The following is a 115,343-nucleotide window of genomic DNA, read 5'->3' as shown; positions in this document are numbered from 1 at the left end:
GGCGATGTCGAGGGTTTCCTGGGCGCCGAGGCCGAACTTTTTCGAGCACAGCTCCTGCAGGGTACCCAGGTCGAAGGGCAGGGGCGCGGCTTCACGCACACGCTCGGTGGCCACCTTGACGGCCCGGGCCGTGCCGGCACTACTCATGTCGGCGGCGGCCTGTTGCGCCAGGGCCTGGTTCAGGCAGCGGCCCTGGTCGTCGCAGGCGTCCTCGGGCGCTCGCCACTGGGCATTGAAGCGTTGGTCGGCGTGTTCCAGCTGCACGTCGATGGCCCAGAACGGCACCGGCACGAAGTCGGCGATGCTGCGGTCGCGGTCGACCACCAGGCGCAAGGTGGGCGTTTGCACCCGGCCCACGGGCAGCACGCCCTGGTAGCCGGATTGCCGGCCCAGCAGGGTGAACAGCCGGCTCATGTTCATGCCGATCAGCCAGTCGGCGCGGGAACGGCCCAGCGCCGAGTGGTACAGGTTGAAGGTTTCGTGGCCCGGCAGCAGGCGCGCCAAGGCCTTGCGGATGGAGGCGTCGTCCAGCGCCGACAGCCACAGGCGCTGCACCGGGCCACGGTAGCGGCAATGTTCGACCAGTTCGCGGGCAATCATTTCGCCTTCGCGATCGGCGTCGGTGGCGATCACCAGTTCCCGCGCTTCGCTGAGCAGACGCTTGACCGCCTTGAACTGGCTGGCGGTCTTGGGTTTGACCAGCATCTTCCACTTTTCCGGGATGATCGGCAGGTCAGCCAGGTTCCAGCGTTTGTAGCGGTCGTCGTAGCTGTCGGGCGGGGCGGTTTCCAGCAGGTGGCCGATACACCAGGTCACGCAGACGTCGGTGCCTTGCCAGCAGCCATCGCCCTTGCGGTTGGCGCCGAGCACTTTGGCAATGTCTTTTGCCTGGGAGGGTTTTTCGCAGAGGAACAGGCGCATGGCCGGGAACGCTTCATCGGGGGTGATGGGCACTAGGATGCGCAAGCAGGGGCGCGGAGGCAAGTTTTATCTGGATGGATGTACAGGTTTTTGTCAGGGGAAGTGTCTTGAGCCTGTGCCGGCCCTTTCGCGGGTAAACCCGCTCCCACAGGTACACCACAGTTTTTAGAGTCTGTGGGGTCCCTGTAGGAGCGGGCTTGCCCGCGAAGAGGCCGGTGCAGGTATCAGGCGCGCGAGTCGCGCACCATGTCCACGTGCGGGATGCCGGCTTCGAGGAATTCGTCGCTGACCACGCGGAAGCCCAGCCGCTCGTAGAACGGCGTGGCGTGTACCTGGGCACTGAGCATCTGCTGCTTCAGGTCACGGTTCTGCGCTTCGACGATCACCGCATTCATCAGTGCGTCACCCACCTTCAGCCCGCGCCAGTCCTTCAGTACCGAAACCCGGCCGATGGTGCCATCGGGCAGCAGGCGGGCGGTGCCGATCGGATAGTCGCCTTCCAGGGCCAGGAAGTGCACGGCGGTCGGATCGTCCGAGTCCCATTCCAGCTCCGGCGGCACGTGCTGTTCGGCGATGAACACCGCTTCACGGATACGGCGGATGTCGGCGTTGTCCTTGTGCCAGTCGGCGAGGCGCACACGAATCTTATTCATTGGCGAATCCCAGGCTTCCTTGTTTCACCAGCTGCTGTACCAGCATAAGGCCATCTTCATCCTGCAGCCATTCGCCGAGGTTGTCGATGTGCAGGGCGTCGGCTGCGCAGACCAGCTTCAGCAGCTCGCGCAGTTTGCCGGGCAGCGGGCAGCTGCGGCCGCTGGCGAACAGCAGCAGGTCGTCTTCGAACTCCGACCAGGCCAGGCGCGCGCTCGGGTTGCGGATCAGGATGGCGCCTTGTTCCAGGGCCTCGATCAGCTCTTCTTCGGACAGCTCTTCGCCGACGATCTGCTCGGGGTAGCGCGGTTCGGTCATGAACTGGCCGAACCAGGTCAGCAGCAGGTCCTTGTCGCCCATGTGCTTGTCGAGCAGGGCCTTGAGGCGGTCGAGGGCGTCGTGCTGGATCTGGTGCGGGTCGCTGACCGGCTGGGCGTCGGCGTCGCTGTAGCGCTCTTCGTCCGGCAGGAACTGGCCGAGGAAGTCGGTGAAGTGGGTCAGCACTTCGGCAGCGCTTGGTGCGCGGAAACCGATCGAGTAGGTCAGGCAGTCGTCCACGGCCACGCCGTAGTGGGCCAGGCGTGGAGGCAGGTAGAGCATGTCGCCGGGCTCCAGGGTCCACTCGTCGCTCTGCTCGAACTCAGCCAGGATGCGCAGGTCGGCGTGCTCCAGCAGCGGGCTGTCGCTGCCGCACATCTGGCCGATTTTCCAGTTGCGCTGGCCATGGCCCTGCAGCAGGAACACGTCGTAGTTGTCGAAGTGGGGGCCGACGCTGCCACCGGGGGCGGCGAAGCTGATCATCACGTCATCGATGCGCCAGCTGGGCAGGAAGCGGAAGTTTTCCAGCAGTTCGGCTACTTCCGGCACGTACTGGTCCACCGCCTGCACCAGCAGGGTCCAGTCCTGTTCCGGCAACTCGGCGAAGGTGTCTTCGTTGAACGGGCCGCGGCGCAGCTCCCACGGGTGGGCGCCGTGCTCGAGCACGATGCGCGACTCGACTTCGTCTTCCAGGGCCAGGCCAGCCAGTTCATCGGGTTCGATCGGGCTGATGAAGTCCGGGAAGGCCTGGCGCACCAGCAGCGGCTTCTTCTGCCAGTAGTCGCGCATGAATTCGCGGGCCGAGATGCCGCCGAGCAGCTGCAGTGGAGTATCAGGATTCATGTTCAACCTATTGAAAAAACGTAATTTTCGTACGGGAATAAAAACGCCCGGCCAGGCCGGGCGTTGAACGCGACGCTCAGCTTAGATGCGTTTGGCCTGGGCTGCCGCGTTGCCGATGTAGGTGGCAGGGGTCAGCTGCTTGAGCTCGGCCTTGGCTTCGGCTGGCATGTCCAGGCCGTCGATGAAGGTCAACAGCGCTTCCGGGGTGATGCCCTTGCCACGGGTCAGCTCTTTGAGCTTCTCGTAGGGGTTTTCGATGTTGAAGCGGCGCATCACGGTCTGGATCGGCTCGGCCAGGACTTCCCAGCAGGCGTCCAGGTCGGCGGCGATGCGGGCTTCGTTGACTTCCAGCTTGCCGATGCCTTTCAGGCTGGCTTCATAGGCGATGACGCTGTGGGCGAAGCCCACGCCCAGGTTGCGCAGCACGGTGGAGTCGGTCAGGTCACGCTGCCAGCGCGAGATCGGCAGCTTGCTGGCCAGGTGCTGGAACAGCGCGTTGGCGATACCCAGGTTGCCTTCGGAGTTTTCGAAGTCGATCGGGTTGACCTTGTGCGGCATGGTCGACGAGCCGATTTCGCCGGCGACGGTCTTTTGCTTGAAGTAGCCCAGCGAGATGTAGCCCCACACGTCACGGTCGAAGTCGATCAGGATGGTGTTGAAGCGGGCGATGGCGTCGAACAGCTCGGCGATGTAGTCGTGCGGCTCGATCTGGGTGGTGTACGGGTTGAACTGCAGGCCCAACTCGTCTTCGATGAAGGCGCGGGCGTTCTGCTCCCAGTCGATCTGCGAGTAGGCCGACAGGTGGGCGTTGTAGTTGCCTACGGCACCGTTGATCTTGCCCAGCAGCGGCACGGCGGCGACCTGGGCGATCTGGCGCTCCAGGCGGTACACGACGTTGGCCAGCTCTTTGCCCAGGGTGGTCGGCGAGGCCGGCTGGCCGTGGGTGCGCGACAGCATCGGCACGTCGGCGTGGGTGTGAGCCAGGGCGCGGATGGCGTCGGCGATCTGGCGCATCAGTGGCAGCAGCACTTCGTCACGACCAGCGCGCAGCATCAGGGCGTGGGACAGGTTGTTGATGTCCTCGCTGGTGCAGGCGAAGTGGATGAACTCGCTGACCTTGGCCAGCTCAGGCAGCTTGGCGGCCTGCTCCTTGAGGAGGTATTCGATCGCCTTGACGTCGTGGTTGGTGGTGCGCTCGATTTCCTTGACGCGCTCGGCGTGCTCCAGCTTGAAATCGGTGGCCAGGTTGTCCAGCAGGGCGTTGGCTTCGGCGGAGAACGCCGGCACTTCGCCGATCTGCGGGTGGGCGGCCAGGCGCTGCAGCCAGCGCACTTCGACCAGGGCGCGGAAACGGATCAGGCCGAATTCGCTGAAAATGGGGCGCAAGGCCTGGGTTTTGCCGGCGTAACGGCCGTCTACAGGGGAAACCGCAGTGAGCGAAGAGAGCTGCATGGGGTGTTCTCGGACAGTCAGGCTTTTGGAAGGGCGCATATCATACATGAAAAATGCGCCCGAGTCGGGTGGCTGACCAAAGGTCGGGCCATACATCAGGTGCGACATTGTGCATTGCTTGTTCTGACCCTATCGCCGGCAAGCCAGCTCCCACAGGTACTGCGCCGGCCTTGAGCAGAGTGCAAGTCCTGTGGGAGCTGGCTTGCCGGCGATGAGGCCGGAGCAGCCAAGCCCTTTTCAGGAAGGCGAACGCATCATGTCGTACAGTTCGTTGAGCAGCTTGCGCCGGCTGAACACCAGTTGCCAGCGATGCCCGCCCAGCTGGCGCCACAGGCGCGCGGCGCGGATGCCGGCCAGCAGCAGGGCGCGGATCTTCGAGGCGTTGTTGGCCTGCTGCAAGAAGCGCATGTCGCCATGCACCTGGATACGCTGGCGCAAGGTGCTGAGGGTGTCCTGGTACAAGGCTCCACTGGAAGCGATGACGTTTTCATGAACCAGGCCGAAATGTTCGGCCTGGGACTGGATTTGCGGCAGGCGGTTGCCGATGGTGTCGAGCAGGTCGCCACGCTTGTTCAACTGGCGCTCCAGGCCCAGCATCGACAGGGCATAGCGCAGCGGCTCGCGCTGCAGGCTGCTGGGATCACGCTCCAGGGCGCCGGCGAGCGCGCGGTAACCGTCGCGCAGGTTCAGGTCGTCACCGCCGAACACCTCCAGCGTGTCCTTCGGGTCACGCACCAGCAGGCTGCCGAGCATGCAGCCGATATTGGCCTCACTGGCCTGGCCGGTGCGGGCGATGCGGTCGACCAGCACGGCGGCCTGGAACACACCACCCAACGCAATCAGCTGCTCCTGCAGGTTGCTCATGCGCGCGGGCTCCATGGCTCGGCGGCTTCGATCACGCCGCCGCCCAGGCACACCTCTCCGTCGTAGAACACCACCGACTGGCCAGGCGTGACAGCGCGCTGCGGCTCATCGAACACTGCGCGATAACCGTTTGCAGTGCGCTCAAGGGTGCACTGCTGGTCGCTCTGGCGGTAGCGCACCTTGGCGGTGAGCTGGCGCGGGGTGCCGAGGTCGATCGGGTTGACCCAGAAGATTTCCGAGGCGAGCAGGGCGCGGGAGAACAGCCATGGGTGTTCGTTGCCCTGGCCGACCACCAGCACGTTGCGCGCGAGGTCCTTGTGCAGTACGTACCACGGCTCGTCACCGGCGTCTTTCAGGCCGCCGATGCCCAGGCCCTGGCGCTGGCCGATGGTGTGGTACATCAGGCCGTGGTGGCGGCCGATCACTTCACCTTCGGTGGTTTCGATGTCGCCTGGCTGGGCCGGAAGGTATTGCTTGAGGAAGTCGCTGAAGCGGCGTTCACCGATGAAGCAGATGCCGGTGGAGTCCTTCTTCTTGGCGGTGGCCAGGCCGTGTTTTTCGGCGATGGCGCGTACTTCGGGCTTTTCCAGCTCGCCGACCGGGAACAGGGTGCGGGCAATTTCCTTGCCGCCAACGGCGTGCAGGAAGTAACTCTGGTCCTTGTTCGGGTCCAGGCCCTTGAGCAGTTCGGTGAGCTCACCGCTGTCGCGGCGGCGCACGTAGTGGCCGGTGGCGATCAGGTCGGCGCCCAGCGACAGGGCGTAGTCGAGGAACGCCTTGAACTTGATTTCACGGTTGCAGAGGATGTCCGGGTTGGGCGTGCGGCCGGCCTTGTATTCTTCAAGGAAGTGCTCGAACACGTTGTCCCAGTATTCGGCGGCGAAGTTGGCGGTGTGCAGCTTGATGCCGATGCGGTCGCACACGGCCTGGGCATCGGCCAGGTCTTCACGGGCGGTGCAGTATTCGGTGCCGTCGTCTTCTTCCCAGTTCTTCATGAACAGCCCTTCCACCTGGTAGCCCTGCTCCATGAGCAGAAGGGCGGAGACGGAAGAGTCCACGCCGCCGGACATGCCGACGATGACGCGGGTCTTGGCGGGGTCTTTGAGTGCTGGGCTGGTCATGGTTACCGGTGTGTATCAAGGGGGAAAAACGCCGATTCTATCAAACCCGCGGCGTTGCGTCAGTCGCGCAGCAAGTCGAGGCTGTGCAACGGGCCTTTGAGGTAGTCGTCGAGGCAACGTGGCACCAGTTCGCTGCGCCAGCGGGCCGGGTCGGCCAGCAGTTCGTCGCGGGACAGCCATACGGCGCGCACGATGTCACTGTCCAGGGCCAGGTCGGCGTGGTGGCGAACCGGGCGGGCAGCGAAGCAGATGCGCTGGTAGGTCACGCCGTTGCTGGGGGCGGTGTACAGGTAGATGCCGACCACGCCGGTCAGCTCGACTTCCCAGGCGGTTTCCTCAAGGGTTTCGCGCAGGGCGGCCTGGGGCAGGGTTTCGTTCGGCTCGAGATGGCCGGCGGGTTGGTTGAACACGTGCTGGTTGGCCTTGAATTCCTCGACGAAGAGGAATTTGCCGTCGTGTTCGACGATGGTGGCGACGGTGATGTGGGGTTGCCAGGTCATTCCTGTGTCCTTTTGGATGGTTGGGGCTGCTTTGCAGCCCTTCGCGGGCAAGCCCGCTCCCACAAGTGCTGTGCAGGTTTCGATGACAGCACCCCCCTGTGGGAGCGGGCTTGCCCGCGAAGGGCCGCAGGGCGGCCCCATTTCCCAGAAAGCACAAACCCCGGTGCGTGGCCGGGGTTTGTGCTGTTACTTCAAGCGAACCTTACAGGGCAGCGATGGCGCTGTTCAGGGTCTGGCTTGGACGCATCACCTTGGCGGTCAGCTCGGCATCCGGGGCGTAGTAGCCACCGATGTCGGCCGGCTTGCCCTGAACGGCGTTGAGCTCGGCGACGATGGTCTCCTCGTTCTCGGTCAGGGTCTTGGCCAGTGGCGCGAAGCGTGCCTGCAGGGCGGCGTCGTCGGTCTGGGCAGCCAGGGCCTGGGCCCAGTACAGGGTCAGGTAGAAGTGGCTGCCGCGGTTGTCGATACCACCGACTTTGCGCGAAGGCGACTTGTTGGTGTCGAGGAACTTGCCAGTGGCCTGGTCCAGGGTGTTGGCCAGCACTTTGGCGCGCGGGTTGTCGTAGGTGTTGCCCAGGTGCTCCAGGGAAGCGGCCAGGGCCAGGAATTCACCCAGCGAGTCCCAACGCAGGAAGTTCTCTTCAACCAGCTGCTGTACGTGCTTCGGAGCCGAGCCGCCGGCGCCGGTTTCGAACAGGCCACCGCCGCTCATCAGCGGTACGATCGACAGCATCTTGGCGCTGGTGCCCAGTTCCATGATCGGGAACAGGTCGGTCAGGTAGTCGCGCAGCACGTTGCCGGTCACCGAGATGGTGTCCTTGCCTTCGCGGATGCGGGCCAGGGAGAACTTGATGGCGTCGACCGGGGCCAGGATACGGATGTCCAGGCCGGTGGTGTCGTGATCCTTCAGGTACTTCTGCACCTTTTCGATCATCACGCCGTCGTGGGCGCGGGCCGGGTCCAGCCAGAACACTGCCGGGGTGTTGCTCAGGCGGGCACGGTTGACGGCCAGCTTGACCCAGTCCTGGATCGGTGCGTCCTTGACCTGGCACATGCGGAAGATGTCACCGGCTTCGACATTCTGCTCCAGCACGACCTGGCCTTTGCTGTCGACCACACGTACGACGCCGTCGGCCTTGATCTGGAAGGTCTTGTCGTGGGAGCCGTACTCTTCGGCTTTCTGCGCCATCAGGCCGACGTTCGGCACGCTGCCCATGGTGGTCGGGTCGAAGGCGCCGTTGGCCTTGCAGTCTTCGATGGTGGCCTGGTAGATACCGGCGTAGCAACGGTCCGGGATGACCGCCTTGGCATCTTGCAGTTCGCCGGCGGCGTTCCACATCTTGCCCGAGTCACGGATCATGGCCGGCATCGAAGCGTCGACGATGACGTCGCTCGGTACGTGCAGGTTGGTGATGCCTTTGTCGGAGTTGACCATGGCCAGGGCCGGACGCTGGGCGTACAGGGCCTGGATGTCGGCTTCGATCTCGGCCTGCTTGTCGGCTGGCAGGTCCTTGATGCGGGCGTACAGGTCGCCGATGCCGTTGTTGGCGTTGAAGCCCACCTGGCCGAGTGCGGCTGCGTGCTTGGCCAGTACGTCGCCGTAGAATTCTTCGACGATGACGCCGAACATGATCGGGTCGGAGACCTTCATCATGGTGGCTTTCAGGTGCACCGACAGCAGCACGCCGGAGGCCTTGGCATCGGCGATCTGCTCGGCGATGAAGGCTTTCAGGGCCTTGCGGCTCATGGTGGCGCAGTCGATGACTTCGGCGGCCTTGACCGCGGTCTTTTCCTTCAGCACGGTGGTGCTGCCGTCTTTGCCGACCAGCTCGATGCGCAGGCTGTCGTCAGCTTCGATCAGTGCGGCTTTCTCGCTGCCGTAGAAGTCGCCCTGGTTCATGTGGGCAACGTGCGACTTGGAGTCGGCGGCCCAGGCACCCATTTTGTGCGGGTGCTTGCGGGCGTAGTTCTTGACCGACAGCGGCGCGCGGCGGTCGGAGTTGCCTTCGCGCAGTACCGGGTTCACGGCGCTGCCCTTGATGCGGTCGTAGCGGGCGCGGGATTCTTTCTCTTCCGCGGTGGCCGGCTCGTCGGCGTAGTCAGGGATGTTGAAGCCCTTGCCTTGCAGTTCCTTGATCGCGGCTTTCAGCTGCGGTACCGAGGCGCTGATGTTCGGCAGCTTGATGATGTTGGCTTCAGGGGTGGTAGCCAGCTGGCCCAGTTCCGCCAGGTGATCGCCTACTTGCTTCTCTGCGCCCAGTTGCTCCGGGAAGGCGGCAAGGATACGGCCAGCCAGGGAGATGTCGCGAGTTTCGACGGCGATGTCAGCCGAAGCGGTGAAGGCTTCGATGATCGGCAGCAGCGAGTAGGTGGCGAGGGCGGGGGCTTCGTCGGTGAAGGTATAGATGATCTTGGAACGGGTGGGCATGCGGGTTAACTCTCTGTGTGCTGAGCGTGCTCGAGTCTCGTGGTGCGCAGGGTAGGCGCATCGCCCTGGCAATGCCATGAGCGGAAAGTCGAGAGGCTGCGAGCGGTGATGGTGGATGCATCAGTCGAGCGTCAAGTGCTGGGCTGCGGTAACAGTCCAGGCTTTAGTGGCCAGGCTTTACGGCCATTCTTGGCCTAGGGCGGTCCGCATTTTTCCAAGGGATCGCCCCGATGACCCTTCGGTCGCGGCGGAGTATATCAAACCATTCGGGCTAATCAGCAAGGCGAAGTGATATCGACCCACTCATAAGACCAAAGACGTAGCGGCAATGTGGCGTAATGCCGCAGCATCGGCGTTGGGCCCTTCGCGGGCACGCCCGCTCCCACACCTTGCAGGTCGGCAGATGTGGTTTAGGCTCATTGGATTGCAGGATGTCCAATCACACCCGACAGCGGAGTAGTGCAAGCATGGGATACCAGAAAATCAAGGTTCCGACCGACGGCACCAAGATCACCGTCAATGCCGACCATTCGCTCAATGTTCCTGACAACCCGATCATTCCCTACATTGAAGGCGACGGGATTGGCGTCGATGTCTCGCCGGTGATGATCAAAGTGGTCGACGCCGCGGTGCAGAAGGCCTACGGCGGCAAGCGCAAGATTGCCTGGATGGAGGTTTACGCCGGCGAAAAAGCCACCCAGGTGTACGACCAGGACACTTGGCTACCCCAGGAAACCCTCGATGCCGTGCGTGATTACGTGGTGTCGATCAAGGGGCCGCTGACTACCCCGGTCGGTGGCGGCATCCGTTCGCTCAACGTGGCCTTGCGCCAGCAGCTGGACCTGTACGTGTGCCTGCGCCCGGTGTTGTGGTTCCAGGGCGTGCCGAGCCCGGTGAAAAAGCCAGGCGACGTGGACATGGTGATCTTCCGTGAGAACTCCGAGGACATCTATGCCGGGATCGAATGGAAGGCCGGTTCGCCCGAGGCGAACAAGGTGATCAAGTTCCTCAAGGAGGAAATGGGCGTCACCAAGATCCGCTTCGACCAGGACTGCGGTATCGGCGTCAAGCCAGTGTCCCGCGAGGGTACCAAGCGCCTGGTGCGCAAGGCCCTGCAGTACGTGGTGGACAACGACCGCGAGTCGCTGACCTTGGTGCACAAGGGCAATATCATGAAATTCACCGAGGGTGCCTTCAAGGATTGGGGCTACGAGGTGGCCCGCGACGAGTTCGGCGCCGAACTGCTCGATGGCGGCCCGTGGATGAAGTTCAAGAATCCCAAGACTGGCCGTGAAGTCATCGTCAAGGACGCCATCGCCGATGCCATGCTGCAGCAGATCCTGCTGCGCCCGGCCGAGTACGACGTGATCGCCACCCTCAATCTCAACGGTGACTACCTGTCCGACGCGCTGGCGGCGGAAGTCGGCGGCATCGGCATCGCGCCGGGCGCCAACCTGTCCGACACCGTGGCCATGTTCGAGGCCACTCATGGCACTGCGCCCAAGTACGCCGGGCAGGACAAGGTCAACCCGGGTTCGGTGATCCTCTCGGCAGAGATGATGCTGCGGCACATGGGCTGGACCGAGGCAGCCGACCTGATCATCAAGGGCACCAACGGTGCGATCGCGGCCAAGACCGTGACCTACGATTTCGAGCGGCTGATGGACGGCGCCACGCTGGTGAGCAGTTCAGGTTTTGGCGATGAAATGATCAAACATATGTAAGACAACAGAAAACCGGCCGCTTTCCTAAAGAAGCGGCCGGTTTTTTCGTATACCGGCACAGAGCGGAGGGTCAGGCTTTCACGGTTTCGCTCTGGGGCTCGCCCAGGGTTCTGGCAATTTCTGCCGCTGCCGCCGCGGCATCCTTGATTTCCACCGCGTGCAGGCCTTTGGGGCCCTGGACGATGTCGAACACCACGGCCTGGCCAGCCTTGAGGGTCTTGTATCCGTCCATCCGGATGGCCGAGTAATGGGCGAACAGGTCATCGGATTTACCTTCCTCGTTGATGAATCCGTAGCCCTTGGCATTGTTGAACCACTTGACTTTACCGCTTGCCATCCCTATGTCCCTCTGCAAAGGACTCCATCACTGGAGTATCATCCACTTCATCCGCATACGAACCATGCGAAAAATCTGGTTGACTGCGCGGATCTTTATCGACCACGGTGGGTTCTTATTGGTTGTAACACCGTTTTGCCGATAGTCAAGGTCACGCGGCGCCTGCGCTGGCGGCGGCCTGTGCAGTCAACCCACAACCTTAACCTGACGTTCATGATGAAATTCTTTCCATGCATGCACCTAGTGAGATTCGACTAACATTCAATCAGGATCGCCCGCAATCGAATGAGGACGACGGCTCAGGTCTTGCAGTTCAGGAAGCCAAGCCGATCCTGCAGGCGCCACCGATGTACAAGGTGGTTTTGTTCAACGATGACTACACGCCAATGGATTTCGTCGTCGAAGTGCTCGAGACGTTCTTCAATCTGAACCGCGAGCTGGCGACCAAGATCATGCTGACCGTCCATACCGAAGGGCGGGCAGTGTGCGGATTGTTTACCCGTGACATCGCCGAAACAAAGGCTATGCAGGTCAACCAATACGCCAGGGAAAGCCAGCATCCGCTACTCTGTGAAATCGAGAAGGACGGTTAATCGCCGACCACTTGGGTATGAGGTGAAGCTATGTTAAACCGCGAGCTCGAAGTCACCCTCAATCTTGCCTTCAAGGAGGCTCGTTCGAAGCGTCATGAGTTCATGACCGTCGAACATCTGCTGCTGGCACTCCTTGACAATGAGGCTGCCGCGACCGTTCTGCGCGCCTGTGGCGCCAATCTCGACAAACTCAAGCACGACCTGCAAGAGTTCATCGATTCCACCACGCCCCTTATTCCGGTCAACGACGAAGACCGCGAAACCCAGCCGACCCTGGGCTTCCAGCGTGTGCTGCAGCGTGCCGTGTTCCACGTGCAAAGCTCCGGCAAGCGCGAAGTCACCGGTGCCAACGTGCTGGTGGCAATCTTCAGTGAGCAGGAAAGCCAGGCCGTGTTCCTGCTCAAGCAGCAGAGCGTGGCCCGCATCGACGTGGTCAACTACATCGCCCATGGCATTTCCAAGGTGCCGGGCCATGGTCCACATTCCGAAAGCGACCAGGAAATGCAGGACGAAGAGGGTGGCGAAACCTCCTCTTCGAGCAACCCGCTGGACGCCTATGCCAGCAACCTGAACGAGCTGGCCCGTGCCGGCCGTATCGACCCGCTGGTAGGTCGCGAGCAGGAAGTGGAGCGCGTGGCGCAAATCCTTGCTCGTCGGCGCAAGAACAACCCGCTGTTGGTGGGTGAGGCCGGCGTGGGCAAGACCGCCATCGCCGAAGGCCTGGCCAAGCGCATCGTCGATGGCCAGGTGCCCGACCTGCTGGCGCAGAGCGTGGTGTACTCCCTCGACCTCGGCGCACTGTTGGCCGGTACCAAGTACCGCGGCGACTTCGAAAAGCGCTTCAAGGCGCTGCTGGGTGAGCTACGCAAGCGCCCGCAGGCGATCCTGTTCATCGACGAAATCCACACCATCATCGGGGCCGGTGCGGCGTCGGGTGGGGTGATGGACGCATCCAACCTGCTCAAGCCGCTGCTGTCGTCCGGTGAAATCCGGTGCATCGGCTCGACTACCTTCCAGGAGTTCCGTGGCATCTTCGAGAAGGACCGTGCCCTGGCGCGGCGCTTCCAGAAGGTGGATGTCAGCGAACCGTCGGTCGAAGACACCGTGGGCATCCTGCGCGGCCTGAAAGGGCGCTTCGAAAGCCACCACAACATCGAATACAGCGACGAAGCCCTGCGCGCCGCCGCCGAACTGGCCTCACGCTACATCAATGACCGGCACATGCCGGACAAGGCCATCGATGTGATCGACGAAGCCGGTGCCTACCAGCGCCTGCAGCCGGAAGCCAACCGCGTCAAGCGCATCGACGTGCCGCAGGTCGAGGACATCGTCGCCAAGATCGCGCGGATTCCGCCGAAGCACGTCACCAGTTCCGACAAGGAACTGCTGCGCAACCTGGAACGCGACCTGAAACTGACCGTGTTCGGTCAGGATGCGGCCATCGATTCGCTGGCCACTGCCATCAAGCTGTCCCGTGCCGGCCTCAAGTCGCCGGACAAGCCGGTCGGCTCGTTCCTGTTCGCTGGCCCTACCGGCGTCGGCAAGACCGAAGCGGCGCGGCAGCTGGCCAAGGCGCTGGGTGTGGAGCTGGTACGTTTCGACATGTCCGAGTACATGGAACGCCACACCGTGTCGCGCTTGATCGGTGCGCCTCCTGGCTATGTTGGCTTCGACCAGGGTGGTTTGCTGACCGAAGCGATCACCAAGCAGCCGCACTGCGTACTGCTGCTCGACGAAATCGAGAAGGCTCACCCGGAAGTCTTCAACCTGCTGCTGCAGGTGATGGACCACGGTACCCTGACCGACAACAACGGGCGCAAGGCTGACTTCCGTAACGTGATCCTGATCATGACCACCAACGCCGGGGCGGAAACCGCGGCGCGGGCATCGATCGGCTTCACCCATCAGGACCACGCGTCCGATGCCATGGAGGTGATCCGCAAGAGCTTCACGCCGGAGTTCCGCAACCGCCTGGACACCATCATCCAGTTCGGCCGCCTGAGCCACGAGACGATCAAGAGCATCGTCGACAAGTTCCTTATCGAACTGCAGGCGCAGCTGGAAGACAAGCGGGTGCTGCTGGAAGTCAGCGATGCCGCACGCGGCTGGCTGGCGGCGTCGGGCTACGACGTGCAGATGGGCGCGCGGCCGATGGCGCGGCTGATCCAGGACAAGATCAAACGGCCGCTGGCCGAGGAGATCCTGTTTGGCGAACTGGCCGAGCATGGTGGCGTGGTGCACGTCGACCTGCGCGATGGCGAACTGGTGTTCGACTTCGAGACCACGGCTGAGGTTGCGTGATTTTGGGGCCGCTTGCGGCCCTTCGCGGGCAAGCCCGCTCCTACATGGATCGCATATGCAGCTGCATGCACGGTCCTTTGTAGGAGCGGGCTTGCCCGCGAAGGGCTGCAAAGCAGCCCCCTACAATGTTTCAGGCAAAAAAAGCCCGGCACATGGCCGGGCTTTTTCATGGCTTGAGCTTAGCGCGCACGGTAAGTGATGCGGCCCTTGCTCAGGTCGTACGGCGTCAGTTCGACGCGGACCTTGTCGCCAGTGAGAATGCGGATGTAGTTCTTGCGCATCTTTCCGGAGATGTGCGCGGTTACGACGTGCCCGTTTTCCAACTCCACGCGGAACATGGTGTTGGGCAGGGTGTCGACGACAGTACCTTCCATTTCGAAGCTGTCTTCTTTCGACATGCAGTAGAGCCCTCGGATCCAGTGTTGGCCCGACGCATAACCGCACCGGGCAAAAAAGTGGCGTGGATTATGCCCGAAAACTGTGTGTCAAGCCAATGCCTTTCAGTTGAGGGTGACCCAGCGCTGGTTTATCAGCAACTCGATGGGCCGGTACTGCGTCTTGTAGTTCATTTTCTTGCAGTTCTTGATCCAGTAGCCCAGGTAAACCGCCTCCAGGTCCTGGCGCAGGGCTTCGGTGATCTGCCAGAGGATGGCGAAGCGGCCGAGGCTGCGGCGTTCTTCGTCCGGCTCGTAGAAGGTGTACACCGCCGACAGGCCGTTGGGTAGCAGGTCGCACACCGCCACCGCCATGAGTCGGCCGGCCAGGCGGAACTCGTAGAACCAGCAGAACGGCAGGTCACGCACCAGGAAGGTGGAAAACTGGTCGCGGCTGGGCGGGAACATGTCACCGTCGGCGTGGCGCGTCTCGATATAACGCCGGTACAGGTCGAAGTACTCTTCCTTGAACGCCGGGCGCGCCGCAGTCACGGTCAGGTCGGCGTTGCGCTTGAGGATGCGCCGTTGCTGGCGGTTGGGGATGAAGCGCGCCGCCGGGATGCGCGCCGGCACGCAGGCGTTGCAGTTCTGGCAGTGGGGGCGGTACAGGTGGTCGCCACTGCGGCGAAAGCCCATTTCCGATAAATCGGCGTACACGTGCACGTCCATCGGCTGGCTGGGATCGAGGAACAGCGTGGTCGCTTGCTCGTCGGGCAGGTAGCTGCAGGAGTGGGGCTGAGTGGCATAGAACTTCAACCGCGCCAACTCTGTCATGATCAACCCCCTCGGTGAGACTTTGTTTTAAGTGTAAGCCAGCTATGGGAACTCGCCTAGGGAACCCATGTGGCGCTGTTGGGCTGGTCGAGGTGGCGCGCCAGGTAGTCGGCGAATTCGGCGCGGCTGATGGCGCGTGCGCCCAGGCTGTGCAGGTGGTTGGTCGGCATCTGGCAGTCGATGAGGGCGAACCCGGCCTGGCGTAGGTGGTTGACCAGGGTCACGAAGCCGACCTTGGAGGCGTTGTCGGCGCGGCTGAACATCGATTCGCCGAAGAACAACTGGCCCATGGCCAGGCCGTACAGGCCGCCGACCAGTTCGCCGTCCTGGCGTACTTCCACCGAATGGGCGATGCCGCGCCGGTGCAGTTCGCAGTAGGCGTTGCGCATGGTGTCGGTGATCCAGGTGCCGCCTTGGTAGTCACGTGGTGCGGCGCAGGCGGCGATCACGGCGGGGAAGTCGGTGTCGAAGCTGACCTGGTAGCGGCCCTGGCGCATCAGCTTGGCCAGCGAGCGCGATACGTGCAGCTGGTCTGGGAACAGCACCGTGCGCGGGTCGGGTGACCACCAGAGGATCGGCTGGCCGTCCTGGTACCAGGGGAAGCAGCCATGGCGATAGGCCTGCACCAGGCGCTCGGGGCTCAGGTCGCCGCCGGCGGCGAGCAGGCCGTTGGGGTCGTGCAGGGCCTTTTCCAGTGGCGGGAAGGTCAGCGAGTCGCGGGTCAGCCAGGTGAGCATGGTCTATCGTGCGGTGGGGGAGGGGAGAGGGCAGCATGGCGTGGGTGAAAAGCAGGGTCAATCTCTTTGGCTGCTTCGCGGCGGTTCGACGCCTCGATGAACCCGCTCCCACAGGTACTCCACTGTCTTCAGTGCCTGTGCAATACCTGTGGGAGCGGGTTTGCCCGCGAAGAGGCCGGCACAGGCGATGAAAACAGGCAATTTCCTACACATTCATGAAACCGCAGGCACCATCCGCTACATTTGCTGTCATACCTGTGCAAAAACACAGCATAAGCCTTTGTCACGAAAGAAAATGCGTGATCAAATTGCAGGTATATGAAAGTCGCCCCCGGTCAAACCCCCATGCGGCGTGCCGCCATGGCGGCTGGCGGGCAGTAATGTTAAAAGTAGTGGTTCATTGGCCGTACAGTCGGCCGATCACTATTGGACGCGCAGCACGCGCAGGAATAGACGCGTTTTGAAGAAATCCACCGCAACCCCAGCTCCCTTGCCCGTGCCCCTGTGGCGGCAGCAGCTGCATTATCGCCTCAAGGAAGGTGCGTTGATCGCCGTCGGCGCCCTGTGCCTGTACCTGTGGATGGCGCTGCTGACCTACGACACCTCGGACCCGGGCTTCAGCCACACCAGCAACGTCGACCAGGTGCAGAACGCCGCCGGGCGTGCCGGTGCCTACTTCGCCGACATCCTGTTCATGGTGCTGGGTTACTTCGCCTACATCTTCCCGCTGCTGCTGGCGATCAAGACCTGGCAGATCTTCCGCGAACGCCACCAACCGTGGGACTGGAGTGGCTGGCTGTTCTCCTGGCGCCTGATCGGGCTGGTGTTCCTGGTGCTGTCCGGTGCGGCGCTGGCGCATATCCATTTCCACCCGGCGGCAGGCCTGCCGTTCTCCGCCGGTGGTGCACTGGGCGAGAGCCTCGGCGACCTGGCGCGCAACCTGCTGAACGTGCAGGGCAGCACGCTGATGTTCATTGCCCTGTTCCTGTTCGGCCTGACCGTGTTCACCGACCTGTCTTGGTTCAAGGTGATGGACCTGACCGGCAAGATCACCCTCGACCTGTTCGAGTTGCTGCAGGGCGCCGCCAACCGCTGGTGGGAAGCGCGCAACGAGCGCAAGCGCCTGGAGGCACAGTTGCGCGAGGATGAGCCGGTGCTCAAGGCCGCGCCGATGGCCGCCGAGAAGCGCGAGCCGGCCAGGCCGGCACTGCGTGAGCGTATCTTCAAGCGTGAGGAGGCGCCCGCGGCGGTCGAGCCACGTGAGCCGACCCTGGGCGAGCCGATCGTGCCGCCACGTGAGACCGCACGTGAGCCTGTGGCACCGCGTGAAGCCGTGGTGCCGCGCGAACAGCATGTGGCCCCGACCATCGTGCCACCGGCAGCAGCCAGGGCGCCGGAGCCGAGCAAGCGGGTGATGAAGGAGAAGCAGGCGCCGCTGTTCATCGACAGCGCCGTGGAAGGCACCTTGCCGTCGATCTCGATCCTTGACCCTGCCGAGCAGAAGAAGATCGAGTATTCGCCAGAATCCCTGGCCGGTGTCGGCCAACTGCTGGAAATCAAGCTCAAGGAATTCGGTGTGGAAGTGGCGGTGGACTCGATCCACCCGGGCCCGGTGATTACCCGTTATGAAATCCAGCCGGCCGCCGGCGTCAAGGTCAGCCGCATCGCCAACCTGGCCAAGGACCTGGCGCGCTCGCTGGCAGTGACCAGCGTGCGCGTGGTCGAGGTGATCCCGGGCAAGACCACGGTGGGTATCGAGATCCCCAACGAAAACCGCCAGATGGTGCGCTTCTCCGAAGTCCTGGCCACGCCGCAGTACGACGAGCAGAAATCGCCGGTCACCCTGGCCCTGGGCCACGACATCGGCGGCAAGCCGGTGATCACCGACCTGGCCAAGATGCCCCACCTGCTGGTGGCCGGTACCACCGGTTCCGGTAAGTCGGTGGGTGTGAACGCGATGATCCTGTCGATCCTGTTCAAGTCCAGCCCGGAAGACGCGCGGCTGATCATGATCGACCCGAAAATGCTCGAACTGTCGATCTATGAAGGCATCCCGCACCTGCTGTGCCCGGTGGTCACCGACATGAAGGACGCCGCCAACGCCCTGCGCTGGAGCGTGGCCGAGATGGAGCGGCGCTACAAGCTGATGGCGGCCATGGGCGTGCGTAACCTGGCCGGCTTCAACCGCAAGGTCAAGGATGCCCAGGAAGCTGGCGAAATCATCCATGACCCGCTGTACCGCCGCGAGAGCATGGACGACGAGCCGCCAGCGCTGAAGACCCTGCCGACCATCGTGGTGGTGGTCGACGAATTCGCCGACATGATGATGATCGTCGGCAAGAAGGTCGAAGAGCTGATCGCCCGTATCGCACAGAAGGCGCGGGCGGCCGGTATCCACCTGATCCTCGCTACCCAGCGCCCGTCGGTGGATGTGATCACCGGCCTGATCAAGGCCAACATCCCGACCCGCATGGCGTTCCAGGTATCCAGCAAGATCGACTCGCGGACCATCATCGACCAGGGCGGCGCCGAGCAACTGCTGGGCCACGGTGACATGCTGTACATGCCGCCGGGCACCAGCTTGCCGATCCGTGTGCACGGTGCGTTCGTTTCCGACGACGAAGTGCACCGGGTGGTGGAAGCGTGGAAGCTGCGTGGCGCCCCGGACTACAACGACGACATCCTCAATGGTGTCGAGGAGGCCGGTAGCGGCTTCGAAGGCGGCGGTGGCGGCGGCGATGGCGAAGATTCGGAAAGCGACGCCCTGTATGATGAGGCCGTGCAGTTCGTGCTGGAAAGCCGCCGTGCGTCCATTTCGGCGGTACAGCGCAAGCTGAAGATCGGCTACAACCGTGCTGCGCGCATGATCGAAGCCATGGAAATGGCCGGTGTGGTCACCCCCATGAACAGCAACGGTTCGCGGGAAGTGATTGCCCCGGGTGGCCCGCGCGACTGATGAACCCCCTGCCGGGCACCAACGGTGGTGCCCGGCCTTTTCAATGCTCAATGAGGATTCCCATGCGCGCGATTCGCATGCTGTTGGTTTCTGCCCTGGCCGCGGCTTCCATGTCGGCCACCGTTTCGGCTTTTGCCGGTGAGCAAGACGTACAACGCCTGACCCAGTTGCTGGAAAAGTCGCAGACCATCGAGGCTAACTTCTCCCAGCTGACCCTGGACGCGGGCGGCACCAGCCTGCAGGAAACCTCCGGCAAGATGACGGTCAAACGCCCAGGCCTATTCTATTGGCACACCGATGCGCCGCAGGAGCAGGTGGTGGTGTCCGACGGCAAGAACGTCACCCTGTGGGACCCGGACCTGGAACAGGCCACCATCAAGAAGCTCGACGTGCGCTTGAACCAGACCCCGGCGCTGCTGCTGTCCGGCGATGTGTCGAAGATCAGCCAGAGCTTCGACATCACCTCCAAGGAGCAGGGCGAAGTGATGGACTTCACCCTCAAGCCGAAGACCAAGGACACCCTGTTCGACTCGCTGCGCGTGTCGTTCCGCAAAGGCCTGATCAATGACATGCAACTGATCGACAGTGTCGGTCAGCGCACCAATATCCTTTTCAATGGCGTCAAGGCCAACCAGGCAGTGCCGGACAGCAAGTTCAAGTTCGACATCCCCAAGGGCGCGGACGTCATCAAGGAGTAACCAGAGCTCGCCATGGACCTGTTTCGAAGCGAACCCGTCGCCCAGCCTCTGGCCGCCCGCCTGCGCCCGTCCAACCTGGACGAGTACGTTGGCCAGGAGCACCTGCTGGCGCGCGGCAAACCGCTGCGTGAGGCGCTGGAGCAGGGTGCGCTGCACTCGATGATCTTCTGGGGCCCGCCGGGGGTGGGCAAGACCACCCTTGCGCGGCTGCTGGCGCAGTTTTGCGATGCGCATTTCGAAACGGTGTCGGCGGTGCTGGCCGGGGTGAAAGAGATCCGCCAGGCGGTCGAGGTGGCCAAGCAGCAGGCTGGCCAGTATGGCCGTCGGACCATTTTGTTCGTCGACGAAGTACACCGCTTCAACAAGTCGCAGCAGGACGCCTTCTTGCCCTATGTGGAAGACGGCACCCTGCTGTTCATCGGCGCCACCACCGAAAACCCGTCTTTCGAGCTTAACAACGCGCTGCTGTCGAGGGCGCGGGTGTATGTGCTCAAAAGCCTCGACGAGGCAGCCCTGCGCAAGCTGGTCAACCGTGCGCTCACCGAAGAGCGCGGCCTGGGCAAGCGCAACCTGAAGGTGGGGGACGACGCCTTCAAGATGCTGATGGCGGCTGCTGATGGCGATGGTCGGCGCATGCTCAACTTCCTTGAGAACGCCTCTGACCTGGCCGAAGATGGCAGCGAGATCGACGTCGAGATGCTGCAGAGCCTGCTCGGCGACAGCCGTCGCCGCTTCGACAAGGGTGGCGAGGCGTTCTACGACCAGATTTCCGCGCTGCACAAATCGGTGCGCGGCTCCAATCCCGATGGCGCCCTGTACTGGTTTGCGCGCATGCTCGACGGTGGCTGCGACCCGTTGTACATCGCCCGTCGCGTGGTGCGCATGGCCAGCGAAGACATCGGCAACGCCGACCCGCGCGCGCTCAGCCTGTGCCTGGCCGCGTGGGACGTGCAGGAACGCCTGGGCAGCCCCGAAGGCGAGCTGGCGGTGGCCCAGGCCATCACCTACCTGGCCTGTGCGCCAAAGAGCAACGCGGTGTACATGGGCTTCAAGACCGCCCTGCGCGAGGCCGCCGAACATGGCTCGCTGGAAGTGCCGCTGCATCTGCGCAACGCGCCGACCAAGCTGATGAAGCAGCTAGGTTACGGCGACGAGTACCGCTATGCCCACGATGAACCCGACGCCTATGCCGCCGGCGAAGATTATTTCCCGGAAGAGCTTGAACCGCGCCAGTACTACCAGCCGGTGCCGCGAGGCCTGGAACTGAAAATTGGCGAAAAGCTGCGCCACCTGGCCGACCTGGACCGCAACAGCCCCCGCCAGCGGAGAAAACCGTGATTGCCCTCATCGCCGCAGTCAGCGCGGGCGGTATCGCCGGGACCTTGTTGCGCTTCGCCACCTCGAATTGGGTTGTGACCCACTGGCCGCGGCATTTCTATGCCGGTACCCTGGCGGTCAATCTGGTTGGCTGCCTGCTGATCGGCCTGCTCTATGGCCTGTTCCTGCACAAGCCGCTGGCGCCGGTCGAGCTGCGCGCCGGCCTGATCGTCGGCTTCCTCGGTGGCCTGACGACCTTTTCCTCCTTCTCGCTCGATACCGTGCGCCTGATGGAAAGTGGGCAGGTGCCCCTTGCCTTGGGCTATACCAGTATCAGCGTGGTGGGCGGGCTGCTCGCGACCTGGGCCGGCCTGTCCCTGACCCGATTCTGAACCAACACCTACATATAACGAGAGAACGATATGCTCGATTCCAAACTGTTACGCGGCCAACTTCAGGAAGTGGCGGATCGCCTGGCCTCCCGTGGCTTCAGCCTGGATGTCGCGCGCATCGAATCACTGGAAGAGCGCCGCAAGGCGGTGCAGACCCGCACCGAACAACTGCAGGCCGAGCGTAACGCCCGCTCCAAGTCCATCGGCCAGGCCAAGGCCAAGGGCGAGGACATTGCGCCGCTGATGGCCGACGTCGAGCGCATGGCCAACGAGCTGGCTGCCGGCAAGACCGAACTGGACGCCATCCAGGCCGAACTGGACGGCATCTTGCTGACCATCCCTAACCTGCCGGACGCCAGCGTACCGGTCGGTGCCAGCGAGGACGACAACGTCGAAGTGCGCCGTTGGGGCACGCCGAAGGCCTTCGACTTCGAAATCAAGGACCACGTCGCCCTTGGCGAAGTCAGCGGTGGCCTGGACTTCGAAGCCGCCGCCAAGCTCTCCGGCGCCCGCTTTGCCGTGCTGCGTGGCCCGGTCGCTCGCCTGCACCGCGCCCTGGCGCAGTTCATGATCAACCTGCACACTGGCGAGCACGGTTACGAAGAACACTACACCCCGTACATGGTCCAGGCCCCGGCCCTGCAGGGCACTGGCCAGTTGCCGAAGTTCGAGGAAGACCTGTTCAAGATCAGCCGCGAAGGCGAGGCCGACTTCTACCTGATCCCGACCGCCGAAGTGTCGCTGACCAACCTGGTGGCCGGTGAAATCCTCGATGCCAAGCAACTGCCGCTGAAGCTGGTCGCCCATACGCCGTGCTTCCGCAGCGAAGCCGGTGCTTCGGGTCGTGACACCCGCGGCATGATTCGCCAGCACCAGTTCGACAAGGTCGAGATGGTGCAGGTGGTGGAGCCGTCCAAGTCGATGGAAGCCCTGGAAGGCCTGACCGCCAACGCCGAGCGCGTGCTGCAGTTGCTGGAGCTGCCGTACCGCGTGCTGGCCCTGTGCACCGGCGACATGGGCTTTGGTGCGGTGAAAACCTACGACCTGGAAGTGTGGGTACCCAGCCAGGACAAATACCGCGAGATCAGTTCCTGCTCCAACTGCGGCGACTTCCAGGCGCGCCGCATGCAGGCCCGCTGGCGCAACCCGGAAACCGGCAAGCCAGAACTGGTGCACACCCTCAATGGCTCCGGCCTGGCGGTGGGCCGTACCCTGGTTGCCGTGCTGGAAAACTACCAGCAGGCCGACGGTTCGATCCTGGTGCCGGAAGTGCTGAAGCCGTACATGGGTGGTGTCGAGGTCATCCGCTAAATGGATTACCTGCCGCTGTTCCACAAGCTGCAGGGCGGCCGCGTGCTGGTCGTCGGCGGCGGTGAGATCGCCTTGCGCAAGGCGCGCCTGCTGGCGGATGCCGGCGCCGCGCTGCGCGTGGTGGCGCCGGATGTCGATGGCCAGTTGGCCGCGTTGGCCCGGCAGGGTGGCGGTGAGGTGCTGGTGCGTGGCTATCAGGCGGCCGACCTGGTCGGTTGCCGGCTGGTGATTGCGGCCACTGACGACCCTGGGCTCAACGCCCAGGTGTCGGCCGATGCGCAGGCCCTCAGCCTGCCGGTCAACGTGGTGGATGCGCCGGCCCTGTGCACGGTGATCTTCCCGGCCATCGTCGACCGTTCACCCTTGGTGGTGGCGGTATCCAGTGGCGGTGACGCGCCAGTACTGGCGCGTTTGATTCGCGCCAAGCTGGAAGCTTGGATCCCGTCTGCCTATGGCGAACTGGCCGGCCTGGCTGCGCGCTTTCGCGATAAGGTCAAGGCCTTGTACCCGGACGTCAACCAGCGCCGCGGCTTCTGGGAAACCGTGTTCCAGGGGGCGATCGCCGAGCGCCAGTTGGCCGGGCAGGGCGCCGAGGCCGAACGCCTGTTGCAGGCCATGGTCGACGGCGCGCCGGTGCAGCAGGGCGGTGAGGTGTACCTGGTAGGGGCGGGGCCGGGCGACCCGGACTTGCTGACCTTCCGTGCCTTGCGCCTGATGCAGCAGGCTGACGTGGTGCTGTACGACCGCCTGGTGGCGCCTGCCATCATCGAAATGTGCCGGCGCGATGCCGAGCGCATCTACGTGGGCAAGCGCCGTGCCGACCACGCTGTACCGCAAGAGCAGATCAACCGCCTGCTGGTCGACCTGGCCCAGCAGGGCAAGCGCGTGTTGCGCCTGAAGGGCGGCGACCCGTTCATCTTCGGCCGCGGTGGCGAAGAGATCGAAGAGTTGGCCGAGCATGGCATTCCGTTCCAGGTAGTGCCGGGCATCACGGCGGCCAGTGGTTGCTCCGCTTATGGCGGGATTCCGCTGACTCATCGCGACTATGCCCAGTCGGTGCGCTTCGTGACCGGGCACCTGAAGGATGGCACCAGCAACCTGCCTTGGGATGACCTGGTGGCGCCGGCGCAGACCCTGGTGTTTTACATGGGGTTGGTGGGCTTGCCGACCATTTGTGCCGAGCTGATTCGCCATGGGCGTGCGGCCAGCACCCCGGCGGCGCTGGTGCAGCAGGGGACTACGCGTAATCAGCGGGTATTCACCGGCACCCTGGCGGACTTGCCGCAGCTGGTGGCCCAGCATGAAGTGCATGCGCCGACACTGGTGATCGTTGGGGAAGTGGTGCAACTGCGCGACAAGCTGGCCTGGTTCGAAGGTTCGCAGAACAGCTGAAATCGCCGGGGCCGCTTTGCGGCCCATCGCAGGCAAGCCAGCTCCCACAGGTGCTGCACAAGGCTTCGGGCTTGTGCAGCACCTGTGGGAGCTGGCTTGCCGGCGATGGGCTGCGAAGCAGCCCCGGCTATCTCAAGCCTGCCAAATCCCTTTACCCGCCAACCGCTCCCGATCATGCGCCAGGCCAAAGTCCTGCAAGGGCCTCTTGGGCACGATCCCGTTCGGGTTGATGGTCTTGTGGCTCCCACAGGTGCTGCGCCAGTCTCAAGGGCTGCGCTGTACCTGTGGGAGCTGGCTTGCCTGCGATGGGCTGCAAAGCAGCCCCGGCTATCTCAAGCCTGCCAAATCCCTTTACCCGCCAACCGCTCCCGATCATGCGCCAGGCCAAAGTCCTGCAAGGGCCCCTTGGGCACGATTCCGTTCGGGTTGATGGTCTTGTGGCTCCCACAGGTGCTGCGCCAGTCTCAAGGGCTGCGCTGTACCTGTAGGAGCTGGCTTGCCGGCGATGGGCTGCAAAGCAGCCCCGGCTATCTCAAGCCTGCCAAATCCCTTTACCCACCAACCGCTCCCGATCATGCGCCAGGCCAAAGTCCTGCAAGGGCCCCTTGGGCACGATCCTGTTCGGGTTGATGGTCTTGTGGCTCATGTAATAGTGCTTCTGGATATGCTCCATGTTCACCGTGCCCGCCACGCCCGACCATTGGTACAGCTCACGCAGCCAGTTCGACAGGTTGTGGTAGTCGCTCAGGCGCCGCAGGTTGCATTTGAAGTGCCCGTGGTACACCGCATCGAAGCGCACCAGCGTGGTGAACAAGCGCACGTCGGCTTCGGTCAGGTACTCGCCAGCCAGGTAGCGATTGCGGCTCAGCAGGTCTTCCAGATAGTCGAGCTCGTTGAACACATCGTCGAACGCTGCCTCGTAGGCCTCTTGCGTGGTGGCGAAGCCTGCGCGGTACACGCCGTTGTTCACCGCCGGGTATATGCGTTCGTTCAGCGCCTCGATGGTCGGGCGTAACGGCTCGGGGTACAGGTCCAGCGTGTTGCCGGTCAGCTCGTTGAACGCGCTGTTGAAGATGCGGATGATCTCCGACGACTCGTTGTTGACGATGCGCTTCTCTTTCTTGTCCCACAGCACCGGTACCGTCACGCGGCCGGTGTAGTGCGGGTCATCCTGGGTGTAGCGTTGGTGCAGGTACTGCAGGGCGTCAAGGTGGTCGCCGGTGGAGCCTTGCTGCTGGTCGAAGGTCCAGCCATGGTCCTGCATCAGCCAGCTCACCACCGACACATCGATCAGCGGCTCCAGGCCCTTGAGCGCGCGAAAAATCAGCGTGCGGTGGGCCCATGGGCAGGCTAGCGACACGTACAGATGGTAACGGCCGGCCTCGGGCGCTGGCAGTGGGTTACGGCGCTGGGCGTTCTCGCGCTTGAACGCGCCGTCCTTGCCGTTTTCATACCACTGGTCATGCCAGCGGCCATCGATCAAAAGGCCCATGGTGAGCTCCTGGAACAAAGTGGTTTGTCGTTGGAGCCCAGTCTAGGCCAAATCGTTCGAACAAATAGCGCAAAGACTCGGGGGTTATGATCGATCAAATCGATCGATTGCGTGTATTCCAATAGCCGAGGGCTGTCGCGAACGCCTGCTCGCGCTCCTGCCCCAGACCGCGCAGAGCCAGGGCCATGGTGGCAATGACGGCCTTCTCGCCATAGCTGTCTTCAACCTCCCCACGCCACACCGCCAGCAACTGCTCGGCCTGCAAGCTGGGCGGTTTGACATGGCGGCGTTCGCTCAGGGCCGGCCACTCTTCGTCCCACGCTTCACCCGCCGTGGTGCCGTAGAGGTGGCTGATGACGTCGGGGTTGACTTCGATCTCGCCACCATCGCCCTTGATCACCACGGTATGGTCGCCGAGCAGACGGCTGGCCTCGCGGTGCACCGCCTGGTAACCGGGGTGGAAGATGCTCTGCAGGCCACAGCGCGCGCCCAGTGGGTTGAGTACCCGGGCCAGCGAGTGGATCGGCGAGCGCAGGCCCAGGGTATTGCGCAGGTCGATCATGCGCTGCAACTGCGGCGCCCAGTCGTGCAGTGGGAAGAACGCCAGATGGTGCTGGTCGAGGGCGTTGCCGACGGCGGCCCAGTCGCGGCACAGCGGAATCTGCAGCAGGCCGAGCAGCTGTTCGCTGTACATGCGCCCGGCGGTATGCGCGCCGCCGCCGTGCATCAGGATGCGCAGGCCATTGCTGGCCAGGCACTTGGCGGCCAGCAGGTACCAGGGCAGGTGGCGCTTCTTGCCGGCGTAAGTGGGCCAGTCCAGGTCCACGGCGATACGCGGGGCCTGCAGGTGCGCGCGCAGGGCCTCTGTGAAGCCGGCCAGCTCTTCGGCGCTTTCCTCCTTGTGCCGCAGCAGCATGAGGAAGGCACCGAGTTGGGTGTCTTCGACCTTGCCTTCCAGCAGCAGGGTCATGGCCGCGCGGGCTTCTTCGCGGGTCAGGCTGCGCGCACCGCGCTTGCCCTTGCCGAGAATGCGCACGAATTCGGCGAACGGGTGTTCGGCAGGGGTTTCCAGGGTAAGCGGGCGGGCTTCGTTGGGGAGTGGCTGGGTCATATGCAGTTGGTCGGCTTGGGCAGGCCCGCCAGCTTGGCGGCAAGTTTAGCGGGAGTGCCGTTGAACAGGCGGTTCAGGTGCGGGCTGTTGCCCTTTTCCGGGCCCAGCTTGAGGGCTGTGTACTTGATCAGCGGGCGTGTGGCCGGGGACAGCTGGTATTCCTGGTAGAACTGGCGCAGCAGTTCGAGGATTTCCCAGTGGTCCGCCGTCAGCGGGATACCCTCGCGCGCGGCCAGGGCCTCGGCTGCGGCGTGGGACCAGTCTTGCAGGTCGACCAGGAAGCCGTCCTTGTCCAGGGCAATGGCTCGATCGCCAACGTTGAGCGTGTTCATAGCCAGCTGTTGACCTTGTCGTAATGCAGCGACAGTTCGACAAAGCCAGCGTAGTCCACGGCCTTGGCCAGGTCGTTGCCGACCCCGCGGGCTTGTACGTCCTCGTCCAGGGCGAACAGGCGCTGGGCCAGGCCAGCGGCTTGCAGCAGGCGGTGCGGCTCGCTGCCGTTGCGCAGGGCATACACTGCATCGCCGCACAGCAGCAGGGCGTCGCTGGCACCGAGCAGGCGCAGGCAACTGGCCAGGCGCTCGTCGCCAAACGGGGAGTGGGCAATTACATGCAGGGTCGTCATCAGAGCGTTACCACCTGGTCGAAACGGGTGATCAGCGCGGCCAGGGCCGCGTCGTCGAGCACTTGCACCGGTAGCGCCAGGGTGTCGGCTGCAAGGCCCCGGCGGGCCAGGCTGTGGCTGCAGGCGAACAGTTCCTCGACGCCGAACATTGGCAGCGCTTGCAGGTTGGCGGCCAGGTTCTTCTGTTGCAGGGCAGCAGGCTGCTGGTCCGGGGCGAGCTGGTATACGCCATCGTTGAGGAACAGCATGCCCAGCGGCAGGTCGAAGGCGCCACCGGCCAGGGCAATGTCCAGCGCCTCGCGGGCCGATGGGCCGTTCCAGGGGGCCTGGCGACTGATGATCAACAAGGATTTGGCCATTTCAGTCGCCTCCGAAGCAGACAAGGCGATCGGCAACCTGTGCCGCCTCATGCAACTGGCCAAGCCCCGACAGCTCCCAGGGCTTGGGCAGGTTCACGGCCGGGCGCTGGTAGCGGTTGGCCTCGGCCTCGTCGAGCACGCCACGGCGCAGGGCGGCGGCGATGCACACCACCGCGTCCAGCTGGTTGGCTGTAATGAAGGCACGCCACTGGCCGGCCACGTCCAGCTCGTCCTGGGGCGCGACCACGTTGGCCGAGGCACTGTGTACCCCGTCCTGGTAGAAGAACAGCCGGGCAATCTCATGCCCGCCGGCCAGCACCGCCTCGGCGTAGCGCAGGGCGCGCCGCGAGGAGGGCGCATGGGCCGGGGAGAACACCGCGATAGCGAATTTCATGGATAACTCATGCAAAGGAATGGTGCCATGATAAAGCAAAAAAGCCCGCGTCCGCTTGTGCAGCGGGTGCGGGCTTTCTCTTCAGCCTCCAGGCTGGCTCGGTCTCTTGTAGCAGCTGGCTTGCCTGCGATGGGCCGCGTGGCGGCCCCATCTCCCTATCAGAAGGAAACCGCCCTCAAGCCTGTTCCTTGCTCTCCGGCAAGAACCAGTTCAGCACCAGGGCACAGATACCACCGGTGGCGACACCCGATTCCAGCACATTGCGGATCGCCGCCGGCATGTGCGCCAGGAACTCCGGCACCTGCGCCACACCCAGGCCCAGCGCCAGAGACACAGCGATAATCAACAGGGCGCGGCGGTCGAGGCGAGTGCTGGCCAAAATATTGATGCCCGAAGCCGCAACCGCCCCGAACATGACCATGGCCGCGCCACCCAGCACCGGCTCCGGCACCGCCTGGATCACCCCGGCAACGCTCGGGAACAGGCCCAGCAGCACCAGCATCACGGCAATCCAGATACCGATATGGCGGCTGGCGATACCGGTCAGCTGAATCACACCGTTGTTCTGGGCGAAGATCGAGCTGGGGAAGGTGTTGAACAAGCCGGCCAGCAGCGAGTTGGCACCGTTGACCAGCACACCGCCCTTGATCCGCTGCATCCATACCGGGCCTTCGACCGGCTGGCGCGAGACCTTGCTGGTGGCGGTAACGTCACCGATGGCTTCCAGCGAAGTCACCAGGTAGATCACCAGCATCGGAATGAACAGCGCCCAAGAGAAGCCCAGGCCGAAGTGCAGTGGCGTCGGTACCTGGAACAGCGCGGCTTCGTGCATGCCGGTGAAGTCCAGGCGGCCCAGGTAGCCGGCCAGGGCGTAGCCGGCCGCCAAGGCGATGACAATGGCGCAGCTGCGCATCCACACCACTGGGATGCGGTTGAGGATGACGATGATCGCCAGCACCACGCCCGACAGCAGCAGGTTTTCGCCATTGGCGAAGGTGCCGTTGGCCATGGCACCGAAGCCACCGCCCATGCTGATCAGGCCGACCTTGATCAGTGTCAGGCCGATCATCAGCACTACGATGCCGGTCACCAGCGGGGTGATCAGGCGTTTGACGAAGGGCAGGATGCGCGACACGCCCATCTCCACGAACGAACCGGCGATTACCACACCGAAGATGGCCGCCATCACGCTTTCTACCGGCGTGCCTTGCTTGACCATCAATGCACCGCCGGCAATCAGCGGGCCGACAAAGTTGAAGCTGGTACCTTGAACGATCAGCAAACCGGCGCCGAACGGCCCGAAGCGCTTGCACTGGACGAAGGTGGCGATACCCGAGATGACCAGCGACATGGAGACGATCAGGTTGGTATCACGCGCAGAAACACCCAACGCCTGGCAAATCAGCAGGCCAGGGGTGACGATCGGTACGATGATCGCCAGCAGGTGTTGCAAGGCTGCCAGCAGGCCGATCAACAGCCGTGGCTTGTCCTCCAGACCAAGCACCAGTTCATTGGCAGGCGCTGCCGCGCCCAGGCTGTGTTCGTGTGAGCTCATTGCTGAAAGCTGCCCCGCAAGAAAAAAGGACCGCATTCTACGGGGTGAGGGCGGTTTGGGGTAGGGGAAAGCACGATGGCGGCATGATCGGCGACCATTTGATCAGTTAGCTGACTTTGTGGTCAGTTATTGCGAGCTTTGCGCGGCCGGTACATGGCACCGGCTTCGCCGGTGTTCGCGGCTAAAGCCGCTCCCACAAAAGCGGGCTGTGTGGCTAATGCCAGTCAGTTAAGCCTATAAGGCACATTGGGGCTGCTGTGCAGCCCATCGACGCGGTTCGTCGCCACGACAAGCCAGCTCCCACAGGTACCGCGCAGATCTCAAGCTTTGCGCAAGTCCCTGTGGGAGCTGGCTTGCCGGCGATGAGGCCAGTCCAGGCAATACAAGACGGTTGCTTCCACAGGTGCAGCAATAGCTTGAAGATCGCGCGATACCTGTGGGCGCGCGCAACCATTTCCGATACCCACAAAAAAGCCCGCCGAAGCGGGCTTTCTCAAGCAGCAATCAATCAGTCATCACGACCCATGATGCCAAACAGCTGCAGCAGGCTGACAAACAGGTTGTAGATCGATACATACAGGCTGATGGTCGCCATGATGTAGTTACGCTCGCCGCCGTGGATGATCGCGCTGGTCTGGAACAGGATGCAGACCGACGAGAACAGCACGAAGCCAGCGCTGATCGCCAGTTGCAGGCCGCTGATCTGGAAGAAGAAGCTGGCCACGACAGCACCCAGCAGAACGAAGAAGCCAGCAGTGATGAAGCCGCTGAGGAAGCTCATGTCCTTACGGGTGATCAGCACGTAAGCCGACAGGCCGCCAAACACCAGTGCAGTCATGGCAAATGCCGAGCTGACCACTTCAGCGCCACCGGCCATGCCCAGGTAACGGTTGAGAATAGGGCCGAGAATGAAGCCCATGAAGCCGGTAAGGGCGAAGGTGGACACCAGGCCCCAGGCCGAATCACGCAGTTTGTTGGTAAGGAAGAACAGCCCGTAGAAGCCGATCAGCACCACGAATATGTTCGGGTAACCGACACGCATCTGCTGGGCAACGAAGGCCATGACACCGCTGAAGGCGAGGGTAAGTGCCAGCAGGCTGTACGTGTTGCGCAGGACCTTGCTGATCTCCTGCTGCTCGACCTGCTGGCCGTGGTGTACGGCGTAATCCTGTTCGCGCATGGCGACACTCCTTGGTAAACCTGTGGTTTCGAACATTCAGATGCAGGGAGTCTATCAGAGCTTGCGCAACCGGCGACATAGAGAGTTTGACAGCGTGTTTCATTACGGTATGATGGCGGCCGCAAAACGAGCTGGAAGCGTGGCCGAGTGGTTTAAGGCAACGGTCTTGAAAACCGTCGATGGGCAACTATCCTAGAGTTCGAATCTCTACGCTTCCGCCATATTCAGAGCCCTGATTATTCAGGGCTTTTTGCGTTTTTGGAGGGCGGAAAACTTGATGCTGAAAAGGCCAAGTGTTCCGCAACTTTTCGATGGTGTTCCGCAATTCCTTCGTAAAAGATGTTTCATCGGGTTGGTTTCACGATCTCCCCGACGCGGCGGTAAACGGTCTGCGTGATCCGCTTATCGGTGTGCCCTAGTAGCCTACTCGCGTGCGCCAGGTCTTCAATTTCGCTCGCTGCTTTGGGGCGGATATCGCGAAACTGGAATTGACGAATGCTGTCGGCCAGGACGCTATCGAGGTCTTCCATCGCTTTGGCGGCGGCCTTGGATCTAGCATCATCAAAGCGAAGGCGTAGCATCGCTGACGTCACGTTACGGCCGTCCTCTGTCACGATCAGGTAAGGGTTGCGCACCCCGCGCGCCTTGCGTTGGCTTAGAAGGCGCTCAACCAGTATCCCAGCTGGCTGGTCTCTGTTTCCGACTCAAGACGTATCCTCAATTTTTTTTGTCGTTTTGCCCTGGGCGAATTGCAGAAAACCATCAACCACATCTGTCGCCCGGGTGGCCAGTACATCAGCTGGGCGTTGACCGGTCAGATAGCCCAAGTCCATTGCATCGCGCAGCTCGGAAGTGGCGTGGTTGTACACCGCATCCCAGATCGCCGGTCCTGCATAAAAGTCCCTAGGAGTCTCCTTGTTCTTACGGATACCGGTCGCTGGGTTTGGGCGGTCAGTAATGCCCCACTCCCTTGCCATGTTGAAAATGTGAGAGAGAAGGGCAATCTCTCGATTCGCCCTAACCTTGCCTGTCCGTCGATCTCGATACTGAGCAAGTACTTGAGGTGTAATCAGCTCCATCGGGGCATCATCGAAGGCTTTGCGCAACTGTTTGAGCTCAGCCAGGTTGTCCTTCTGGGTTCGCGGCTTTTTACCCGGGATGACATCCCTTTCATAGCGATCGAATAGCTGCCCCATCAAGCGCGTTATCTTTGGAATGGCCTTCCTGTCGAGCTTCGCCCATTCTACTTTGGCGATGTCCAGGTCGTTACCTAAAGGTATCTCTCGACGCCTGCCATCTTCGTCCCTGCCGTCGTAGTAGTAAGCAACCCAGATGTTGCCGTTTTTGCGCTTTCGCGTACGCCGAATCATTCGCGGCGGAAGATCTCTATTAGCGGTTTGTTTCGGACGCATCTTGCTGCTACGCAGAAGGTGAACGGCGGGGATGTGGTCTTCAAGGTTGAATGAGTAAAACAGCCGTTCCTGCCCACTCGATAACTATTCCATCATGTTGCGTGCTTCCCTGCTGGCCGATGCGCGGATTTTGCCGCAGGCCAGACAGGGGAGCTACTTTTTCAACAGAATCGGCCAGAAGCTGCCGTTCGATTTGTCTAGACACTCCGGGGCGATTCACTGACCCGCCGGCACTGAATCACTCTTGCTGGTTTCAGGATGTCAATGGAGTGGTGGATATGGAACTATTGGTCGCTCCGAATATATAAGGAAGAATGCTGTTGTCTGCTACTAAAGAACTCATTTCCCTGCACCTGGACAAGGCAGCGGCGCAACTGCGTGCCGAGGCGCTTGAGCAAAACCGGGCCCTCCACCTGGAGTTGCAAGAGCTCAAGGCGTCCAGCGCTAGTCTGCTCCACGAAGTCCAGAGCCAGATCGGCAATGTCGAGGCGAAGGTTTCCGAACGAGCCATTGAGAAGACACTGTCGATTCTTCATCACATCAAGCAGTGGATTCTCTTGGTCGGAACCTTCATGACCCTGGCATTGGCTGTGGGAGCATTCTTTGGCTACAAGAACCTTGCCGACAGCCTGACGACCACCTTCACGAACAAGGTTGAGCGGTGGTTACGCTTCGAGGACGGTGATAGCGATGAAAGCATGGCGCTTGATGCAATGCGCACCCAAGCGCTGCTGGACGCTTACATGGTGCGTTTCGCCCGTGAGCGTCTGGATGGGCGCAATGGTTCATTGTCTCTGACAGAAGCTGAGCGGCAGCGTCTACTCGCGATCCTTCAGGATCCGTCATCGGATGTCGGGCAGTTCTCCGACGCGTTGACCATCATTACCCGTAGTCGTGGGCTGTTCGCGCCGGCCTGGATGGAGGACCCAACTGGTAAAGCTCTTGCCCAACTGGTGAACGACTCATCTTTGAGCCAGCACAAGCAGGTGTTGCTGCTTGAACGGCTGAAGTTCGACCGCGCTTTCCTGCCGTTCTCGCGCACTCTCATCGCGGACGCTGATCACGTTTGGTCCATGAAAATGCTGGCATTCGATAACCTCAAACTGTTCGAGGATCCTATGGCTTTGGCGTTCGCCCAAGCCAATGTGGGCAAGGTGGACCGTTACTATCGTTCCAAGCTGGCGCTCTATATCGCGCAGAATACAGGTTCTTATGCGGCGGTGAACGAATATGCACAGTTCCTGCGCGAGACAAAGCCAGAGCTGTGGCAGTCCGATCTTCTGGAACTGGTGGGAGGCCTGGGTGGAATCTTGCCAAGCACCGGTGAGTTGCCGCTGGAGGATATCAGCGCCCTGATCGGTGATAGCGTGCTGCTGGGGGCAGGCATTCGCCTGACTGATTTGTTAGGTTCCAGACGCTTGGCGCTCGAGTTGGATGGAGGCTACGCGGCGCTGGTCGAGCCCGGCCGCTGGCTCAATGAGCCACGCGTGATTGGTGCGATTATCCGGCATCAGCCACTTTCACCTGATTGGTTGGCCAGGGTGGTCTCGTTTTTCCAGGTCAATGACCAAGGTTACGAACTGGCGACGCTGCAACTAACGCTTCGAGACGAGGACCGCCTGCTGACGCAACAGGGTGCCCTCGGCGCCAGCGACGTGCGTGGCCAGGTGTGGTTGAGGGTCGAAACCGTTCCAGGGGGGCATCGGCTTAGCGCGACCTGGCGTGATGCGAACACAGGGCGGATATCGGTAAGTGGGATCGAGTCACCGCAGCGCTTGCCAACGAGCGTTTTCCAACTGTCGTTTGATCCTCAGTTGTTGAAAAGCCTGACCTATCAAATGCGCGTCTATGAAGACTACCTATGATTTGAAGAGGCGCTCAGCCTTGCAGGGCCTAGGGGGAGGAAGTTGCTCAGCGAATATCGCCATCCGGGCATTCCAGCCCGGCCATACCTTCGCAGGACAAGGCTTTCTACAGGCTGCGCATTCCTGCATTCCATCCTTGCACGAGCCCAAATAGAAACCGGCGCGGCAACACGCTGAACATCGGCTGCCAGTACCCACCATGGCAGCGCTGCCACGAGTCCCTGCAAGGCTGAGCAGGTTAATCGCAGGTGGCCGACAAAGGCCGCGGCCATCGACTATGCCAAGTCAGACATCCCACTAGCAGCAAAATAGGGCATCGGCTCCTTTCCTTCCTTTACCCCGAAAAAGGGATATGTGGGCCTGCGAGCTTTCATACCCCTGCTGCACTTACTAAGCGGAGCGGGCAGGTTACTCCTGAACGACTCCGCACGCGGTGAGATGGCGCTCAAGCCTTAAAGCCAAGGAGACTAGGCTCTGTCTGAGAAGCCGGCGCATACACCGCATGACACAAGCCAGCGAGACCATTACGGCATAGCTGAGTCACACAGGCAGGCCTTCCCTGCGGCAGGGCCTTCCTGCCATCTGCCTGGCCAGGGCGACGAAATTATCCTGGGCAGGGGTAGGGTTGAATGTGCGGCATGCCAGAGTGACAGGCGCGACCAGGCGCGGGCGTGCATCGCGGATGCGGCAGTAGACAATGCTCGAATCATGCAGGCCGGTCATCGACGCAGGCACTGCCGAAATACCCGCCCCAGCCGCTACCAGGCTCAGGTTGGTTAGCATGCGCTCGATCTCGCAGGCGATCCTGGGCTCGAAGCCGGCGTTGCGGCAGGCCTTGACCAGGTTGGCGTACATGCCCGGCGCGCCGGGCTTTCTGACCAGAATGAACGGCTCGTCGGCCAGGGCCTGCAACGTGAAACCGCGCTGTGCCATGGCCTGCAAGGCTTCACCGCTGGCGCCTGCGAACAGCGGGTGATCGACTGGCAGGGCCAGTACCATCTCCTCATTGAGCAGCCTGTGGTAGCTGACACCGTCCACGGTGCTGACCGGCGCACGCAGGATGGCCATATCCAGCCGGCCTTCGGCCACGCCGTGGGTAAGGCCCTGGGCGTTGTCTTCACTCACGGTTAGTTCCACGTCCGGGTAGCGTTCGCGATAGGCCCGGATGATCCGCGGGATCAGCGCGTGGGCGGCTGCAGAACTGGTGAAGCCCAGTGCCAAGGTGCCTGCGATGCCGTGAGCGACCCGTGCTGCCCGGTGGGCACCCCGACCAACCCGCGCCAGGATGTCACGCGCTTCCTGCAGGAACACTTCACCGCCGGCGGTAAGCGCCACGCCCTTGGGATGACGAATGAACAGGGCAAAACCCAGTTCGTCTTCCAGTGCGCGTATCTGTTGGCTCAACGGTGGTTGTTGCATGTTCAGGCGTGCGGCTGCACGGGTAAAATGCTGCTCCTCGGCCACCATGACGAAGTAACGCAGATGTCGCAGTTCCATTGGCTTGTTCACCTCTTGAGTCGGCCCGGCAGGCTGGTCGTTCAGGATACTCCGTTGCCGTCGCTCACCAATGCTCCGAGCCGGGGCGTTCGATGATCGCGGCTATCGCCCGCAAAGGCAGTATGCAGATGGTGCTGGCCATCGCCTGCGGCCTGCTGCTGGGGCTGTGGCAACCCGACCTCGCACGCGCCATGAAACCACTCAGTGATGTGTTCCTGCTGGCAGTGGGAGCGCTCATTCCGTTCGTCATGTTCGCGCTGGTGGTATCGGCCCTTGGGCGCCTGGGGCGTGGTGTCGGTACCGTGGCGATGCAGATGCTGGCGTATTTCCTGTGCATGTCGTTGCTGTCGCTGGTTGTAGGGTTGGCGATTGGCTTGTTGATGCGCCCGGGCGTATCCGCCGATCTGGCATTGGCACCACTGGAGTGGAACGGTGCGGGGCCTGCGCTGCTCGACGCACTTCCCGCCATTCTGGTGCAGGCATGCACCCAAAGCATCATGCTGCCGACACTGTTGGCCGCCATCGTGACCGGGTGTTTACTGCGGCTGTTGGGCGAGGGTGCAAAGGCTTGGCTGGCCCCGCTCGATCGGTTGTTGGCGCTGCTGTTGCGAGTGTTGCGCGGGGTGGTTCGGCTGGCCCCGGTCGCCGCGTTCGGCGCCATGGCGTTCACGGTTTCCCGGTACGGCAGCGCATCGTTGTGGCCGCTGCTGAAGTTTCTGCTGGCCATGTACGTGGCATCGTCGTGTTTCGTGTTCGGCATCCTGGCCCTGGTTGCCCGGTGCTGCGGCTATTCCCTGCTGCGGCTCATTGCCTGGTTGAAAAGCGAACTGCTGCTGGTGGTGTTCACCGGGTCATCGGTGGCGGCGCTGCCTGCGCTGGTCGAGCGCCTGGAGCGGGCTGGCTGCCCGGCTGCGCTGGTGCGGTTGTCGTTGACCACTGGCTACTCCTTCAACTTGCCGGGGTCGAATATCTACCTGGCCGTGGCCACGCTGTTTCTTGCCCAGCTGGCGGGTATAGAGCTGCAGGTCGGGCATGTGCTGTCGATCCTGCTCATTGGGCTGGTTACCACGCTCGGTTCGACCAGTGTCGCAGGCTCGGCCTTCCTCACCCTGGCCGCGACCTTGACGATCCTGCCGTTCGTACCGGTGCAAAGCGCAGGCTTGTTGCTGGCAGTCGAGCGGCTGATGAAGTGCCGCTCGCTCACCAATGTGCTGGGCAATTGTGTGGCCTGCCTGGCGCTTGCGCGCTGGCAGGGGACGCTCGATCGCCGTGAGCTCAGGGCCGCGCTGGGCACCTGAACCCCGGACAACAGTCAGTTTTTCAACAGTTTGCCGAACGCCTGGTCAAGCCCGGCTTCGGCATCGGCCAGGTGTTGGCGCCGGGCTTTGTCCCACTCGATGTCAGCCTGCAGCGTCTTTCTGGCTTCTGCTAGCATGCGTTGCACTTCGGCCGGCTGCGGCCCGCCGGTGCCGACCCGTGTCTTGACCATGTTGGTAGGTGACAGGGCCGCACGGAACGCGCTTTCGTTCAGCGGCAAGCTGGAGGCCGTCCATTTGTACTTGTCCGCTGCCTGGGTGAACAATTTCTGTGCTTGGGCGAACGGGAAGGTCTTTGGGGTATAGCCTTCGTTGCGCGCCTGGGTCACGATCAGGGAGGCGAAGCTGTGGCCAATACGGAATGGTACGTCATGCTCACGCTCTAGCGTGTCGGCCAGCTCCATGGAGGTGGACCATTCGTTTTCCAGCTCTTCCAACGCGCGCTCAGGGTTGATCTTCAACTTGTCCAGCACATGGTTCATGCGGGTGAACATCGAGATGGCCGAGTCGAAGAAGTCCAGATCATCGAAGGCATTCTTGTAGTCGGTCATGCCGGTGGTGACGTTGTGCGCGCGCAGGGTAACGGTTTGTGCCAGGCCAACGGTGTCGGATGCGGCCTCACGGGTACGCATGAGCAGGCCTGGGTTGCGTTTTTGCGGCATGGCGCTGCTGGTGTAGGTGGAGCCTTCTTCAAGCAGCAGCCACGGGCGGATCTGGTGATACTGGGTATGAATGTCGCCGATCATCGCGCCCAGGCGAATAGCCGAAGAGGAGGCGATACCGGCCGCTTCGATTGGTATGTCGTAGGTCGACACCTGGCTCGAATCCAGCGAGTTCTGCCGTACGCCATCAAAGCCCAACAGCTCGGCCAGCCGTTCGCGATTGAGCGGGTAGGCGGAGTTGGCCAGCACTGCGGTACCCATGGGGCTGAGGTTCAGGCGCTGGTAGAGCTGGGCGATGCGTTGCGCGTCGCGGGCAAAGGAGTCGGCGTAGGCGAGCAGGTAGTGAGCGTAGGAAATGGGCATCGCCTGGACGCCGTTGGTGTAGGCTGGTACCAGGGTTTGCACATTGTCGGCGGCGATGTCCAGTAGCCGCTGACGGGTCGTATTCATGGCCTGGGCATAAGCAAGAACCTGGCTGCGCAAACTGGCCAGGCGGTAAGTGGCATACATGTCCTGCCGGCTACGGCCCGAGTGGATCAGAGACCCTTCGGGGCCGATCTTGTCGGTCACGATCTTTTCCACCTGCAGTACGTCACTGGGCCGTTTGCCGTTGGGCTGGTTGCCCTGCTCGATGGTGTACTCGACGCCACCTGCGATCTTGCGGCCCAGTTGCGGGGTAACGATACCTTGCTCGGTGAGCATCACGATCGAGGCTTTGTTGATGCGGTTGATCCAGTCGAACTGCCGTTCACCTGCGCCGGGCCGGGGGCCCTTGGGTTCGGCTGCGGCGCCGATGCTGGCGGCTTCGGCCTGGCATTGGGCGGTGGTTTTGCACGGCAATTGCGAGGTGTCGGCGGCCTGGGCCAGATTGCCAGCGGCAAGCGCGATGAACAGGGCCAGTGGCAGAAGGGGACGGGGAGCGATCATGCAAAGGGTTCCTTTCGGTTATCGAACGGCGCCGGCGCCTGGGCGCCGGGCACGGTTTCAAAGCAGTGGCAGCGTGTAGCTGAGAATCAGCCGGTTCTGGTCCAGTTCGGTGGCGCCGCGGCTGCGATAAATGCCGTTGCGCCAGCGCACGTTGAAGTTCTTCAGGGCGCCACTTTGGAAGGTGTACCCAAGGTCGGTATTGCGTTCCCATTCCTGACCTGCCGCGCCGCTTGAACTGTCGAAATGGTCACCCTTGAGGTAGCGGGTCATGAAGGTGAGGCCGGGAATGCCGATGGCGGCGAAGTCGAAGTCGTAGCGTAGTTGCCAGGAGCGCTCGCCGGGGCTGGCGAAGTCCGGCGACAACATCACGTAGTTGACCAGGTACGAGTCGGTACCATTGAGGTGCGGGAAGCCGGTTTCCCCGCTCATCTTCTGGTAGGCGATGCCAAAGGCGTGTCCACCGAGGGTATAGGTGAACTTGGCGCCCAGGGCATCGTTGTCGACGTTGGTGTTGCCGGCCTTGCGTGAGCGGGCATATCGCAAGTCGGTCTTGAGTGACTGGTTGTCGCCGATGGGCAGCGTATGCAGCACGTTGAGCATGTGCTGCTTGTAGTTCTGGTCGAGGTGGCCGTAGTCATAGACGGTCGTGAGCCGTTTGCTCCAGTCGTAGCGTAACCCAGCGAAATTGAACTCATCGGTGTCCTGCCCACCGCGAATGTTGCTGCCTGCCACCGTCATCTGCTCATTGGCGCTGTCGTTACGCACCCGGTTGCGTGTCAGGCGCCCGGCGTTGAACGTAAGACCGTCGATTTCACGGGAAACAACGTGCGCCCCCTCGAACGTTTGCGGCAGCAGACGTGACTCGTTGCTGCGAACGGTCTGCATCTTCGGTATCAGTGTGCCTACCCGCAATGTGCTCTTGGATAGGCGCAATTTACCGGTCAGGCCGAGCTTGCTGTAGTCGTCGGGGGCATGCTCATCGCCGACGGGCAGCAGACCGCTGTTTTGCCGGTCCGGCCCGGAGTCCAGTTTGACCCCCAGCATGCCCAAGGCATCGATGCCAAAGCCGACCGGGCCTTCGGTGAAGCCTGACTCGAAATTGAGAATGAAACCCTGGGCCCATTCCTCGCGTTTGGATTGGCGGGCATTGGGTTGGCGGTAATCGCTGTTGAAGTAGAAGTTGCGTAATTCCAGGTCGGCCTTGCTGTCGGCAAAAAACTCGGCAAGGGCGGGCGTGGGCAGCAGCGAGGCGAGGGCGGCGGTACTCGCGCCCAGAGAGAGGGGTGACATGCGCATTGGTTCGTTCCCTTCACGCGTTATTGTTGTTGGTCGCGTTGCCAGGGCTGTGTTTACAGCCCGGCGAGAACGATAAAAGTAATCAGTAGAGATTTAAAATATATAAAAAATTGCATTTTCATATTTTAAATGTATGTTGTTAATCGCCATAAGTCTACCCAGTGACCAGAATCGTAGCGCGGGTTATCGTGGGTATGGATGGAACACAAAAGGAGGCCTGCATGCTGTGGCTCGGAACCGACAAGGCTAGGTTCAAGATTCAGCGGCGCATCGCGAGCGTCGTCTTGTTTATCGCGGTCTTCTTTCTGGCCGCACAGGTCGAAGCATGGTTCTCAGGTAACGCCGATTTTGGCGATGTACTGAAGGGCGTCTTCTTGACCGGTTTTGCTGGGGGGATGTTCTACCTGGCAGGCAGATGGTGAGCCTGGCCGCCTTCTGTGGTCGGAATGTGGCATGTGCCCTTTGGGAGTAAATTTTTGCAGTGAATCATGCACGGGTATATCAGTGTTTTTTATATCGAGATTAAGATCTCTCTAAGAAGGTTGATCGCAGAGGAGTTCGCGCATGATGCATCATATGCCAATACAATTTCTCTGCAGTACTTTGGTTCGGTATTGACGATTGTGAAGGCAGAAAGGTAATCGGCTTGGTCGAGCCACTGCGGGACTAACGATACGCCTTGGCCATAAGATACCAGCAAGTCAATCGCCTCCAGGGAGTCAATGTCGTACGATACTCGACTGTAGATTTCATAATCATCAAGGTAGCGCTGAGCCAGTTGACCTCCCCAAGAGTGCATGTAGTATCTTATATAGGGTTCAGTTTGAAGTACCTTCAGGATCTCATCTTCTGATACAGGTTGCCTGCTTAATAGTCCGAGGGGCTCACGGCGCAGTAAGGATGTGCGTATGGATTTCGGCGTTAAAAAGGGTGGGTTAACCAAAATGGCAGCATCGAGATCGCCGCTCGTTAGCTTGTCGTAAAGTAATTTTGAGTCTCCCGGGGTGATTTTCAAACGTACATTAGGGGCTTGTAAGGAAATTTTCTCCAGCGCTGAAGGAATAATGCCTGTCAGGGCTGTTGATATTGCGCCTAGGCGTAACTCTGCACTAATGCCGTTCAGTTGAAGGTCGAATTTTAGTTCTCGGGCTTGATTGATAATGGCTCTAATTTTTTGTGTTACATTATCGAGTTTGTGGTTTGGTTTTATGGAGTGAGCTTCGCGATTGAATAACTCGCACTCCATTTGTTTTTCAAAACTTTGAACGCGAAGGCTGACCGCGGTGGGTGAGACATTCAGTTTTTTGGCGGCGCCTGCTATGGAGCCGCAATCTATGACAGAGATAACCGTTTCTAAAGTTTTAATGTCCATATGGATTTCTTATGCTGAGACCAAGATTTGGCTAGTGTACATGCATCACGCTGTTTGAAAACATATGACCCCTTGTTGAGGAGGTTATTTTATGTTTACGCCTTTCCATATCGCCTATCACGTCACCAGTCTTGAAGAGTCAAGAAAATTCTATAAAGATTTCTTAGGGTGTGTCGAGGGCCGCAGCACTGATACCTGGGTTGATTTCGATTTCTTTGGGCATCAAATCTCTCTTCACCTGGGCGAACCCTTCAAAACCACCCGTACCGGGAAGGTTGGCCAGCACATGGTACTCATGCCTCACATTGGGGTGGCCTTGCCCCTCGATCGCTGGCTAGAGCTGGCGGAGCGCCTTGATAAAAAAGGGATGGTTTTCGAAATTCCACCTGTAATTCGATTTGAAGGTGAGCCTGGAGAGCAGCGCACTATGTTCTTCGTCGATCCCAGTGGCAACCCAATTGAAATTAAAGGTTTTAAAGATTTTTCCGCGATTTTTGCTTCTTGATTTGTTTCAATAAAAATAATAGAGATGATGTGCCATGGCCATGACCAAAAAGATCAACTTGATCACTCAAATCGCAATCGGTTTGATCGCAGGTGTTTTAGTAGGACTGTTGCTCAACTATTTTCCCCAGCACAAGCTATGGCTTGTTAGTCAGGTGTTGCAGCCGGCTGGTGATGCCTTTATCAAACTGATGAAGATGATCATCGTGCCACTCGTTTTCTCTTGCATGGTGGTAGGGATCGCGGGTTCTGGTGGGCGGGCATTGGGACGAATAGGCACCAAAAGTCTCGTGTACTTCTTTTCCGTTACGGGTGTAGCCATCGTTTTTGGGCTGCTTGTGGGGAATCTCCTCCAGCCTGGCGTCGGAGCCGATTTCGCGACCGCCACGAGTGCGGTTGTCAATACACCTGTGCAAGACAGCTCGCAAGGGCTTGGAAAGGTACTTCTAGGAATAGTTCCTGAGAACGTAATTGCGGCTATGGCGGAAGCAAAACTACTATCCGTACTTTTCTTTGCTATCGTTTTCGGGGTTGCGCTATCATCGCTTGATGAGCAAAGAAAACTACCGCTCGTAAATGTATTGCAATCCGTTGCAGATACAATGTTCAAGGTTACGAATATGGTAATGGCTTATTCCCCCCATTGGTGTATTTGCGTTGATCGCTGTCGCTGTGTCTAGTTTCGGTATTGAATCTTTGCTGCCTCTTGCTAAGCTCATAGGTGTAACCTATGTCGCAGTTGTGTTTTTTGCTGTCGTGGTATTGGGCTTGATAGCAAAGCTTGTAGGTGAAAGTATTTTTGAGATCATCAAAGCTTTCAAGGACGAACTTGTTCTCGCGTTCAGTAGTGCTAGCTCCGCCACCGTTATGCCACAGTTGATGGCTAAAAGTGAGGCAAGAGGTGTGCCCCGTAGTGTGACCACGCTGGTGATCCCTCTGGGTTACTCATTCAATCTTGATGGTGCGTCTCTATTTGCAGGCCTGGGTACACTCTTTATTGCGCAGGCTTACAATGTCGAGCTGAGTCTTGCTGACCAGGTCATGCTTGTTTTCATTATGGTGCTTACATCAAAGGGCGCTGCAGGCGTGCCTGGATTCATGTTTATTATTTTAACTGCGACTCTATCTGCCGCCGGCTTGCCACTCGAAGGTGTAGCACTGATTGCAGGTGTGTATAGGCTAATGGACATGCCTGTCACAGCATTGAACGTGCTTGGTAACGCCTTGGCTCCCGTCGTGGTCGCGAAATGGGAGGGCCGATCTTTGAAGCGTACTACGGTACAAGGTCAGACAGCTATATAGCCTTCCGGTATGCGCTGTACTCCAGTTTTCCGGGGCCGTGGCGGCCCCGGCGATCCGAATGTGGTCATGAATGCCATTGATAGGAGCCGTCATGGGTAGCTTTGTCTTCAAACCGCCTGCTGAGAAAACTCAGATCCAGGCGCTGGATCGTACTCAGCCAATGCTGCAACTTCGGCCTGGGCAGATCGAGCGGCGAACCCATGATTACAAGCGCCATGGCACGGCGAGCTTGTACGCCGCGTTCGACATCATGACCGGTGAAGTCATGGGCCGGATTACCCAGCGGCATCGGGCCAAGGAGTTTTTGGATTTCCTTCGGCAGGTTGATAACAGCACGCCTGCCGAACTGGATCTCCATGTGATCCTGGACAACAGTTCGACCCACAAAACTGCGTCGGGAGATGATGAGCCAAAGCTTCACGACGCGGGTCGATGAGCTCTGGACTGTTTACTGCAAGTGATCTCAGCAAAAGCCCAGAGCGTGCGCCAACGAGTTTAACAGGCAGCGTATAGCTTGCTCGCTATGGCTAGGTGGGGAGCACGGTCAGGGCGACACGAGAAGGTTTTTCGCTGCTCATATGAACCGTATTCCGAGCTACCCGCTTGTTTGCAGCGAGCCCTTCAGGCTCACCACTATTAGGGTTCACATCGAAGCGGGGGAAATTGCTGCTCGCAATATCAATGCGCAGGCGATGGCCTTCCTTGAAGCGATTACAGGTGGCAAATGGAGTGATTGATACCTTGAAGCACTGCCCAGGCACCGTGGGCGAAGGCTCACTCCAGGAGTTCCGGTATCGGGCACGAATAATGCCATCCGTGATGTTCATTGCGAAGCCGTCTGGGTAGTCAGTGCTCGGCGGGTACACATCGACAAGTTTTGCGGTGAAGTCGGTGTCGAGGCCATCTGTCTCCACCCACAGTTCGAACTCAATGCTACCGGCAACCACTATGTCGGAGGTCAGGGGTTCGGTTTCGAAGCTGAGCACATCAGGCCTTTCGATCAACGGCAGGTTGTCTCCTCGGGCGCCGAAGAACCTGGATGATTCGCGCTGGTCGTATGCACCGCCCGCAAATACGGGAGCGCCCGACGTGAGTGCTCCGCCAATGGTTGGTACTGGCTGGCGGGGATCTGACAGATAGGTTTGGCTGGCAGAAGTGGTGGGAGCGTTTTCTCGCAAAATACCGTCAGCGTGGAAGTGAAGTGTCAGTTGCTGACTACCAGGCAGTGGCCACTGGGGCGCTGTTAGCCATTCCCCGCCATGATTGATTCGCTGGTACTCGTCTCTGCGACCCGAACCGCCACCCATGATGAACACTTGCACCTCTTGGGGAGAAATCGTTTCTGGAGTTGGCTGAAGGAGGTGAGTTTCGAACCACTGCAGGCGGCAAGCAAGCCAGTCGCTCTCCACATGCCCATCGAACGCTGCAGCCTGCCCATACTCGGCGTCCCCGCTGTAGGTGATGTTTCGGTCACCGTGAAGCCAAGGCCCCATGATCAAGCGCTGAGGAGCATTGCCGTGGCGCGTGAAGGCATCAAAGTTGTCCAAGGTGGAACTGACGTAGGCGTCGTACCAGCTGGACATGTGGAGGACTGGGATATCCGGGATTCTGGCTCGATAGTGATCGGCGCAGATACCCAGTTGTTTCCAGTAAGCGTCGTAGCTACCACGTCGCCATTGATCGAGTAGGTAATCCTCGTACTCCGGTGCATGGCGCAGCGGTGAGTGTCCTGCTCGCCACGGCATGTTGGCGAACCACGCATGTATGTCTTCCTTCTCGAGCGATGCTCGCAGGAGAGGGTCAGCCTTTGCTGCCGGGCTTTCCTTGGCCTGTTTGTAGGCCCAGGTAGCTTGCTTGAGTTCGAATGCGCCACCTTGGCGAATACCGCATTGGAAAGCATTGGCGAAACCACCCGAATCGAGCACCATCGTACAGAGACCCGGTGGGTTGAGGCAGGCCATGGCTAGCTGAGTATGTGCAGCGTAGGAGAGCCCCATACTGCCGACTCGGCCATTGCACCAAGGCTGCTCTACCAACCAGGCAAGTGTGTCGTAGCCGTCCTCGCCTTCGTTGACGTATTTGACGAATTCACCCTCAGATCCATATCTTCCTCGGCAATCCTGGAACACGGTTACGAAGCCCTTGGCGGCAAACGCAGCGGCCATCTCCTCTCGACCGAGATGGTGTCCGTCGAAACGCTTCTCCGAACGGGACGGCAAGGATTTGTTGTAAGGGGTTCGTTCAATGATCACCGGAAGCGGAGTGATCGTGGCGTCGGGCAAGTAAACGTCCGTGGCCAGCCGAACGCCATCGCGCATCGGCACCATCAGGTTTTTCATAGCGTGCATGTTTGCGACTCTGAATTGCTGGGCTGCCGGGGCAGCCCGAATTTAGTAACCGACGAAGACGGCGATGCTGAGGAGTGCCAGGGCCATTGCAGTAAAAATGAGGAAAAGTGGCCAGATGAAACGTGCCCACTGTCCCCAGCCCACTTGCGCCGTTGCCAGCAGAACCAGCAAACCGCTGGAGGTAGGGGTTATGAGGTTGGTCAGCCCGTTGCCGAGCAGGAAGGCATACACGGTGGTTTGCGGTGTGACGCCAGACAGTTGGCCGAGCGGGCCGAAAATTGGCATGGTTACAGCTGCTTGGCCAGAAGTAGACGGAATCAAGACATCGAGGCCTAACTGGGCGAAGAACATACCGAACGCTGACACCAGTGGCCCATGCGCACCAACCAGTTCCGAAAGATGGTTGACGATGGTGTCGAGTACCTGGCCGGTGCTCAGAATGATCTCCACCGCTGTGGCTAGGCCGATCAATACCCCAGCCATCAACACTTTTTTCATGCCATCCACGAAGGCGCCCGCAGCTTCGCTGGCACCTATACCGGCAACGACAGTGAATACCATGCTGAGCGCCAGGTAGTAAGCGGACAGCTCTGGGTACTTCCAGTGCCACTTGTTCGAGGCATACACCAGGAATGCGACGCCGAGCACCAGGAGGATGAGATTGGCAGCGTGGCGTGGGTGCAGGCGTGATTGCTTGAAGTCGAACTGAGCGGTGCTGTCAAAACCGTGCCGGCGAATGCTCAGTAACACGAAAGCGATACCTACAACCAGGAAGGTTAGGTAGGCTACCACCCGCATGTTCAGGCCGCTGAACATGGGCACGCCCACCAGAGGCTGGGCTACTGCTAATGCTACGGGGTTAGTGATCGAGCCGAGGTAGCCGACCTTTACCGATATGGCGACGATTGCCAAACCGATGATGTTGGGAAGGCCAAGCCTGTTAGCCATCGCAACCATCAACGGCACGATCAGGATGAATTCTTTGGCGAGCCCCATGAAAGTGCTACCTGCAGAAAACACCAGCATCAGACAGGGTACGAGAACGTAGATGTTCCCTTTGGTCAGGCCCAAGATCCTCTCGAGGCCTGCGTCGATTGCTCCGGCCTTGTTCAGGACGCCGAACATCCCGCCGATGAACAGCACCATGAAGATCAGTCCGGCACGCTTCTCGATGCCCTGTGGGATCGCCGTGAACGCTTCTAGTAGGGAAACAGGACGTGCTACTTCGGCATTTGCAACACGTGGTTCCACAGAGAACAACTGAGTCAAGCCAGAATCCTTTTGCAGGGTCTGGTACGAGCCCGGAATGACGGCTATGTCTTTGCGCTCAAACTGACCTGAGTCCACGAAGTACGTGAACGCCAGCGCCATGAAAACGATGCTCAGTAGGATTAATGCTGGGTTGAGCTGTTTGGACGGTTTGTTGGAAGCGGGGCTGGAAGGTGCAGCCTTATCAACCTGTTCGGCTATTACCGACGGAGAGTGGGAGCGGTTCATAGTGCGCATTCTCGATTGTTGTTCTTGGGGTGCCCAGGCGTTATGGCGGCACACTAGAACAACCCTCGTCATCGCTCAATCTTATGAATGATTCGGGTTGCCCTATGCGTTATCTGTCATTCGAGATCGCTCTGAGGCGCTCACTCATGTGATTTGCAAACGCCTCGACCAGTCGGGAGCGCGGTTGATCTTTGCGGAAAATCAGACCGAACCGATAGGGCAGCATAGGTCGGAGAGGCCTGATCAAGAGCGGAAGACCACCTGTGTCTCGGGCCAGCAAACCATTGATAATCGAGACCCCCATCCCCTCTGCAACGAATGCGCAGGCTGCACTGACGGAGTGAACTTCGACTCGAACCTGCGGGGTCACACGAGCCTCGCGAAAGCGCTGATCCAGTTCTGAGCGAAGATTGCGTTGCCGCCCCAAAAGCACCAGGGGAACCTCTCGAAGATGATCAAGAGTGACCTCGGATAGTTCTGCCAAAGGATGTCCCTCAGGCATCACGCAGACCCCCTCGGTCTCCAGCACCGGTTGTACCTCGAAATCTGGAAGCTCTGCAGGCAATCGGACAAACGCGAAGTCTGCACTGCGGTCTAGAACAGCGCGCTCCAAGGTGTCATAGCTTCCGGTAAGGATTTCAACGACTACATCTTCCCGCTCGCGCAGGAACTCAGCCACGATGCTGGGTAGCAAGTGATGAGTCATGCTGGTCGGTACTGCCACCCGGAGCAAGCTTCGCTGTGAGCGACCTACCCTAAGCTCGTCTGCCAAACGCTGAACACGCTGGAGATTGTCGACGAGCGCAGAGACCTGGCCCAACAACTCCTGTGCCTCAGGCGTCGCCATCAATCGACCTTTTCGGCGCAGGAAAAGCGAGAAGCCTAAATGCTCTTCCAGCTGTGTTAAAAGCCGGCTGACAGCTGACTGGGATAGATCCATCCGGGTAGCTGCTCCAATGGTAGAGCCGGTCGCCATGATGGCTTGAAAAGCTTCGAGCTGCTTGAGGTTCACGTCCTGCTCCCAACGATGTGACCAGGAGCGTGCGCATAGGGTAATGCGCATCGCTCATAACGTTGTGACTTGGTTCACAGGGCGGTAGTGTCCGCCGCACGAACACGTTGAGTCCAGTCTTTACCGATATTGCGGCTGGCTCCTTCCAACTGTTCGATTGCCAATCTGCCAACAATCACAACACATAGCAGAGACTTCCAATGCGCATGCTTTTGAGCACGAGCACCCTCGCTTGCGCGGGTGTGATGACCAGCCTCGTCCCCGATTTGGCAGTTGCCGAATTCTTCAAAGATTCCCAAGCCCGTTTGCAGCTTCGCAATTACTACTTCAACGACGACTATCGCGACGGCGGCAATGACCGAAGAGAGTGGGCTCAAGGTTTCATTCTCAAAGCACAATCGGGCTTTACCGAGAGTACGGTCGGGTTCGGGATGGAGGCATTGGGGCTTTCAGGAATACGGTTGGATTCAAGCCGGACTCACGCAGGGACGGGGCTTCTTCCTGTTCATGATGATGGCCGGGCTGCTAGCGAATACTCCAGCCTTGGGATCACTGCCAAGCTTCGCTGGCAAGATACGCTCCTCAGCACAGGCACGTTGTTGCCCAAGATCCCAGTGCTTGTTTACAACGATGGGCGCCTCTTGCCTCAGACGTTCCAAGGCACTCAAATCGAGTACACTGGCATTGACCGGCTCTATGCTCATGCTGGTCACCTAGACAAGCTCAAGGCGCGGAACTCTACCGATAGCGTTGATATCTTCCCGCAAGGCTACTCGGGAAGCGAAGGCACCGACTTCGACTTTGCCGGATTGCGCTACGACCTCAGCAAGCAACTCAGCATGAGCACCTATTACGGTGAACTCCGCGATTTCTATCGGCAGCAATTCTATGGCCTGGTGTACACAGCCCCTGCAGGGAAGGGGACGCTGACGACTGATCTCAGGTACTTCATCAGCGACGACGCCGGAGCCGGTCGTAATGGCGCTGTCGATGCCAACATGTTTAGTGGGCTGCTCACCTATCGTCGAGCAGGACATTCCCTTGGTTTCGGTTACCAAAAAGTCGATGGAAGCACAGCGCTGCCATATGTGAGCGTGAGCACGGTTTACTCGTTCAGTAATGCCAGCATCGGTAAGTTCATCCAGCCTGGTGAGCGCACCTGGATGCTCCGTTATGACTTCGACTTTGCCAGCGTCGGCGTGCCTGGTTTGGCATTCATGACACGGTACTACCACGGTAGCGGGGGCGATTATCGCGGGCTGGATGCCAGAGAGCATGAGACTAATACGCAGCTGAAATATGTGATTCAGGATGGCGTTTTTAGGGGGGTGGGGGCCGAGCTACGACGCGCCACATCACGAAACACCTACGCCAGTGATCGCGACAACGTTCGGGTGTATCTGACTTACGAGATTGCGTTGTGGTGAGCTGCTACATTCGGCGAGCAGCGTGCGTTAGCTGACATAGGCAGCGCAGGAGGGCGTGGAGCGGGTGTTCCGGCAGGGCTTCCGTTACAGCAAGGCTGAGGTGCTACTGATTGACCTCAGCCAGCGGAACGAAATCACGGGTGACCTATTTGCGGCGGCTCAGCCGGTGGCGAGTGAAAAGCAAGCTCATCTCTGTGCAATGAGCTTGCTTAGCCGAGGAGAGCGCGCATGGACGATGAGATTCAGGAAAGGAACAGACCTTCCTTCAACGAGTCGCTGGATAAAATGATGGGCGATGCCTGGAGCGAAGTTAAAGATGACTTTTCTCATGGGACAGGCATGGCCCGTGCTGCTTCGGCGGCCAAGCTGGTCGGCAAAGGATCGTTGTACTTCGGTGTGAAATTTATCCAGAATTTGCCTCAAGCCATCGAAAAAATGAAAGAGAAGCAAGCTAAGGAGCGCTAAGCCCACTGCGGTAGCCGGACGCTTGATAGATCCGCGCACTCCTTACGGGCGCGACGCCATTATCCAGGTAGCAGCTTGAGGCTACCTGGTGTTTCACCCTAGAGATGGTCTGAAATAGCCATGCATCTCTGGCTGACTTCAGCGGCAGCCAATTTCAAAAGCGTCCGACTGAACACTCAGATCGGTCGCGCTTTTCTACTTCCTCAGCCAGGCGATGCTGGCATGCAGTTCCACGGAAGCAGGGCTTCGTAGTCTCAACCATGAAAGGGCTCATGCTTCCATGACGGCCGACGAGGGAGGGCTGGCCCTCCAAAATAGAATTCGAGCAAATATGATATTTATTATCATATGCGTATGATTTTCATGTAGATTTGCGCCTCAAGGATTTTTCATGCGCAAGGAGTCAGCCCGCAATGCCCCCGTCGATCAACCATTCCATGACACTTACCCTTGGTCTGTGTGCTTCCGTGTTCAGCCCGTTATCCCTGGCCGAGGCGCAAACCAAATCCGAAGGTAGTGTGCTGGAGCTTGGTTCCACTGATGTGGTTGCTACCAGCTTGGGTAGTACCACTGAAAACAGTGGCTCCTACACCACCGGTAGCATGAGCGCAGCCACGCGCTTGAACCTCTCGATCAAGGAAACACCCCAATCGGTCTCGGTGATATCCCGGCAACAGTTGGACGATTTCCAGCTCAACACCTTGTCCGAGGCCATGGCCCATGTGACGGGGGTGACCGTTCAGCGAAATGACTCGGAGCGACCGACCTACTACTCACGTGGCTACGCGATCAATAATTTCCAGATCGATGGAATGCTCAACACGTTCTCGGGGGCTTAAGTCCGACTCCGATACCATCATCTACGATCGAATCGAAGTCGTGCGGGGAGCCACTGGGCTGACGACAGGAGCTGGCGATCCATCGGGCACTATCGCCATGGTGCGCAAGCGCCCAACGCATGAGTTGGCGGTAAAAAGTGGGGTAAGTGGGGGCAGCTACGACAACTACTACACCTACCTGGATGTCGGCGGCCCATTAGGCTGGGAGGGCCGGCTGCGCGGTCGCACAGTGTTGGCGTATCGCGACAACAAGTCGTTCATGAATAAATACGCCACTCAGCGTGAGGTGGCATATGGCGTGCTCGAAGCCGACCTGACCGACAGCACAGTCCTGGCGGTGGGATATGACTATCAGAACAAGCACGTCCAAGGTTCTTCATGGGGTACGGTGCCTTTCTGGAATGCCGATGGCAGCAAAGCCAACCTGCCACGCTCGACCAACCTCAGTGCCCCATGGTCTTCCTGGCCATTGAAAGACCAGACGGTATTCGCCACCCTTGATCAGCGCCTAGGTAACGACTGGCTGATGAAGGTGGCCTACACCCATCGGCAAACCGACAGTGACGGCAAGGTGTACTACGGAGGAAATGGTTTCCCGGAAGCTGACCGCAGTGGCATGCGGGCCTGGTACTCGCATTTTGGGGGCGAGGAGAAGATGGATGCGATCGACTTCAACCTTGCTGGCCCCTTCCAATTACTGGGTCGCAGCCATGATTTCATGATCGGCTACGGCGAGTCGGAGCGGCGCAATAGTGAGCCATATCGCCTCGATCTACCTGTGCCCCAGGACTACGACAAAATCCCCGATTGGAAGTACATGGGATCGATCCCTAAATTCTATGACATCGATACCGGGCTGGATGGCGCGCGCTCCTACACCCGTCAGAAGGCCGGTTACATCGCAACACGCCTGAACCCCACGGACCGCCTTCACTTCGTGATTGGCAGCCGCTACGGCAGTTGGGAGACGGAGCGTCGGGAATGGGACTATGACGACGCCCTGAATGTCGCTGGTCAGTCCACCACCAAGCAGACCCAAAACGATCAATGGACACCCTACGCCGGTGTGCTCTTTGACCTGACTGAGCAGTTCACCGCGTATGTCAGCTATACCGACATTTTTAACCCGCAGACCGTGAGAGACGTCAACAAACAGTATATTGAACCTATCGTTGGCAAAGTCTACGAGGTAGGTCTCAAGGGCAGTATGTTCGAGGAACGGCTGAACCTGAGCACTGCCGTGTTCCGCAGTAAACAGGACAACGTGGCGGAACAGGATGACTCGGTGCCGCCCAATGGCAATGAAATTTTCTACAAAAGCGGCGGCAAAGGTGTAGTCGTTGAAGGTTTCGAAGCTGAAGTCGCGGGCGAGGTGATGACCGATTGGCAGATGAGCCTGGGCTACAGCTACACCCATGCCGCCACAGCTGAGAAGAAGCGAAAGAACACTGAGCAGCCATTGAACCTGGTGCGCTTCTCCAGCACTTACAAAATGACGCCTGCATTGACCGTGGGCGCGAGCCTCGATTGGCAGAGCGACAACTTCAAAATAGGCAACCGCCCAGTCGGACGCGACGGCGACAGGATCATCACTGTCAAAGACAAGATCGGCCAGAAGGCGTTCTCGGTGGTTGGGTTGATGGCACGCTATCAAATCGATGAACACCTGGCAGCGTCGGTTAACGTGAAGAACCTTTTCGATGAGCATTACTACAACAACGTTGGATTCTACAACGGCGTTTACCAGGGTGAGCCACGGACAATGATGGTCAGCCTGGACTGGAAATTGTGAGGCTATGGCGCTGCCGAGCGTGGCGCCTGACGCTGCTGGTTATGTGATGCGAGCAACATAAAGGGTTGTTTGGATCGTCACCTGCCTCATGCCAAGCGCTTTTCAGAGCTAGCCGCCGTTTCCTGCTTCCCCTCAATGGGCCGATCGCAGCCGCCGCCACAAAGTGGTCCGGCTGATGCCGAGGCGACGGGCGGCTTCGTCGAGGTTGCCGTGGCAGCTCTCCAGCGTTTCCTTTACATGGCGCAGTTGGGCAGCCTTGCCGATGGTGTGCAGGTCGGTTTCGCCTGGCGATTTTTTCCGGGCGGGTGAAAGGGCAGGGCCTTCACACAGCTCAGGCAGCACGCGAGCCAGGTACTGCTCGTCCACGCGGTGCCCCTGAAGCAGTTCGCGTGCCGAGAGCATCGCCCGCTCGATCACGTTCTCCAGCTCCCGGACATTGCCTGGCCAGGCATAACGTTCAAGGTACGGCAGCAGTGCGGCAGGTATTTCTGCGGCGCCCGCCGGCTGGCCCTGAACGAGCAGGCGCTGGCTGATGCCTGCGCAGATCAGGGCAATGTCCTCAGGCCTTTCTCGCAGCGCAGTGGTTTGCAGGCGCAGGATATTGAGCCGGTAATAAAGATCGGTACGAAAATCGCCATCATCCATCGCGGCACGCAGGTCCTGATGAGTGGCGGCGATGATGCGCACGTCAATGGCGATGGGTTCTGTGCTGCCCAGGCGCAGGACTTCGCGCTCTTGCAGCACGCGCAGCAGGCGTGTTTGCAGCGACACCGGCATGTCGCCGATCTCGTCGAGGAACAGTGTGCCGCGGTGCGCGGCTTCGAACAGCCCCGGCTTGCCGCCTTTGCGCGAGCCGCTGAAGGCGCCTTCCTCGTAGCCGAACAATTCACTTTCCAGCAGCGACTCGGGAAACGCCGCGCAGTTGATGGCGACGAAGGGGCCTTGTCGACGCGGGCTCTCGTTGTGGATCCCTTGGGCCAGCAGCTCCTTGCCGGTGCCGCTTTCGCCAGTGATCAAGATGGTCGAATGGCTGGCGGCGAAACGCTTGGCCAGTTGCAGCATGTCGCGGTTGATCTTGCTGTTGCCGTTGAGCTGTTCGAGCCGGTAGCGGGCGCTGAAGGCGCCGGGGCGGCGGGCGGAGCGGATGCGTTGGTCCGCGCGCTGCACGGCGGTGATGTCCTGGCAGGTGAGCACCAGGCCGGTGCGCTCGCCGTTTTCGAGGATAGGCAGCAGGTTGCTGACCACTGCGTGCGAACCCAGCCGGATCACCCGGTTTTCTTCGCCGGCCCCCTCCTGTAGCGCTTGCTGCAAGTCCAGTTCCGGGCACAACTGCTGTAAAGGCCGGCCCAGGGCGGCGCTGACCGGCAAATCCAGCAGTTGGGCAAGGGCCGGATTGAGCGATTGCACCACGCCTTGGTTGTCGACTGCGGCCACGCCGCTCGGGATGTGTTGCAGCACGGCGTTCAAATGCCGGCGCTTGGCTATTTCCATGCGCTGGCTGTCGAGGATACCCATGGCCTCCTCGAGCGCCTTGCGCACGGTGTCCTCGCTTAGCGACAGCACGCCGTGCAGGCCTGTCTGTTCCGCCAGCTCCACCACCGTCGATGAACCGATGATGCTGCGACAGCCCAGCAAGGCGGCCTGTTCGACGGCTTGGCGTGCCTCGTCCAGGGAGGTGTAGGTGGCCTGGTGAACCTGCACGGTGAACAGCGCGCGCAGGGCCTGCAGGTCGTGGTTGATGCGGTTGTAGCTGAGCAGGGCCACATGCGAGGAGTGCTCGCGAGCTTGGCCCAGCGCCCGCAACAAATCGTCGCCGCCCACGCGCATCGTCAGTACCGGGCGTGTCAGGTGCTTGCGCAGGTAGGCAGCGGTGGCACCGGCACAGACGAACACGTCGGCCTCACCCCGCTGCTCCAGCTCACGAGCAGTCTGCAGGGCTTCGGATACCGATGTGTCGAGCACCTGGATATGGGTGTTGGGGTAATCCGCCGTGAGCGCGGCCACCATGTGGGCGAGGCGGCTGCCGTGCTGGGGACGTTGCAGGTGGCTGATCAGCACGATGACCTGGGAGGTGGGCGAGTGCATGGCAGGGCCTGTTCAGAGTTGAAATGTTTCGATACTGGATCAGTTCATTGCAAAAGTGAAATGCAGCGTGCTTTCACGCGCCATGCTGAAAAGGCTGAAGGCCATGGCCGGCGCGGCCTTCAGGCAGTTTTTGAAAAATTGGCCCGAGCATTGCTGATGGTGTCCTGCCAACCCTAAATCGAAGGCGGGGCCCATAGACCCATGAGCAGTTCCCCTACCATTTCACTGGCCAGCGAAACCTGCGCGGCCAACCCCAACGACCAGCGCCTGGTCGACTTCATCCGCGGACATGCTGCGGCAACACAGGTGGTCATCCAGGCACGCAAGCGCCTGAGCGGCGGCGCCATCCAGGAAAACTGGCTGCTGGACCTGCTGATCGAGGGCGGCCCGTGGGCCGGTGCCCAGCGCTGGGTGTTGCGTAGCGATGCGCTCTCCGCGCTGCCCGCCAGCCTCGACCGTGAGCAGGAGTTCGCGGTGCTGCAGGTGGCTCATCAAGCCGGTGTGAAAGTGCCGCGCCCGCTGTGGCTGTGCCGGGATGTGCGCGTGCATGGACGGGTGTTCTTCCTGATGGAATATGTGTCGGGTATCGCTGCCGGGCGCTTGCTCAGCGCCGACGCCGGCCCCCAGGGCCGGGCGCAACTGGCGGCACAGCTTGGCGCCAACCTGGCGCGTCTGCATCAGGTTCGCCCGCCGTGCGCCGCGCTGGGCTTCCTGCCTGTGTCGGACAGTTCCCCCGCCCTGGCGACCATCGACGCCTACCGCCGCTACCTCGACACCCTCGCCGACGCCTATCCAGTGCTGGAGTGGGGCCTGCGCTGGTGCGAGCTGCATGCGCCGCGCAACAGCACCCTGTGCCTGTTGCACCGTGACTACCGTACCGGCAACTACCTGGCCAGCGAGCAGGGGCTCGAAGCCGTGCTCGACTGGGAGTTCACCGGCTGGGGCGACCCTTGCGAGGACCTCGGCTGGTTCACCGCCCGCTGCTGGCGCTTCACCCGCCCAGACCTCGAAGCCGGTGGCATCGGTCAACTGGAGGACTTCCTGCGCGGCTACCACGAGGTGTCTTCGCTGTGTATCGAGCCCAGCCAGCTCCACTACTGGCAGGTCATGGCCACCCTGCGCTGGGCGGTGATCGCCCTGCAGCAAGGGCAGCGCCACCTGTCCGGCGAAGAACCTTCCATCGAGCTGGCACTGACCGCACGGCTGCTGCCGGAGCTTGAACTCGACATCCTGCACATGACCGGAGCCGAAGCGCCATGACCCAGCCCAATGCCGACGAACTGCTCGAGATCGCCCGTGCAACGCTCCTGGAACAGCTGCTGCCAGCGCTGCCCGGCGAGCTGCGCTACCCGGCCCTGATGATCGCCAATGCCATGGCCATCGCGGCCCGTGAAAGCCGACTGGGGACCCAGGCCGAGGACCAGGAGCAGGCGCGGCTGGCCGCTTTGGTCGACGAAGCGCCATCGACGTTGCCCGACATGCGCCGCCAACTGGCCCACGCCATTCGCCAGGGCAACCATGATGCCCCGCAAACCCGCCGCACCCTGATCGAGGCATTGCGCCAGGTCACCGTCGCCCGATTGGCGATCAGCAACCCCAAGGCCTTGCCCTGAGCGGCGCCAGCCAACCCATTCCCCGACAGACAAGCACACAGAAGGACAGCCATGAACTTCACCCTCCCGGACGAACTGCTCGCCTTGCAGGCCAAGACCCGAGACTTCATCGCCGAACAGGTCATCCCGTTCGAGAACGACCCACGTCAGGACAGCCACGGCCCCAGCGACGCCCTGCGCCAGGACCTGCTGGCCCGCGCCCGTGCCGCCGGCTTGCTGACACCCCACGCCAGCCGCGAAATGGGCGGCCTGGAACTGAGCCATATGGCCAAGGCGATCGTCTTCGAAGAGGCTGGCTATTCACCGCTGGGCCCGGTGGCGCTGAACATCCATGCGCCGGACGAAGGCAACATCCACCTGATGGACGTGGTCGCCACCGAGGCGCAGAAGGACCGCTGGTTACGCCCGCTGGTCCAGGGCCATGCCCGTTCGTGCTTCGCCATGACCGAACCTGCCCCAGGCTCCGGCTCGGACCCCTCGATGCTGCGCACCACCGCCACCCGCGATGGCGACGACTACCTGATCAATGGCCGCAAGTGGCTGATCACCGGGGCCGAAGGCGCCGACTTCGGCATCATCATGGCGCGCATGGAGGACGGCACGGCGACCATGTTCCTGACCGACATGCAGCGCGACGGCATCACCCATGAGCGCCAGTTGGACTCGCTGGACAGCTGCTTCACCGGCGGCCACGGGCAGCTGCGTTTCGACAACCTGCGCATACCGGCGAGCGATGTGCTCGGCGAGATCGGCAAGGGCTTCCGTTATGCCCAGGTGCGCCTGGCCCCGGCGCGGCTGACCCACTGCATGCGCTGGCTCGGCGCCGCGCGCCGCGCCCACGATATTGCCTGCGACTATGCGCGCACCCGCGACGCCTTCGGCAAACCCCTGGGTGAGCACCAGGGCGTGGGCTTCATGCTGGCCGACAACATGATGGACCTGCACGTGGTGCGCCTAGCGGTCTGGCACTGTGCCTGGGTGCTCGACCAGGGCCGGCGCGCCAATGTCGATTCGAGCATGGCCAAGGTGATCAGCGCCGAGGCGTTGTGGCGGGTGGTCGATCGTTGCGTCCAGGTCCTGGGCGGGCGCGGGGTGACCGGAGAGACCGTGGTGGAGCGGATCTTCCGCGACATTCGCCCGTTCCGCATCTATGACGGCCCGAGTGAAGTGCATCGCATGAGCCTGGCGAAGAAGCTTCTCGATCAGCGCCTGGAGGCCCACTGATGCAGCCGAACCTGACCCGACTGTTCGCCCTCGACGGACGCCGCGCCTTGGTGACCGGCGCCTCCAGCGGCCTGGGCCGCCACTTCGCCATGACCCTGGCCGCCGCAGGCGCCGAGGTGGTGGTGACCGCCAGGCGCCGGGCGCCGCTGCAGGCGCTGGTGGAGGCCATCGAGGTGGCGGGAGGGCGGGCGCACGCCTTTGCCCTCGACGTGACCTGCCGTGAGGACATCTGCCGGGTGCTCGATGCCGTCGGCCCGCTGGACGTGCTGGTCAACAACGCGGGGGTAAGCGACAGCCAGCCCTTGCTGGCCTGCGACGATCAAAGCTGGGACCGCGTGCTCGACACCAACCTCAAGGGCGCCTGGGCCGTGGCCCAGGAAAGCGCCCGGCGCATGGTCGCCGCGGGGAAGGGGGGCAGCCTGATCAATGTCACTTCGATCCTCGCCAGCCGTGTGACCGGTGCCGTGGGCCCTTATCTGGCGGCCAAGGCCGGCCTGGCTCATCTGACCCGCGCCATGGCACTGGAGTTGGCGCGCCATGGCATCCGGGTCAACGCCCTGGCGCCCGGCTACGTGATGACCGACCTGAATGAGGCGTTCCTGGCCAGCGAGGCCGGGGAAAAGCTGCGCTCGCGTATTCCCGGGCGGCGCTTCAGCGTGCCGGCGGACCTGGACGGCGCCTTGCTGCTGCTCGCCAGCGATGCCGGGCGAGCCATGAGTGGCGCTGAGATCGTGGTTGACGGCGGCCATTTGTGCAGCAGCCTGTAACGCGCCCTGGCGCAATAACAACAAGAAACAGGAGGTATGTATGTGCGCGCAATACCTGAGCAATGAGTCGATGAGGTGCCTGCCATGATGGTTCCAACCCTCGAGCACGAGCTCGCTCCCAACGAAGCCAACCATGTACCGCTGTCGCCGCTGTCGTTTCTCAAGCGTGCCGCGCAGGTGTACCCGCAGCGTGATGCGGTGGTCTATGGCACGCGGCGCTACAGCTACCGCCAGTTGCACGAGCGCAGCTGCGCGCTGGCCAGTGCCCTGGAGCGGGTCGGCGTGCAGCCGGGCGAGCGGGTGGCGATACTCGCGCCGAACATCCCTGAAATGCTCGAGGCGCACTATGGCGTGCCCGGTGCGGGCGCCGTGCTGGTGTGCATCAACATCCGCCTGGAGGCGCGCAGCATCGCCTTCATCTTGCGTCACTGTGCGGCCAAGGTATTGATCTGCGACCGTGAGTTCGGTGCGGTGGCTCATCAAGCGCTTGCCATGCTCGATGCACCGCCATTGCTGGTGGGTATCGATGATGAACAGGCCGAGCGCGCCGACCTGGCCCACGATCTGGACTACGAAGCGTTTCTGGCCCAGGGCGACCCCGGGCGGCCGCTGAATGCGCCGCAGAACGAATGGCAGTCGATCGCCATCAACTACACCTCCGGCACCACGGGCGACCCCAAGGGTGTGGTCCTGCATCACCGCGGTGCCTACCTCAACGCCTGCGCCGGGGCGCTGATCTTCCAGTTGGGGCCGCGCAGCGTCTACCTGTGGACCTTGCCGATGTTCCACTGCAACGGCTGGAGCCATACCTGGGCGGTGACCTTGTCCGGTGGCACCCACGTATGCCTGCGCAAGGTCCAGCCTGATGCGATCAATGCCGCCATCGCCGAACATGCCGTGACCCACCTGAGCGCCGCACCGGTGGTGATGTCGATGCTGATCCACGCCGAGCATGCCAGCGCCCCTCCGGCGCCGGTCTCGGTGATCACCGGCGGCGCCGCGCCGCCCAGCGCGGTCATCGCCGCGATGGAGGCACGCGGCTTCAGCATCACCCACGCCTATGGCATGACCGAAAGCTACGGCCCCAGCACCCTGTGCCTGTGGCAGCCGGGGGTCGATGAGTTGCCGCTGGAGGCCCGGGCCCAGTTCATGAGCCGCCAGGGCGTCGCCCACCCGATGCTCGAAGAGGCCACGGTGCTGGATACCGATACCGGCCGCCCGGTCCCGGCCGACGGCCTTACCCTTGGCGAGCTGGTGGTGCGGGGCAACACCGTGATGAAAGGCTACCTGCACAATCCAGAGGCTACCCGTGCCGTGTTGGCCAATGGCTGGCTGCACACGGGCGACCTGGCCGTGCTGCACCCGGACGGCTATGTGGAAATCAAGGACCGGGCCAAGGACATCATCATTTCCGGCGGCGAGAACATCAGCTCGCTGGAAATCGAAGAAGTGCTCTACCAGCACCCCGAGGTGGTCGAGGCCGCGGTGGTGGCGCGCCCGGATTCGCGCTGGGGCGAGACACCTCACGCTTTCGTCACCCTGCGCGCTGATGCACTGGTCACCGGGGACGATCTGGTCCGCTGGTGCCGTGAGCGCCTGGCGCACTTCAAGGCGCCGCGGCATGTGTCGCTCACCGAGCTGCCCAAGACCGCCACCGGCAAGATCCAGAAGTTCGTCCTGCGCGAGTGGGCCCGGCAACAGGAGGCGCAGACCGCCGACGCCGAGCACTGATTGTGCTGCAACACCTGCACACCCATAACAACAACTACATTGACCGAGGTGTCCCATGTCCAGCCTGTTATACGCGCGTGTTCGCGCCAATGCCCGGTTCCAGCAACTGGTGGCGCGCAGAAACCGCTTCACCCTGAGCTTGTTCGTGCTGATTCTGGTCACGTTCTATGGCTACATCGGGTTGGTGTCGTTCTGGCCCGAGCTGATTGCCAGGCGCCTGGCCCAAGGGTCGAACATGACCGTCGGCGTCGCTGCCGGCGTCTTCCTGTTCGTGTTCTTCTGTGCCTTGTCGGCGTTCTACGTGTACCGGGCCAATGGCGAGTTCGATCGCCTGACCCAGGCGCTGCTCAGCGGGCTGGAAGAGGAGCAGGGCGCATGAAAAAACTATTGCCTCTGGCCCTGCTGCTGCACTCTGGCCTGCTGCTGGCTTCGCCCGCCCTCGACGCGGGCCAGCGTCAGCCGTTCAACCTGCATGCCATCGGCATGTTCATGGTGTTCGTGCTGTTCACCTTGTGCATCACCTGGTGGGCGGCGCGTCGCACCCGCTCGACGGCGGACTTCTACAGCGCCGGTGGCGGCATCCAGGGCTGGCAGAACGGCCTGGCGCTGGCCGGTGACTACATGTCCGCCTCGACGCTGTTGGGGATCACCGCGCTCATCTACACCTCCGGCATGGATGGCTACATCTACCTCATCGCCTTCTTCGCCGGTTGGCCGGTGTTGCTGCTGTTGATGACCGAGCGGCTGCGCAACCTGGGCCGCTTCACCTTCGCCGACATTACCTCCTACCGCCTCGACCAAGGCAAGGTGCGCACCATGGCCGCCATCGGCTCGCTGACGGTGGTGTGTTTCTACCTGGTGGCGCAGATGGTCGGGGCCGGGCAGTTGATCAGGCTGCTATTCGGCCTGGACTACCATATCGCCCTGGTAATCGTCGGCGCGCTGATGATGCTGTATGTGACCTTCGGCGGCATGGTGGCGACCACCTGGGTGCAGATCATCAAGGCGTTCCTGCTGCTGGTCGGCGGCTCGCTGGTGCTGTTCCTGGCGATGCGCGAGTTCGACTTCAGCTATGACACGCTGGTCAGCCAGGCCATGGACACCCATGCCCTGGGCGAACGCCTGCTGGCGCCCGGCAGCCTGCTGGCCGACCCGTTGACCGCACTGTCGCTGAGCCTGGGGCTGGTGTTCGGCACCGCCGGGCTGCCGCATATCCTGATGCGCTTCTTCACCGTCAGCGATGCCCGGGAGGCGCGCAAGTCGGTGCTCTATGCCACCGGGTTCATCGGCTACTTCTTCAACGTCATTTTCCTGCTGGGCCTGGCGTCGATCGTGATCGTCAGCCAGCAACCGCAGTTCTTCGAGGGCGGGGAGGTGGGTGGCAAGTTGCTGGGTGGGGGCAACATGGTGGTCATGCACTTGGCCCAGGCCGTAGGCGGCAACCTGCTGCTGGGCTTTTTGTCGGCCGTGACCTTCGCCACCATCCTGGCCGTGGTTTCAGGCCTGGCCCTGGCCGGGGCGTCCGCCATCGCCCATGACCTGTATGCGCGGGTGATCATGAAGGGCGCGGCCAGCGAGGCGCAGGAACTGCGGGTGACCAAGCTGGCCACCCTGAGCCTTGGGTTGGTGGCGATAGCCCTGGGCATCGTGTTCGAAAACATCAACGTCGCGTTCATGGTCGCGCTGGCCTTCGGCATCGCCGCTTCGGCCAACTTCCCGGTGCTGTTCCTGTCGATGTTCTGGTCTGGGCTGACCACCCGTGGCGCGTTGGCCGGTGGCTACGTAGGGTTGCTCAGTGCCATGGGCTTCGTGGTGTTTTCCAAGCTGGTGTGGGTGGATGTGTTGCACTTTGCCGAACCGCTGTTCCCCTATACCCAGCCTGCGCTGTTCTCCATGCCGTTGGCGTTCTTGGTGGCGTATAGCGTTTCCCGGCTGGATCGCACTGCGCGGGCCAAGGCCGAAAGGGCGGCCTTCGCCGACCAGTTCGTCCGGGGCCAGACCGGCCTTGGCGCCAGTGGTGCAGTCGATCACTGAGTCACAAGTGGCCGCTGGCGGATGAGTGCCAGCGGCCTTGTGAGCCCTTGCTAGTAACCCCTGAAGATCTCCCCGATGCTGGTGATCGGATGCCCCATGTGCTGCGCTGTCCCCCGGTTGACGAGGGACGGCCGGGGGGCAAGAAGGGCACTCAGGAAAATGGCCAGCGTCAACACAGCCAGTAGAAAACCAAATCGGCGCATATGATCCTCCAGCGTTTTTATAGTTGTTGTCTTCGGGTTCGATCCGAGAAAGCACGGTTATTGCCCTAATGTCGGTCAGTTAAGCCGTAGTGGCAGCCATTGGGGCTGCTTTGCAGCCCATCGCAGGCAAGCCAGCTCCCACAGGTACCGCGCAGATCTCAAGCTTTGCGTAGTCCCTGTGGGAGCTGGCTTGCCTGCGATGGGCCGCACAGCGGCCCCAAATGGCTTAACTGACCGACATTAGGTTATTGTCCTGGCTCTTTCTCACGGGCAAATGACTTGGTGATCGCTGCGATATCCTGGTCGCCGTAGCCCATCGAGGCCGCGCGTTGCACGACTTGGCACACCGCGTCGAAGACCGGCGTCCACGCCCCTTGTGCGTGCAAGGATTGGGCAATGTGCGCGAAGGCGTCTGCGTGCACATCGAGCCTCGCCTGGTCGCCCGCGAAGTCCTGCGCTTCGAGCCGGCGTGCCGCGTCCTCCAGGGTGTCGGCGACGAAAAAGCGTGAGGTGTCGATCAGGAGCCGGGCCGTCGTCGAAACCGGCAGGCCAAACCGCTCGCTCGCGCCCACGGCCTCGAAGAAAGCCACCATCGCGGCAAACGCATGGGCGTGGAGCACGGTCGCAAAGGCCAGTGCTTCGTCCCAGGGAAGGAACACCGTATGCCCGGCGAGCCCTTCAAGCAGCGTCCGATGCCGCTCGAAGGCTTCCCCATCGCCGGTATGAATGCTGTGGCTTTCGCGATGGCCGACGTTGCGCGGGTAGGCCACGATCATCCCTTTGACGTAATGGCCGCCCGCCCGATTGACGAGGCCCTGAAGCGCCAGGCCCTCGTCTTGGGCGTTGGTCGTGTAATCGATGACCGTACGATTGGCCAGCGCGTGCATCACCCCTGGCATCCCCAGCACCTCGTGGGTCGCCTGGTTGTCCAGAAGCACGAAAATCGTTGCCGGGCTGGCGGCCAGCGCGGCTTCGGCGCTGTCGCACAGGTGAGCGCCGGCGGCGACGAGCACTGCGGCCTTGCCAGGCGATCGGTTCCAGATCGCGACGCGTTTGCCTTGCTTGAGCAACGCTTGCGCCATGATCGTTCCCATGGCGCCGAGCCCGACCACGGACACATCGAACTCGAAGCTTTCATCATTGTGTTTGCGCACGGTCAAACCCTCATGGTTATTGTTTTATGTGGTTTCCAACAAGTGCAGCCTTTTGCTCACAGCAGGTGCTGTGATCGAGCCCAGTCCGTGGCGTCAGCTAACGTCCGCTCGAATGCGCTGAAGATCGCGTCGATATCCTCCGCCGTGGTAATCAACGGCGGACAGAAGGCGATCGTGTCGTAGATGGCGCGAATGATCAGCCCGTGCTGGTGAGCCTGTTTGAACACGTAGCCACCCAACGCACCTGGGTGGGCGAACGGTTGGCGGGTGGCCTTGTCGGCAACCAGTTCGATCCCGCCCATCAGCCCGACGCCTCGGACGTTGCCGACCAACGGGTGGTCTTCGAACGCGCGCAGGTGGCGCTGGAACACCGGGGCCAAGCGTTGCACATGGCCAACCAGGTCGCGCTCCTCGATGATGCGGATGTTTTCCAGCGCGACTGCGGTGGCGACAGGGTGGCCGGTGCAGGTCAGGCCATGGGCGAACGCCCCCAGGCGCTGGCTCTGGCTCACCAGCACATCATTGATGGCATCGGACACCACCACGGCCGCCAGCGGCTGGTAGGAGGAGGTAAGTTGCTTGGAGAGCACCATGATGTCGGGCTGGATACCGTACAGCTGAGAGCCGAACAGCGTGCCGAGCCTGCCAAAGCCGGTGATGATTTCGTCGATCACCACGAGGATGTCGTAGCGTTTGCACACCGCCTGGATCGCCGCCCAGTAGCCTGTGGGAGGAGGGATCACACCGCCCGCCGCGATCACCGGCTCGCCGATGAAAGCGGCGATGGTTTCCGGCCCTTCGGCGAGGATGTAGTGCTCCAGTTCATTGGCCAGGCGGGCCGAAAAGGCCTCTTCGGTTTCTCCACTCCGGGCAAATCGGTAGAAGTTCGGGCACGTCAGGTGATGAACCGGGATGGCCGGCAGATCGAAGTCACGGTGCATCGACGGGATACCGGTCAGGCTTGCTGCGGCGACGGTGGCGCCGTGATAGGCCTGCTGGCGAGAGATGAATTTCTTCTTGGCGGGCCGGCCCAGTGCGTTGTTCACGTACCAGACCATTTTCACCACCGAGTCATTGGCTTCGGAGCCTGAGTTGGTGAAGAACACATGATTCAGGTCGCCCGGCGCCAGCTCTGCCAACTTGGCGGCGAGCGCTGCCGCAGGCGCATTGGTCTTGTGGCTGAAGCTGTGGTAGTAGGGCAGTTGCTTGAACTGCTCGACGGCGGCGTCGACCAGGCGATGTTCACTGAAGCCCAAGGCAGCGCTCCACAGGCCCGACATGGCTTCGATGTAGGCATTGCCCTGTTCGTCGAAGACCCGCACGCCGTCGCCTCTGGCGATCACCAGTGGCCCGACTTCCTGGTGCAGCGCAAGGTTGGTGTTGGGATGAATGAATGAAGCCAGGTCATTCTGAACGGTTGAAGTGACGTTGCTCATTGGCGTTATTTCCTGCCATGGACGGGTTGTCGACTGCATGCGATGAGCCTGCGTGCGGCACCTGTATCGATACAGGCCGCACGGCAGGCCCGTGCAGTTACTGGCTCAGCACTGCCGCGACCGATTCGCCGAAGGCTTCAAGGCCTTCTTCGAGCTGGTCGGTCGGGGTGTTCACCGGTGGCATCAACTTGATGATTTCGCCGTTCGGGCCGCAGCGGTCGACCAGCACACCCGCCTGCAGCACGCGCTGCTGGGCATCCTTGGCGAACGCGACGTTGCCGCGGCCGAAGTCGATGCCGGCGATCATGCCGCGACAGCGCGCGGACGCGACGCCAGGGATTTCCGCAAAACCGGCTACCGCGCGCTCCATGGCCGCGCAGTTGTTGGCCAGCAACGTCAGGAACGGCTCATCGCGCCAATAGCCGAGCGCGATCTGAGCCGTCAGGAACGCCAGCTGGTTGCCGCGGAAGGTGCCGATGTGATCGCCCGGTTGCCACACATCCAGCCCAGCGCGAATCAACACGATCGCCATCGGCAGGCCAAAACCGCCAATCGATTTCGCGCAGGTGATCAGGTCTGGCACCACGCCGGAGCGCTCGAAGCCGAAGAAATCGCCGGTACGGCCGCAGCCGGCCTGGATCTCATCGCAGATGAGCAGCACGCCGTGAGCGCTGGTCCACTTGCGCAAGCGTTGCAGCCAGTCGTTGGAGGCCGGGTAGACACCCGCCTGGATCTGTACCGACTCGACGATCACCGCCGCCGGCAATTCCGAGCCGCTACCTTGGTCGTTGGCCAGGCGCTCGAGGAAGCCAATGCTGTCGAACTCACCGTAGGGGCTGTCTTCGTATGGCACGAACACCACGTCGGTGCATAGCCCAGGGCCGCGACGGGTGCGGTTGCCGGTGACGGCCAGAGCGCCGGCCGTCATGCCGTGGTAAGCCCCGTAGAACGATACGACCTTGGTACGCCCCGTCGCCTTGCGCGCCAGCTTCAACGCCGCCTCGACGGCATCGGCACCGGTCGGGCCGGTGAACTGGACCTTGTAGTCCCAGCCGCGTGGCTTGAACAGGTCACGTTCGATCGCCTCCAGAAACTGGCGCTTGGTGGTGGTGTGCAGGTCGAGGGCATGGGCCACGCCGTTGGACGACAGATACCCGATCAGGGCATCGCGCATGCGTGGGTCGTTGTGGCCATAGTTCAGGGCGCCGGCGCCGGCGAAGAAGTCCAGGTATTCGCGGCCATCTTCGCCGCGGATCTTGCTGCCTTGGGCGGTATCGAACACCAGCGGCAAGTCACGGCAGTACATCCGCACGTTGGACTCGAGCCTCTCGAACGTCTCGATGTTGTTCATGCATAACCTCTTGAAAATGATCTGGGCAACGTGGGCGATCAGTGCTTGAACATCACGTGGCGTACCACGGTGTAGTCTTCGAGCCCGTACATCGACAGGTCCTTGCCATAACCGGACAGCTTCACCCCACCATGGGGCATCTCGCTCACCAGCATGAAGTGGGTGTTGACCCAGGTGCAGCCGTATTGCAGGCGGGCGGCCAGGCGATGGGCGCGCCCCACATCGGCGGTCCACACCGACGAGGCCAGGCCGTAGTCCGATTCATTGGCCCATGCCAGTGCCTGGGCTTCGTCCTCGAATGACGAAACCGTCACCACCGGGCCGAAGATTTCCCGGCACACCACCTCATCCTTCTGTGTGGCGCCGGCCAGGACCGTCGGCTCGAAGAAGAACCCGTCACCTGCGGCGCGCTTGCCGCCGGTGACCACCTCGATATGAGGCAGCTCCCTGGCACGGTTGACGAAGCCCTCGACACGCTCCAGGTGCTCTTTGGTGATCAGCGGGCCCATCTCGGTTGCCGGGTCATCCTGAAGCCCGCACTTGATGCTGGAGACGGCTTCGCCAAGCTTGCGAACGAACTCGGGGTAGACCGCTTTCTGCACATAAAGGCGGCACGCGGCGGTGCAGTCCTGGCCGGCGTTGTAGAAGCCGAAGGCGCGGATGCCTTCGACGGCGGCGTCGATGTCGGCGTCATCGAAGATCAGTACGGGTGCCTTGCCACCCAGCTCCATGTGCATGCGCTTCACGCTGTCGGCCGTACCTTCGATGATCTGGCTGCCGGTACGCACCGAGCCGGTCAGCGACACCATGCGCACCTGGGCGTGGCTGGTCAGTGGTTCACCCACCGAGGCGCCGCGGCCATGGACGATGTTGACCACGCCGGCGGGGAAGATGTCGGCGAGCAGCTCGCCCAGTTTCAAGGTGCTCATCGGCGTGTGTTCGGAGGGCTTCAGGACCACGGTGTTGCCGCCGGCCAAGGCCGGGCCGAGTTTCCAGGCCGCCATCAACAACGGGTAGTTCCACGGTGCGATGGAGGCAACCACGCCTACCGGGTCGCGGCGGATCATCGAGGTGTGGCCCGGAATGTACTCACCTGCCGCCGAGCCCTGCAGGCAGCGAACGGCACCGGCAAAGAAGCGGAACACGTCGGATACGGCTGGCAGTTCGTCTTGCAGCACGGCAGTGAAAGGCTTGCCGCAGTTGTCCGCCTCCAGGCGGGCGAACACCGGTGCCTGGGCGTCGATGCTATCGGCGAGCTTGAGCAGCAGTGCCGCGCGGTCCTTGGGCGGCGTTTGCGACCAGGCGTCGAAAGCCGCATCTGCGCTCTGCACCGCGGCATGGACCTGGGCACGGCTGGCCTCGGTGGTCTGTACCAGGACGCTGCCCAGGGACGGGTTGTACACGGCGAGGTTTTCGCCTTCGCCGGCCACCAGGGCACCATTGATCAGGAGTTTTGTTTGCATGTCGATTCTCGCCATTGAACGGCAAGGCCAGGGCCTTGCCTTGTAGTTGTCGTCAGGGCATCCGATGGGACGGCGGCCGTTACGCCAGCGCGTCGGGCACCGGGTTGCGGAAGAAGCTGGTCCGGCAGGCGAGGTAGGCCGCGCCCAGGGCGAGCCAGCTACAGCCCATGATCAGCGCGTCTTTATCCAGGCTGACCAGCATCCAGCCGGCCGTGACCAGGCCGATGAGGGGGAAGAGCACCCCGCGCAGCAGGCCAGCCCCGTCCTTGACGCGTGCATCGAAGGTGAGCCGCAACGCGCACAGGTTGACTGCGGTGAAGGCGAGAAACGCGCCGAAATTGACCAGGGACGTCGCGGTGGCGATCGTCAGGGCAAAACCTGCGGTGCCGAAAATGCCGCAGAGCAAGATGTTGAAGGCCGGGGTCTTGTAGCGAGGATGCAGGGCGCCGAACAACTTGCGCGGCAGTTGGTTGTCCCGGCCCAGGGCGTACAGCAACCGGCCCACGCTGGCCTGGAACGACATCCCCGCAGCGAAGTGGGCGATGATGATCCCCGCCAGCACCACGGCGAAGAACACATCGCCGCCGATCATCCGGGCAATTTCGAAGGCGGCCCCGTCCACAAGCTCGAACGTGGGGGAGGGGTGTGCCAGGTACATGAAGTACGAGGAGCCGACGTAGACCGAACCGCCGATCAACGCGACCAGCAGCATGGCACGTGGCAGCGTCCTGGCCGGGTCACGGGTTTCCTCGCTGAGCGTGGACAGCGCGTCGAAGCCCAGGAACGAGTACGCGGCAATCGCGGCGCCGGCCATGCTGGTGGCGAAGGGCACGTCCTGGTTGAAGAACGGCTTGGCCGACAGCAGCCCGCCAGGGCCGTTGGCCGCCACGATGTAGTGCACGCACAGGCCGATGAACACGACGATGATGACCAACTGCACGACCATCAGCAGCACGTTGAAGCGGTTGGCCACCTGGATGCCCAGGACATTGAGCAGCGAGGTGGAGACGATGAACCCGGTGATCCACACCCACTGCGGCACTTCTGCAAAGGCCATGTTGAGGTAGCTGGCGCCGAGCAGCCAGATCAGCATCGGAATGAAGAAGTAATCGAGCAGGGCGGCCCAGCCCACCATGAAACCGAGGTTCGCGCTCAGCATCTTGCGGGTATAGGTGTAGGCCGAACCGGCTACCGGGAACACCTTGACCAGCCGGCCGTAGCTCAGCGCCGTGAACACCACGCCGGTCGCCGCGATCAGGTAGGCCATCGCCGTGGTGTTGCCGCTGGCCTGCGTGATCACGCCATAGGTGCCGAAGACGATCAACGGGGCCAGGAATGCCAGGCCGAACAGCAGCACCGAAAACGGGCCCAGGGTGCGCTTCAACGAAGCGCCAGGAGTTGACTCGCTCATGACTGACGGCCCTCACGCTACGAAGTGGTAAGCAGTGGCGACGATTTCACGGTAGGTTTCCACGGTCATTTCCTTGGCATTGCTGCCGTCGGAGAAGTTCTTCTTCGACTTTTCAGCGATGCTCAGGAAGTCTTCCTCGCGCACGCCCTTGACCTCGGCGAAGCGGGGAATGCCCAGGTCCTTGCTCATCTGGAACAGGTAGCCGACAGCAGCCTCGGCGGCATCGAACGGCGACAGGTTGGGGTCGATCCCCAGTGCATAGGCAACCTGTGCGTGGCGGGTGATGTCGGCATCGCGGTTGTGACCGAACACGAACGGCAGGAAGATCGCGTTGCCCACGCCGTGCGGTGTGTCGTACATGCCACCGATGGCTTCGGAGATGCAGTGCACGCTGCCAACGTCCGCGTTACCGAAGGCCATGCCGGCGATCAGGCTGGCCACCAGCATTTGCTCGCGGGCGTGCAGGTTGCCTGGCTCCAGCACGGCAGGCTTGAGGTATTGGCTGATCAGGCGGATGGCGTGCAGCGCCAGGCCGTCGCTGATCGGGTTCGACACGCGGCAGGTGTAGGCTTCGATGGCGTGGGTGAGGGCATCCATACCGGTGGCCGCGGCAATCGACGACGGCAGCGTAGTGGTGATGTTGGAGTCGAGCAGGGCCAGCACCGGGCCGATTCGGTAATCCAGCACGTTCATCTTGAAATGACGTGCGGTGTCGGTGATCACCGAGAAGCACGTCACCTCGCTGCCGGTGCCAGAGGTGGTCGGGATCGCCACGATAGGCGGTATGGCGTGCTTGAGGGTGAAAGAGCCCTCGTAGTCTTCGATCCGGCCCTCGTGGGTCAGCAACAGGCTGATGGCCTTGGCCGCGTCCATCGCGCTGCCGCCGCCAATGGCCAGCAGGCCCTCGATCCCTTTGCCGCGGTACAGCTGCGCCGCCTGGTTGATGTCTTCGCTGCGAGGGTTTGCCTTCACGTCCGCGATTTCATCGAACGAAATGCCCGACTTTTCCAGGCTGGCATAGACGCTGGTCAACAGCCCTGCGGCCTTGACCCCGGCATCCGTCACGATCAGGACGTGCTTGAGGCCAAGTTCACGCAGATGCTCGCCAGTGCGCTCACGCAGGCCTGGCTCCATCACGACTTTGGTGGGGAGTAAGAACTTGAATTCCATACGTACCTCTTGCTCAGTTGTTGTCGTTGTTGAAAGGGCAGTGGAGGAGCACCGCGCCCGGCCGTCGTGACAGCTCAGGCGTGTGATGTGTGGCTTGACCGCTTCGTACAAGCCGGAATGTTGTTGTTTTGTGTTTGGGTGAAACCTGCTGCGAGAAGCCTCTGGTGGAACAAAAAGAGGGGCGGCCAAGCAACACGCCCCTAAAGGGAAACGGTGCTAACGCATGTGTCCTGCCAGCAGGGAAAGCAGCGTGCCCGACAGGCAGGTTGGGAAGTCGTGCCCCATCCCAGGCAATAGAACCAAGCTTGACTGGCGAATCGCCGCAGTCGTGGCGAACCCTCCGGTGGTCGCGACCATGAGGTCTTTGTCCCCATGGATGACCAGCGTGCTGCAGCGAACCCGCTCGAGCTCCTGGGTGCGGTCGCCGGAGTTGATGATGGCGCCGATCTGCCGGGCGGTACCGAGGTTGCTCGCCTCACCGCCACCGCGTTCCCAGGCCTGCTGGGCGTAGTCACGCAAGGCTTGCTCGTTGCATTCGAGCGTCGAGCCGATCAGGCGCATGATGTCCACGTAGTCCCGAACGCTTTCCTGCTGGTTACGCGGCGGGCGGCGCAGGAGCTGGAAAAGGGCTTTGAGCGCAGGCTGACCTACGCGCAGCGAGCCGGTGGTCGAGAAGATCGAGGTGAGCGTTCTGATGCGCTCGGGGTAACGGGCGGCGAGTGTCTGGGCGATCATGCCGCCCATCGACATCCCCACCACGTGCGCCGTTTCCAGGTTCAGGCCGTTCATCAGCCCGATCACGTCGTTGGCCATGTCGCCCAGGTCATAGCCGGGGGTGCGCTTGCGCAAGAACTGCTGCATGGCCGTGGGAGGCGCAACGTCGGTGAAGAACGACCGGCCCGAGTCGCGGTTGTCCAAGGTGATGACGCGAAACCCCTGCTCGACCAGGCCGGCGATGATCGGCTGCGGCCAATAGGTCAACTGCAACCCCAGCCCGACGATGAGGATGACCGCAGGCGCCGTTTCAGGCCCGTGGCTGCGATAGCAAAGGGTGCGCTGGCTGGCAATTTCGCAGAACTGATCGGCACTCATCGCCGCGCACTCTGTGGTTGCAGTGCGACGCCGTTGTGCAAGTGCATATTGGGCACGGCGGTAAAGGCCAGGCACTTGTCGGCAACCTTTCCGCGGCGCAGTAGTTTGACGTCGCGGAAGTAATCCATCGACATCACCCAGGGCTCACTGGGCCCTTGGCGCGGCATGCTGTCCAAGGCGCGTTGCACGTAGCCGGCGCCAAAGTCCAGCAAGGGGCGGGTTTCGATCCCGGCCGGCGCCTTGGGCTCGCAGACGTTGTAGCCCTCACGGTCCATGAACCCCAGCAAGCGGCAGAAGTGGTCGCACAGCAGGCATACCTTCAGGGTCCAGGATGAGTTGGTGTAGCCCACGGCGAAGGCGAAATTGGGCACACCGGAGAGCATCATGCCTTTGTAGGCCAGGCTCTCGCTGAGCACTACCGGTTTGCCGTCCTTGTGCAGGGTAATGCCACCGAACAGCTGTACGTTCAGCCCCGTAGCGGTGACGATGATATCGGCCTTCAGGGTCTTGCCCGATTTGAGCAATACACCGGATTCGGTGAAGCGCTCGATATGATCGGTGACGATGTCGGCCTTGCCGGCACTGATGGCTTTGAACAGATCGCCTTCGGGCACCGAGCACAAACGCTGGTCCCACGGGTTGTAGGGCGGGTTGAAATGCACGTCGACCGGGTAGTCTTTGGGCAGCTCCTTGCGGGTCAGCCACAGCAGCAGTTTTTTCGAAAGCTTGGGGAAGCGCTGGCAGAAGCCCCAGAAGGCCAAGGTAATCTTGGCGTTCTTGTAGCGCGTCAGGGAGTAGGCGGTTTGCGCCGGCAGGATCTTGCGCAGAAACGCTGCAACGGAATCATTGGCGGGCTGGTTGATGATGTAGGAGGGGGTGCGCTGCAGCATGGTGATGCTGGCGACTTTGTCCGCCATGGCCGGAATCAAGGTCACGGCCGTTGCGCCACTGCCAATGACGACGACGCGCTTGCCTGTGTAATCCAGGTTTTCCGGCCAGTGTTGCGGATGGATGATCTGCCCCTTGAACTGCTCCGTGCCCTCGAAACGTGGGCTGAACCCCTGGTCATAACGGTAGTAACCGCCTGCGCTGAACAGCCAGCGGCACTCGATGGTGCGGGTTTCTGCCGTGTGGCCATCTTCGACGCATACCGACCACAGCCCTTTGCCGCTCTGCCAGTTTGCCGAGACGACTTTCTGCTTGTACTGGATGAAGGGTTCCAGTGCGTGCTCGTCGATGGCTTCACGCAGGTATTCGAGAATGTCCGCGGCGTCCGCCAAGGACTTGGCCTTGGTCCAGGGCTTGAAGTCGAACCCGAAGGTATACAGGTCCGAGTCGGAGCGAATGCCGGGGTAGCGGAACAGGTCCCAGGTGCCGCCCATTCGTTCGCGCGACTCGAGAATCGCAAAGGTCTTGTGGGGCTGATGGCGGCGCAGGTAAGCCGCCGCACCAATGCCAGACACACCGGCTCCTATGATCAAAATATCGAGCGGCTCAACCGGAAGAGCAGTGTGAGAAGACATCTCGCCTCCTAATTGTTGTGTTATAGAGACTGATCTTTTGACTTGATCATTTGACCAGAATAGGGCGGACAACCATGCGGAACAAGGTGCAAAATGCACCAGGTCGCTATCGTTTTAGGATGATTTGCACCTTGGCGGACAACGGATCGCTGATTCGACTGGTATACGCAATGGCTACCTGGCCGTGCGTGATTCCCGTGGGGAGGGGCGATGCATACGTGGGAAGGGCATCAAGGCGCTACTGCAGCGGGGGAGCGGCACGCTCATTGGAGGATTTGTCACAAAACGCCCGGATGCACCGCGCCACATCGCAGCACATCCGCATCGCGCCTTAGTAACTGGCCACCAGCAGCTTGACCGCCTGGCAGGCCGCTTCAGTCTCGGCATCCAGGCGCGCGCGGTCGCCGTGGGCGGACCAGGCGAGCATCAAGCCGTCGAACAGATTGATCAGCAAGCGGCTGATGGTGGTCAGTGCGGTTTGGTCAAGCGCGCCGTCGGTGACCTTCGCGATCGCCTGCTGGGCTGTTTCGATAGACACGGCATAAATCTTGGTCGCCATCTCCGGGTTGTTGCGCAGGTTCCAGCAAAAGAGTTCGAACTGTGTGGTGGCCATTTCCGGGTGGGCCGTGAACCAGTTGACCAGCTGGCGCAGCATTTCGCCCACCGATTCCGCTGCCGTTGCGCCTGTCGGTACGTGTTGCAGCGATTGTTGCGGCATGTTGATCAAGGACTCGTAGACCGCATAGAACAATTCGTCCTTGGTATGGAAGACATAGTGCAACGAAGCCAGGGGCGAGTCTGCCGCCGCTGCGATTCGTCGGGTGGTGGCATTGGCCACGCCATGTTCCGCGATCACCTTCACGGTGGCCTCGATGAAGTCCTGTCTGCGCTCTTCAGCGCCTATCCGAGCCATTGAGCGTTCTCCCTATTCGGTATTGCCGCCAGCCTACTGGTCTGGTGTCGACGGTGTCGAATGCTATCGCAAGGTCATGCCTGGATCCATGAGTCGGGGGCAATCCCATTTCCTGGGGAAGGCACCCCACGAAAAATACATAAGTCAAATGACTTGATCAAATGACCATGTTCGGTAATCATGAAGTCTCCACCCTGGCATCGCTGGGCGACGTTTGCGAATAGCGCGCTGCCGCTGTGGTTGGCACCGGGTCGGCCGAGCCGTGATACCGAGGCTCACTGGACAGAACAACGACAAACCAGACAGGTAGCAAGCAGATGGATGCACGAAAACTTTCGACGGTCAGCAGCGATGCCTCGCTCGAGCAGGTGGTAGAGATCATCCGGCGCGACGGTGGGGTCATCATTTCCGACTTCGTCTCGCCAACAACGCTGAAGTCCCTCACCGAAGAGCTGGACACCTACTTGAAGGCCACGCCTTGCGGCGTGGACCCATACTTCGCAGGCACGCAGACCCGGCGTGTCGCTCGTATCATCGGGCGCAGCGACACGGCGGTGGGGGTGGCACTGAACCCGCTGTTCATCGGTGCGGCCCGGCAGATCCTGCAAACGCCTACCCACGTGTGGGTGGGCAGTGATCGCATTGAAATGGCGCCTGATATTCAACTCAGCATTACCCAAGCCATCCAGATCGGGCCGGGCCAAGGCCTCCAGCCATTGCACCGTGACGATGCGACTTCACTGTGGCGGCATCCCCAGTACGGGCGTGAGGCCCGGCTGCAGATGATGCTGGCCATTTCCGACTTCACCGATGAGAACGGCGCGACGCGGGTCATCCCCGGTAGTCATCTGTGGGATGACGAGCGTATGCCAACCCAGGAAGAGACTGTCGCCGCGCAAATGAAGGCAGGCTCGGCGTTGCTATGGATGGGGTCGGTGTATCACGGCGGCGGTGCCAACACGTCCGACGTGCCACGCACTGGCCTGACGATGGCCTACGACCTGGCCTTCCTGCGCCTTGAAGAGAATCACTTCCTTTCCATTCCTATCGAACGCGTTCGCCAGCTCCCTGCAGAAATGCAACGCCTGCTGGGGTGGAGTGCCAGCTCCACGTTGCTGGGCTGGGTAGAAATCGATGGTCAGATGCGCGACCCGCAAGAGCTGCTGGGCATGGCTGAGTTCGCCGAGCCGGGCAAAGGGTTCTGATGCACCTGGGCCGCCTTGGGGCGGGCCAGGGTGCAAGGCACAGCCGCTATTCCAGGAACCATGGAAATGAATGCATTGAACAAAGAAACCCACGGTGATGCAGCACCGTTGAAGTTTCGTAGTCTGGGTGGATGGGTAGAGCGGCCGGGCGATTTGCAGCCAACGCTTGAAGGAAACGTGCAGGCCGATGTCATCGTGGTCGGCGCCGGCTTTGCCGGCCTGTCGACTGCGCTGGAGCTCAGGGCGCTCGGCGCGAATGTCATCGTGCTGGAGCAGGATTTCGCCGGCTTCGGTGCAAGCGGCCGCAACGCGGGCTACCTGCTGGGCAGCATGGGTATCGAGTACGACATGTTCGTCAAGCGCGTGGGCATGGAGCAGGCAACGCAGTTCGTCAGATTCTATGACGAGGCTGTGCCCTACGTGGAAGGTCGATTCAAAACCTTGGGTATCGACTGTGACTACAACCCTTCGGGCGTGCTCCGGGCGGCTGTTCATCCCAGCCAGGAGCAGCGCTTGCGCGAAAACATGGCGCTGGGCCAGAAACTGGGGGCGGCGAGCCGCTTCGTGGACGCTGCCGAAATGCGTGCGCGGGGCATCCCCCCGGCCTTTCTGTTCGCCGCCGAGCAGTGTGGTGGCACCCTGAACCCAGGGAAATACATCGGCGGCCTGCGGCGCGCGGCCATCGAGATGGGGGTGAAACTCTACGAACGCACGCCGTTGCTGTCCTTCGGCGAAGGGTCGGTCATTACCTGCAAAACTGCGCATGGCACTGCAACCGCCCCGGTGATGGTGCTGGCAACCAACGCCTATACCCCGCAGTTGGGGGTGTTGCGCAACAAGGTCGCGGCAATTCGCGTGTCGGCAATCGAAACCCAACCGCTGTCGCCGAAGCAGTTGGCTGCCCTCGGCTGGCAAGGGCGGGAAGGGATCATCACGCCGCATTACACCATGGAGAGCCACCGCCTGACGGCGCACGGCACGATGGTGTTGACCGTCAAGAAGCTTGGTTATGCCTACGGATCGATGACGCCCAATGTCCCGGACCAGGGCGCCTACGCGGCATTGGCGCAGGTACTGCGCGAGCGCTATCCGCAATTGCAAGGCATTGGCGTCCAGCACTGCTGGAGTGGTTACGTCAGTGGCGCCTACGACTTCCTGCCGGTGATCGGTGCCATGGGCGCGAAACAGAACATCTACTACACCACCGGCTGCTCAGGCCACGGGCTGGGCACGCAATCGTTGATCGGCAAGCTGTTTGCCGAGCAAATAAACGGCAAGGCGCCTGAACTGCTGGCGGCACTGCAACACAAGACGCCGTCCATGCTGCCTGAACCCTTGCAATGGTGCGCCGTACACGCTGCCTTTGCGGCGGCCAAGTTGCTGGATGGCTGGACCGATAGAAAAGTGCGTAAAGACAAGGCCAGGAAGGGCTGATTGCAATTAATGTGCGTGTTCTATGCCCGTACGTGCAGAACTACGGCGCGACCCTTTTTACAGAGGCTGTTATCGTGGAACTCATAGATTTGTTTGCGTTGATCGCATGCGTGCTGCTGGTGATGAGTGGCCTGGGTTATGGTGTTGCATTTATCAGGCGCAAAAATTATCTGTTGGGCGTGGAGTTCTTGATTGTCGGTATTTCCGCAACAAACTTTACGACGTTCATCGCCACGGGGTGGCAGGCCAATTATAATGTCGCCATTTTTCTGGATGCGTTTTCCCGCGGGGTCGGCGTGCCAGTTATTGCAACGCTCGGGTTGATGGCCGTGACACATAATTATAAGCCTTCGCCGGCGAAAGACGTGATATTGTTTTTGGCCGCGTTTGCCGCGACGGCCATTTACTACCTGTCGACGGGCTTTAAAGAGTTGCTGCCCTATTTCTATGTGTTGATGTGGTCGTTGTACACGTTGTTCCTGATCTACTTTGTCTGGCGGCTGGTACGTGCCGGCGAGTCGCTGCACGCGCTGGCCAGCTTGCTGGGAGGGGCCGCGGGGCTGACGATCGCACTGCGGTATGACTTCTTTCCGATTCCGGGGGATGACACGAAGATGATATTCATGACCTGTGCGTTCCTGGTTTGGTCTTATTCCATGGCCCAGTTGTTCTATGCCTATGGTGCACTTCAGCGCTCAAAGAGCGTTTCCACCCAGGGCATGCTTCATTCCCATTGACACAAATAGCAAGTCACGCGCTTTATCGTTTTTCCGAATGCTTCCGTTTTCGTGACGTTAAATATCCTAAATCTGGTGTTAACTCCATGGCGGGCCGAAGGCCTGCTCTTTTTGCCGCCCCTCGGGGCGGTTTTTTTTATGGGTGAGTCATTCGTGTCGATAATGGCGTTGGATAAGCGAAAACTATATAACGATCCGCTGCTAAAAGTGGCGAAGCGTTTATGCCGTGCACTATTAATAAGCATCTTTTGGTAACACATGTTTCCTTACTTCCCAGCAGTGTGCAGGCGTCTGGCACGTATAAAGCGATAAACAATTCTAACTAGCTGATTTATCTAACTTAATCCACCTATCAGGCATTCTGGCATATGGCTTGCGTGTTGATCGCTAGACATGGTCAATTGATCATGTCAGATGACCATGATGTGCCAGGCACCGATTTTCCCGCTCGGAAGATCGAGTAGCCGGTCCAAGCCCTTTGTTGAGGATCCCCCCATGAAAGAAGTCACTGCACGGTTGGAAGGTGAACTGTCCGCCCGGCGTATTTTCAGGCAGCTGCTGGTTACCCTGGCGGCGTCGACCGCGATCTGCTCGGTGCAGGCCGCGCCCCAGGGGGCCGAGGCGCTGGGTTCGAAGCTGACGCCGCTGGGCGGCGAGGTCGCCGCCAGCTCAAGCGGGGATATTCCGGCCTGGGCACAGCCAGGGCAGCAGGGGGCGGGGTGGAGTTATGGCCAGGTACGAGGGGAGCACTGGAAGTTCAAGGGTGACAAGCCGCTATACAGCATCGACGCGAACAACGTGGCGCAACATGCGAGCCAGTTGTCCGCTGGCCAGCTCGAACTGTTCAAGAAAGTCCCAGGCTATCGCATGGATGTCTACCCGACCCGTCGTACCTGCAGCGCACCGGATTTCGTGATCGAGAACACCAGGCAGAACCTTGGTTTTGCCAAGCTCGATGCTGCCGGTGTCGCCCTTGAAGAAGCCCATGTTCCGGGTATCCCGTTCCCGATGCCCAGCACCGGTGCCGAGGTGATGTGGAACATGAAGATGCGTTATCGCGGCGTTGGCGTTGAAATTCCCCGGAGCATTTCAGGTATTTCTCCGCGCAAGGGTGGGGAGTGGTTACGCCAGTCCACCGACACCTTCTTCCTGACCCCTTGGGGCAAGAAGGGCAGCGCGCTTTTCTCCTCCTACGGCCGACTGGAAAACGCGACCTTCTTCAACTACCTGGAGCCCGCAGCGCTGGCCGGGCAATCCGCGGTGCAGACCGCTGTGGCCGGTGAGCAGGCCACCACCTTCTACTACTTCCCTGGCCAGCGTCGCGTGCGGCGTATGCCGTCGTATTCCTACGACGCGCCACAGATCGGCCTGGACAACCAGTACACCGTCGACGAGGCGAACGTCTTCTTCGGCACCATGGATCGCTTCGACTGGAAGCTGATCGGCAAGCAGGAACTGCTGGTGCCTTACAACGATTTCGGTGCCTATGACACGGCCGCCAAGGTGGAAGCGTTCGCCGGCAACGACTCGCTTGCGCCACAGTCGCGCCGCTACGAACTGCATCGCGTCTGGGTCGTCGAGGCCAACGTCCGTCAGGGGATGCGCCACCAGGCACCCAAGCGCATGTTCTACATCGACGAGGACAGCTGGAACCCGCTGCTGGCCGTCGACTTCGACAAGCAAGGGCAGATCTGGAAGGTGCGCGAAGGGTTCTCGATCCCCGTGTACGAGACCGGCGCTTGCGATGTTCAGGCCCAGGTCCAGTACAACCTGGCCGATGGTCGTTACCTCTTCGACATGACCTCGATCGGGGCGGGCAAGAACGATATTCGCTGGATCACCGAGGACAGTGGCAACCCTCGCCTGAAACGCGACTTCTTCACCTCCGACAACCTGCGCGCCATCAGCGAGCGCTAAAACGACGCCAGATCGAGAGCCAACATGAAAAAAATAATTACGAAAGCGTCAGGCCTTGTCATCGTGTGCGCAACCCCACTGGCAATGGGGTTCACATTTGAAACCGAAACCTTCAATGGCTCCTTCGATTCCACGATCACCGCAGGCATGGGCCTGCGTACCGAGTCGCGGGGCTGCAACCTGATCAACCAGGGGCCGACCGGGCACAATGTGCCTTCCGGCTGCCTGGCGCAGAGCTCCGGCGTGGCTGACCAGGGCGACCTGAACTACGACCGTGGCGACATGTTCACCAACTACCTCAAAGGTACCCATGAGCTGTTGCTGAAGATGCCCGAGGACGTCACCTTCATGGCGCGTGGTACCTGGATCCGCGACTTCGCTGCCACCGATACCACTGGCACGCTGTCGTTCAACACCCCTGAGAGCGTGGGCAGCAACGGGCTGAGTGACGACGCCCGCGACGACCTCGCCTTCAAGGCTCGCTTGCTGGACCTGTGGGTGAGCAAAGGCTTCGACGTGGGCGGGCAGCGGGTCCGCGCGCGCTTGGGCAACCAGGTGATCAACTGGGGTGAAAGCCTGTTCGTGGCCGGTGGTATCAACAACACCAACGCCTACGACTACCAAGCCTTGGCGCGCCCCGGCGTGCAGCTCAAGGAGGCCGTGCTGCCGGCGCCGATGCTCAGTGTCGCGTCGGGCCTTGGCTCTGGGGTGAATATCGAGGCCTATTATCAGTTCCGTTGGAACAAGAGCGAATTGCCGCCGGTGGGCAGCTACTGGTCCACCACCAACGCGCTGGGTGAGGGCAGGGGGGACTACGGGTTCTCCGAGAAGGACGCCCGCGACAGCGGCCAGTGGGGCCTTTCGCTACGCTGGCAGCCGGAGGACAGCGACATCAACTATGGCCTCTACGTGATGCGTTATCACGACAAGCTGCCGTCATTGCGCGTTGCCATTCTTGATCCGAACACCTTCGCCGCGGCCCCGACCTGGGAATACCAGGAAGACCGGATGATGTATGGCATCAGTGCCAACATGCCGATCGGTGACTGGGCCGTCGGTACGGAGCTGTCGTACCGGCCGAAGGACTCGGTCATGCTCAACCCGGTCATCGACCTGTGTTCTAGCAACGGCGGCAAATGCTGGAAGGACGAAAAGAAATTCCAGTGGCACCTCACCGGTCTGTACAGCTTCACGCCTTCCAACTCACCGACCTTGCTCGACTTCACCGGGGCCAGCACGGGCACCTTGCTGACCGAGTTGGTGGTCATCAAATACCCAGGGCTGCATGACCAGGTCAATGGCGAACCACTCGCCGCGGGGCTCAATACCTGGCAGCTGGACCCTGCGACAGCGCCCAAGTCCCGTGGCGACAAGACCTCGTCGGGCATCAACCTGGACTTCAGCCTGACCTATGACGGCACGTTGCTGCCGGGCTGGCAGGTCACGCCCGGCGTCTTCTATTCGCGTTCGCTGGGGGGCAGAACGCCGAACCTGAGCGCGACCTTCACCGAAGACGCGAGCAGCATGAACCTGTACCTGAACTTCGTGCGAAACCCGGCCAGCTGGCAGATTTCCCTCAACTACGCGAAGTTCATGGGCGGCGAGACGCCCTACGACCAGCTTTATCGTGACCGCGATTATGTCGGCATCGCGATCTCCCGCACCTTGTGAGGCCTGCCGTGAACGGTTCTGTAAAGCTATCTGAAGCCCCGGCACGTGGCCTGTTGGCACGTGTCGAGGGTGTGTTGTTCGGGTATCGCCGGCTGGTGCTGGCGAGCCTGGTGGTGTTCACGCTGATCATGGCCTGGTTCGCCGTGCAACTGCGCATGGATGCCGGCTTCGAAAAGCAATTGCCGATAGGCCACGAATACATCAAGACATTCGAGGCCTACCGCAATGACTTGCTGGGGGCGAACCGGCTGACCCTGGTGGTCAAGGCCCGACAGGGCGATATCTGGAGCGCCCCCGGCCTGAAGCGCCTGTATGACGTCACTCAGGCGGTGACCTTCCTTCCGGGCGTGTCGCGCAGCAGTGTGCGTTCCCTGTGGACGCCCAATGCCTTCGTCAACGAAATCACCGAAGAAGGTTTTCGCGCGGATCCACTGGTACCGGGGACGGTTTCTCCCGAGCACCTGGATGACCAGATAATCGCGACGATCGCCAACTCCACTGCCCAGGGCGGTTTCATCGGCACGCTGGTTTCCCGTGATCAGCGCAGTGCGATGATCACGGTGGAGCTCAACGAGTACGACACCCAGGGCGCCCAACTGGACTACGTGGCGTTCAACCATCGGCTGGAGAAAGAGATCCGCCAGCAGTTCGAAGATGGCGATTTCGAAATCCAGATCATCGGTTTCGCCAAGCAGATCGGCGACATCGCCGACGGAGCTTCCGCGGTGCTGGAGTTCTGTTTGCTGGCACTGCTGCTGACAGCGGGGGCGGTGTACTGGTATTGCCACTCGCTGCGTTTCACCTTGCTGGCGTTGGTCTGTTCGCTGGCCTCGCTGGTCTGGCAGTTTGGCAGCCTGCGCTTGTTGGGGTATGGCCTCGACCCGCTGGCGGTGCTGGTGCCCTTCCTGGTATTCGCCATCGGCGTGTCCCATGGCGTGCAGCAAATCAACTTCATCGTTCGCGAGATCGCCATCGGCAAGAGCGCCGAAGCGGCGGCGCGTTCGAGCTTCACGGGTTTGCTGATCCCCGGGACGCTGGCGCTGGTGACCGCGCTGGTGTCCTTCGTGACGCTGCTGTTGATCCCGATCCCGATGGTGCGGGAACTGGCGATCACAGCCTCGCTTGGCGTGGCCTACAAAATCATCACCAACCTGGTGATGTTGCCGTTGATGGCGTCCTTGCTGCGCGTCGATGACAAGTACGCGGCCGCCCAGGAAGTTTCCCGGCAGCGTCGTACCCGTTGGCTGCGTGGCCTAGCCCGGCTCGCCGAACCGCGCAAGGCGCAGTGGGTACTTGGCGCGGCCTTGGTGGTGTTTCTGGTGGCGATCTGGCAAAGCCACGACCGCGTCGTTGGCACGCTGCAGGCAGGTGCGCCGGAGTTGCGCGAGGACTCGCGCTTCAATCGCGATGCGGTCTCCATCGCCAGCAACTACGACATTGGCCTGGACTGGCTCAGCGTGGTGTTCGAAGTCAATAAGGCCCCCTCCGGCGAAGACAGCCAGGTGGCCTGCGAGGATGTCGCCCTGGGCCAGTACCAGGATCGCTTTGTGTGGGCCATGCAGGGGGTGCCCGGCGTGCTGTCGGTCGCGTCCTTCTCCACCAACATGCGCCAGTTCAACGAGGGTTACAACGAAGGCAACCCGAAGATGGCGGCGGTGCCTATCGACCCGATGAACTACGCCGCGCTGGCCACCGAGGTTGCGCGCACGCCCGGGCTGATGCGCACCGACTGCAGCATGTCGGCGGTGCACCTGTACCTGGCAGACCACAAAGCCACGACCATCAACCGAGTGGTGGACGCCGCCAAGGCGTTTCGCAGCGAGTACCCGATGCCAGGCGTTTCGGTGCGCCTCGCTTCCGGCAACGCCGGCGTCCTGGCCGCCATCAACGAGGAGGTGGAAAAAAGCGAAACCCCCATGCTGCTGTATGTCTATGCCGCCATCGCATTGCTGGTGTTCGTGGTGTATCGCGACCTGCGAGCGGTCCTGGTGTGTTGCCTGCCGTTGACCATCGGCACCTTCATTGGCTACTGGTTCATGAAGGAGCTGCAGATCGGCCTGACCATCGCCACCTTGCCGGTGATGGTGCTGGCGGTAGGCATTGGCGTCGATTACGCCTTCTACATCTACAACCGCCTGCAACTGCACCTGGCCCATGGGCAGTCGATCACCAAGGCGGTCGAGTACGCGCTGCTCGAGGTGGGCGTAGCCACCATTTTCACTGCCATCACCCTGGCCGTGGGCGTGGCCACCTGGGCGTTCTCGGAGCTGAAGTTCCAGGCCGACATGGGCAAGCTGCTGGCCTTCATGTTCATCGTCAACATGGTCATGGCCATGACCGTGCTGCCGGCTTTCGCTGTCTGGCTGGAGCGGGTATTCCCGCGTAAACGCCCCGTGCGCATGATCGGCGCGTTGGTGCACTGAGGAGAGAAGCATGCGATACATGGGTTCATTGACCGCGGCCTTGTTCGCAGCAGCACTGCCGCTGGTGCCGCTGCAGGCCGCGCCGTTGCAGGCCGTGCCGGCCGTACAGGCGAGCAATGCCACGCAGGCCACCATGCTGGCCGCCGGCTGGGCCGGGGAGCGCGTGGTTGCCGTGGGCGACCACGGTGTCGTGTTGTTGTCCGACGACCAAGGCAAGCAGTGGCGCCAGGCGCGCTCGGTACCGCTGTCCACACCGTTGACGGGGGTGTCGTTCGTCGATGCCAAGCGCGGCTGGGCGGTAGGCCACTGGGGTGCGATCCTGGCCACCACCGATGGCGGGGAGTCCTGGCAGGTCCAGCGCTTGGCCACCGAAGAAGACCGGCCGCTGTTCGCCGTGCACTTTTTCAATGCCCGGCAGGGCGTTGCGGTAGGCCTCTGGTCGTTGGTGCTGACCACCGAGGATGGGGGCCAGACGTGGGCAGAGCAGCCGGTGCCAGCCCCGCCCGGGGCCAAGCGGGCCGACCTCAACCTGATGGGGCTGTTTGCAGACAACCGCGGCACGCTGTACGCCACGGCCGAGCACGGGCAGGTGCTGCATTCCGATGACCACGGAAAAAACTGGCGTTACCTGGATACCGGCTACGAAGGCACCCTGTGGTCGGGCGCGGTACTGGCCGACGGGCGTCTGCTACTGGGTGGCCAGCGTGGCACCTTGTTGCAGGGCTCTGCCGATGGCAAGGATTTTCGCAGAGTGCCAACCCAAGGCAAGGGCTCTGTCACCTCGGTAGCGGTAGCCGGTGCTCGGGTACTGGCGGTCGGGCTGGATGGGTTGAGGGTGCAGAGCAGCGATGGCGGGCACAGTTTCGAGGAAACGCAGTCGGTTGATGGGCTCTCGCTGACGGCGGCGCTGTTCAACGCCGATGGCATACCGGTTCTGTTTTCACGTCGTGGGGTAATGCCCTACCAGGAGTGAAGGGCTGGCTGGGAAATATTCCCCGAGGCATTTGCAGCTCCTATGCGATCGAGCGCCGCCCGCGCGGCGCTTCGCGGGACAAGCCCCACAGGAATAGTGTGAGCTCGAAACCTGCACAGCACCTGTGGGAGCAACTGTCTTGTATTGCCTGGACTGGCCTCATCGCCGGCAAGCCAGCTCCCACCTCGACCGCATCGACCTCAAATCCTGTGCAATACCTGTGGGAGCTGGCTTGCCGGCAATGAGGCCAATATAGGCAATACAAAACTCAAGTCATGTGCAAAGGGCGAAGCGCCGCGCGGGCGGCGCTCGATCGCACAGGCGCTGCAACTACGTCTGGGCATTCGGGTGGTCGTGGCACCTTCAGGCCAGACAAGCCAGCGTGGCAGGTTTCTAGAGTTGGAGGTAGTCAGCCAGGTCTGCGTAGTTATGTTGCCACAGGCCTGGGCTGCCATTGGGGTACTGAGAGCGGAAGCCGAGGATCTTCTGAACGCGTGGAGCAAGCGTCCTGACTACCTCGAGCGGCACGATCAACGGATACGCTTCTTCAGGCGTGATGATCGAAGCCTGCATCGGGATGGTCAGCCCGCGACGGTAATAGTCAGTGGTCACGTTGGCCCCGCCACCATGAACGACTTTGCCGCCGAACAGCACGGCATCCCCTGCTTTCAATAGAGCAGGGATCGTCATCTCTGGGGTTCCTACATCGTCGAAGTCATCCCAGTCCTGGCTCCCGGGGATCAAGCGCGTGGCGCCGTTTTCTTCGGTGAAATCGGTCAGCGCCAGCATCAGGTTGGTGATGGCGCGTGGTGCATGTTTGTTCATGGCCACGAACGGTTGGTACTGCGCCATGTCACGGTGCAACATTTGCGCTGTGTTGCCTGGACCGATCTCGATCAACTGGGCCGTGGTCAGCCACCAGTCACCGCACTCCGGGGCGTAAAGCACGTTCCCCAGTTCGTGGAAGAGGTCGTCATCGAGGATTTCCTCACGAAAGGTTTTGCTGTGGGTAACGAGGTTGGTGAGCCGTTTGGTTCGATGGCCATGGAACTCGGCGATCAGCTCGTGTTCGTGCTTGGAGCCGGCATCGAGCGCGGCCAGGGGGGCTTCGAGTTCGTCGTTGATCCGTACGACTTGTTCGGCGGTCAAGAAGTTGCGGATGATGACCGCACCTGCTTGGTCGCTCAGCAGCGCAATCTCTTGCGCTGAAGTCGAGCGGGTTACAACGGGCAGGCTGGGCAAGGTATCGCGAGAGGCTGACATTGAAAGCACTCCAGATTGAAGGAACGGTTGGCGCAGGCGGGTTGATGCCCGGTCAATGGGCATCGGCGAACAAGCCCGCTTGCCACTGCGCTAAACCCAAAAAAGAACATGGAGCGTCACGGTGCCTCCTTGTATTTTTTGTTCAGGCAGTGAGTTCATGCTAGGTTTCCACTGACCTTGCGCCAAGGTACAAACTGCACCATTTTCCATGGAATTTTTGAGTGATTTGCACTGCCCATGACCAGTACTCCATCCCCCTGGCCACGCCCATCGGAAGCCGTTCGTGAGCTCATGCGCAAAGGCGCCGAGCTCGCTCAGGCGCTGCCGCCTGCGTGGGTCGAACGCCTCAATCAGGCGCTTTTCTCTTCACCGGAAGATGCCAAGCTGCTGGAGGACCCGGTCATCCTCGCGGCGTGCCGGCGCGCCAACCGGGCAGAGTTGCTGCACTGGGCGAACGCCAATCTGCAACGCCCTGGGGAGCCGGTGGAGCCCTACGTGTCTGCTGACATGGTGGACACGGCCAGGGAGCTCGCCCGCAGGGGGCTGTCCGAACTGCTGATGAATGTTGCAAGGTCGACACAGAACGCAGCCTGGGACCTGTGGATGAAGATGGCCTTCAGCCTGACGCAGGATCCCGCGGTGCTCGAGGAGTTCCTGCAGGTCTCGTCGCGGTCGATCTCGGAATTCATCGACAGCAACATGCGTGTGGTGACGCAGATCATCCTCGAAGAAAAGAGCGCCCAGGCCCATGACGACCCTATCGATAAACGCAGCCTGGTCAGCCGGCTGCTCGATGGCAGGGATGTGGACGCGGAGCAGTTCGGCAGGCGACTGGGCTACAGCCTGGCTCAGAGGCACCATGCCTGCCTCGTCTGGAGCGAAACCCCGGACGCGGAAATTCGCCCCCTGGAAGATATGGCGCGTGCGCTGGCGCAGCTGACGGGCACGGTAGCGCCTCTGATCGTATTCGCGGGCCCTGCGACCCTGTGGGCCTGGAGCAATGCGGCAAAGCCGCTGGACCTGAACCTGCTGCAAGGCGTCGCTCGGCAATTTCCGAAGGTACGCGCGGCAATCGGTTCGGCGGGCGCGGGGATGAATGGCTTCCGGCGCTCGCACCTGGAAGCCTTGACCACCCAGCGGTTGATGGGCCGCTTGGCGGGCTCACCCGCTGTTGCCACGATCGATCAGGTGAGGATGGTGTCGCTGATGACCCAGGACGCCCGCGCGGCCAGGCAGTTCGTCTTGAGCACCCTGGGACGCCTGGCGACTGAGCCCACGGTTCTTCAGCATTCGTTGCACGCCTTCCTGGCCAATGGCTGCAACATCACCCAGACCGCCGAGGTGCTGGGTACGCATCGCAATACCTTGCTGCGCCGGCTGGAGCGCGCCCAGGACCTGCTGCCTATCCCGCTTGCCGACCATCGCATCCAGATCGCCGCTGCCCTTGAGCTGGTGATCTGGAGCACGCCACTCGATGGCGACGACCAATAGCATTCATCTCCTTCCTTTGACGCAATAGCGTTCACGCTGTTGCCGCAGGCGGGCGCTCAACGTGGCGCCCGCGTTGCAATGCCCTGCAAAAACGCGTTCTCCAGCATCGTAGCGCTCTGGCGTTGGTCGGCCAGCGACGCGCCGTCGGCACGGCCACGGCGCTGGACCATCAGGAGGCGTTGGGGCTGGTCGAGCAGTCCCGTGCCGAGCTTGAAGTCACCGTGCGTCAGCAGCGCCAGGCCTACAACGCGCTGGTGCTGTTGCTGGGCAGTGGCGAGGCGGTCAAGGCGATTGTTCGACGCCGGGCGCAACCGTGCCGGGCTCAGCCTGGCCGAGGCACGCAAGGACTCGGCGGTGGCCGCCTATGAAGGCGCGATCCAGGTCGCCTTCCGCGAAGTGGCCGATGCGCTGGCTGCCACCGACACCCTGCGCCGCGAGCAAGCCGCGCGACCCTGGCGCTGGCCAAGGCACGTTACGAGGGTGGGGTGGACAACCATTTGCCCTACCTGGACGCCCAGCGCAACAGTTACGTGAACGAAGCAGCCTTCATTGAAGCCAGTACCCAGCGACAATTGGTGCTGGTCGACCTGTTCCGCGCTCTCGGTGGCGGGTGGCCGAGCCAGGGCTGAAACAGCCTCCTTTGGTTGGCATGTCCAGCTACCTGGCCCCAGGGACCGATGCCCTGGGGCTTTTTTTGAGTTCGCCACAGCATTTTTAGCGGCGGTGAGATGGAGCGCCGCCCGCGCGGTGGATGGCACCGGCTTTGCCGGTGTTCGCGGCTAAAGCCGCTCCCACAGGTATAGCGTGAGCCTGAAACCTGCACCGTACCTGTGGGAGCGGGTTCACCCGCGAAGCGCCGCGCGGGCGGCGCTCGATTTACGCACCACCTCAGAACCCAAACCAAGCACTTGGTAGCCCTTACCCAATCTAGGGCTGGCGAAGTCAGGTCAGCGAGCGGGTGCCGAAGCGCCGTCGAGGAATAGAAGTTCCAGTGTCTGCACGGAAGTCGCTCTGGCCGCCCGCCCGCGCCGTTCTGCATCAACGATGCCGTACACCATGCTCAGGAACATTTCGGTGAAGATCGCCGCGCTGATATCGATGCGGAAGGCCCCCGCCTGTTGACCACGCAGGAAGAAGGCATCCAGGGCGTCGGCGTAGGCCCGCCACGGGCGATTTGCCTCGCTGTCGTCGAACGAGTCCGGGCGGTACTGGAAGAGCAGGAAGATCATCATCTCGCGATGCTTGAGGTGCTCGACGATGAGGCGATGCAGAGCTGTGCTCGGGTCGCTGCCGTGCAGGTCAGCGTTACCGATGACCTGGAAGAGGACCTGGTCGCCGTAGCTTTCCAGCATGTTCACCAGGTTGTCACGGGTTCCACAGAAACGGTGCAAGGTCGCCTTGCTCACGCCCGCCGCCTCGGCCAGCTCCTTCAATGTGGCTCGGGGGTGGACGACAATCGCGTCGCCCAGCGCTTTGAGCAGGCGCTCATCGGTAGGGAGGTGCATCAGAAGATTCCACACTGCATCTCGTGCGGCCATTGTGAATGAAAACGACCCCTGGGGCACCCATTTGAGTAAATAATGGTTCAGCCAAGGCTTGTGAGTCGCAGCAGGGCAGGTGCTTGCCTGCTGGCACCAGGCATTGCCTTCCTCGACGTGCCAGGTCGAGGGAGGCGGCGAAGCTCAGGGTGGCAAACCCGAATAGCGTCTATGGTTTCAGGGCAATAAGCGAAACGCTGGCACTGCAGCGGAAACAAACTGTCTGCGCTGCGCATCAGGATGGAGAGGTCATGCAACAGCTACCGCCGGACGAGACCATTCGGGCTGCTTTGAAAAAATCCCACGCCAGGCTGCACCGACAGCATGAGTTGGTTGTGGAATTCGGCGTTATGTCCCTCAAGGGCGATGACCTCGATGCTCTGCTCACGCAAGCGTGCACCGTGGTGGCGGAGGGCATGAACACTCGATTCTCCAAGATCCTTCAGCCGCTTGCGGACAGTGATGACTATGTCCTCTCACATGGTGTGGGTTGGGACGAATCGGATATCGGCCATGCCACCGTGGGCGGTGATATTGCCAGCCCGGCAGGGTACGCGCTCTCCACGTACCGTCCCGTCCTGTCCAACCACCTGGGTTTGGAGGAGCGCTTTCGTACCCCGGACCTGTTGAAAAAGTACGGGATCGAACGGGCCATCAACGTTCCAATACGCGGGCCGCTTGCGCCATTCGGCGTGCTCGAGGCGGACAGCAGCGAAGGGGATGACTTTATTGAAAGCGACCTGGTATTCATGGAAGGCATTTCCAACGTCATCTCCCTGGCGGTCGAGCGCATAGCAGCAGGCGCTGAGGTGCCTCACCCCGATCCTTATTCGGAAAGCTTCCTCAATGCCAGCCCGGACTGCGTGAAGATCCTGTCGCCCGGTGGCGAGATTGAGTTCATGAATGAAAAGGGTCTGGAGCTGATGCACCTAGCCGCTCTATCCGACGTCAAAGGTCAGGCCTGGTCCCGGTTCTGGCCTGATGAGTCCAAGCCGCTGGTGCTGGACGCGCTGTCCAAGGTGGCTGCAGGCGAGGCCGCGAGGTTCGAAGCATACCTCCCGACCGCTCCCGATGAGCCCAAATGGTGGGATGTGACGGTGGCGCCGATTCCTGGCGCAGACGGCCAGCTGCAAAGGATCATCGCGGTGTCCAGGGACATCACCGAGCGTCATCAATATGAGACACAATTGCTATCGCTGATCGAAGCCCATAATTCCCGGCAGAGCGCGAGCGACCTGTACCTGGAAGAGATCCACCATCGGGTGAAAAACAGTCTGCACCTGGTTAATACATTGCTGCTCCTGCAGGCGAACCTCACGCCGGATACGCAGGTGAAGCATCAGCTGGAGACAGCGGCAGGTCGTGTCGTAACCATCGCAAGCGTACATGAGCGACTTTATCACTCCACCACAGACAAAGGTGTAAAGGCTGCGGACTACCTGAGTGCACTGGTCGGGGATCTCGGCAAAGCGCTGGCTGATCGAGATATCGTACTGCAGACCGATGATTTCCTGTTGCCGCCCGAGCGGATGGCGCCTTTGGGCCTGGTACTTTCTGAGCTCGTCACCAATGCGTTGAAGTACGGCAAAGGCACCGTCGAGGTCTCGGTCAAGCATGCGGGCGACCATGCGCGGCTAACGGTAAAGGACGAGGGACAAGGTTTTCCGGACACCTATCCAAAACCCACGGGCACCGGTCTGGGCATGCGGTTGGTGAAAAGCTATTCGGGGTATGGAAGCTCTGCGGTAAGCATCGAGCGAGTGGAAGGCAAAAGCTGCATTCACGTGCGCTTCAAACTCTAGAGGTAGTTGGAGCGAGCTAGGAAACCTGATGGGGCAATGGGGCTGCTTTGCAGCCATCGCAGGCAAGCCAGCGCCTACACGAGTGCGCGCAGGCAGGAAAGGTCAGTGCAAACCATCGGCATTGCCACACCGGCAAGCGGGCGCTTGCCGGTTCGCTGCGCCGATCACTTGATCAGCGGCACACCGCTCAGCTTCTGCAACTCGTCAAAGTCGATATCTGCACAGATCTCAACCACTTTCAGCCCTTCAGCCGTCACTTCCAATACGGCCAGGTCAGTGTAGATACGGCTAACGCACGCAATACCCGTCAGCGGGTAGGTGCACTCGGGCACCAGCTTGCTTTCACCCGTCTTGGTCAGGTGGTCCATCATCACGAACACCTGGCGGGCGCCAGTGGCCAGGTCCATCGCGCCACCCACGGCAGGGATCGAACCTTCGGCACCGGTGTGCCAGTTGGCCAGGTCGCCTTTTACCGACACCTGGAAGGCGCCGAGCACGGCGATGTCCAGGTGGCCGCCGCGCATCATCGAGAACGAGTCGGCGTGGTGGAAGAAGGCGCCACCGGTCAACAGAGTCACGTGCTGTTTGCCGGCGTTGATCAGGTCGTCGTCTTCCTCGCCCGGTGCCGGGCTTGGGCCCATGCCCAGCAGGCCGTTTTCGCTGTGCAGGAACACTTCCTTGTCGCCCAGGTAGTTGGCCACCAGGGTCGGTGCGCCAATGCCCAGGTTTACGTAGGCACCTTCCTGGATGTCTGCGGCCACGCGCTGGGCCATCTCGGTGCGGGAGAGCTTTTTGGTGATGGTCATGGCAGGCCTCAGATAGCGTTGGCAAGCGAAGCAGCGCCAGTGCCGGTGACGGCGACCACGCGCTGGACGAAAATACCCGGGGTGATGATGTGTTCCGGGTCCAGTTCACCGAGCTCGACCACCTGGTCGACCTGAGCAATGGCGGTCTTGGCGGCCATGGCCATGATCGGGCCGAAGTTGCGTGCGGCCTTGCGGTAGGTCAGGTTGCCCCAACGGTCGCCCTTGTGCGCCTTGATCAGTGCGAAGTCGGCGTGCAGCGGCATTTCCAGCACGTACATGCGCCCGTCGATCTCACGGGTTTCCTTGCCTTCGGCCAGCAGCGTGCCGTAGCCGGTCGGCGAGAAGAATGCACCGATGCCTGAACCCGCTGCGCGGATACGCTCGGCAAGGTTGCCTTGGGGCACCACTTCCAGTTCGATCTTGCCGGCGCGGTACAGTTCGTCGAACACGTACGAGTCGGACTGGCGCGGGAACGAGCAGACCACCTTGCGCACGCAGCCCGCCATGAGCAAAGCGGCCAGCCCGATTTCGCCGTTGCCGGCGTTGTTGCTGATGATTGTAAGGTCGCGGGCACCGGTGGCGATCAGGCCATCGATCAGCTCGGACGGCATGCCGGCAGTGCCGAAGCCGCCGACCATAATGGTCGATCCGTCGGTGATCCCTTCCACCGCGCTGGCGATGGACTCGTGCGTTTTATTGATCAAGGCGAGCTCCTGGTTTTTCCTGGAGTTGTGGTTGTCGGACTGGCCGGCGCGCGTGAAGCGATGGGCCTGTCAGCACTTTTCAAATGCTTGCTGACTTCGCTATAGCGTGCCGCAAGATAGGGCAACAGTAGAGGGGGGGATGGCGGAATTTGTGCGATTATCGAACTGTTGTGCGATCTGCGAGCAGTTCTGCAGCAAACTTTTCGGACTTCAATTGAGCCGGTAGTGCTTTCATGATTGCCCCTTGATGGTGCATGCCAGGGGTATCCAGATCGTTCTTGCACCGGCGATGGGCAGCGAATACGCGAAATCACCGATTAATCACCTTGCTCGCGCGGTTGGCGTGCGACTTGCTGTCAGAGTGCTATCTGATGTCGTGTATGGTGAAGATAATGTCGCTTTCCAGTAGTTCCATGCAGTTGTCATCAAGCGAGAAGAGCTGGCTGCCCTGGTTCGGCAAAACCGGCAAGTTCAACATGGGCTGGGCGTGCCGCCTGAACCGGGCGAACTACCCGCAGATCGAGCAAACCTTCGAAGCCATTGCCCAGACCCGTATGCGTTTGTTGCATGAGTGGGCGCGCGAGCAGTGGGAACATTTGGCTGAACTGGCAGAGCAGCTGACACCAGGCTTTGGCCAGCCCGACAGCAGGCAGCTACGGGACAAGCTGGCCCAAGTCGAAGACTTTTCCGAGCTGTTCGTCGTCGATGTTACCGGCAACGTTATGGCCTCGACCTGGCCACAACGCGGTACGCCGCGTATCGAACACACCGCAGCGCTGGCCCAAGGGCTGAAGGCGCCATTCCTGCACGGCCCCTACTGCGACCCGTTGACCCTGAGCATCGGCCCATCGTCGTCGCGCTTTCACGATGAAGTGACACTGATGTTCTATCAGCCTGTGAAGGCGGGCGGCAAAGTACTCGGTTGCCTGTGCGGCCGGGTACCCAACGATGTACTGGGCGACCTGATCCAGCGCGAGGCCGGGCACATCTTCGCTGAGTCGGGCGACAACTACCTGTTCATGGCGCAGTCGCGCTTCGACCCGGCGATCCAGCCCGGCACGGCACTGTCGCGCTCACGCTTCGAAGACGCCACCTTCACCCACGGCGAGAACCTGAAAAGCGGCGTGCATACGCCTTGGGCCACCGTTCAGGTGCAGCGGCACACCGAGCTGGAGCTGCGTTTCACCGATCCTTCAACCCGGGAGTTGCACCCGGGTGTGCGCGAAACCATCCGTTGCGGCGCCAACCTGTTCGTCACCTATCCGGGGTACTCCGACTACCGTCATGTGCCGGTAGTGGGCAAGGGCGTGACCTTCCAGTTGCCGGGCTCGCCGGACCGTTGGGGGATGATGTGCGAGGCGGACCTGGAGGAGGTGTACCGCCGCCGCTCGCTGAGCTATGGCTTGATGAAGCCCTACGTTACGACCATGGCCGGCCTGTTCGGCTGTAACTACCTGGTGCAGCACTATGCTGGCTTGCCGCAGAGCCTGAACGATGCCATTGAAGCCTTGAGCATGCTCGCCGCCACGTTGCTGTTCGGCGTGCTCGGCCCGCGCCGTCTGGCTGCGCGCCTGAACGGCATGAGCGGCGTGCTGCGTACCATCGCCGAGGGTGAGGGCAACCTGCGTCAGCGCCTGGACACCAGCACCCTGGGCAACGATGAAAGTGGCGATATGGCGCGCTGGATCAACAGTTTCATTGACCGCCTGGATGCGGTGGTGGGGCAGGTGGTCAAGGCCAGTCGCACGGTCGGCGCCACGAACCAGATGATGCTTGGCCGCAGCCAGGATGCCAGTGTCACCTCGGCTGACGTGGCCGAGGCGGTTCACCAGATGATGATCATCATGGAAGAACAGCTGGGCGAGCTGCAACAGGCCTCGGTCAGCGCCGAGCAGATGAAGCAGGCCATGGACGAAGTGGTCCGCCACGCCCGCGAGCAGTTCCTGTCGGTGCAGGCCGGTACCCAGTCGATCCGCGATGTGGTGACACGCTCGTCATCCAGTGTGCAGCGGCTCGATAGCCGCATGGTCGAGATCGACAACATCACCGGGTTGATCAGCGACATCACCAACCAGACCAACCTGCTGGCGCTGAATGCTGCGATCGAGGCGGCGCGCGCCGGGGAGCATGGCCGTGGTTTTGCGGTGGTGGCTGACGAGGTGCGCAGCCTGGCCGCGCGGACCGCGCGGGCTGCCGATGACATTCGGCGCATGGTCGAAAGCCTGCAGGGCGAAACCCGCCAGGCGGTGAGCTTCATGGAGCAAGGCGTGCAGGACGTGGACAACAGCCTGCGCCTGGCCGAGGATGCCTCATCCGAGAACGTGCAACTGCACCAGGCAGTGGAGGGCATGTTCGCGATCATCCAGCAGCTTAACCGGCGCAGCGTGGAATATGGCAAGACCATCGAGCAGGTCAACCAGTCCTCCAGCGAGATGCGCCAGACCGCGGTCGTGCTGCAGAGCAGTGCGCAGAAGGTGCGGGTGGATGCCGGCAAGTTGCAGAAGCTGGTGGGGCAGTTCGAGATCAGTGGTGTTGGCAAGGGGGCTGCTGCTGCATGAGCTTTCACGCCCAACAAGCCCACGACGTATCCTGTTCTCTGCGCGATAGCGCAGCCAAGCAGGGGGCTGCCAGCGGGATAGCGCATGACCGCGTCGAACTGCCTGGCGCCTATGCCCGCTCTTCGTTCGGGTGGTTGAACGCCAGGAAATGCCGCACCACGGGCCTGCCTTCGCCCTGATGGAAACGCAGAACTTCGCTTTGGATGTCGGCGTCCGCCCTGGAAACCCGATGATGCTGACGCAAATGTTCGGCCCAGGACTCAACCTGGAACCATTCGAGCATCAATTGCGGGTCGCTCGCATCCTCGCTGATACCCCAGGCGTAAGCACCGTCGCGCCGCCGCTCGGACGACAACCGGGCCAGCGCTTTCAGGAAGTCGGCACGGTCCTCTGTGGCGATACGGTATTCGATCTGGATCAGCACCGGCCCCCGGTCATGCTCGACCGGCGCCGCTGTCAGTGGCTCGGGCCAGTGCCTGGAAGGCACCAGGTCGGCTTCGCCCTTGGGCAGCTTGAGCCGATGGGCGACCAGGCCAGCCACAACCAGCCCGACGGCGCCGGCCAACAGCGTGAAGGGTACGCCGATCAATGTCGCCACTGCGCCCCAGCTCAGGCTGCCCGCGGTCATGGCACCGTTGAACACCGTGAGATATACCGCCAGCGAGCGGCCGCGTACCCAGTTGGGCAGGATGGCCTGCGCCACGCCGTTGAGCGTGGTCAGCGCGCTGATCCAGGCTGCACCCAGTAACAGCAACGCCACCACCGCTGCCCACTGCGGTGGCGCAAGCGAGAGAAAGACCATGACCGCCGCCGTTACTAGCGCTGCCAGTAACAGCAGGCCGTCGGCGCTCAGGTGTTCGCGCAGTTTCGGTATGATCACGGCCCCGGCGATCGCGCCCAGGCCGACGGCGCCGAGCAGGATGCCGTAGAAGCCGGCGCCACCGCCGAGCAGGCTGCGTGCGACCAGCGGCAACAAGGCCCAGACCGAACTGGCCAGGGCAAAGAAGACGAAGGCGCGTACCAGCACGACATGTAGCTCGCGGCTGGCACGGGCGTAACGTAGCCCCGCCCGGAATGCGCCGGGGAAGCGCTCGGCCAGCACATTCTGCTCTGCGACCGGCCGCCGCCACCACAACAATGCGGCGATGACGAAGACATAGGTGATGACGTCAACGCCATAAGTGAACGCCGCCCCCAGGCTTGCGAGGATCAGCCCGCCCAGTGCCGGACCGATGGCGCGGGCGATGTTGATCCCCAGCGAATTGAGCGCCACCGCGTTCTTGAGGTCGTTCTTCTCTACCAGCTCGGGCACGATGGCCTGCCAGGTCGGCCCCATCAGCGCTGCACCGATACCGCCGAGGAAGGTCAGCGCCACCAGCGAAGTGATCGACTGCAGGCCGGTGAATGACAGCAGCATCAAGCAAATGCTGACGCTGGCCAGCAGAAACTGGATGGCGATCAGGAATTTGCGCCGGTCGAGGATATCGGACAGCACGCCAGCGGGAATGGCTAACAGGAAGATCGGCAAGGTCGCGGCGGCCTGCACCAGCGCGACGGCCGCGGGCGACGGCGACAGGTCCGTCATGATCCAGGCACTGGCGACATCACGGATGAAGCTGCCGGTATTGCCAATGATGGTCGCGATCCACAGCACGGCGAAAAGCGTCTGCCGCAAGGGTGCGAAGCTACCAGCAGACGCAGAAACCGGCTGAGACGATTGCTTGCTCATGATGCCCCTCGTGCTTTCAGGTCCAAGCCACTCAGCCAGCCGCTGAGGATAATCACGCAAGCCCCGGTTCGAGCAGGCTCGCCGGCACCGCGAGCTGCGGTGCCGGCGACACGCCGAAATGCGCCATCTCGCCGAACGAGCTGGACGTTGGCATGGGGCAGTTTCCTCTACACGGCCCAGCAGGAGCAGCCCAAGGCGCCGAAGAAACTTTTGGCGTCCGACACCGGAGCATTGGACGCCCAGGCGCGCGCATGGTCATGGCCATGCAGGCCGCAGGAACTGGCGCATCCGCACGAAGCCGCGGCCTGGGCACGCAGCGGCGCCAGCGAATTCCTGCCGGCCCCATCGGGCTCGCCCCAGGCGCCGTAGCCCTTGAAGGTGCGTGTCGGCGACCAGTCGGGCATGGCGGGTGGCAGCGGGTTGTCGTCGAGCGGTGCGAAGTCGCCCGCGCCGTAGACCATGCGCCCGCCGACCACGGTCAGGTCGGAGGTGAGGAAGGAGATCTCGTCCTCGGGCACCGTGAAGTAGTCTTTGCTCGGCACGATCAGGTCGGCGAACTGGCCGGCCTGGATACGCCCGCGCTTGCCTTCCTCGTTGGAGAACCAGGCGACGTTCTCGGTCCACATGCGCAGTGCGGTCTCGCGGTCGAGCAGGTTGGCCCGAGGGTACAGGCCGAGGCCGCCGACGGTCTTGCCGGTGACCATCCACGACAGCGACACCCAGGGGTTATACGAGGCCACGCGGGTGGCGTCGGTACCGGCCGAAACCTTCACCCCACTCTCCAGGATGCGCTTGACCGGCGGCGTGGCCTCGGCGGCACGGGCGCCGTAGCGCTCTACGAAGTATTCTCCCTGGTAGGCCATGCGGTGCTGAACCGCGATACCGCCCCCAAGCGCGGCGATGCGGTCGATGGATTTCTCGGAGATGGTCTCGGCGTGGTCGAAGAACCAGTTGAGGCCGGCCAGCGGGATGTCCTGGTTGACCTTCTCGAACACGTCCAGGGCGCGCGTGATGGTTTCGTCGTAGGTCGCATGCAGGCGCCACGGCCATTTGTTCTGGGCCAGCACACGCACCACTTCCTCCAGTTCGCCTTCCATCTGCGGCGGCATGTCCGGACGCTCGACGCGGAAGTCCTCGAAGTCGGCGGCCGAATACACCAGCATCTCGCCTGCGCCGTTGTGGCGGAAGTAGTCGTTGCCCTGCTTGTACTTCACGCTGGAGGTCCATTTGAGGAAGTCTTCCTTTTCTTCCTTCGGCTTCTGCGTGAACAGGTTATAGGCCAGGCGCACGGTGATTTGACCTTCGTCGGCCAGTTTCTGGATCACCGCGTAGTCGTCGGGGTAGTTCTGGAAGCCGCCACCGGCGTCGATCACTCCGGTCACGCCCAGGCGGTTGAGTTCGCGCATGAAGTGTCGGGTGGAGTTGACCTGGTAGTCGAACGGCAGCTTGGGCCCCTTGGCCAGGGTTGCGTAGAGGATCGTCGCATTGGGTTTGGCCAGCAGCAGGCCGGTGGGGTTGCCGTTGGCGTCGCGGGTGATCTGGCCGCCCGGCGGCTCGGGCGTGTCCTTGGTGTAGCCCACGGCCCGCAAGGCAGCGCCATTGAGCAATGCACGGTCGTACAAGTGCAGCAGGAATACCGGGGTGTCCGGGGCAATGGCATTGATTTCGGCGATGGTTGGCAGGCGCTTTTCGATGAACTGCTGCTCGGTGAAACCGCCGACCACACGCACCCATTGCGGGGTAGGGGTGACGGCGACCTGCCGCTTGAGCATCTCCAGTGCATCGGCCAGCGAACGTACACCGTCCCAGCGCAGCTCCAGATTGTAGTTGAGGCCACCACGGATCACGTGGGTGTGGTTGTCGAACAGGCCGGGCAGCACGCTGCGGCGCTTGAGGTCGATGACCCGTGTGCCGGAGCCCGCCAGGGCCATGATTTCCTGGTCCTCGCCCACGGCGAGGAACTTGCCATCCTTGATGGCGACGGCGCTGGCGACGGGCTTGGCGCGATCGAGCGTGGTGATCTGACCATTACGGAAAATGATTTCGGGAACGGAATCGGTCACGGTGGACTCTCCTGTTCTGAGGATTTCGGCGACGGCGTTGCGCCCCAATACGCTACCCAGCGCCAGCGTCGAGGCGACGCCGAGAAATTTTCGACGGGATGTCATGGTTCGGCCCTCACATCCGGGGATTCGATACTGCCCGCCAAGAGGCTAGTTGCCTGGTGGGCGAGCGCCAACCCAGCTTGCTCAGGTTCGCTCGGTTTCCTTCGCCGGCGGCATGGAACCATCGGTCGACATGCGCCCGACGGTACCTGCCACGCAAGCGTGCTGGGTTACTTGGCCGGGTTGGGGCCGATGCGTTCACCGTGCTGCACACGCTCCGGGGCCTTGTGTACCATGGTATAGGCGTAGTCCACGCCCATGCCGTAGGCGCCCGAGTGCTCTTTGACGATTGCCATCACATCGTCGTAGCTGTCTTTGCGCGCCCAGTCGCGTTGCCATTCGAGCAGCACCTGCTGCCAGGTCACCGGCACGATGCCAGCCTGGATCATGCGGTCCATGGCATATGTGTGCGCTTCGACCGAGGTGCCGCCGGAGGCATCGGCGACCATGTAGATTTCGTAGTCGGTGTCGTGCAGGCACGACAGCGCGAAGGTGGTGTTGCACACCTCGGTCCACAGGCCGGAGACGACGATCTTCTTGCGGCCTGCGGCGGCGTGCCTGGCCAGTGCGTCGCGCACGTTCTGATCGTCCCAGGAGTTCATCGATGTGCGTTCGAGAAGCTTGTTCTCGGGGAATACGGCCAGCAGCTCAGGGTATGTGTTGCCAGAGAAGCCGTCGGTTTCGACGGTGGTGATGGTGGTGGGGATGTCGAATGCTTTCGCAGCCTTGGCCAGACCCACGACGTTGTTCTTCAGCACCTGTCGATCGATCGACTGCACGCCGAAGGCCATCTGCGGCTGCTGGTCGATGAAGATGACCTGGCTGTTCTGCGGGGTCAGTACTTCGAGATACTTGTTGGACATGGTGGATCTCCTTGAACGATTGACCGGGTTCGAAAAGGCGGCATGCGTTGCTGCCTGCGCAGCATTTGGCCTGTCTCTCTCCAGGTCGAATTGGTATCGATGGAAGATTCACTATAGGCAGAGTAGTTAGAGCTGAGAATGGAACCGATGGAAATCCATTGTTTCCATTTTTGCTGTTATATGTGGCAGGTTTCATGCGCATCATCGATGAATGTATAGAATCGATGTGGTCAGATTGTTTCCAAGGCTGCCATGAAAAAATTACCCGATCTCGAAGCGTGGGCGATCTTTGCCAAGGTAGCGGAAACGGGCTCCTTCGCCCGTGCCGCGACTGAACTTGGCCTGTCGCAGGCCACCATTTCCAAGGCCATCACACGCCTGGAAGGGCGCATGAAGACCATGCTGTTCCATCGCACTTCGCGGCGCATGTCGCTGACGGAGAGTGGCCACGTTGCGTTGGAGCGTGCAGCTCGCATACTGGCCGAGGGTGAAGCGGTCGAGGCCGAGGTGACAGAGCAGTCGACCAGCTTGCGCGGCCCGATCCGGATGACGGCACCGATGTCGTTTGGCCTCTCGCACCTGGCACCGGTACTGCCAGACTTCATGGCGCGCCACCCCGATGTGGTGCTCGATGTCCATTTCAGCGACGAATTGGTCGACCTGGTCGCCCAGGGCTTCGACATGGCCCTGCGGATTTCGACCTTGGCCGATTCCAGCCTGCTGGCACGGCGCCTGTGCACCGTGCGCATTCTGCTGGTCGGCACCCCGGCCTATTTCGAGCGCCATGGGCGCCCTGCACACCCACGCGACCTGGTTGGGCACCGCGCATTGCAATACAGCTATTCGCGTGGCGGCAGCAGTTGGCGCTTCCGGCACAAACGGCATGGCGAGTTCGCCCAGGCAATGCCCACCTCATTGCTGGCCAACAATGCCGAGGCGCTGGAACCGGCCTTGCTGGCGGGGCTTGGCATGGCCTTGCAGCCCGAGTTCCTGGCCTGGAAGGACCTGCAGTCGGGGGCGTTGGAGACGGTGATGGAGGACTGGCAGGTCGAGCCGATCGCACTGCATATCGTGACCCCTCCGGGGCGCAGCCGCCCGGTTCGCGTGCAGGCGTTGATCGATTACCTGGTCGAGCGCTTCGCCAGTGCACCCTGGGCCTGGGTTGCTGGCGAGTTGGAGTGAATGCCAGCCAAAGCGCTATGTGCCTCAGCTTCAGGCATCATGTGCAAGCCCCCGTTGCAAAGCTGAGCCCTCCAAATGCCAGAATCCGCCAAACCCAACCGCGCCATCTACGACCTGGACATGCTCCGTGCCGTGGTCATGGTGGCCGATTGCGGCAGTTTCACCGCCGCCGCAGCCCGCCTGCATTCCACCCAGTCCACGGTCAGCCAGAAGGTGCGCCGGCTGGAGGAAATGGTTGGGCACCAGTTGCTCGACCGCAGCAACCGCGAGGTACACCCGACCGACGCTGGTGAAACCCTGCTGGGCTACGCCAGGCACCTGCTTGCGGTGAGCAGCCAGTTGACCGAAGCCATGTCGGGCGGGGTGACGGTCACCGTGCGCATCGGCCTGCCGGACGATTTCGTCGCGGGCAAGACGATGCAGGCGCTGGCGGCGTTCAACCGGCGCAATCCGACGGTCAAGCTGGAGATTACCGGGGGCCTTAGCCGCGACCTGATGAGTACCTACGACCGTGGCGAGCTGGACTTGGTGCTGGTCAAGCAGCGTCGCCACAGCCGCGAGGCCAATGCCTGCCAGCCAGAGCGCATCGAATGGATCGACAGTGCGCAGTATCCGTGTTTCGCCCAGGACCCGATCCCGCTGGTGACCTTTCCGCCGCGTGGCTTGTACCGCGATGACATGATCAGCGCGGTCGAGGCCATGGGGCGTAGTTGGCGTATCGCTTTCACCAGTTCGAGTCTGGCGGGGATTCAGGAGGCGGTGGCCAATGGGTTGGGTGTCAGCCTGCTGCCGTTGCGGGTGGTGACGGCAGGGCACCGGGTGTTGGGGGTGGAGGAGGGGTTCAAGCCGATTCGGGTGTTCGAGGCGGCGATCTTCCATCGGCCTACGGCGGATCCGATGGTCAAGGAACTGGCCGAGATCCTGATTGGTATCCTGCGTGGCGAGGCAGAGTGAGCTTTGGCGTCACGCGGGCTGCTGTGCAGCCCATCGCCGGCAAGCCAGCTCCCACAGGTACCGCGCAGATCTCAAGCTTTGCGCAGCCTCTGGACTGGCCTCATCGCCGGCAAGCCGGCTCCCACAGGGACCGCACAGGGCCTGAGGCGAATGCGGTCGAGGTGGGAGCTGGCTTGCCGGCGATGGGCCGCAAAGCGGCCCCAAATGGCTTAACTGACTGGCATTAGTTGATTGCATTAGCCGATCAGGTGCAAGTCGGCGGCCGCAGATCGTTTTTTATCGACGCAGCTCTGCGGCGAACTGCGCAGCCTGCAACTGCAGCTGTGCAGGCCCGCCCCAGAACCTGCCGTGGCGCACGATCACGCGCTCATGCAGCGCTGCCGCCACCGCCGCGGCCGCATTCGGCGCCTTGAACAGGACGAAGCTGGCCTCGTTGCCGATCTTCAAGCCGTAGTCTTGCTTGCCCATCACCCCGGCACTGGCCTCGGTCGCCATGTGCAGTGCTACCCGCAGTTCCTCGTCGGTGTTGAAGCCCGAGCGATAGCTGACCAGCATCGCCCGTTGCAGCATGTCGCCGTTGCCGTAGGGCCACCAGGCGTCCTGGATGTTGTCGTTGCCGGTGAACACCCGCACGCCGCCGGCACGCAGGCGCAGCACGGGTGGGAAGGCGTGGTCGCCGGGGGCGTTGGTCATGATCGACACGCCGGCGCTGGCCAGTACCTCGGCGCTGCGGTCGACCACCGCGTCGGCAACGTCGCCCAGGCCATAGGCGTGGCTGACCGCGACCAGGCCTTGCATGCCCAGCGCCTGGGTGCGTGCGGCGATGCGTTCGAGCTGGGCGATGCAGATGTCGCCGGGCTCGTGCAGGTGGATATCGACCTTCACGCCATGCCGGTCGGCGATGCCGAAGACGATGTCGAGCTGGGCTTCAGCATCGCCGTCCAGCGTGGTCGGGTCGATGCCGCCCACCACCTGCACGCCTTCGCGCACGGCTGCTTCCATCACTTCGGCGGTGCCGGGGCAGGTCACCACCCCGGCCTGGGGGAAGGCGACCAGCTCGATGTCGATCAGGTCTTTCCATTTGTCTCGGGCTTCGAGGATGGCGCGCAGGTTGGCCAGGCCGGTGCTGGCGTCCACGTCTACATGGCAGCGCATGGCCAGGGTACCGAACGCGGCAGCCTGGCGGATCAGGGCGTCAGCGCGCTCGACGATGGGCGGGGCGCTGGCGAGCTCGCGTTTTTCCACGGCCAGGCGCTCGCGCAGGGTCGCGACGGGTTGGTGCGGGCGCCAGCGGTCGCCGACGAAGCTCTTGTCCAGGTGGATGTGGCCGTCGACGAAGCCTGGGAGCACCAGCAGGCCTTCGAGGTCGATGGTTTCGCGGGCTGCTTCGCTGGCGCGTTGCGGGCCGATGTGGGTAATGCGCCCGTTGTTCACGGCAATGTGCAGGGGCAGGCCATCGGCGTCGATGGCATTGATGAACTCACGGTCGTTCATGATTGGGCCTTTTTTACTGAGGCTTAGGTGACGTCCTACGGTAGGGAGGATGCGGGCATGTCACAAATTAATTATCAGGATCGAGTCCAGTGCGTTTCTGGATACAGGCAGGGGAAGTTGGCCTGCATTAAAAAGCCCACTGAAGTCGATTCCGATAATTAACTTTCAAAGCCGTCGGTCTCGGCCCAGGATTGACCGCGTGACCGGCCCAGCCGCCAGCTACGGCGCCTTCCAGGGGCGGACATCACACACAATAAAAACAAATGCCGTGTCGGAGTCCTCTCATGATCAATGATTCCAAGCTGCTGCGTGCCGCCTTGATTTTCATTGCCTGTACTTCATTCATCGTCTGTGGTGTGCAACCCATCTTCATGGGGTTGGTCACGGAACAACTGAGCCTGTCACTCGATCAGCAGGGCTGGGTGGTGTCGGTCGAGATGCTCGGCATGACCCTGGGCACCTTGCTGTGCCCGCTGTTGATGAAGCGCCACGGCGGGCGCAGGTTGTGCCTGTTCGTCGGCATGCTGTGCGTGGCCTTGAGCATCGCCACCGCTTTTGTCACCAGCAACGCGATGCTGTTGGTCGTGCGCTTGGCGGCCGGTACCTGTGCGGGGCTGGTGTATGCCTACGCGGTGTCCACGCTGGGCCGTTTACCCAACCAGGACCGTTCGTTCGGGCTGATGCTGTTGTTGCAGACGCCGGAGTACTCGCTGTTTTCCGCTGCGTTGCCGTTGCTTGCCGCGCAGAGCGGCACGGTGACTGCCTTGTGTGCGTTCGGCCTGTGGTACCTGCTGATCTGCGGCGCCAGCCTGGTGCTGCCGCGGCGGCCGGCGGCATCGTTGGCAAGCGGCGAAGTCTCACCCGCCCAGGGCGGCTCGGCACGCATGGGCCGCACGGCGCTGCTGGGCATGCTGTTCATGCAGATCGCCATCTATTGTGTATGGGGCTTCATCGACCAGCTGGCGCGTGACCAGGGCATCGACGGCGTCGATATCGGCTGGGCGTTCGGCCTGTCGGCCATTGGTGGTCTGCCCGGCGCGGGGCTGCCGAGCCTGCTGGGTGCGCGGGTCAACCGCCAACTGATGATCGCCGTGGGGCTGGTGGCGGTGTTCATCTCCATCGCCATGCTCACCGGCCATACCCGCACGCCGATGCAGTTGTTCGTGGCGTTGTTGCTGATCAACTTTGGCTGGGTGCTGTCGTTGTCGTATTACATGGCGCTGATCACCACCAACGACCCGACCGGCAAGCTCACACCGCTGGTCAGTATCACCTTGATGGGGGCCGCGGCGGTGACGCCGGCACTGATTGCCATGCTGGTGGATGGGTCTGACCAGCAGCTGATTTTCCTGCTGGGGACGGGGGCGTTGGTGATCGCGTTTGCTGTCACGTGTCTGGGCGCGGGGAACAAGGGGATGCGCAGCAAGGTTGCTTGCTGAGCATTGCCTTGTGGTGTTTTTCAGGGAAGGCGGGCGAGCTGTGGGGCAGGCCATGATCGTCACTGCAAGGTCACCGGCTTCATGCTGTCCGACAACTGCCGGATGGCCGTCTCCATGCGCGCGATCGGCGCGGCGAGCTCATCCGCTTCTTTGTCCTTGCCTTCCATTCTCAAGCGGTCACGCATCAGGCGCAGGTTAAGCAAGTTTTTCTGCAATTTCAGGGCAGAGGTATTGAACGGGTCCATGCTTTTCTCATGCTGTGGGCCTCCTTGCCGTTGTAGGAAAAGTGGACCGTAGCAATTCGAATTTGCTGGTGAAACTGATCTTTCATACAGCTAAATACTGCTGGCTCTATCCTTCCTACGTTGCACGGTAAAAGATCCTACAAGCTGCGTTTCAAATGATGTCCTTCAAATCAAGCTCAATCCCGCGTGGTAGCGGGGCAATGCTCGATTTTCAGTAATGCAGGCCCTCAAGGTGATTCACGCAGGGCCTGCCGTGCTTTTCGAAACCTTATGTAGCAATTGCCGCCCTGCAAGCTACAAGTGATCCGCATCGACCACTGCCTGGGTGAATGCCTGCGGCGCTTCCTGGGGCAGATTGTGGCCAATGCCGCCGCTGATCAGTCGGTACTCGTATTTGCCGGTAAAGCGTTGCGCATAAGCTTCGGCCGGTGGGTGCGGAGCGCCATTGGCGTCGCCCTCCAGGGTAATGGTCGGTACGCCGATGCTGGGGAAGCTGGCCAGTTTGGTTTCAAGCGGGTCGTAGCGCGTTTCGCCTTGGGCCAGGCCCAGCCGCCAGCGGTAGTTATGCACGGTAATGGCCACTTGATCGGGGTTGTCCAAGGCCTTGGCGCTGCGTTCGAAGGTGGCGTCGTCGAAGGCCCACTTGGGCGAGGCGGTCTGCCAGATCAGTTTGGCGAAGGCATGGCGATTCTTGTCGTAACCAGCCTGGCCACGCGCGGTGGCGAAGTAGTACTGGTACCACCACTGCAACTCGGCGCTGGGGGGCAGGGGGGCCTTGGCCGCTTCCTGGCTGCTGATCAGGTAGCCGCTGACCGACACCAGTGCTTTTACCCGCTCGGGCCACAGCGCCGAGACGATGTCGGCGGTGCGCGCACCCCAATCGAAGCCGGCGAGCACGGCGCGCTGGATATGCAGCGCATCCATGAAGGCGATGACATCGCTGGCCAGCGCCGCTGGTTGGGCATTGCGTGGGGTTTGTGCGGACAGGAAGCGGGTTTGCCCGTAGCCGCGTACGTAGGGCACCAGCACCCGGTAGCCTTTTGCCGCCAGGGCGGGGGCGACTTCCTCGAAGCTGTGAATGTCATACGGCCAGCCATGCAGCAGGATCACCACTGGCCCGTCGGCCGGGCCTTGCTCTACATAGGCCACATCGAGCACACCAGCGTTGACGTGTTTCAGTGGGCCGAAGTCATCCGCCGCGACGGCTGCTGCCTGGGGCTTTTGTGGTGCCGCCATGGCGCTGTTCGCGGCCACCAGGCCAAGTGGCAGCAGGGCACAGGCGAGCAATGTACGGCCGAAACGGCGTGGGAGGGCGGTGGTCGAGGGGCTGGCAGACATCGGGTATCTCCTTGGCAAAGCCATCGGTGCAGGTTGATGGGGGCCAGTAAAGAGAATGGATGTATCGCGGATGTGTCTGATCGGCCGGTAGGAAACGTTCTTGTGTATCAGGTCTCAACTTGTACACATAAGCATACAAACACACAGCGGCAGCAGGTTTTCCCGCTTCTGCTACGATCGATGCTTTGCCGGCCAAGGAGAGGTCCATGCATTACCTTGTCGTTAAACTCCATCGCAGCGAGTATCCGCGGCCCATCCGCTTCGCCAAGGGCACCTTGCTGGACATCGGCCCGCGCTACGAGGGCGAGCCAGGTTGGCAGGACTGGTACCTGTGCACCTGCACCGGCCAGGAGCCCGGCTGGGTGCCGGCGCAGTTGATCGAGCGGCTCAGCGTGTGCCAGGGCAGGGCGCTGGAGCATTACTCGGCGCATGAACTGGATGCCGACCCGGGGCAGTTGGTGCAAATGGTGCGCCCACTCAATGGTTGGATCTGGTGCCGGCGCCATGGTGATGGCGAGTTTGGCTGGTTACCGGCGCAAAAGCTTCAGCGGCTGACCTGAGCCGCATAGCTGGCCAACACTTGCTCGGTGCGCAGAATGCGCGCGTAATCCAACGCCAGGTTGCTCAACGACAGCGCATGCACATCCTCGGCGGGCCATAGTCGGCCTTGCAGGTCGCGCTGTTCAAAGGTGAAGCAGGCGTCTTCCACTACCACCACATCGAAACCGAGGTTGCCCGCCGAGCGTGCGCTGGACTCCACGGAATTGTTGGTAATCACCCCGGCGATGACCAGTTCGTTGATAGCGCGCGCATGCAGCCAGCGCTCCAGGCCCGAGTTGGCAAAGACATCAGGTACATGTTTGTCGAACACGGTTTCGCTGGCCAGAGGGGTGAATGAGGGCTGGAATTCGCAACCGGATTGGCCCGGCCAGAACACCGAATCTGCCGTACGTGACAGATGGCGCACATGGACCACCGGGCGCCCGCCTTGGCGCCACGCCGCGAGCAGCTCGCCCATGCGCAGTTCGGCCTCGGGGTTGTTGCGGCGGCCCAGGCGAGGGTGATGAATGCCGGCCTGAAGGTCGATTAGCAGCAGGGCTGCATTGGCAGCGAAAGCGGTCATGGCGAGGTGGTCCTACTAGGCAGATTCGAGGACTTGAACCTAGCACAGGGTGGATGAATGCAAAAAAGTTGCAGCAAATTCCTGAGAGCGGCCTTTATATTCGTTTTATTGCAGTCAAGGCCCATTTAATTTCAATTAATTTCAGTGTGCCATGGCTCTAAGCTCCTTCCGTCGCCGCGTTCCAGAGCGGCTTCAGGAGTTTACTCATGTCGCATGCTTGTGAAGTACCGACCCTCTCTCAACTACCCACCGATGACCTGATCGACTGGCTGCGCATGCTGATGCGCGCCGAGCGGGCTGGCGCCCGGCTGATGCTCGACAGCGCTCGCGAAACCGATGACCCGACGCTGCTGCGGCGCCTGGAGCAACTGCACGACGGCGAGGCAGAAAGCTGCCGACGCCTGCGCCATTGCCTTGAACGTCTCGGTGCCAAGCCCGGCGGCGGCATTGGCGAATTTTATGCCAAGGCCATGGCCATCACCGATGTGCATGAGCGCTTGCAGTTCATTGCCCGGGGCCAGCGCTGGGTGGCTCGCCAACTCGAAGCCCGTTTGCCCCAGATCGAGCAGCCGTGGCTGCGCAAGGAACTGGAAGTGGTGCTGCAATTGCACCAGGGCCCGCACCAACACTGATTGCGCGTCCGATCTCCAATACCGACAAGGACACACCATGCCTTCCGAGCTTTCCACCGACTTGCGCGACCCCGCGCAGGATGACCGCACCACCCGTTTCGCCCGCTCGCTGCTCGCCCAGGCCGGCCTTGGCCTGGAAGGCGAGGCACCGTGGGACATGTTGCTGCACGATGCTGATGTGCCCCGGCGCGCCCTGGCCCAGGGCAACCTCGGCCTGGGCGAGGCCTATATGGACGGCGCTTGGGACTGTGAGCAACTGGATGAGTTTTTCAGCCGTTTACTGCGGGCCCAGGTGCCCGACCAAGTCAGCCCGACAGCGCTGATCTGGCATGCTTTGCAGGCGCGCCTGCTGAACCGGCAGACGCGGCAGCGCGCCTGGACCGTTGGCGAACGCCACTATGACTTGGGCAACGACTTCTATGCGGCCATGCTCGACCCGCGCATGGCCTACACCTGTGCCTACTGGAAAGACGCCGACAACCTGGCCCAGGCCCAGACGGCCAAGCTTGACCTGATTTGCCGCAAGCTGGGCCTGCAACCGGGCATGCGTGTGCTCGACATTGGCTGTGGCTGGGGCAGCTTCATGGGCTATGCCGCCGAGCATTACGGGGTGGAGTGCGTGGGGGTGACGATTTCCCGCGAGCAATGCGAGTGGGCGCAGAAACGCTACAAGGGCTTGCCGCTCGAGTTCCGACTGCAGGATTACCGGGAACTGGACGAGCGCTTCGATCGCATCGTCAGCATTGGCATGTTCGAGCACGTGGGGCGCAAGAATCATCGCACCTTCATGGAGGTTGCAGCGCGCTGCCTGGATGACGAAGGCCTGCTATTGCTGCATACCATCGGCAAGAACCGGCGGCGCGACGTGCCTGACCGGTGGATCGACAAGTACATCTTCCCCAATGGCGACCTGCCCTCGATCGGCCAGATCGGCGATGCCGCCGATGGCTTGCTGGTGGTCGAGGACCTGCACAACTTCGGCGCTGACTACGACCGCACGCTGATGGCCTGGTACGCCAACTTTGAGGCCCACTGGCAGTACTTCGCCAGTGAGCTGGGCGAGCGTTTCCGGCGCATGTGGCGGTACTACCTGTTGTCGTGCGCGGGGGCATTCCGGGCGCGGGATATCCAGTTATGGCAGTGGGTGCTGTCGCGGGGCGGGGTAGTCGGTGGTTACCAGCGGGTAAGTTGAACGCGCCCCCTGGTACTGTGCAGGTTTCGGGCGCACGCTATTACCTGTGGGAGCGGCTTTAGCCGCGAACACCGGCAAAGCCGGTGCCATCCAACGCGTTGGACTCTTCGCGGGTGAACCCGCTCCCACACAGGTACTGTGCAGGTTTCGGGCGCACGCTATTGCCTGTGGGAGCGGCTTTAGCCGCGAACACCGGCAAAGCCGGTGCCATCCACCGCGCGGGATGCTTCGCGGGCAAGCCCGCTCCCACAGGTGCTGTGCAGGTTTCGGGCGCACGCTACCCGTGTAGGAGCGGCTTTAGCCGCGAACACCGGCAAAGCCGGTGCCATCCACCGCGTTGGATTCTTCGCGGGCAAGCCCGCTCCTACACAGGTGCTGTGCAGGTTTCGGGCGCACGCTATACCCGTGGGAGCGGCTTTAGCCGCGAACACCGGCGCAGCCGGTGCCAGCCACCGCGTTGGATTCTTCGCGGGTGAACCCGCTCCCACACAGGTGCTGTGCAGGTTTCGGGCGCACGCTACCCGTGTAGGAGCGGCTTTAGCCGCGAACACCGGCAAAGCCGGTGCCATCCACCGCGTTGGATTCTTCGCGGGCAAGCCCGCTCCTACACAGGTACTGTGCAGGTTTCGGGCGCACGCTATTACCTGTGGGAGCGGCTTTAGCCGCGAACACCGGCAAAGCCGGTGCCATCCAACGCGTTGGACTCTTCGCGGGTGAACCCGCTCCCACACATCTGATCCGCTTTTTTTCCGCAAACCTGAATCTGTAACCGTATCAGCCCAAGCCCGAAAATGTGCCCATCCCCGCATCACGACTGTAGAGGTTCCGATGGGCAAGCTGGCGCTGTTCCTGGGTGGTTTTCTGCTACTGACCATTCTGATTGGTATTCTTGGCACCATTCCGCCAAGCTGACATTCATCCCCTATATCCCCTGCGGCCTGCCTATTCCCCGGGCGGGCCCACCCCCTCTTCGTGGTACTGCTGACCAGCGGTAGCTGCAAGTCATTCTCAAGTGCAAAAGCCTCGTGTAGTCTGCCGCCGCACATTCGGGCCGGTCTTTTGCCTTGGAGTCGATACATTGATGGAATGCAAGAAAGGCACCTCAGCCATGTTGGAGTGGCGTAGCCATTTTCTCGCCGAAGGTACGCTGGATGAGCAGCGATATGACCAGGCGCTGCGCAATGCCGAGGCGCTGGAACGAGCAGGTGTAATCAGTACGCCGGAGTGGATCGAGTTGGTCAAGCTGGCCAACTCGGCGTTGCTGTTTGTGCGATAAGTCGTTCTTTGCGTTGGGAAATCTGTCCACAAAAAACGTGGGTAGGTCTGTGGATAAAGTGCTGCAAGCCAGGCCCACGGCGGGCTCTGTTAAATTGAGCAGAATTTGAACAGTCGTTTCAGAGGGCTGTTTCACTGGGCAGTGCCGGCGCGGCGCAGGGCCGCCAGCAAGTCGCGTACGCGCGCCGGCTGCTCGCCGGCAGGGTATACGGCATGCATCTGCGGGTCCTGGCCGCTGCTGGAGGTCAGGCGGTATTGCGGGCACACTCGTACCAGCCGCCCGGCCTTGACCTGCGCTTCACCGACCCAAGCGGCCAGGCGGGCGATGCCGGCGCCGGCCAGGGTGGCGTGATAGACCGCCTCGCCTGAACCCAGGCGCAACCTGGGAGTGGGGCGCAGGCTGCTGATCTGGCCGTCGCGGCAGAAGTGCCAGGCTTTGAGGATGCGCGGAGCGGTGTGCAGGATCAGCGCGTGCCCGTCCAGGTCTTCGGGGTGATGAGGTGTGCCGGCCAAGGCCAGGTACGCAGGGCTCGCATACAGGTGGCGCTGGTAGGCCCACAGCGGGTAGCCGATCAGCTCGCTCGATTGCGGGAAGGCGCCGCGGACCACGAAATCGAACTTGCCCTGCAACGGGTCGAGGGCTTCGTCGCTGTACTGTACGTCCAGGGTCACCTGCGGGTGGCGGCGGGAAAATTCGGCGAGCACCCCAGGCAGCACATGTTCACCCAGCAGCTGCGGTACGGCGAAGCGGATCCAGCCTTGGGCACTGCCGCTGAGCGCGGCCAGTTCGTCAGCGGCATCACGTTGCACATCCAGCAAGCGCTCGGCGTGGGGTAGCAGGCGCTCGCCGGCTTCGGTCAGGGTCACGGCGTTGGCATTGCGGTTGAGCAGCTTGCTCCCGGCGTTGTCTTCCAAGGTTTGTACTGCACGGGTCACCGCGCTGGGTGAGCGCCCCAGGGCGCGGGCGGCGGCAACGAAGCTGCGCTTGTGCGCGACGCTGACGAACGCCTGGATTTCCCGCAGCATGTCCAATGCCATTGCCTGCTCCTCGTTGCAGTTTTCGCAATACGGCATTTCAACACAAGTGCGGCACTTTGATTAGCCTTGCGGGCGTCTTCACTGCCTGGAACCCCGTCATGATGGATATCGCTGTGCTTTGCGTGTTTGCCTTCGCCGCAGGGCTGATCGACGCTGCCGTGGGCGGCGGCGGGCTGATCCAGATTCCGGCGTTGTTCAACGTGCTGCCCAGCGCGCAGCCGGCCGCATTGCTCGGCAGCAACAAGCTGGCGTCGGTGTGTGGCACGGCCTTCGCCGCGCGCTCGTTCATTCGCAAGGTGACGCTGGACTGGGGGCTGATCGTGCCGGCGGCGCTCAGCGCCTTTGTCATGTCGTTCGTCGGCGCCGCCACGGTGTCGCTGGTGCCGCCCAGTGTGATGCGCCCGGCGGTGCTGGTGTTGATCGTGCTGATGGCCATCTACACCTTCTGCAAGAAGGACTTCGGCACGTTGCACAAACCGGCGCAGATCGGCCGCAAGGAGCAGTGCCTGGCGGTGCTGATCGGCGGCGCGATCGGCTTTTACGATGGCCTGTTCGGGCCGGGCACCGGCAGTTTCCTGATCTTCCTGTTCATCCGCTTCTTCGCTCTGGACTTCCTGCACGCCTCGGCGTCGGCCAAGGTGGTGAACATCGCCACCAACCTGGCGGCGCTGGTGTTCTTCGTGCCGTCGGGCAACGTGCTGTACGCCATCGCCTTGCCCATGGCGGCGTGCAACATCCTTGGCGCGCTGACCGGTACCTGGCTGGCGGTGCGCAAGGGCGCGGGCTTTGTGCGCGGGTTGTTCCTGGTGCTGTTGTGCGTGCTGATCGCCAAGCTGTCGTGGGACTTGCTGGCCGGCTGACTCAGATCACCTGGCGTTGCGGCTCGGCCTGCTCGACCCGGTTGCGGCCATGGGCCTTGGCCCGGTACAGCGCCTGGTCGGCGCGCGCCAGCAACTCGTCCAGGCTGGGGGCTGGCATGCCTTCGGCGCAGCCGGCCAGGCCGATACTCACGGTAATCTGCAGGCGCTGGTCAGCCTGTACCACGTGCAGGTCCTGTACGGCGCGGCGCAGGCGTTCGGCAGTGAACTTGGCCCGGTCTGGCGCAAGGCCCGGGAGAATGACGACGAACTCCTCGCCACCCATGCGCGCGAACAGCTCGCCGTCATGCAATTGGTCTTGCAGGGCGCCGGCGAACTGGCGCAGCACCTGGTCACCGACCGCATGGCCGTGGGCATCGTTGATTGACTTGAAGTGGTCGATGTCCAGCATCATCAGGGTCAGCGGCAGCGCCTGGGCGTGTTGCTGGCGGCTGTCCAGCAGCGCGCTGGCGCGGCGAGTGAAGGCGCTGCGGGTGAGCACGCCGGTGAGGTGGTCGATGGTGGCCTGATGCGCCAGGCGGGCCACCAGGCTGCGGTTGGCCTGGCTGACGCAGGCCACCACCAGCGGCCCAAGCACCAGCATGGCGATGCCCATGCGCGCCGACATCAGCGTGGTTACCCCGGGCTCGCTTTGCGGCACGCTGAAGTGCATGAGGTTTTGCGCGACCGCGACGATCAGCGTACTGCCGGCGGTGAGTGCCAGCAGCGAAACCAGGAACGGCGAGTAGGTCCAGGCACACCACAGCAACGCGGCAATCGGGAAGGCAATGGCCCCAGGGCCACCGAAGGCGATGCTGACGGCCAGCGAGGCCAGCAGCACCAGCAGCGGCGCCAGGCGGACGGCCTGGGCACCACCCCGTACCAGGGCCCGTACCGAGGGCGCTGTCAGCAGCACCGGTAACACCAGTACGCTGGTCGAGAACTGCTCGCTGAACCAGGCCAGCCAGGTGGCGCGCAACGACTGCTGGAACCAGGGCGCGGCCATCACCGCGGCCATGCTGGCTGCCACCATCGCGCCGGCGGCACAGGCGGCGAACACGCTGAGCACGCCATGAGGGGTACGCATGCGCCGGTGCAGGCGCGGCAAGCGCGCGAGCAGTTGCCAGAGGGTGATCACCACGCCCATGTTGCACAGGTTGAACCACAGGGCCGGGACCCACGCGCTGCCGCACAGCAGGTCGGCGCCGACCATGGCCAGCCAGACCAGGGTAAAGCCCATCAGCGTGGCCTGGCGGGGGTAGCGCAGCAGCACGCCGGCCAGTACCGCATTGACCGGCCAGAACAGCGACAGCGACTCGATCGGGCGCGCCAGGATACCGCCCAGGGTGAGGGCAAAAGTCAGGCAGGGCAGAATGATATAGGGCAACAAGCGCGATTGGGCTGGAAAAACCATGGGCTCGACCGGCAAGCGGAAACGAAATCCAGGACAACGGCTTGAAGCACCTGGGGCAATTGCGTGTCAGTGTGTTTCGTCAGGTAGTTGATGTCAATCTGCCGCGATCCGCCGGGATAATGCCAAATTGCCTCTATTCGCCGGCATTTCTTACAGGCCGAAGAACCAAGGCACCATCAATACGGTGACCAACATCACCAGCAAGGTGAACGGCACGCCGATTTTGACGAAGTCAGCGAAGCGGTATTGTCCTGGGCCCAGCACCAGCGTGTTGACCGGTGAAGACACTGGCGTCATGAATGCCGCCGATGCGGCTAGCGCCACGGTCATGGCGAACGGGTAGGGCGACATGCCCAGCTGTGTCGCGGTGCTGATAGCCACTGGTGCCATCAGCACCGCCGTGGCGGTGTTGGAGATGAACAGGCCGATCACCGCCGTGACCGCGAACAGGCAGGCGAGGATGGCGCTGGGGCCGGCACCGCCGAGTACGCTGACCAGCCCGCCCACTGCCAGGTCGATGCCGCCGGTTTTTTGCAGCGCCTGGGCGAAGGGCAGCATGCCGACGATCAGTACCAGGCTTTGCCAATGGATGGCTCGGTAGGCGCTGTTCATGTCGATGCAGCGGCCCGCGCCCATCAGCAGGCAGCCGATCAGTGCGGCGATGACGTTGGGTACCGCGCCGCTGACCATAAGCCCGACCATCACCGCCAGGCTGAGCAACGCCTGTGGCGCGCGGCTGCGGGCTGGTGCGACCAGGTCGATCTCGGCGGGCAGGCTCAGCACCAGGAAGTCCTTGGGTTTGCTTTGCAACTGGCGCACGGCTTTCCAGGGGCCGACCACCAGCAGGGTGTCGCCCAGGCGCAGCTTCTCTTCCACCAGTTGCTCTTCGATCGCTGTCTGCTCGCGGCGCAGGCCGACCACGTTGAGGTCGAAGCGGGAACGGAAGGCCAGTTCGAGGACGCTCTTGCCGATCAGTTGCGAGCCTGGCGGCAGCGATACCTCAGCCATGCCCAGCTCCTGGGACTGATCGATGAAATAGGCGGCCTTGAAGTGCAGCGGTTCCAGTTGCATGGTCTGGCACAGGCTGCGCAGGTCGTCGCGGTTGGCGAACAAGTCGAGCAGCAGTACGTCGCCCTGGTGCAGCACGGTACTGGAATCGGCGGCGATCACCCGCGTGGTGAACTTGTGCTGGCGCTCGATGCCGATCACGTTGGCGCCGTGCCGGGTGCGCAGTTCCAACTCGCCGAGGGTGTGGCCGATCAGCGGCGAGTGGGGGCGGATGCGCAGGCGCCGTTCACGGCCATTGAGTTTGTAGTCCAGCACCAGGTCCAGGAGTGTGCGGCGGGTTTCCACGCGGCCGTCCTTACGCACTTCGCCGTTGAGCCAGTGCCGGGTCAGCAGCATGTAGCCGATGCCCAGCACCAGCACCACCAGGCCGAACGGAGTGAAACTGAAGAAGCTGAAGCCCTGCTCGCCGTGGCGCACCAGTTCGCTGTGCACCACCACGTTGGGTGGCGTGGCCACCAGGCTCAGCATGCCGCTGATCAGGCCGGCGAAGCTCAGGGGCATCATCAGGCGGCTGGGCGAGAGCTGCAGGCGCGCAGCGATGCTCAGCACCACCGGAATGAAGATGGCTACTACGCCGGTGGAGCTCATCACCGAACCCAGCCCGGCCACGGCCACCATCAGCAGCACCAGCAGGCGCGCCTCGCTGTTGCCGGCCCGTTCGCTCATCCATTCGCCGATGCGGTAGGCAATGCCGGTGCGTACCAGGCCTTCGCCTATCACGAACAGGGCGGCGATGAGCACCACGTTGGGGTCGCTGAAGCCGGCCAGGGCCTGCTCCACGGTGAGTATGCCCGACAGCGGCAGGGCGAGAATCACCAGCAGGGCGACCACGTCCATGCGTGGGCGGTTGATGACGAACAGGACGATGACGATGGCCAGCAGGCCGAGGACCCAGAGCAGCTCTTGGTTCATGGGGAGGGGATGTTCCTTCACACGGGGCACGATAGACATTAGCAGCCAGTGTGCCAGCTTGTGATGAAGGGCGTGTTGATGTGCTGCAACAAAAAGGGCCGCCATGCGGCCCATCGCCGGCAAGCCGGCTCCCACCTCGACCGCATTGCCCTCGAGCATGCGCAATTCTGTGGGAGATTGCCCAGCCTATCGGGCTGCGCTGTCGCGAAGAGAGCTGATGCTGGGTGCTCTGCGTACCCTGTGGGAGCGGGCGCGCCCGCGAAGAACCCAGCGCGGTGCATGGCACCGGCTGCGCCGGTGTTCGCGGGCACGCCCGCTCCCACAGGGTCCCTGCTAAATCAGTAAGTTATGTGCAGTTCTATGAGAGTCCACCCGCCGCCTTGGCGCCGCGCTGTCGCGCAGCAAACTGAGGGCGCAT

The 115,343-nt window shown here is 61.8% G+C and carries 92 protein-coding genes, 1 tRNA gene and 9 pseudogenes (1 of these 102 running past the window's edge); 47 read left to right on the top strand and 55 right to left on the bottom strand.

Features of this window, described 5'->3' with window-relative positions; all coding sequences use genetic code 11:
• The 8 genes from TZ03_RS02485 to TZ03_RS02450 form a co-directional block, all read right to left on the bottom strand.
• Nucleotides 1-921: the 5' end (the start) of a DNA topoisomerase III gene (locus TZ03_RS02485; RefSeq protein WP_051095785.1), read on the bottom strand. Its footprint begins 1,038 nt before the window's first position; the window shows 921 of its 1,959 coding nt (coding positions 1-921); the start codon lies at nt 919-921; its stop codon lies beyond the left edge, outside the window.
• A gap of 224 nt (nt 922-1,145) precedes the next feature.
• Nucleotides 1,146-1,574, bottom strand: a complete 429-nt coding sequence (locus TZ03_RS02480) for a GNAT family N-acetyltransferase (RefSeq protein WP_051095577.1) — start codon at nt 1,572-1,574, stop codon at nt 1,146-1,148.
• Nucleotides 1,567-2,733 (bottom strand): cupin domain-containing protein, encoded by a 1,167-nt coding sequence (locus TZ03_RS02475; protein WP_051095576.1) that lies wholly within the window; start codon nt 2,731-2,733, stop codon nt 1,567-1,569. Before TZ03_RS02475 ends, TZ03_RS02480 begins: the two co-directional genes overlap by 8 nt.
• Before the next feature lie 81 nt (nt 2,734-2,814).
• Complete coding sequence (gene purB, locus TZ03_RS02470) at nt 2,815-4,185, bottom strand: adenylosuccinate lyase (protein ID WP_051095784.1); 1,371 nt, start codon at nt 4,183-4,185, stop codon at nt 2,815-2,817.
• A gap of 237 nt (nt 4,186-4,422) precedes the next feature.
• Entirely contained in the window at nt 4,423-5,049 is a 627-nt protein-coding gene (gene hflD / locus TZ03_RS02465) for a high frequency lysogenization protein HflD (RefSeq protein ID WP_051095575.1), read from the bottom strand.
• Nucleotides 5,046-6,170 carry a tRNA 2-thiouridine(34) synthase MnmA gene (gene mnmA / locus TZ03_RS02460; RefSeq protein WP_051095574.1) on the bottom strand — a complete coding sequence of 375 codons (1,125 nt, stop codon included), beginning with the start codon at nt 6,168-6,170 and terminating at the stop codon, nt 5,046-5,048. The genes hflD and mnmA overlap by 4 nt, the downstream gene beginning before the upstream one ends.
• Before the next feature lie 59 nt (nt 6,171-6,229).
• Nucleotides 6,230-6,670, bottom strand: a complete 441-nt coding sequence (locus tag TZ03_RS02455) for an NUDIX hydrolase (protein ID WP_051095573.1) — start codon at nt 6,668-6,670, stop codon at nt 6,230-6,232.
• 202 nt (nt 6,671-6,872) lie between these two features.
• On the bottom strand, nt 6,873-9,098 hold the full coding sequence (locus TZ03_RS02450; protein ID WP_051095572.1) for an NADP-dependent isocitrate dehydrogenase: 2,226 nt from the start codon (nt 9,096-9,098) through the stop codon (nt 6,873-6,875).
• A gap of 467 nt (nt 9,099-9,565) precedes the next feature.
• Here TZ03_RS02450 and icd point away from each other — a divergent pair, with 467 nt between their 5' ends.
• On the top strand, nt 9,566-10,822 hold the full coding sequence (icd, locus tag TZ03_RS02445; protein ID WP_051095571.1) for an NADP-dependent isocitrate dehydrogenase: 1,257 nt from the start codon (nt 9,566-9,568) through the stop codon (nt 10,820-10,822).
• 70 nt (nt 10,823-10,892) lie between these two features.
• On the opposite strand, the gene cspD is transcribed toward icd, so the two are convergent.
• Complete coding sequence (cspD, locus tag TZ03_RS02440; protein ID WP_051095570.1) at nt 10,893-11,159, bottom strand: cold shock domain-containing protein CspD; 267 nt, start codon at nt 11,157-11,159, stop codon at nt 10,893-10,895.
• Between the two features lie 230 nt (nt 11,160-11,389).
• Between cspD and clpS the strand changes: the two genes are divergently transcribed.
• Nucleotides 11,390-11,752 (top strand): ATP-dependent Clp protease adapter ClpS, encoded by a 363-nt coding sequence (clpS, locus tag TZ03_RS02435; protein ID WP_013973290.1) that lies wholly within the window; start codon nt 11,390-11,392, stop codon nt 11,750-11,752.
• A 30-nt stretch (nt 11,753-11,782) separates the two neighbouring features.
• On the top strand, nt 11,783-14,053 hold the full coding sequence (gene clpA, locus TZ03_RS02430) for an ATP-dependent Clp protease ATP-binding subunit ClpA (protein ID WP_051095569.1): 2,271 nt from the start codon (nt 11,783-11,785) through the stop codon (nt 14,051-14,053).
• Nucleotides 14,054-14,232: 179 nt separating this feature from the next.
• Here the strand turns inward: clpA and infA are convergent, their stop codons facing one another.
• The 3 genes from infA to aat form a co-directional block, all read right to left on the bottom strand.
• A complete protein-coding gene (gene infA, locus TZ03_RS02425) occupies nt 14,233-14,451 on the bottom strand; it encodes a translation initiation factor IF-1 (RefSeq protein WP_002553999.1) in 219 nt (72 codons plus the stop codon).
• Nucleotides 14,452-14,553: 102 nt separating this feature from the next.
• A complete protein-coding gene (locus tag TZ03_RS02420; RefSeq protein ID WP_051095568.1) occupies nt 14,554-15,261 on the bottom strand; it encodes an arginyltransferase in 708 nt (235 codons plus the stop codon).
• 56 nt (nt 15,262-15,317) lie between these two features.
• A complete protein-coding gene (aat, locus tag TZ03_RS02415) occupies nt 15,318-15,998 on the bottom strand; it encodes a leucyl/phenylalanyl-tRNA--protein transferase (RefSeq protein WP_051095567.1) in 681 nt (226 codons plus the stop codon).
• Nucleotides 15,999-16,398: 400 nt separating this feature from the next.
• Between aat and TZ03_RS02410 the strand changes: the two genes are divergently transcribed.
• The 6 genes from TZ03_RS02410 to cysG all read left to right on the top strand — a co-directional run bounded on the left by TZ03_RS02410 (nt 16,399) and on the right by cysG (nt 24,064).
• Nucleotides 16,399-18,954: a DNA translocase FtsK gene (locus TZ03_RS02410; protein ID WP_414860296.1), complete on the top strand. Its 2,556-nt coding sequence runs from the start codon at nt 16,399-16,401 to the stop codon at nt 18,952-18,954.
• 62 nt (nt 18,955-19,016) lie between these two features.
• The gene (gene lolA / locus TZ03_RS02405) at nt 19,017-19,652 is read left to right on the top strand and encodes an outer membrane lipoprotein chaperone LolA (RefSeq protein WP_051095565.1); all 636 of its coding nucleotides are present in this window, start codon (nt 19,017-19,019) and stop codon (nt 19,650-19,652) included.
• A 12-nt stretch (nt 19,653-19,664) separates the two neighbouring features.
• The gene (locus TZ03_RS02400; RefSeq protein WP_051095564.1) at nt 19,665-20,990 is read left to right on the top strand and encodes a replication-associated recombination protein A; all 1,326 of its coding nucleotides are present in this window, start codon (nt 19,665-19,667) and stop codon (nt 20,988-20,990) included.
• A complete protein-coding gene (crcB, locus tag TZ03_RS02395) occupies nt 20,987-21,361 on the top strand; it encodes a fluoride efflux transporter CrcB (RefSeq protein WP_051095563.1) in 375 nt (124 codons plus the stop codon). Before TZ03_RS02400 ends, crcB begins: the two co-directional genes overlap by 4 nt.
• A 30-nt stretch (nt 21,362-21,391) precedes the next feature.
• Nucleotides 21,392-22,672, top strand: a complete 1,281-nt coding sequence (gene serS / locus TZ03_RS02390; RefSeq protein WP_051095562.1) for a serine--tRNA ligase — start codon at nt 21,392-21,394, stop codon at nt 22,670-22,672.
• Nucleotides 22,673-24,064: a siroheme synthase CysG gene (cysG, locus tag TZ03_RS02385; protein ID WP_051095561.1), complete on the top strand. Its 1,392-nt coding sequence runs from the start codon at nt 22,673-22,675 to the stop codon at nt 24,062-24,064.
• A 132-nt stretch (nt 24,065-24,196) separates the two neighbouring features.
• Here the strand turns inward: cysG and TZ03_RS29650 are convergent.
• The 10 genes and pseudogenes from TZ03_RS29650 to TZ03_RS02345 all read right to left on the bottom strand — a co-directional run.
• Nucleotides 24,197-24,307 (bottom strand): annotated as a pseudogene (locus tag TZ03_RS29650) (glutathione S-transferase family protein); the annotation flags it as partial.
• Between the two features lie 89 nt (nt 24,308-24,396).
• Nucleotides 24,397-24,510: pseudogene (locus TZ03_RS29645) on the bottom strand (glutathione S-transferase family protein); the annotation flags it as partial.
• Between the two features lie 86 nt (nt 24,511-24,596).
• Nucleotides 24,597-25,556 carry a glutathione S-transferase family protein gene (locus TZ03_RS02380; RefSeq protein ID WP_051095560.1) on the bottom strand — a complete coding sequence of 320 codons (960 nt, stop codon included), beginning with the start codon at nt 25,554-25,556 and terminating at the stop codon, nt 24,597-24,599.
• Between the two features lie 94 nt (nt 25,557-25,650).
• Complete coding sequence (locus TZ03_RS02375; RefSeq protein WP_051095559.1) at nt 25,651-26,667, bottom strand: glycosyl transferase family protein; 1,017 nt, start codon at nt 26,665-26,667, stop codon at nt 25,651-25,653.
• A complete protein-coding gene (locus TZ03_RS02370) occupies nt 26,664-26,999 on the bottom strand; it encodes a TusE/DsrC/DsvC family sulfur relay protein (RefSeq protein WP_051095558.1) in 336 nt (111 codons plus the stop codon). The genes TZ03_RS02375 and TZ03_RS02370 overlap by 4 nt, the downstream gene beginning before the upstream one ends.
• Complete coding sequence (tusB, locus tag TZ03_RS02365; RefSeq protein ID WP_051095557.1) at nt 26,996-27,292, bottom strand: sulfurtransferase complex subunit TusB; 297 nt, start codon at nt 27,290-27,292, stop codon at nt 26,996-26,998. Before tusB ends, TZ03_RS02370 begins: the two co-directional genes overlap by 4 nt.
• Nucleotides 27,292-27,651, bottom strand: a complete 360-nt coding sequence (tusC, locus tag TZ03_RS02360; protein ID WP_051095556.1) for a sulfurtransferase complex subunit TusC — start codon at nt 27,649-27,651, stop codon at nt 27,292-27,294. The genes tusB and tusC overlap by 1 nt, the downstream gene beginning before the upstream one ends.
• 1 nt (nt 27,652) lies before the next feature.
• Nucleotides 27,653-28,045: a sulfurtransferase complex subunit TusD gene (tusD, locus tag TZ03_RS02355; RefSeq protein ID WP_051095555.1), complete on the bottom strand. Its 393-nt coding sequence runs from the start codon at nt 28,043-28,045 to the stop codon at nt 27,653-27,655.
• 175 nt (nt 28,046-28,220) lie between these two features.
• Entirely contained in the window at nt 28,221-29,600 is a 1,380-nt protein-coding gene (locus tag TZ03_RS02350) for a nucleobase:cation symporter-2 family protein (protein ID WP_051095554.1), read from the bottom strand.
• A gap of 508 nt (nt 29,601-30,108) precedes the next feature.
• Nucleotides 30,109-30,780, bottom strand: a complete 672-nt coding sequence (locus tag TZ03_RS02345; protein WP_019471940.1) for a Bax inhibitor-1/YccA family protein — start codon at nt 30,778-30,780, stop codon at nt 30,109-30,111.
• A 133-nt stretch (nt 30,781-30,913) separates the two neighbouring features.
• On the opposite strand from TZ03_RS02345, the gene TZ03_RS02340 reads away from it, so the two are divergent.
• Nucleotides 30,914-31,001: transfer RNA gene (locus TZ03_RS02340), tRNA-Ser, on the top strand.
• 123 nt (nt 31,002-31,124) lie between these two features.
• On the opposite strand, the pseudogene TZ03_RS28200 reads toward TZ03_RS02340, so the two are convergent.
• A pseudogene (locus TZ03_RS28200) lies at nt 31,125-32,192 on the bottom strand (tyrosine-type recombinase/integrase).
• Between the two features lie 320 nt (nt 32,193-32,512).
• Here TZ03_RS28200 and TZ03_RS02330 point away from each other — a divergent pair.
• Nucleotides 32,513-34,057: a hypothetical protein gene (locus TZ03_RS02330; RefSeq protein WP_152645357.1), complete on the top strand. Its 1,545-nt coding sequence runs from the start codon at nt 32,513-32,515 to the stop codon at nt 34,055-34,057.
• A gap of 109 nt (nt 34,058-34,166) precedes the next feature.
• Here TZ03_RS02330 and TZ03_RS31870 read toward each other — a convergent pair.
• Nucleotides 34,167-34,256, bottom strand: a pseudogene (locus TZ03_RS31870) (molybdenum cofactor guanylyltransferase MobA); the annotation flags it as partial.
• A gap of 341 nt (nt 34,257-34,597) precedes the next feature.
• Nucleotides 34,598-35,554, bottom strand: a complete 957-nt coding sequence (locus TZ03_RS02325; protein WP_051095552.1) for a LysR substrate-binding domain-containing protein — start codon at nt 35,552-35,554, stop codon at nt 34,598-34,600.
• Nucleotides 35,555-35,646: 92 nt separating this feature from the next.
• Here TZ03_RS02325 and TZ03_RS02320 point away from each other — a divergent pair, with 92 nt between their 5' ends.
• Entirely contained in the window at nt 35,647-36,852 is a 1,206-nt protein-coding gene (locus TZ03_RS02320) for a cation:dicarboxylate symporter family transporter (RefSeq protein WP_051095551.1), read from the top strand.
• Nucleotides 36,853-36,866: 14 nt separating this feature from the next.
• On the opposite strand, the gene TZ03_RS02315 is transcribed toward TZ03_RS02320, so the two are convergent.
• Nucleotides 36,867-38,459, bottom strand: a complete 1,593-nt coding sequence (locus TZ03_RS02315; RefSeq protein WP_051095550.1) for an argininosuccinate lyase — start codon at nt 38,457-38,459, stop codon at nt 36,867-36,869.
• 57 nt (nt 38,460-38,516) lie between these two features.
• Nucleotides 38,517-39,755, bottom strand: a complete 1,239-nt coding sequence (locus TZ03_RS02310; protein WP_051095549.1) for an OprD family porin — start codon at nt 39,753-39,755, stop codon at nt 38,517-38,519.
• Nucleotides 39,756-39,976: 221 nt separating this feature from the next.
• Here TZ03_RS02310 and TZ03_RS02305 point away from each other — a divergent pair, with 221 nt between their 5' ends.
• Nucleotides 39,977-40,177, top strand: a complete 201-nt coding sequence (locus tag TZ03_RS02305; protein ID WP_051095548.1) for a hypothetical protein — start codon at nt 39,977-39,979, stop codon at nt 40,175-40,177.
• A gap of 89 nt (nt 40,178-40,266) precedes the next feature.
• On the opposite strand, the gene TZ03_RS02300 is transcribed toward TZ03_RS02305, so the two are convergent.
• Nucleotides 40,267-41,127 carry a LysR family transcriptional regulator gene (locus TZ03_RS02300; protein WP_051095547.1) on the bottom strand — a complete coding sequence of 287 codons (861 nt, stop codon included), beginning with the start codon at nt 41,125-41,127 and terminating at the stop codon, nt 40,267-40,269.
• Between the two features lie 91 nt (nt 41,128-41,218).
• Between TZ03_RS02300 and TZ03_RS02295 the strand changes: the two genes are divergently transcribed.
• The 4 genes and pseudogenes from TZ03_RS02295 (at nt 41,219) to TZ03_RS31865 (ending at nt 43,394) form a co-directional block, all read left to right on the top strand.
• Nucleotides 41,219-41,632, top strand: coding sequence for a VOC family protein (locus tag TZ03_RS02295; protein ID WP_051095546.1), 414 nt, complete (start codon nt 41,219-41,221; stop codon nt 41,630-41,632).
• Nucleotides 41,633-41,672: 40 nt separating this feature from the next.
• Nucleotides 41,673-42,933: pseudogene (locus tag TZ03_RS02290) on the top strand (cation:dicarboxylate symporter family transporter).
• Between the two features lie 121 nt (nt 42,934-43,054).
• A pseudogene (locus tag TZ03_RS02285) lies at nt 43,055-43,330 on the top strand (transposase); the annotation flags it as partial.
• A 4-nt stretch (nt 43,331-43,334) separates the two neighbouring features.
• The gene (locus TZ03_RS31865) at nt 43,335-43,394 is read left to right on the top strand and encodes a hypothetical protein (RefSeq protein WP_414860299.1); all 60 of its coding nucleotides are present in this window, start codon (nt 43,335-43,337) and stop codon (nt 43,392-43,394) included.
• A gap of 66 nt (nt 43,395-43,460) precedes the next feature.
• On the opposite strand, the gene TZ03_RS02280 is transcribed toward TZ03_RS31865, so the two are convergent.
• The 3 genes from TZ03_RS02280 to TZ03_RS02270 all read right to left on the bottom strand — a co-directional run bounded on the left by TZ03_RS02280 (nt 43,461) and on the right by TZ03_RS02270 (nt 47,790).
• On the bottom strand, nt 43,461-45,281 hold the full coding sequence (locus tag TZ03_RS02280; RefSeq protein ID WP_051095544.1) for a CocE/NonD family hydrolase: 1,821 nt from the start codon (nt 45,279-45,281) through the stop codon (nt 43,461-43,463).
• 42 nt (nt 45,282-45,323) lie between these two features.
• Nucleotides 45,324-46,778 carry a YfcC family protein gene (locus TZ03_RS02275; RefSeq protein WP_051095783.1) on the bottom strand — a complete coding sequence of 485 codons (1,455 nt, stop codon included), beginning with the start codon at nt 46,776-46,778 and terminating at the stop codon, nt 45,324-45,326.
• Nucleotides 46,779-46,887: 109 nt separating this feature from the next.
• Nucleotides 46,888-47,790, bottom strand: a complete 903-nt coding sequence (locus TZ03_RS02270) for a LysR family transcriptional regulator (RefSeq protein ID WP_051095782.1) — start codon at nt 47,788-47,790, stop codon at nt 46,888-46,890.
• Between the two features lie 200 nt (nt 47,791-47,990).
• On the opposite strand from TZ03_RS02270, the gene TZ03_RS02265 reads away from it, so the two are divergent.
• From TZ03_RS02265 to TZ03_RS02255, 4 genes and pseudogenes are all read left to right on the top strand, one after another.
• Complete coding sequence (locus tag TZ03_RS02265) at nt 47,991-49,217, top strand: OprD family porin (RefSeq protein WP_051095543.1); 1,227 nt, start codon at nt 47,991-47,993, stop codon at nt 49,215-49,217.
• A gap of 40 nt (nt 49,218-49,257) precedes the next feature.
• Nucleotides 49,258-49,398, top strand: a pseudogene (locus TZ03_RS31860) (DNA polymerase V subunit UmuC); the annotation flags it as partial.
• Between the two features lie 47 nt (nt 49,399-49,445).
• Nucleotides 49,446-49,682: a hypothetical protein gene (locus TZ03_RS02260; protein WP_051095542.1), complete on the top strand. Its 237-nt coding sequence runs from the start codon at nt 49,446-49,448 to the stop codon at nt 49,680-49,682.
• Between the two features lie 413 nt (nt 49,683-50,095).
• Nucleotides 50,096-52,313 (top strand): annotated as a pseudogene (locus TZ03_RS02255) (TonB-dependent siderophore receptor).
• A gap of 132 nt (nt 52,314-52,445) precedes the next feature.
• Here the strand turns inward: TZ03_RS02255 and prpR are convergent.
• Nucleotides 52,446-54,398, bottom strand: a complete 1,953-nt coding sequence (gene prpR, locus TZ03_RS02250; protein WP_051095541.1) for a propionate catabolism operon regulatory protein PrpR — start codon at nt 54,396-54,398, stop codon at nt 52,446-52,448.
• A gap of 201 nt (nt 54,399-54,599) precedes the next feature.
• Between prpR and TZ03_RS02245 the strand changes: the two genes are divergently transcribed.
• From TZ03_RS02245 to TZ03_RS02215, 7 genes are all read left to right on the top strand, one after another.
• Nucleotides 54,600-55,658 (top strand): phosphotransferase family protein, encoded by a 1,059-nt coding sequence (locus tag TZ03_RS02245; protein WP_051095540.1) that lies wholly within the window; start codon nt 54,600-54,602, stop codon nt 55,656-55,658.
• Entirely contained in the window at nt 55,655-56,011 is a 357-nt protein-coding gene (locus TZ03_RS02240; RefSeq protein WP_051095539.1) for a DUF6285 domain-containing protein, read from the top strand. The genes TZ03_RS02245 and TZ03_RS02240 overlap by 4 nt, the downstream gene beginning before the upstream one ends.
• A gap of 51 nt (nt 56,012-56,062) precedes the next feature.
• Complete coding sequence (locus TZ03_RS02235) at nt 56,063-57,235, top strand: acyl-CoA dehydrogenase family protein (RefSeq protein ID WP_051095538.1); 1,173 nt, start codon at nt 56,063-56,065, stop codon at nt 57,233-57,235.
• Nucleotides 57,235-58,002, top strand: a complete 768-nt coding sequence (locus TZ03_RS02230; RefSeq protein ID WP_051095537.1) for an SDR family NAD(P)-dependent oxidoreductase — start codon at nt 57,235-57,237, stop codon at nt 58,000-58,002. The genes TZ03_RS02235 and TZ03_RS02230 overlap by 1 nt, the downstream gene beginning before the upstream one ends.
• An 84-nt stretch (nt 58,003-58,086) precedes the next feature.
• Nucleotides 58,087-59,733, top strand: coding sequence for an acyl-CoA synthetase (locus TZ03_RS02225; RefSeq protein ID WP_051095536.1), 1,647 nt, complete (start codon nt 58,087-58,089; stop codon nt 59,731-59,733).
• Between the two features lie 55 nt (nt 59,734-59,788).
• Nucleotides 59,789-60,112: a DUF485 domain-containing protein gene (locus TZ03_RS02220; protein WP_051095535.1), complete on the top strand. Its 324-nt coding sequence runs from the start codon at nt 59,789-59,791 to the stop codon at nt 60,110-60,112.
• Nucleotides 60,109-61,767, top strand: a complete 1,659-nt coding sequence (locus tag TZ03_RS02215) for a cation acetate symporter (RefSeq protein WP_051095534.1) — start codon at nt 60,109-60,111, stop codon at nt 61,765-61,767. Before TZ03_RS02220 ends, TZ03_RS02215 begins: the two co-directional genes overlap by 4 nt.
• Nucleotides 61,768-62,215: 448 nt before the next feature.
• On the opposite strand, the gene TZ03_RS02205 is transcribed toward TZ03_RS02215, so the two are convergent.
• From TZ03_RS02205 to TZ03_RS02165, 9 genes are all read right to left on the bottom strand, one after another.
• Nucleotides 62,216-63,124, bottom strand: a complete 909-nt coding sequence (locus TZ03_RS02205) for an NAD(P)-dependent oxidoreductase (protein ID WP_051095781.1) — start codon at nt 63,122-63,124, stop codon at nt 62,216-62,218.
• A 56-nt stretch (nt 63,125-63,180) separates the two neighbouring features.
• Complete coding sequence (locus TZ03_RS02200; protein WP_051095533.1) at nt 63,181-64,560, bottom strand: aspartate aminotransferase family protein; 1,380 nt, start codon at nt 64,558-64,560, stop codon at nt 63,181-63,183.
• 97 nt (nt 64,561-64,657) lie between these two features.
• On the bottom strand, nt 64,658-65,911 hold the full coding sequence (locus TZ03_RS02195; RefSeq protein WP_051095532.1) for a diaminobutyrate--2-oxoglutarate transaminase: 1,254 nt from the start codon (nt 65,909-65,911) through the stop codon (nt 64,658-64,660).
• Between the two features lie 38 nt (nt 65,912-65,949).
• Complete coding sequence (locus TZ03_RS02190; protein WP_051095531.1) at nt 65,950-67,374, bottom strand: gamma-aminobutyraldehyde dehydrogenase; 1,425 nt, start codon at nt 67,372-67,374, stop codon at nt 65,950-65,952.
• Nucleotides 67,375-67,453: 79 nt separating this feature from the next.
• Entirely contained in the window at nt 67,454-68,785 is a 1,332-nt protein-coding gene (locus TZ03_RS02185; protein ID WP_051095530.1) for an APC family permease, read from the bottom strand.
• A 12-nt stretch (nt 68,786-68,797) separates the two neighbouring features.
• Nucleotides 68,798-69,955 (bottom strand): iron-containing alcohol dehydrogenase, encoded by a 1,158-nt coding sequence (locus tag TZ03_RS02180; RefSeq protein ID WP_051095529.1) that lies wholly within the window; start codon nt 69,953-69,955, stop codon nt 68,798-68,800.
• A gap of 216 nt (nt 69,956-70,171) precedes the next feature.
• Entirely contained in the window at nt 70,172-71,047 is an 876-nt protein-coding gene (locus TZ03_RS02175; RefSeq protein WP_051095528.1) for an alpha/beta fold hydrolase, read from the bottom strand.
• Nucleotides 71,044-72,570 carry a flavin-containing monooxygenase gene (locus TZ03_RS02170; RefSeq protein ID WP_051095527.1) on the bottom strand — a complete coding sequence of 509 codons (1,527 nt, stop codon included), beginning with the start codon at nt 72,568-72,570 and terminating at the stop codon, nt 71,044-71,046. The genes TZ03_RS02175 and TZ03_RS02170 overlap by 4 nt, the downstream gene beginning before the upstream one ends.
• A gap of 331 nt (nt 72,571-72,901) precedes the next feature.
• Nucleotides 72,902-73,483 (bottom strand): TetR/AcrR family transcriptional regulator, encoded by a 582-nt coding sequence (locus tag TZ03_RS02165; RefSeq protein WP_051095526.1) that lies wholly within the window; start codon nt 73,481-73,483, stop codon nt 72,902-72,904.
• Nucleotides 73,484-73,800: 317 nt separating this feature from the next.
• Between TZ03_RS02165 and TZ03_RS02160 the strand changes: the two genes are divergently transcribed.
• The 7 genes from TZ03_RS02160 (at nt 73,801) to TZ03_RS02130 (ending at nt 83,843) form a co-directional block, all read left to right on the top strand.
• A complete protein-coding gene (locus tag TZ03_RS02160) occupies nt 73,801-74,688 on the top strand; it encodes a phytanoyl-CoA dioxygenase family protein (protein WP_051095525.1) in 888 nt (295 codons plus the stop codon).
• Nucleotides 74,689-74,754: 66 nt separating this feature from the next.
• Complete coding sequence (locus tag TZ03_RS02155; RefSeq protein ID WP_051095524.1) at nt 74,755-76,122, top strand: NAD(P)/FAD-dependent oxidoreductase; 1,368 nt, start codon at nt 74,755-74,757, stop codon at nt 76,120-76,122.
• Between the two features lie 89 nt (nt 76,123-76,211).
• Nucleotides 76,212-76,859: a hypothetical protein gene (locus TZ03_RS02150; protein ID WP_053388395.1), complete on the top strand. Its 648-nt coding sequence runs from the start codon at nt 76,212-76,214 to the stop codon at nt 76,857-76,859.
• 495 nt (nt 76,860-77,354) lie between these two features.
• Complete coding sequence (locus TZ03_RS02145; protein ID WP_051095522.1) at nt 77,355-78,776, top strand: DUF1329 domain-containing protein; 1,422 nt, start codon at nt 77,355-77,357, stop codon at nt 78,774-78,776.
• A gap of 24 nt (nt 78,777-78,800) precedes the next feature.
• Nucleotides 78,801-80,447, top strand: coding sequence for a DUF1302 domain-containing protein (locus TZ03_RS02140; protein WP_321163296.1), 1,647 nt, complete (start codon nt 78,801-78,803; stop codon nt 80,445-80,447).
• Nucleotides 80,448-80,455: 8 nt separating this feature from the next.
• Entirely contained in the window at nt 80,456-82,870 is a 2,415-nt protein-coding gene (locus tag TZ03_RS02135; protein WP_051095521.1) for an efflux RND transporter permease subunit, read from the top strand.
• 10 nt (nt 82,871-82,880) lie between these two features.
• The gene (locus TZ03_RS02130) at nt 82,881-83,843 is read left to right on the top strand and encodes a WD40/YVTN/BNR-like repeat-containing protein (RefSeq protein ID WP_051095520.1); all 963 of its coding nucleotides are present in this window, start codon (nt 82,881-82,883) and stop codon (nt 83,841-83,843) included.
• Nucleotides 83,844-84,236: 393 nt separating this feature from the next.
• Here TZ03_RS02130 and TZ03_RS02125 read toward each other — a convergent pair whose 3' ends face one another.
• A complete protein-coding gene (locus TZ03_RS02125) occupies nt 84,237-85,106 on the bottom strand; it encodes a phytanoyl-CoA dioxygenase family protein (RefSeq protein WP_051095519.1) in 870 nt (289 codons plus the stop codon).
• Nucleotides 85,107-85,397: 291 nt separating this feature from the next.
• Here TZ03_RS02125 and TZ03_RS02120 point away from each other — a divergent pair, with 291 nt between their 5' ends.
• Nucleotides 85,398-86,597, top strand: coding sequence for a PucR family transcriptional regulator (locus TZ03_RS02120; RefSeq protein WP_051095518.1), 1,200 nt, complete (start codon nt 85,398-85,400; stop codon nt 86,595-86,597).
• An 80-nt stretch (nt 86,598-86,677) separates the two neighbouring features.
• A pseudogene (locus TZ03_RS28190) lies at nt 86,678-87,226 on the top strand (TolC family protein); the annotation flags it as partial.
• A 318-nt stretch (nt 87,227-87,544) separates the two neighbouring features.
• Here the strand turns inward: TZ03_RS28190 and TZ03_RS02110 are convergent.
• The gene (locus TZ03_RS02110) at nt 87,545-88,102 is read right to left on the bottom strand and encodes a TetR/AcrR family transcriptional regulator (protein ID WP_051095517.1); all 558 of its coding nucleotides are present in this window, start codon (nt 88,100-88,102) and stop codon (nt 87,545-87,547) included.
• 284 nt (nt 88,103-88,386) lie between these two features.
• Between TZ03_RS02110 and TZ03_RS02105 the strand changes: the two genes are divergently transcribed.
• Nucleotides 88,387-89,937: a sensor histidine kinase gene (locus TZ03_RS02105; protein WP_051095516.1), complete on the top strand. Its 1,551-nt coding sequence runs from the start codon at nt 88,387-88,389 to the stop codon at nt 89,935-89,937.
• Between the two features lie 164 nt (nt 89,938-90,101).
• On the opposite strand, the gene TZ03_RS02100 is transcribed toward TZ03_RS02105, so the two are convergent.
• Nucleotides 90,102-90,743 carry a 3-oxoacid CoA-transferase subunit B gene (locus TZ03_RS02100; RefSeq protein WP_051095515.1) on the bottom strand — a complete coding sequence of 214 codons (642 nt, stop codon included), beginning with the start codon at nt 90,741-90,743 and terminating at the stop codon, nt 90,102-90,104.
• Between the two features lie 8 nt (nt 90,744-90,751).
• Nucleotides 90,752-91,447, bottom strand: a complete 696-nt coding sequence (locus TZ03_RS02095) for a 3-oxoacid CoA-transferase subunit A (RefSeq protein WP_051095514.1) — start codon at nt 91,445-91,447, stop codon at nt 90,752-90,754.
• A gap of 254 nt (nt 91,448-91,701) precedes the next feature.
• On the opposite strand from TZ03_RS02095, the gene TZ03_RS02090 reads away from it, so the two are divergent.
• Nucleotides 91,702-94,005: a methyl-accepting chemotaxis protein gene (locus TZ03_RS02090; RefSeq protein WP_414860295.1), complete on the top strand. Its 2,304-nt coding sequence runs from the start codon at nt 91,702-91,704 to the stop codon at nt 94,003-94,005.
• A gap of 109 nt (nt 94,006-94,114) precedes the next feature.
• Here TZ03_RS02090 and TZ03_RS02085 read toward each other — a convergent pair whose 3' ends face one another.
• The 3 genes from TZ03_RS02085 to TZ03_RS02075 form a co-directional block, all read right to left on the bottom strand.
• Nucleotides 94,115-95,734 carry an MFS transporter gene (locus tag TZ03_RS02085; protein WP_051095512.1) on the bottom strand — a complete coding sequence of 540 codons (1,620 nt, stop codon included), beginning with the start codon at nt 95,732-95,734 and terminating at the stop codon, nt 94,115-94,117.
• 167 nt (nt 95,735-95,901) lie between these two features.
• Complete coding sequence (locus TZ03_RS02080) at nt 95,902-97,902, bottom strand: amidohydrolase (protein ID WP_082056521.1); 2,001 nt, start codon at nt 97,900-97,902, stop codon at nt 95,902-95,904.
• Between the two features lie 167 nt (nt 97,903-98,069).
• Nucleotides 98,070-98,762 (bottom strand): hydrolase, encoded by a 693-nt coding sequence (locus TZ03_RS02075; RefSeq protein ID WP_051095510.1) that lies wholly within the window; start codon nt 98,760-98,762, stop codon nt 98,070-98,072.
• A gap of 252 nt (nt 98,763-99,014) precedes the next feature.
• On the opposite strand from TZ03_RS02075, the gene TZ03_RS02070 reads away from it, so the two are divergent.
• Nucleotides 99,015-99,944: a LysR family transcriptional regulator gene (locus TZ03_RS02070; RefSeq protein ID WP_051095509.1), complete on the top strand. Its 930-nt coding sequence runs from the start codon at nt 99,015-99,017 to the stop codon at nt 99,942-99,944.
• A gap of 75 nt (nt 99,945-100,019) precedes the next feature.
• On the top strand, nt 100,020-100,898 hold the full coding sequence (locus TZ03_RS02065; protein WP_051095508.1) for a LysR substrate-binding domain-containing protein: 879 nt from the start codon (nt 100,020-100,022) through the stop codon (nt 100,896-100,898).
• A gap of 276 nt (nt 100,899-101,174) precedes the next feature.
• Here TZ03_RS02065 and TZ03_RS02060 read toward each other — a convergent pair whose 3' ends face one another.
• Nucleotides 101,175-102,392, bottom strand: a complete 1,218-nt coding sequence (locus TZ03_RS02060) for an amidohydrolase family protein (protein ID WP_051095507.1) — start codon at nt 102,390-102,392, stop codon at nt 101,175-101,177.
• 284 nt (nt 102,393-102,676) lie between these two features.
• On the opposite strand from TZ03_RS02060, the gene TZ03_RS02055 reads away from it, so the two are divergent.
• Entirely contained in the window at nt 102,677-103,831 is a 1,155-nt protein-coding gene (locus TZ03_RS02055; RefSeq protein ID WP_051095506.1) for an MFS transporter, read from the top strand.
• Between the two features lie 59 nt (nt 103,832-103,890).
• On the opposite strand, the gene TZ03_RS02050 is transcribed toward TZ03_RS02055, so the two are convergent.
• Both TZ03_RS02050 and TZ03_RS02045 read right to left on the bottom strand, forming a co-directional pair.
• Nucleotides 103,891-104,076, bottom strand: coding sequence for a hypothetical protein (locus TZ03_RS02050; RefSeq protein WP_051095505.1), 186 nt, complete (start codon nt 104,074-104,076; stop codon nt 103,891-103,893).
• A 294-nt stretch (nt 104,077-104,370) separates the two neighbouring features.
• Nucleotides 104,371-105,414: an alpha/beta fold hydrolase gene (locus TZ03_RS02045; RefSeq protein ID WP_051095504.1), complete on the bottom strand. Its 1,044-nt coding sequence runs from the start codon at nt 105,412-105,414 to the stop codon at nt 104,371-104,373.
• A 206-nt stretch (nt 105,415-105,620) separates the two neighbouring features.
• Between TZ03_RS02045 and TZ03_RS02040 the strand changes: the two genes are divergently transcribed.
• Entirely contained in the window at nt 105,621-105,974 is a 354-nt protein-coding gene (locus TZ03_RS02040) for an SH3 domain-containing protein (RefSeq protein WP_051095503.1), read from the top strand.
• Here TZ03_RS02040 and TZ03_RS02035 read toward each other — a convergent pair.
• Nucleotides 105,959-106,537: a cysteine hydrolase family protein gene (locus TZ03_RS02035; protein ID WP_051095502.1), complete on the bottom strand. Its 579-nt coding sequence runs from the start codon at nt 106,535-106,537 to the stop codon at nt 105,959-105,961. The genes TZ03_RS02040 and TZ03_RS02035 overlap by 16 nt on opposite strands.
• Before the next feature lie 206 nt (nt 106,538-106,743).
• Between TZ03_RS02035 and TZ03_RS02030 the strand changes: the two genes are divergently transcribed.
• From TZ03_RS02030 to TZ03_RS02020, 3 genes are all read left to right on the top strand, one after another.
• Entirely contained in the window at nt 106,744-107,169 is a 426-nt protein-coding gene (locus tag TZ03_RS02030) for a DUF892 family protein (protein WP_053388383.1), read from the top strand.
• 37 nt (nt 107,170-107,206) lie between these two features.
• Complete coding sequence (gene cfa, locus TZ03_RS02025; RefSeq protein ID WP_082056520.1) at nt 107,207-108,361, top strand: cyclopropane fatty acyl phospholipid synthase; 1,155 nt, start codon at nt 107,207-107,209, stop codon at nt 108,359-108,361.
• 1,081 nt (nt 108,362-109,442) lie between these two features.
• Nucleotides 109,443-109,637, top strand: coding sequence for a hypothetical protein (locus tag TZ03_RS02020; RefSeq protein WP_051095501.1), 195 nt, complete (start codon nt 109,443-109,445; stop codon nt 109,635-109,637).
• A 131-nt stretch (nt 109,638-109,768) separates the two neighbouring features.
• Here TZ03_RS02020 and TZ03_RS02015 read toward each other — a convergent pair whose 3' ends face one another.
• Nucleotides 109,769-110,674 carry a LysR family transcriptional regulator gene (locus TZ03_RS02015; protein ID WP_051095500.1) on the bottom strand — a complete coding sequence of 302 codons (906 nt, stop codon included), beginning with the start codon at nt 110,672-110,674 and terminating at the stop codon, nt 109,769-109,771.
• A 98-nt stretch (nt 110,675-110,772) separates the two neighbouring features.
• On the opposite strand from TZ03_RS02015, the gene TZ03_RS02010 reads away from it, so the two are divergent.
• Nucleotides 110,773-111,534, top strand: coding sequence for a sulfite exporter TauE/SafE family protein (locus TZ03_RS02010; RefSeq protein ID WP_051095499.1), 762 nt, complete (start codon nt 110,773-110,775; stop codon nt 111,532-111,534).
• A 1-nt stretch (nt 111,535) separates the two neighbouring features.
• On the opposite strand, the gene TZ03_RS02005 is transcribed toward TZ03_RS02010, so the two are convergent.
• Complete coding sequence (locus TZ03_RS02005) at nt 111,536-112,960, bottom strand: GGDEF domain-containing protein (protein WP_051095498.1); 1,425 nt, start codon at nt 112,958-112,960, stop codon at nt 111,536-111,538.
• Nucleotides 112,961-113,095: 135 nt separating this feature from the next.
• The gene (locus TZ03_RS02000; protein WP_051095497.1) at nt 113,096-114,925 is read right to left on the bottom strand and encodes an SLC13 family permease; all 1,830 of its coding nucleotides are present in this window, start codon (nt 114,923-114,925) and stop codon (nt 113,096-113,098) included.
• Nucleotides 114,926-115,343 lie beyond the last annotated feature (418 nt).

It is taken from the genome of Pseudomonas sp. 10-1B (assembly GCF_000935045.1).
Taxonomy (GTDB): Bacteria; Pseudomonadota; Gammaproteobacteria; order Pseudomonadales; family Pseudomonadaceae; genus Aquipseudomonas.
The sequence above is the reverse complement of the archived record's forward strand: the minus strand, read 5'-3'. Positions and strand labels throughout refer to the sequence as shown.

Coding starts and splice junctions, on each gene's coding strand:
- TZ03_RS02480 (WP_051095577.1), bottom strand. CDS start 1,574: ATGAATAAGATTCGTGTGCGCCTCGCCGACTGGCACAAGGACAACGCC.
- TZ03_RS02475 (WP_051095576.1), bottom strand. CDS start 2,733: ATGAATCCTGATACTCCACTGCAGCTGCTCGGCGGCATCTCGGCCCGC.
- purB (WP_051095784.1), bottom strand. CDS start 4,185: ATGCAGCTCTCTTCGCTCACTGCGGTTTCCCCTGTAGACGGCCGTTAC.
- hflD (WP_051095575.1), bottom strand. CDS start 5,049: ATGAGCAACCTGCAGGAGCAGCTGATTGCGTTGGGTGGTGTGTTCCAG.
- mnmA (WP_051095574.1), bottom strand. CDS start 6,170: ATGACCAGCCCAGCACTCAAAGACCCCGCCAAGACCCGCGTCATCGTC.
- TZ03_RS02455 (WP_051095573.1), bottom strand. CDS start 6,670: ATGACCTGGCAACCCCACATCACCGTCGCCACCATCGTCGAACACGAC.
- TZ03_RS02450 (WP_051095572.1), bottom strand. CDS start 9,098: ATGCCCACCCGTTCCAAGATCATCTATACCTTCACCGACGAAGCCCCC.
- icd (WP_051095571.1), top strand. CDS start 9,566: ATGGGATACCAGAAAATCAAGGTTCCGACCGACGGCACCAAGATCACC.
- cspD (WP_051095570.1), bottom strand. CDS start 11,159: ATGGCAAGCGGTAAAGTCAAGTGGTTCAACAATGCCAAGGGCTACGGA.
- clpS (WP_013973290.1), top strand. CDS start 11,390: ATGCATGCACCTAGTGAGATTCGACTAACATTCAATCAGGATCGCCCG.
- clpA (WP_051095569.1), top strand. CDS start 11,783: ATGTTAAACCGCGAGCTCGAAGTCACCCTCAATCTTGCCTTCAAGGAG.
- infA (WP_002553999.1), bottom strand. CDS start 14,451: ATGTCGAAAGAAGACAGCTTCGAAATGGAAGGTACTGTCGTCGACACC.
- TZ03_RS02420 (WP_051095568.1), bottom strand. CDS start 15,261: ATGACAGAGTTGGCGCGGTTGAAGTTCTATGCCACTCAGCCCCACTCC.
- aat (WP_051095567.1), bottom strand. CDS start 15,998: ATGCTCACCTGGCTGACCCGCGACTCGCTGACCTTCCCGCCACTGGAA.
- lolA (WP_051095565.1), top strand. CDS start 19,017: ATGCGCGCGATTCGCATGCTGTTGGTTTCTGCCCTGGCCGCGGCTTCC.
- TZ03_RS02400 (WP_051095564.1), top strand. CDS start 19,665: ATGGACCTGTTTCGAAGCGAACCCGTCGCCCAGCCTCTGGCCGCCCGC.
- serS (WP_051095562.1), top strand. CDS start 21,392: ATGCTCGATTCCAAACTGTTACGCGGCCAACTTCAGGAAGTGGCGGAT.
- cysG (WP_051095561.1), top strand. CDS start 22,673: ATGGATTACCTGCCGCTGTTCCACAAGCTGCAGGGCGGCCGCGTGCTG.
- TZ03_RS02380 (WP_051095560.1), bottom strand. CDS start 25,556: ATGGGCCTTTTGATCGATGGCCGCTGGCATGACCAGTGGTATGAAAAC.
- TZ03_RS02375 (WP_051095559.1), bottom strand. CDS start 26,667: ATGACCCAGCCACTCCCCAACGAAGCCCGCCCGCTTACCCTGGAAACC.
- TZ03_RS02370 (WP_051095558.1), bottom strand. CDS start 26,999: ATGAACACGCTCAACGTTGGCGATCGAGCCATTGCCCTGGACAAGGAC.
- tusB (WP_051095557.1), bottom strand. CDS start 27,292: ATGACGACCCTGCATGTAATTGCCCACTCCCCGTTTGGCGACGAGCGC.
- tusC (WP_051095556.1), bottom strand. CDS start 27,651: ATGGCCAAATCCTTGTTGATCATCAGTCGCCAGGCCCCCTGGAACGGC.
- tusD (WP_051095555.1), bottom strand. CDS start 28,045: ATGAAATTCGCTATCGCGGTGTTCTCCCCGGCCCATGCGCCCTCCTCG.
- TZ03_RS02350 (WP_051095554.1), bottom strand. CDS start 29,600: ATGAGCTCACACGAACACAGCCTGGGCGCGGCAGCGCCTGCCAATGAA.
- TZ03_RS02345 (WP_019471940.1), bottom strand. CDS start 30,780: ATGCGCGAACAGGATTACGCCGTACACCACGGCCAGCAGGTCGAGCAG.
- TZ03_RS02325 (WP_051095552.1), bottom strand. CDS start 35,554: ATGGAACTGCGACATCTGCGTTACTTCGTCATGGTGGCCGAGGAGCAG.
- TZ03_RS02320 (WP_051095551.1), top strand. CDS start 35,647: ATGATCGCGGCTATCGCCCGCAAAGGCAGTATGCAGATGGTGCTGGCC.
- TZ03_RS02315 (WP_051095550.1), bottom strand. CDS start 38,459: ATGATCGCTCCCCGTCCCCTTCTGCCACTGGCCCTGTTCATCGCGCTT.
- TZ03_RS02310 (WP_051095549.1), bottom strand. CDS start 39,755: ATGCGCATGTCACCCCTCTCTCTGGGCGCGAGTACCGCCGCCCTCGCC.
- TZ03_RS02305 (WP_051095548.1), top strand. CDS start 39,977: ATGCTGTGGCTCGGAACCGACAAGGCTAGGTTCAAGATTCAGCGGCGC.
- TZ03_RS02300 (WP_051095547.1), bottom strand. CDS start 41,127: ATGGACATTAAAACTTTAGAAACGGTTATCTCTGTCATAGATTGCGGC.
- TZ03_RS02295 (WP_051095546.1), top strand. CDS start 41,219: ATGTTTACGCCTTTCCATATCGCCTATCACGTCACCAGTCTTGAAGAG.
- TZ03_RS02280 (WP_051095544.1), bottom strand. CDS start 45,281: ATGCACGCTATGAAAAACCTGATGGTGCCGATGCGCGATGGCGTTCGG.
- TZ03_RS02275 (WP_051095783.1), bottom strand. CDS start 46,778: ATGAACCGCTCCCACTCTCCGTCGGTAATAGCCGAACAGGTTGATAAG.
- TZ03_RS02265 (WP_051095543.1), top strand. CDS start 47,991: ATGCGCATGCTTTTGAGCACGAGCACCCTCGCTTGCGCGGGTGTGATG.
- TZ03_RS02260 (WP_051095542.1), top strand. CDS start 49,446: ATGGACGATGAGATTCAGGAAAGGAACAGACCTTCCTTCAACGAGTCG.
- prpR (WP_051095541.1), bottom strand. CDS start 54,398: ATGCACTCGCCCACCTCCCAGGTCATCGTGCTGATCAGCCACCTGCAA.
- TZ03_RS02245 (WP_051095540.1), top strand. CDS start 54,600: ATGAGCAGTTCCCCTACCATTTCACTGGCCAGCGAAACCTGCGCGGCC.
- TZ03_RS02240 (WP_051095539.1), top strand. CDS start 55,655: ATGACCCAGCCCAATGCCGACGAACTGCTCGAGATCGCCCGTGCAACG.
- TZ03_RS02235 (WP_051095538.1), top strand. CDS start 56,063: ATGAACTTCACCCTCCCGGACGAACTGCTCGCCTTGCAGGCCAAGACC.
- TZ03_RS02230 (WP_051095537.1), top strand. CDS start 57,235: ATGCAGCCGAACCTGACCCGACTGTTCGCCCTCGACGGACGCCGCGCC.
- TZ03_RS02225 (WP_051095536.1), top strand. CDS start 58,087: ATGATGGTTCCAACCCTCGAGCACGAGCTCGCTCCCAACGAAGCCAAC.
- TZ03_RS02220 (WP_051095535.1), top strand. CDS start 59,789: ATGTCCAGCCTGTTATACGCGCGTGTTCGCGCCAATGCCCGGTTCCAG.
- TZ03_RS02215 (WP_051095534.1), top strand. CDS start 60,109: ATGAAAAAACTATTGCCTCTGGCCCTGCTGCTGCACTCTGGCCTGCTG.
- TZ03_RS02200 (WP_051095533.1), bottom strand. CDS start 64,560: ATGAGCAACGTCACTTCAACCGTTCAGAATGACCTGGCTTCATTCATT.
- TZ03_RS02195 (WP_051095532.1), bottom strand. CDS start 65,911: ATGAACAACATCGAGACGTTCGAGAGGCTCGAGTCCAACGTGCGGATG.
- TZ03_RS02190 (WP_051095531.1), bottom strand. CDS start 67,374: ATGCAAACAAAACTCCTGATCAATGGTGCCCTGGTGGCCGGCGAAGGC.
- TZ03_RS02185 (WP_051095530.1), bottom strand. CDS start 68,785: ATGAGCGAGTCAACTCCTGGCGCTTCGTTGAAGCGCACCCTGGGCCCG.
- TZ03_RS02180 (WP_051095529.1), bottom strand. CDS start 69,955: ATGGAATTCAAGTTCTTACTCCCCACCAAAGTCGTGATGGAGCCAGGC.
- TZ03_RS02175 (WP_051095528.1), bottom strand. CDS start 71,047: ATGAGTGCCGATCAGTTCTGCGAAATTGCCAGCCAGCGCACCCTTTGC.
- TZ03_RS02170 (WP_051095527.1), bottom strand. CDS start 72,570: ATGTCTTCTCACACTGCTCTTCCGGTTGAGCCGCTCGATATTTTGATC.
- TZ03_RS02165 (WP_051095526.1), bottom strand. CDS start 73,483: ATGGCTCGGATAGGCGCTGAAGAGCGCAGACAGGACTTCATCGAGGCC.
- TZ03_RS02160 (WP_051095525.1), top strand. CDS start 73,801: ATGGATGCACGAAAACTTTCGACGGTCAGCAGCGATGCCTCGCTCGAG.
- TZ03_RS02155 (WP_051095524.1), top strand. CDS start 74,755: ATGAATGCATTGAACAAAGAAACCCACGGTGATGCAGCACCGTTGAAG.
- TZ03_RS02145 (WP_051095522.1), top strand. CDS start 77,355: ATGAAAGAAGTCACTGCACGGTTGGAAGGTGAACTGTCCGCCCGGCGT.
- TZ03_RS02140 (WP_321163296.1), top strand. CDS start 78,801: ATGAAAAAAATAATTACGAAAGCGTCAGGCCTTGTCATCGTGTGCGCA.
- TZ03_RS02130 (WP_051095520.1), top strand. CDS start 82,881: ATGCGATACATGGGTTCATTGACCGCGGCCTTGTTCGCAGCAGCACTG.
- TZ03_RS02125 (WP_051095519.1), bottom strand. CDS start 85,106: ATGTCAGCCTCTCGCGATACCTTGCCCAGCCTGCCCGTTGTAACCCGC.
- TZ03_RS02120 (WP_051095518.1), top strand. CDS start 85,398: ATGCGCAAAGGCGCCGAGCTCGCTCAGGCGCTGCCGCCTGCGTGGGTC.
- TZ03_RS02110 (WP_051095517.1), bottom strand. CDS start 88,102: ATGCACCTCCCTACCGATGAGCGCCTGCTCAAAGCGCTGGGCGACGCG.
- TZ03_RS02105 (WP_051095516.1), top strand. CDS start 88,387: ATGCAACAGCTACCGCCGGACGAGACCATTCGGGCTGCTTTGAAAAAA.
- TZ03_RS02100 (WP_051095515.1), bottom strand. CDS start 90,743: ATGACCATCACCAAAAAGCTCTCCCGCACCGAGATGGCCCAGCGCGTG.
- TZ03_RS02090 (WP_414860295.1), top strand. CDS start 91,702: ATGCCAGGGGTATCCAGATCGTTCTTGCACCGGCGATGGGCAGCGAAT.
- TZ03_RS02085 (WP_051095512.1), bottom strand. CDS start 95,734: ATGAGCAAGCAATCGTCTCAGCCGGTTTCTGCGTCTGCTGGTAGCTTC.
- TZ03_RS02080 (WP_082056521.1), bottom strand. CDS start 97,902: ATGACATCCCGTCGAAAATTTCTCGGCGTCGCCTCGACGCTGGCGCTG.
- TZ03_RS02075 (WP_051095510.1), bottom strand. CDS start 98,762: ATGTCCAACAAGTATCTCGAAGTACTGACCCCGCAGAACAGCCAGGTC.
- TZ03_RS02070 (WP_051095509.1), top strand. CDS start 99,015: ATGAAAAAATTACCCGATCTCGAAGCGTGGGCGATCTTTGCCAAGGTA.
- TZ03_RS02065 (WP_051095508.1), top strand. CDS start 100,020: ATGCCAGAATCCGCCAAACCCAACCGCGCCATCTACGACCTGGACATG.
- TZ03_RS02060 (WP_051095507.1), bottom strand. CDS start 102,392: ATGAACGACCGTGAGTTCATCAATGCCATCGACGCCGATGGCCTGCCC.
- TZ03_RS02055 (WP_051095506.1), top strand. CDS start 102,677: ATGATCAATGATTCCAAGCTGCTGCGTGCCGCCTTGATTTTCATTGCC.
- TZ03_RS02050 (WP_051095505.1), bottom strand. CDS start 104,076: ATGGACCCGTTCAATACCTCTGCCCTGAAATTGCAGAAAAACTTGCTT.
- TZ03_RS02045 (WP_051095504.1), bottom strand. CDS start 105,414: ATGTCTGCCAGCCCCTCGACCACCGCCCTCCCACGCCGTTTCGGCCGT.
- TZ03_RS02040 (WP_051095503.1), top strand. CDS start 105,621: ATGCATTACCTTGTCGTTAAACTCCATCGCAGCGAGTATCCGCGGCCC.
- TZ03_RS02035 (WP_051095502.1), bottom strand. CDS start 106,537: ATGACCGCTTTCGCTGCCAATGCAGCCCTGCTGCTAATCGACCTTCAG.
- TZ03_RS02030 (WP_053388383.1), top strand. CDS start 106,744: ATGTCGCATGCTTGTGAAGTACCGACCCTCTCTCAACTACCCACCGAT.
- cfa (WP_082056520.1), top strand. CDS start 107,207: ATGCCTTCCGAGCTTTCCACCGACTTGCGCGACCCCGCGCAGGATGAC.
- TZ03_RS02020 (WP_051095501.1), top strand. CDS start 109,443: ATGGAATGCAAGAAAGGCACCTCAGCCATGTTGGAGTGGCGTAGCCAT.
- TZ03_RS02015 (WP_051095500.1), bottom strand. CDS start 110,674: ATGGCATTGGACATGCTGCGGGAAATCCAGGCGTTCGTCAGCGTCGCG.
- TZ03_RS02010 (WP_051095499.1), top strand. CDS start 110,773: ATGATGGATATCGCTGTGCTTTGCGTGTTTGCCTTCGCCGCAGGGCTG.
- TZ03_RS02000 (WP_051095497.1), bottom strand. CDS start 114,925: ATGAACCAAGAGCTGCTCTGGGTCCTCGGCCTGCTGGCCATCGTCATC.